This is a genomic window from Kosakonia sp. SOY2 (assembly GCF_027109175.1).
Lineage (GTDB): Bacteria > Pseudomonadota > Gammaproteobacteria > Enterobacterales > Enterobacteriaceae > Kosakonia.
The window spans coordinates 57,672-173,014 of the sequence record NZ_JAPVXH010000004.1; the positions used below are offsets into that span (position 1 = coordinate 57,672).

Consider the following 115,343-nt stretch of genomic DNA (forward strand, 5'->3'; position numbering starts at 1 on the left):
GCGCCGGCGGGCAATGCGATCGGCAAAGGCGCTTGCCAGCAACGGCGCAAGTACGGTGTTGTCCGGCTCGCCATCGCTGCTTTTCAGGCGGCGAGCCAGCTGGCGCGCGCGCTGCTGCCAGTTCGGCTGGTTGCGTGAAAACGCCGCGCTCAAGTCACTGTTTGCGCCGCGTGGTGGCACTTCCAGAATCGCCGCCAGCTTCGCCGCCGTGGCAATTTCATCGCGACCATTTGCCGCCGCCAGCATCGCAGCCAGGCGCGGATCGTTACCGGGCGCCGCCATGCGCTGCCCAAACGGCGTCAGTCGCCCGTCCTCAAGCGCCTGCAACTGGCTGAGCAGCTTGCGCGCCGCCGCGAGATTCACCGCTGGCGGCAGATCCAACCATTTGAGCTGGGCAGGATCCTGGCATCCCCACTGGATTAATTCCATTAACAGTCCGGATAAATCACTACTCACTATTTCAGGGCTGCTCTGCGCCGCCGCGCGTTCCGCCTGCTCTTTACTCAGTAAATGCACACAAATGCCAGGCTCAAGACGACCGGCACGTCCGGCACGCTGCGTCATCGAAGCAACACTAATGCGCTGCGTCACCAGCCGGGTTAAACCGCTGCGGGCATCAAACCGCGCGACGCGCTCCTGGGCGCTATCCACCACCAGGCGAATGCCTTCAATGGTCAAACTGGTTTCGGCGATATTAGTCGCTAGCACTACTTTTCGCTGCCCGACGGGCGCGGGCAAAATGGCTTTGCGCTGCTCATTGAGCGGCAGCGCACCATAAAGTGGGCAGAGGAGAACATCGCTGCCGACACGGGAAGCCAGTTGCTCCTGCACACGCTGGATTTCCCCGACGCCCGGTAAAAACAGCAGCAGCGAACCGGGTTCATTACGCAGTAATTCAGCGGTCGCCTGGGCGACGGCTTCATCAAAACGAAGATGAGAAGGCAACGGTTGATAACGCTGCTCAACGGGGTACGCCCGCCCTTCAGACACAATGGTCGGGGCCTCAGGCAACAACGCCTGCAAACGGGCATTATCGAGCGTTGCCGACATCACCAGCAGTTTGAGGTCATCGCGCAGCCCTTGCTGCACGTCTAACAGCAATGCCAGAGCGAGATCCGCTTGCAGGCTGCGCTCATGAAATTCATCGAGGATCACCAGTCCCACACCGCTGAGTTCCGGATCTTGCTGAACCAGCCGCGTTAATATGCCTTCCGTCACGACTTCGAGCCGGGTATTTGGCCCCACGCAGGTTTCCGCACGCATCCGGTACCCCACGGTTTCGCCTGGCTTTTCATCCAGCAGCTCCGCCAGCCGCTGTGCCACATTGCGCGCCGCCAGCCGACGCGGCTCAAGCAGCAAAATACGGCCAGTAATGTCGCCTTGTTGCAGCAGCTGCAACGGCAACCAGGTCGATTTCCCTGCGCCGGTGGGTGCGCTTAACAGCACCTGTGGCGCGGTGCGCAGGGCAGAAAGAATGTCGGGCAGAACGGCGGCGACTGGCAGTGAGGACACAAAAGCTCCGGAGGGTTAACATAAGCCGGCCAGCAGTATAACATCGCCGTAAACCTTTGACCTCGAGCCCGCCATGTCTGAACCAAAAAGGCTGTTTTTCGCCCTTGAACTCCCTGCGGATATTCAGACGCAGGTGGTGCAATGGCGTGCGCAACAGTTCCCGCCGGATGCGGGGCGGCCGATTGCAGCGGCGAATCTGCATCTGACGCTGGCGTTTCTCGGCGAAATCAGCGCGGAAAAACAGCGCGCACTGGAAGCGCTGGCCGGCCGGATACGCCAGCCCGTTTTCACGCTCACGCTGGATGATGCCGGGCAATGGCTGCGTTCGCGCGTCGTCTGGCTCGGTTCACGCCAGCCGCCGCGTGGGCTGCTGCAACTGGCGGATATGCTCCGCGCCCAGGCGTCCCGCAGCGGATGTTACCAAAACCCGCAGCCGTTTCACCCGCACATTACGCTACTGCGCGATGCCAGCCACGCTGTCACGATCCCACCGCCGGGTTTTCACTGGTCGTTTCCGGTGACGGCGTTCGCATTGTATGAATCACAATTTATCCAGGGTCGAACCCGCTACACGCAGTTGCATCGCTGGACGCTTAAAAAATAAGGATTTTCCATGGATTTTTCCCCGCCGCTTAAATCCGCCACGCTGATTCAGCGTTATAAACGTTTTCTTGCGGATGTGATCACGCCTGAAGGGGAAACCCTCACGCTGCATTGCCCGAATACCGGTGCGATGACCGGTTGCGCGACGCCAGGCGACACGGTCTGGTATTCCACGTCGAATAATCCTAAGCGCAAATATGCCCATACGTGGGAATTATCCCAAACCCAACAGGGGGCATTTATTTGCGTCAATACTCAGCGGGCAAATATGCTGACAAAAGAAGCAATACTTGCTGACCAGGTGCCTGAACTCAGCGGATATAGCGCGCTGAAAAGCGAAGTAAAATATGGTGCGGAAGGTAGCAGAATTGATTTTCTGTTACAGGCGGATGACCGGCGCAACTGCTATATTGAAGTGAAATCGGTCACGCTCGCCGAGCAGCAGTCAGGCTACTTCCCGGATGCCGTCACCCTGCGTGGGCAGAAGCATTTACGGGAATTAATGAGCGTCGCGGCCAACGGCGATCGCGCGGTAATTCTGTTTGCCGTTCTGCACTCCGCCGTTGAACATTTTTCTCCGGCACGCCATATTGACGAGGAATACGCACGATTATTGAATGAGGCACAACACCGGGGGGTAGAAGTTATCGCTTATAAAGCGGAACTTTCTGCCGATAATATCACTCTTAAGTTGCCACTACCTTTTACGGTATAAAGGCAAGCTTTTGACGAGTAAGTGATTTGGTCGCGTGCGCAAATACGCTTTTCTTCACAGGGTTGTCAAGTGTTACGTTTAGATATTTGCCATCCGTAAAAGCATCTGCTATTTATAGCGGCCTGATTTTTCCCCCACACGGGGATCGATAGTGCGTGTTAAGGAGAAGCAACATGCAAGAAGGGCAAAACCGTAAAACATCGTCCCTGAGTATTCTCGCCATCGCTGGGGTGGAGCCGTATCAAGAGAAACCGGGCGAAGAGTATATGAACGAAGCCCAGCTGGCGCACTTCAAGCGTATTCTTGAAGCATGGCGTAATCAACTTAGGGATGAAGTCGATCGCACCGTCACGCACATGCAGGACGAAGCAGCTAACTTCCCCGATCCGGTCGACCGTGCCGCGCAGGAAGAAGAGTTCAGCCTCGAACTGCGTAACCGTGATCGCGAGCGCAAGTTGATTAAAAAGATCGAGAAGACGCTGAAAAAAGTGGAAGACGAAGATTTCGGCTTCTGCGAATCCTGTGGCGTTGAAATTGGTATCCGTCGTCTGGAAGCACGTCCGACTGCCGACCTGTGCATCGACTGCAAAACCCTGGCGGAAATCCGCGAAAAACAGATGGCGGGTTAATCCCCTGACGTCTTCAACGGCGCACCGCTAAGGCGTGGTGCGCCCTATACGGCGGGATCGATTCCCGCCTATATTTTTGCCAGCGACATGCCTGAATCACACTATATTGGGCGCTTTGCGCCATCCCCATCCGGTGAACTGCATTTTGGTTCGTTAATTGCTGCTCTCGGCAGCTATCTGCAAGCCCGCGCCAGCCAAGGCACCTGGCTTGTTCGCATCGAAGATATCGATCCCCCCAGAGAAGTTCCCGGCGCGGCAAACACCATTCTTCGCCAGCTTGAGCATTATGGTCTGCACTGGGACGGCGATGTGCTATGGCAATCCCGTCGCCATGACGCCTACCGCGAGGCGCTCGCCACCTTACAACGCAAAGGCCTGAGCTATTTTTGTACCTGCACGCGCGCCCGTATCCAAAGCCTCGGTGGCACCTACGACGGGCATTGCCGGACATTACAAAATGGCCCGCAAAACGCCGCCGTACGGCTGGTACAGCAGCATCCGGTGCTGCACTTCGACGATAAATTACGCGGGCGCATCACCGCCGACGAAAAACTGGCGCGGGAAGATTTTATTATTCACCGCCGCGACGGGCTGTTTGCCTACAATCTCGCGGTGGTGGTCGATGACCATTTTCAGGGCGTCACAGAAATTGTGCGCGGCGCGGATCTGATAGAACCCACGGTGCGGCAAATCTCCCTTTATAACCAGTTTGGCTGGCCAGTGCCGACATACGTTCATTTGCCGCTGGCGCTCAACGAGCAGGGAAATAAGCTTTCCAAGCAAAACCACGCCCCCGCGTTGCCTGAAGGCGATCCGCGCCCGGTAATAATCAGGGCTTTACAATTTTTGAACCAGGATGTAACAAATGAGTGGCAGGATCTGCGCATCGACGCGCTGCTGCAAAAAGCGGTGGAAAACTGGACGCTTTGCCGTGTGCCAGATGCCGCGGATGCGAATACAGCATTCTCAAACGGCTCGCGCTGAGCTATGATTAGCCGCTATTTTTTTGTCCTGACGTTTGACACTACCGAGGTGTACTATTTTTACCCGAGTCGCTAATTTTTGCCGCAAGGTGCTAAGCCGCGAAGAGAGCATGGTCGTTGAGGCTATGGCCCAACCGCAGATGACGGTTATTCCGCGTGAGCAGCACGCTATTTCCCGCAAAGATATCAGTGAAAATGCGCTCAAGGTGCTCTATCGTCTGAATAAAGCGGGCTACGACGCTTACCTGGTAGGCGGCGGCGTGCGCGATTTATTGCTGGGCAAAAAACCAAAAGATTTTGACGTGACCACCAGCGCAACGCCGGATCAGGTGCGTAAACTGTTCCGCAACTGCCGCCTGGTCGGCCGCCGTTTCCGCCTTGCACATGTGATGTTCGGGCCGGAAATTATCGAAGTCGCCACCTTCCGTGGTCATCACGACGAACAACAAACCGATCGCACCATCTCCCAGCGCGGGCAGAATGGCATGCTGCTGCGTGACAACATTTTCGGTTCCATCGAAGAAGATGCCCAGCGCCGCGACTTCACCATCAACAGCCTTTATTACAGCGTTGCTGATTTCACCGTGCGTGATTACGTCGGCGGTATGCGTGACCTGGAAGAGGGTGTGATTCGCCTGATTGGTAACCCGGAAACCCGCTATCGCGAAGATCCGGTGCGCATGCTGCGCGCGGTGCGCTTTGCCGCCAAGCTCAATATGCGTATCAGCGAAGAGACCGCCGAGCCAATCCCGCGCCTGGCAACGCTGATTAACGATGTTCCTCCGGCGCGCCTGTTTGAGGAATCGCTGAAACTGCTGCAGGCCGGTTACGGTTACGAAACCTACCGTTTACTGCGTGAATATGGTCTGTTCCAGCCGCTGTTCCCCAGCATCACCCGCTACTTCACCGAAAAAGGCGACAGCCCGATGGAGCGGATTATTGACCAGGTGCTGAAGAATACCGACAACCGCATTCGCAACGACATGCGCGTCAATCCGGCGTTTTTGTTTGCTGCGATGTTCTGGTATCCGCTGCTGGAAAACGCCCAGCGCATTACCCAGGAAGGCGGTCTGGCCTATTACGACGCTTTCGCGCTGGCGATGAACGATGTGCTGGATGAAGCGTGCCGTTCACTGGCGATCCCAAAACGCATCACCACGCTGATCCGTGATATCTGGCAGTTGCAATTGCGGATGTCCCGTCGCCAGGGCAAGCGCTCGTGGAAACTGATGGAACACCCGAAATTCCGCGCGGCCTATGATTTACTGGCGCTGCGCGCCGAAGCCGAAAATAACGGCGAGCTGCAACGTCTGGCGAAATGGTGGGGTGAATTCCAGGTTTCCGCACCGCCAGCCCAGAAAGATATGCTCAATGATTTAGGTGATGAACCGGCAGAACGCCGTCGCCACCGCCGCCCGCGCAAACGCGCGCCGCGCCGCGAAGGTAGCGCATGACCCTCGCGTATATCGCGCTCGGTAGCAACCTGGCGTCACCGCTCGACCAGGTTAACGCCGCGATGACCGCCCTCGGAGAGATCCCACAAAGCCGCATCGTGGCGGTCTCTTCGTTATATCGCACTCCCCCGCTTGGCCCGCCGGATCAACCGGACTATCTCAACGCCGCCGTGGCACTGGAAACCGACCTTACGCCAGAAACGCTGCTCGATCACACGCAACGCATTGAACTCCAGCAAGGCCGCGTACGTAAAGCAGAACGCTGGGGACCGCGCACGCTCGATCTCGATATCATGCTGTTCGGCAATCTTACCCTGAATACCGAACGCCTGACGGTGCCGCACTACGACATGAAAAACCGTGGCTTTATGTTGTGGCCACTGTTTGAAATTGCGCCCGATCTGCACTTCCCGGACGGCACATCGTTGCAGGAAATTCTTGCGAACCTGAACGCGCCGAAACCCGACGCCTGGTAATTTCCCGCTTTCGTCACGCCCCGCGCTCACCGCTTGCCTAAAATCATTGCCCACCTGATGGTTGCTGCTAGAATGCGCCAGAATCGCTTTCGACTATCAGGAAACGCTATGAAACCCACCACCATCTCCTGGCTGCACAAGTGCAAGCAGGAAAAGAGACGCTTCGCCACTATCACCGCATACGACTACAGCTTCGCGAAACTGTTTGCCGAAGAAGGGATTAACGTGATGCTGGTTGGTGATTCGTTAGGGATGACGGTACAAGGTCACGACTCCACTCTGCCGGTAACGGTTGCCGATATCGCTTATCACACCCAGGCTGTTCGCCGTGGCGCACCGACCTGCCTGCTGCTCGCCGATCTGCCGTTTATGGCCTACGCCACGCCGGAGCAGGCGTTTGAAAACTCCGCAGTGGTCATGCGTGCAGGTGCCAATATGGTGAAAATCGAAGGTGGCCGCTGGCTGGCGCCGACGGTGAAAATGCTGACCGAGCGCGCCGTGCCGGTGTGCGGCCACCTGGGTTTGACGCCGCAGTCTGTTAATATTTTCGGCGGTTATAAAGTTCAGGGGCGCGGCGACGCGGCACAAGGGCTGCTTGACGATGCGCTGGCGCTGGAAGCCGCTGGCGCGCAACTGCTGGTGCTGGAGTGTATTCCGGTCGAGCTGGCGCAGCGCATCACGTCGGCGTTAACCATTCCGGTAATTGGTATTGGCGCAGGCAATGTCACCGACGGCCAGATTCTGGTGATGCATGACGCGTTCGGCATTACCGGCGGGCATATCCCGAAATTCGCGAAAAATTTCCTCAATGAAGCAGGCGACATGCGCGCAGCGGTCAGGCAGTATGTTGCCGACGTCGAATCCGGAGCCTATCCGGGTGAAGAACATAGTTTCCATTAAGGAGCCTTACTGTGTTGATTATTGAAACCCTCCCGCTGCTGCGCCAGCACATCCGCAGACTGCGTCAGGAAGGTAAGCGTATTGCGCTGGTGCCAACGATGGGCAACCTGCACGATGGCCATATGAAGCTGGTCGACGAAGCGAAAGCCCGCGCCGATGTGGTGGTTGTGAGTATTTTCGTTAACCCAATGCAGTTCGACCGCCCGGATGATTTAGTGCGCTACCCACGCACCCTGCAGGAAGATTGCGAGAAGCTGAACAAGCGCAAAGTCGATCTTGTTTTCGCCCCCGCACCAGCAGATATCTACCCGCAGGGCACCGACACCCAAACGTATGTTGATGTGCCGGGTATCTCCACCATGCTGGAAGGCGCAAGCCGTCCTGGCCATTTCCGTGGCGTGTCGACTATCGTCAGTAAGCTGTTCAACCTGGTACAACCGGATATCGCCTGTTTTGGCGAGAAGGATTACCAACAGTTGCAGTTGATCCGCAAAATGGTGGACGACATGGGCTACGACATTGAGATTGTCGGCGTGCCGACCGTGCGCGCAAAAGATGGCCTCGCGCTGAGTTCGCGTAATGGCTATCTCACTGCCGAACAGCGCAAAATTGCCCCGGCGCTCAGCAAAGTGATGAATTCGATTGCCGATAAACTGCTGGCGGGCGAGCGCAATGAAGAAGAACTGATTGCCATTGCCGGGCAGGAGATCAACGACGCGGGTCTGCGCGCCGATGATATTCAGATCCGCGATGCAGATACGCTGCTGGCGCTGTCTGAGGACAGTAAACGCGCGGTGATTTTGATGGCGGCATGGCTTGGTCAGGCGCGGCTTATCGACAACAAAGTCGTTGAGTTAGCCCGCTAGACAGGGCGAAAAAATCGGGCAATACTCCACTCCTGGCTTGCCCTTACGCCCGCCAGGACGTGGCGCGAGCACACGAGGGATTCGCAGGGAGCCGCCCTCCATTTTCAGGTTAATTATCAGTAATGAAGGTTTAACTTATGATTCGCACGATGCTGCAAGGCAAGCTCCACCGCGTCAAAGTGACGCAGGCCGACCTGCACTACGAAGGTTCCTGCGCGATTGACCAGGATTTCCTTGAGGCGGCCGGTATTCTGGAATACGAAGCCATCGATATTTATAACGTGACCAACGGCAAACGCTTTTCTACCTACGCGATTGCCGGCGAGCGCGGCTCACGCATTATCTCGGTTAACGGCGCGGCAGCGCACTGTGCGGACGTCGGCGATATCCTGATTATCGCCAGCTACGTCACCGTGCCGGATGAAGTTGCCCGTAGCTGGCAGCCGAAAGTGGCCTATTTTGATGGCGACAATGAGATGAAACGCACCGCGAAAGCCGTGCCGGTTCAGGTTGCCTGATGCCCTACCCCTGCGGCTGATTACTGATCAGCCGCGACATTGTCTCCAGCGAATCCGTTCTCAGCACGTACAGCCTTTTCAGTAAAAACGGGTTATCTCCCGGTTTCACCTTGCCACGCACCGTGGTCACCGCCAGATGAAAACCGGCGTCATTCGCCGCTTTCACCGCTTTGTCGTCATACGCGCCAAAGGGATAGGCAAGGTAAAGCACATGCGGGTTGAACTGCGCCAGTGCGCGGCGCGAGCGTTTAAAATCGAACAGAATATTGTGATAGTTGCGGCTGAGCAAAATCGGGTGCATGGCATCATCAACCCGGTGCAGGAAATGGGTATGTGACTGCACATCGAACACATCCTGAATCTGATTAAGCTCCGACACGCTCATAAACTGCAGGAATTTCGGATCCCACGGCTGCGGCTTGAGCTTAATGCGTGACGAAATGATAAACGCTGTCGCTTTAAAACCGTACTCGCGCAGGATTGGCCAGGCGTAACGGCTGACCGACTTCAGCCCATCATCAAAGGTGATCACCACCGAACGCGCGGGCAAATTCATACGGTTACGCACATAACCTTCCAACTGGTACATCGACAACGTGGTGTAACCCTGATCGCGCAGCCAGGTCATCTGGTTGGTAAAAGCACGCACCGAGGTGGTGGTCGAGGTGTGGCGAAAGCGGGTATTTTCTTCATCGCGCAAGATGTGATGATAAGTCAGCACCGGAATGCCGCTATCTTCTTGCGCATCCAGGCTGCTGATCCACGCCAGCCGGTTGCCGATGCGGATCTGAAACCAGGTCTGGTTCAGGCGGTCTTTTAGCTTATCGATTATCGGGTAACGCAGGTTTTCCGCCAGCGTGCCAACCTGTTTACTGGTGATATCCGGCGACGTGTAGAGCGGCGTATCCTGCCAGGTGATCAGATTTTGATTACTGAGCGGCTTATTCAGATCGCCCAGCGTATCTTCTACCCGCTCATTACCTGACACCGTGCCAAGATGGCCTCTGTCGATAAACCCGCTGCCGAAACCAAAGCGAAACGCGTAATAATCTTCCGCCCCCGGCACCACCGCCAGGATCTGACCGGCGCGAATATTGCCGACGGTAACGACTCTGTCCCCCACCTGCGCCCAGATATTGGCATCTTCGGTGGTTTGCATATAGCGCGCGGGAATGCGTTGTTCACTGACAATACTGGCAGATGCGTTCAAGGCAACCAGCAACAGTAAAAGGGTAATCAAACGAGACATGAGACGGACCGAATAGAAAAACTGCACCTATTGTAGCAACAGAACGGGAGAAACCAACGGCAATGAGCAGGCTAAAAAACAGCCTAATCCTGAGGATTGGCTCTCTTCCAGAGAAGAGAGCCGTTGCGAACGGGATCAGCTACGCAGCCCGCGTCCGCGGTTAATCAGATACCAGCACAGCAGGTAAAAGACGATGATAAACACCACTAAAACCCCCACGGTGGTAAACAGCGGCACATCGGAAATGCCGAGGAAACCAAAGCGGAAGCCGCTAATCATGTACACGATCGGGTTGAGGTGCGACAGCGCCTGCCAGAATGGCGGTAGCAGCGTCAGGGAGTAAAACACCCCGCCCAGATAAGTCAGCGGCGTCAACACAAAGGTCGGGATCAGGCTGATGTCATCAAAGGTTTTGGCAAATACCGCATTCAACAGCCCGGCCAGTGAAAACAGCACCGCCGTCAGCAGCAGCGTCAGGCCAACAAACAGCCATGAATGTACCTGAAACGGCACGAAAAATAGCGAAACCGCCGTGACCAGGATGCCCACACACAGCCCGCGCGCCACGCCGCCGCCAACATACCCGGCGATAATGACATGCGTCGGCACCGGTGCCACCAGCAGCTCCTCGATATTGCGCTGGAACTTGGCGCTAAAGAATGACGACGCCACGTTGGCATACGCGTTGGTGATCACCGCCATCATGATTAAGCCCGGAACGATAAACTGCATGTAGGTAAAGCCGTGCATTTCACCGATACGCGAACCGATCAGGTTGCCGAAAATAATAAAGTAGAGCGTCATGGTGATCACCGGCGGCACCAGTGTTTGCACCCAAATGCGCATAAAACGCTGGATCTCTTTGTACCAGATACTCTTCAGCGCCACCCAGAACAGCTGCATCATGCGCTTTCTCCTTTTCTGTCATGAACCAGCGTGACAAACAGCTCTTCGAGACGGTTGGCTTTGTTACGCATACTCAATACCTGTACACCCTGCGCGCTAAGCTGGCTGAACACGCTGTTCACCCCCTGCTCACGCAGCACTTCCACCTCAAGCGTGGACGTATCCACCAGCCGGTATTGATACCCTTCCAGCTTTGGCAGCGGGCTTTTCGGCGCTAAATCGAGAATAAAAGTTTCCGATTTCAGCTTCGACAGCAGCGCTTTCATCGAGGTGTTTTCAATCAGATCGCCACGCTGAATGATGCCGATGTTGCGACACAGCATCTCGGCTTCTTCCAGGTAGTGCGTCGTCAGAATGATGGTGGTGCCTTTGTCATTGAGATCTTTCAAAAAGCCCCACATTGAGCGGCGCAGTTCGATATCGACACCCGCGGTTGGCTCGTCGAGGATCAGCAGTTTTGGCTCGTGCATCAGCGCGCGGGCAATCATCAGACGGCGCTTCATACCGCCGGAAAGCATCCGCGCACGTTCGTTGCGTTTTTCCCACAGATCAAGCTGAGTCAGGTACTTTTCGCTACGTACGAGGGCTTCTTTACGATCAACGCCGTAGTAACCCGCCTGGTTAACCACTATCTGTTGCACGGTTTCAAACGGGTTAAAGTTGAACTCCTGCGGCACCAGCCCCAGTTGGCGCTTCGCGTTCACCACGTCTTTTTCGAGGTCGTAACCAAAGACGCTAACGCGCCCGGAAGATTTATTTACCAGCGAACTGATAATGCCAATGGTGGTGGATTTGCCGGCACCATTTGGTCCGAGAAGCGCATAGAAATCGCCCGCTTCTACTTGTAAATCAATGCCGCGCAGCGCCTGAACGCCGCCCGGATAGGTTTTTTTAAGCTGCTCAAGCTCCAGTGCAATGGTCATGAATTATCACTTACCTGTTTTCTCACACTCGATGTGTGGTTTAAAAAGACGGAGAGTTCACCTATATTAGCGCAACGCACTTATCTGGTTACAGGTCGTTAACCTCCATGAAAGACATAGATACACTCATCAGCAACAATGCACTATGGTCAAAAATGCTGGTGGAAGAAGATCCTGGATTTTTCGAAACACTGGCGCAAGCACAGAAGCCGCGCTTTCTCTGGATTGGATGCTCCGACTCACGCGTACCCGCAGAACGTCTTACCGGGCTCGAACCGGGTGAACTGTTTGTACACCGTAATGTTGCAAACCTGGTTATCCATACCGATCTGAACTGCCTCTCCGTGGTGCAGTACGCGGTGGATGTGCTGGAAGTTGAGCACATTATCATCTGCGGTCACTACGGTTGCGGCGGCGTGCAAGCGGCGGTTGAGAACCCGGAACTGGGCCTAATCAACAACTGGCTGCTGCACATTCGCGATATCTGGTTTAAACATAGCTCGCTGCTGGGCGAAATGCCGCCGGAGCGTCGTCTCGACACGCTGTGCGAGCTGAACGTGATGGAACAGGTCTACAACCTGGGCCATTCAACCATCATGCAATCCGCATGGAAACGTGGCCAGAAAGTGACCATTCACGGCTGGGCCTACGGCATTCACGATGGTCTGCTGCGCGATCTGGACGTCACCGCCACTAACCGCGAGTCGCTGGAACAGCGCTATCGCCAGGGCGTGTCAAACCTGAGTCAGAAGCACAGCAACCACAAATAACAATCGGGGCCGTTATTGGCCCCGTTTTTTTTACTCGTCCAGCATCACCACTTTGCCGACATACGGCAAATGGCGATAACGCTGCGCGTAATCAATACCGTAACCCACCACAAACTCGTCCGGGATAGCAAAACCGACGAATTCGACCGGCACATCCACTTCACGACGCGACGGTTTATCCAGCAGGGTACAAATCGCCAGCGATTTTGGCTCGCGCAGGCGCAGGATCTCGCGCACTTTCGACAGCGTGTTACCCGAATCGATAATGTCTTCCACGATCAGCACATCTTTGCCACGAATATCTTCGTCGAGATCTTTGAGGATTTTCACATCGCGGGTGGTGGACATGCCACTGCCGTAGCTGGAGGCGGTCATAAAGTCGACTTCGTGCGACACCTGCACTTCACGGCACAGATCAGCCATGAACATAAACGAGCCGCGCAGCAACCCAACCAGCACCATTTCGCTGCCGCTATCTTTATAACGCTCAGTGATTTGACGACCCAGCTCCGCGATACGCGCTTTGATCTCCGCTTCCGGGATCATCACTTCAACAGTGTGTTTCATTTTACTAACCATATGATTTAAAGAGTAAATCACTCAATACCGGTGCTTAAACCAGTGATTGAAACGCAAGGTGCGCAGTATACCAGCAAAAAGATTGTTGCGGGTTATTCCGCTACAAAGCTCATTTTGTGATGACGGTCACACTTGTTAACTCCTATAATTACTTGCTATCAAAATATTAACAAATCAACGGATGTGTTTTATGGCGGAAACAAAAACTCAACGGTCGCGGCTGCTTGTCACGCTGACGACGCTCTTTGCAGCCTTCTGCGGGCTGTATCTTTTAATCGGTGGGGTCTGGCTCGTCAGCATTGGCGGTTCCTGGTACTACCCCATCGCCGGTCTGGTCATGCTCGGCGTGACATGGCTGTTGTGGAAAGGGAAGCGCGCCGCGCTGTGGCTGTATGCCGCCCTGCTGCTGGCAACCATGATTTGGGGCGTGTGGGAAGTCGGTTTCGACTTCTGGGCGCTGACGCCGCGTAGCGATATCCTCGTCTTCTTCGGCATCTGGCTGATTCTGCCGTTCGTCTGGCGGCGGTTGATTGTGCCTTCCAGCGGTGCGGTAGCCGCGCTGGTGGTGGCACTGTTAATTAGCGGTGGCATTCTCACCTGGGCGGGTTTTAACGATCCGCAAGAAGTTCACGGCACCCTGAGCGCCGATGCCACACCGGCAGCGCCGATTTCACAGGTGGCCGATGGCGACTGGCCAGCCTATGGGCGTAACCAGGAAGGCCAGCGCTACTCTCCGCTGAAACAGATCAATGCCGATAACGTGAAAAACCTGAAGGAAGCCTGGGTGTTCCGCACCGGCGACCTGAAAATGCCAAACGATCCCGGTGAAATAACCAACGAAGTGACGCCAATTAAAGTGGGCGACACGCTGTTTCTGTGTACCGCGCACCAGCGTTTGTTTGCGATTGATGCCGCCACCGGCAAAGAGAAGTGGCACTTCGATCCGCAGCTGAACACCAATCCTTCGTTCCAGCATGTGACCTGCCGCGGTGTTTCTTACCATGAAGCGCGCGCCGATAACGCCAGCCCGGATGTCGTTGCTGACTGCCCGCGCCGCATTATTCTGCCGGTGAACGATGGTCGTCTGTTTGCGCTGAATGCGGATAACGGCAAGCTGTGCGAAACTTTTGCGAACAAAGGGATCCTGAATCTGCAGACCAATATGCCGGATACCACGCCGGGTCTGTATGAGCCGACGTCTCCGCCGATCATCACCGATAAAACCATCGTGATTGCCGGTTCGGTAACGGATAACTTCTCCACCCGTGAAACCTCCGGTGTTATCCGTGGTTTCGACGTGAATACCGGTAAACTGCTGTGGGCCTTCGATCCGGGCGCGAAAGATCCGAACGCGATCCCGTCGGATGAACACACCTTCACCTTTAACTCGCCGAACTCGTGGGCGCCTGCGGCTTATGACGCGAAACTGGATTTAGTTTATCTGCCGATGGGCGTCACCACCCCGGATATCTGGGGCGGCAACCGCACACCGGAGCAGGAGCGCTACGCCAGCTCGATCGTCGCGCTGAACGCCACCACCGGTAAGCTCGCCTGGAGCTATCAGACCGTACACCACGATCTGTGGGATATGGATATGCCGTCCCAGCCGACGCTGGCGGACATTACCGTGAACGGCAAAACCGTACCGGTTATTTATGCGCCGGCGAAAACCGGTAACATTTTCGTCCTCGATCGTACCAACGGTAAGCTGGTGGTTCCGGCACCGGAAAAACCGGTTCCGCAAGGCGCGGCAAAAGGCGACTACGTAGCCAAAACCCAGCCCTTCTCCGAGCTGAGTTTCCGCCCGACGAAAAACCTGAGCGGCGCGGATATGTGGGGCGCCACCATGTTCGACCAACTGGTGTGCCGCGTGATGTTCCACCAGATGCGCTATGAAGGTATCTTCACGCCGCCATCTGAGCAGGGCACGCTGGTATTCCCGGGTAACCTGGGGATGTTCGAATGGGGCGGTATCTCCGTTGATCCAAACCGTCAGGTGGCGATTGCCAACCCAATGGCGCTGCCGTTTGTGTCAAAACTGATCCCGCGCGGTCCAGGCAACCCGATGGAGCCGCCGAAAGATGCGAAAGGTACCGGTTCGGAATCCGGTATTCAGCCGCAGTATGGCGTGCCGTTTGGCGTGACGCTGAACCCGTTCCTCTCGCCGTTCGGCCTGCCTTGTAAACAACCGGCCTGGGGCTACATTTCCGCACTGGATCTGAAAACCAACCAGGTGGTATGGAAAAAACGTATTGGTACACCGCAAGACAGCATGCCGTTCCCGATGCCGGTTCCGGTGCCGTTCAATATGGGGATGCCGATGCTCGGCGGCCCAATTTCCACCGCCGGTAATGTGCTGTTTATCGCCGCGACCGCAGATAACTACCTGCGCGCTTATAACATGAGCAACGGTGAGAAACTGTGGCAGGGTCGTTTGCCGGCTGGTGGCCAGGCAACACCGATGACTTATGAAGTGAATGGCAAGCAGTACGTGGTCATTTCCGCAGGCGGTCACGGTTCGTTCGGTACCAAAATGGGCGATTACATTGTCGCTTATGCGCTGCCGGATGACGCGAAGTAATCTCTCTTCTCCCTGACCGGAAGTCGTTATAAAAAATCCCCTCTGCCATCTGGCATGAGGGGATTTTCTTTTCTGCGACCGCCTGCCGCCGGAGTAAAGCGGAAAGTGAAGCGCTAAACCGTAAAGCCTAACATCATCCCGGTATCTTCATGCTCCAGCAGATGGCAGTGCGCCATATAGGCAAATTCTTTCGGCGCGTCATGCTGGAAACGGACTAACACTTCGCTGCGCGCGCCATACACTTCAACCGTATCTTTCCAGCCTGCGCGATGCGCCGCTGGCGGTTTGCCATTTTCCGACAGAATGCGGAACTGCGTACCGTGAATATGGAACGGGTGCAACATCATGTCGCCCTCGCCGGAAATCACCCAGCGCTCATATTGCCCTTTCTGCGCGGCAAATTGCGGTGTCGCCATATCAAAGGCTTTGCCGTTGATGCGGTTGGCATTATGGAAATCAAAACCGTTGCCGCCGTGGTTCATCTGGCCGCTACCCATTTGCATGTTACCCATTTGACTATGGTCCATCTGACCATTATCCATTTGCATCTTGCCCATCTGGCTATGGTCCATCTGACCATTATCCATTTGCATCTTGCCCATCTGGCTATGGTTCATCTGGCCATGACCCATTTGCATATTCCCCATCTGCCCGTGGCCCATCATCCCGGCCATCGCGCTATCGCCATACTTCTGCTGTAGCGCCTGCATACCCATCATGTCGAGCATCGGATCCATCGACAGTTGCAAGGTGCGCTGCGTTAATCCTTCAAGCGCGGGTAAACCCGGCAGCGTCGCCAGCGTATCCGGTAACGTGCCGGAAGCGGTCACCTGTAATGGCTGGATGCGCAGCACCGGTTGCGGCTGGTCAAACGGCGCAACGGTCATTCCCATCTGCTGAACCGGTAAGGTCAGCAGATCAAATGGCTTACCATTGCTGGTATCGACCAATACTTCAAAGCGCTCGCCCATCAGCACCGGTAACTCGCTCACTTTCACCGGCTCCCCAAGCAAACCACCGTCGCTTGCTACCACATACAACGGGCGTTGATCGCTGGTGGCAAACTTCAGTGAACGCGCATTGCAGCCGTTCAACAATCGCAAGCGCAGCCAGCCGCGCGGGGCGGAATGTTGCGGGTAAATGGCACCGTTGGTGAGCAGCGTATCGCCAAACCAGCCAACGGCTGCGCTCATCACATCCAGTTGGTAATCAATCTGGCCGTTGGCGGCGAATTTTTTGTCCTGCACAATGACCGGTACATCATCAATGCCCCACTGTTGCGGCAGGCGCAACTTACGGCTGTTTTCATCCTCAATCAGCACCAGCCCTGCTAACCCCATCGCCACTTGTCGACCGGTTTTGCCGTGTTGATGCGGGTGGAACCAACATGTCGCCGCCTGCTGTGTCGGGGTAAAGGTCACGGTTCGGCTACCACCGGGTTTAATAATGCCTTGCGGCCCGCCATCGACTTCGCCCGGCACCTCAACGCCGTGCCAGTGCACGGTGGTCTCTTCGGCCAGCGTATTGCGGATCTCAACGGTGACCTCACGCCCCTGACGGAGCTGAAGCGCCGGGCCTAACAGCGCACCGTTGTATCCCCAGGTAGCGGCGCGTTTATTGCCAAACAGGGTTTCGCCTGCCTGCACCGTTAACGCGATACGGTTTTGCGCGTCGGCGGCGAGTAACGGTGGTACAGGCAATGCGGGGCGCTCAGCGGCGAACAGCGAACGGCTCCATAACGGCAGCGCGCTCATCACCCCCAGCGCAGCGGAATATTTCAAGAAATCTCGGCGTTGCATGGGCATTTCCTTATCGATTGCAGGTCATCTTTTGAGCTTAAACCCTCCCCCTGCCGGAAGGTCAAGAAAAGAGACAATAATAAATATCGTCGCCATATCCGGACTGTGCTAACGTTTAAATTCCGTTACGCCGTGGTAGAAATAATGAAGACGTTTTTCAGAACAATTGTCCTGGGCAGCTTGCTGGCTGTCTCCGCCAACAGTTATGCACTGAGTGAATCCGAAGCTGAAGACATGGCCGATCTCACGGCAGTGTTTGTATTTTTGAAAAACGACTGCGGTTATAACAACTTACCGAATGGGCAGATCCGCCGCGCCCTGGTTTTTTTCGCCCAGCAAAACCAGTGGGATCTCAGCAACTATGACACGTGGGACATGAAATCGCTTGGTGAAGAGAGTTACCGCGATCTGAGCGGTATTGGCATTCCGACCGCGAAAAAATGTAAAGCCCTCGCCCGCGACTCCCTGAGCCTGCTTGCCTACGTAAAATAACGGTGAACTTTTGACCGTGCATCGCTAATCAGAGTTAGCTATGATGTTGCGCCCGTTTTTAGCGGGTGTTAACAGAGGAGCTACCGATGGCCGATAACAACGTATGGCAAGAGACGCTGCACGACCATTTTGGTCAATACTTTGCCGTTGATAAGGTGCTGTATCACGAAAAGACCGATCATCAGGATCTGATTATTTTCGAGAACGCCGCTTTTGGCCGCGTTATGGCGCTGGATGGCGTGGTGCAAACCACCGAACGTGACGAATTTATCTATCACGAAATGATGACCCATGTTCCGCTGCTGGCACACGGCCACGCGAAACACGTGCTGATCATTGGCGGCGGCGACGGCGCGATGCTGCGCGAAGTCAGCCGCCATAAAAATATTGAAACCATCACCATGGTAGAAATCGACGCTGGCGTCGTCTCTTTCTGCCGCCAGTATCTGCCAAAGCACAATGCAGGCGCCTATGACGATCCGCGTTTTACGCTGGTGATCGACGACGGCGTGAATTTTGTTACTCACACTGACCAGACGTTTGACGTGATTATCTCGGACTGTACCGATCCTATCGGGCCAGGCGAGAGCTTGTTTACCTCTGCGTTTTATGAAGGCTGCAAACGCTGCCTGACTCCTGGCGGGATCTTCGTCGCGCAGAACGGCGTCAGCTTCTTACAGCAAGATGAAGCGGTCGACAGCTACCGCAAGCTCGGCCACTATTTCAGCGATGTCGGCTTCTATCAGGCGGCGGTGCCAACCTATTACGGCGGCATTATGACGTTCGCCTGGGCCACGGATAACGAGGCACTGCGCCATCTCTCCACCGAGATTATTGCCGCTCGTTTCCGCAACGCCAATCTCACCTGCCGCTACTACAACCCGGCGATTCATACGGCAGCCTTTGCCCTGCCGCAATATTTACATGATGCACTGGCTGCACAGTAACACTAAGGGGGTGATAAAAATTGAAAAAGCTTAAACTACATGGCTTTAACAACCTGACCAAAAGCCTGAGTTTTTGTATCTACGACATTTGCTACGCCAAAACCGCAGAAGAGCGTGATGGCTATATTGCCTATATCGATGAACTCTACAACGCCAACCGTTTGACGGAGATCCTCACGGAAACCTGTAACATCATTGGCGCGAATATTTTGAACATTGCCCGCCAGGATTACGAGCCGCAGGGCGCGAGCGTCACCATTCTGGTCAGTGAAGAGCCTGTCGACCCGCAGCTTATCGACAAAACCGAGCACCCGGGCCCGCTGCCGGAAGCCGTCGTCGCGCATCTGGATAAAAGCCATATCTGCGTACACACCTATCCGGAAAGCCATCCGGAAGGCGGTTTGTGCACCTTCCGCGCGGATATTGAAGTCTCAACCTGCGGCGTGATTTCACCGCTGAAAGCGCTGAATTACCTGATCCACCAGCTCGAATCCGATATCGTCACCGTCGACTACCGCGTGCGCGGCTTTACCCGCGATATCAACGGCATGAAACACTTTATCGATCATGAGATTAATTCGATTCAGAACTTTATGTCGGATGATATGAAATCGCTGTATGACATGGTGGACGTCAACGTGTATCAGGAAAATATCTTCCATACCAAGATGTTGCTTAAAGAGTTCGACCTTAAGCACTACATGTTTCATACCAGACCGGAAGATTTGACGCCGCTAGAACGTAAAGAGATCACCGAAGCGCTGTGGAAAGAGATGCGCGAGATCTACTACGGCCGCAATATTCCGGCCGTGTAACGCACCAGGGGCGCAAGGACGCGCCCTGATTAACGCTGCTGGAGGAACTGCCGGTAAGCCGCCACCACCTGAAGAAAATCCTCAACGCCACACAGCGACAGGCTCTCTTCGTCGTAGTAACTCATTCCCTCTTCCATTTCATCGCCGGAAAATTCCAGCTGGTTCGCGCGGATCATCACCTCTTCGCCATCCAGCCACAGCGTGTATTCATGGCCCGCGCGTTGCCAGGTACGCTCGCTGCCTTTCACCGTTTTCGCCGCCTGCTCCACTTCATCGAGCAGCGCCAGGTTCTCTTTCACTTCTTCATTGAACCAGTGCCCCACCACTTCGTGGCCCATCGACATGCGCACCTTTACCACTCCGGTGATATCACGCAAAAATTCGTAATCCATAATCGCTTCCTCATGCAGGCCAGATAGCCGCCTATGCAGTAATTATCGCAGCACAATACAAGAAAAAAAGCGCAGCGGCCGGAAGCGAGGAAAAATAACCGCTCAGGCGTGGAGAAAATAAGCGCGGCAGGCGTTTTAGCGACGGGAATAACAACAGGCGGGCAAAAAAAAGCCACCCCGCAGGGTGGCCTTCGTTATCAGACGGCAGTCTGGAAAATCACGCCGTCCGCTTTTTCGGTGTACTGGTTCAACTGGTCAAAGTTGAGGTAACGGTAAGTATCGACAGCGGTTTTATCCACCTGCGCCATAAAGTTGAGATACTCTTCCGGCGTTGGCAGTTTACCGATTAGCGCCGAAACCGCCGCCAGCTCCGCAGAAGCCAGGTAGACGTTCGCACCGGTACCTAAACGGTTCGGGAAGTTACGGGTTGAGGTGGACACCACCGTCGCGCCGTCTGCAACACGCGCCTGGTTACCCATGCACAGGGAGCAACCCGGGATCTCAATACGCGCTCCGCTCTTACCAAACACGCTGTAGTAACCCTCTTCGGTTAACTGCGCGGCGTCCATACGGGTCGGCGGCGCTACCCACAAGCGGGTCGGCAACTGGCCTTTATGGCTGTCCAGTAGTTTACCGGCAGCGCGGAAGTGACCGATGTTGGTCATGCAGGAACCGATGAACACTTCGTCGATGCTTGCGCCCTGAACGTCAGAGAGCAGACGCGCATCGTCCGGATCGTTCGGTGCACAGAGAATCGGCTCTTTGATTTCCGCCAGATCGATCTCGATCACCGCCGCGTATTCCGCGTCGGCATCCGCTTCCAGCAGTTGCGGATCGGCCAGCCATTTCTCCATGCCCTGGATGCGGCGCTCCAGCGTACGGCGGTCGCCGTAGCCTTCGGCAATCATCCACTTCAGCAGCACGATGTTGGAGTTCAGATACTCAATAATCGGCTCTTTGTTCAGCTTAATGGTACAACCAGCAGCGGAACGCTCAGCAGAAGCATCGGTCAGCTCAAACGCCTGCTCGACTTTCAGATCCGGCAGACCTTCGATCTCCAGAATGCGGCCGGAGAAGATGTTTTTCTTACCTTTCTTCTCAACGGTCAGCAGACCCTGTTTGATCGCGTACAGCGGGATCGCATGCACCAGATCGCGCAGTGTAATACCCGGCTGCATTTTGCCTTTAAAGCGCACCAGCACCGATTCCGGCATATCCAGCGGCATCACGCCGGTCGCAGCGGCAAACGCCACCAGACCTGAACCCGCCGGGAAGGAGATACCAATCGGGAAACGGGTATGCGAATCGCCACCGGTACCAACCGTATCCGGCAGCAGCATACGGTTCAGCCACGAGTGGATAACACCGTCGCCCGGACGCAGCGAAACACCGCCACGGTTCATAATGAAGTCCGGCAGCGTGTGGTGCGTGGTCACGTCAACCGGCTTCGGATACGCCGCCGTGTGACAGAAGGATTGCATCACCAAATCGGACGAGAAGCCCAGGCACGCCAGGTCTTTCAGCTCATCACGCGTCATCGGCCCGGTGGTGTCCTGAGAACCCACAGAGGTCATTTTCGGTTCGCAGTAAGCACCAGGGCGGACACCGGCCACACCGCAGGCACGGCCAACCATTTTTTGCGCCAGCGAATAACCACGGTTGCTTTCCGCCACGTCTTTCGCCTGACGGAAAACGTCGCTGTGCGGCAGGCCCAGCGCTTCACGCGCTTTGGTGGTCAAGCCACGACCGATAATCAGCGGAATACGGCCACCGGCGCGCACTTCGTCAATCAGCACCTCGGTTTTCAGCTCAAAGCTCGCCAGCAGTTCGCCGGTTTCGTGATTACGGACTTCGCCTTTGAACGGGTAAACGTCAATCACGTCGCCCATGTTCAGGCTGTTAACATCCACTTCGATCGGCAGCGCGCCGGCATCTTCCATGGTGTTAAAGAAAATTGGCGCGATTTTGCCGCCGAGCACCAGGCCGCCGCCGCGTTTGTTCGGCACAAACGGAATGTCGTCGCCCATAAACCACAGCACCGAGTTGGTGGCGGATTTACGCGAAGAACCGGTGCCCACAACGTCGCCCACATAGGCCAGTGGGAAGCCCTTTTTCGCCAATGCTTCAATTTGCTTGATCGGGCCAACGCTACCCGGCTGATCCGGCTCAATGCCTTCACGGGCGTTTTTCAGCATCGCCAGCGCGTGCAGCGGGATATCCGGGCGCGACCAGGCATCCGGTGCCGGGGAGAGATCATCGGTGTTGGTTTCGCCCGTGACTTTGAACACGGTAACGGTGATTTTCTCGGCCAGCGCCGGGCGGCTCAGGAACCATTCGGCATCGGCCCAGGACTGCATCACCTGTTTGGCGTACACGTTGCCCGCTTTCGCTTTCTCTTCCACATCGTAGAAGTTATCGAACATCAGCAGCGTGTGGGACAGGGCTTTGGCGGCGATCGGCGCGAGCTTTTCGTTGTCCAGCGCGTCAATCAGCGGGTGAATGTTATAGCCGCCCTGCATGGTGCCCAGCAGTTCGATCGCTTTTTCAGGGGTAACCAGTGGGGAGGTGGCATCGCCTTTGGCGATAGCGGCAAGGAAACCCGCTTTTACATAGGCAGCTTCATCAACGCCTGGTGGGACACGGTTAGCCAGCAGGTCAATCAGAAATTCTTCTTCGCCAGCAGGCGGGTTCTTCAGCAGCTCGACAAGCCCTGCCATTTGGGTTGCATCTAATGGTTTTGGCGCAATCCCCTCAGCGGCACGTTCAGCTACGTGCTTACGGTATTCTTCTAGCACGACGGTTCTCCTCGCTCTCATTGTCATAATGCGGCAGGCGTTTCTCTTCACGCTCCTGTGAGACAGCAGTTTGTAGGGTAAATCCGCGAACCGCGTCGGGCAGCATAGCAGGATTTTCAGGGGGTGTTAATCTGTTTACAAAAAAGCAACATTAAATACTTGCTGAATCGTTAAGGACGGAATAAAGCAGGCGGGAGAAGGTTTTAACGACAGAGAATCCTCGCCCACCGGAATGAAAAACGGCCCCGCAGGGCCGTTTGGTTACATAGCTGTTACGCCGAACCTAACAACGAACGCACATTACTGTTGGCATACTTTTCCGGGGTGACGGTTTGATCCACCAGCTTACCCAGTACGTATTTTTGCACCGTTGAGCGGTTGTTCACCTGCTCGTTATGACCGACGCTTGCCAGTTGCCCGCGACCGTTATAGTTGAGCGTGGTGGTGTTCTCTTCATCGTTTTCAACCAGATGGTAGAAGTAGTTTTGCGACGACTTCATTTTGTTCAGCGCCAGCGGAATCGACGGGTCGATAGCCTCATGCCAGGCGGCGCTCAGATGGCTGCGTGCCGTCTGCTTCACGGTTTTTGAGCCGTCATCACGTGTCTGCTCTTCAGAAGATTGCGAGGCGGTATAAGCGAAGCGATCTTTCTCTTCGTCATGCAACGGGTTAGGTGATTTCTCGGTTTGCACGAGCGACAGCGAAAAATCATTCAGCCCGCTTAATTGCGAAACGCCACTCGTATCAAGAGTGAGATTTTGCCCTGGGGTGACTTTGGCGCTTTCCGCATCGCGAGTGGTGTTCAGCGCGCGGAATACAGATTTCATCGCTTCCATCTGGCCACGATCGCCATTTCCGGCAATACGCGCTTTATCGAATTTATCGTCATACGCCTTCAGCGCCAGCTGCTGTTGGCCGTAGCTGCCGGCGAGCGCAGGTTTGGACATATCGCTGCTCATCTTCAGCGAATAGTCGCCATCCTGGTAGGCAACGGAGCGCGCTTTGTCATCGGCATGGAAATTAAGCGACTGCAGCGAATCATCGCCATTGCGTATATCGGTTTTCAGATCGACGGATTTCAAGCGGTTGCTATCAAAGTTGGTTAAACCGGAGATATCCAGTTTCGGCGGTTGCTGCCCCAGTCCGCTGAGCGCTTTGCTTAACGCACTGCCGAGGTTCGCCACTGCCGCCGCATCATCATCATTTAGCGCCTCGCCCTCCGTTTTCACCTCAACCGCGATGCCGTTGTCCTGCTGGGTCATCGTCAGGTGAACAGTCGAGCCGGATTTGGTGGCGATACTGAGCGTCACCGCTGATTTGTTCGCACCGGCGCTGGCGCTGGCCCCCATATCTGTGCTCACCCCGGTCAGTGCCTGGGTGAAATCGCCACGGTTCTCCTTCAGATTGCCAAGCAGCGCGCTGCCAAGGCCAGCCATCGAGGAAACCGAAGCACTGCCCAGTGCCGATTGCATCAGCCCCTCAATAATGGGGTTGGACTGCTGTGCAACACCGGTGCTCATTTTTTTCGGTGACAGGCTATAAACCGCCGAAATCTCTGAGGTCTGGCTACCGAACATCACTTTCGCCGAGGTGTTATTGTTAGCGACGGCGTTATTACTGCTGGCGGCTCGTACAGCAGCGCCAACCTGTGTTGTCGCGTTCACGCGCGTAACAGAAGGCAGCTGTAAGGCAAAACTAAGTCCGCGGATCATGACGATGAAACTCCCTCTCTCACCGATAGTGGTAGTCATCTACCATCGGCAGTTTTTGCACAATCTTTATACTTTGCGGATGAAAACCCTGAATTCATCACGAAACACAATAAAAAAAGCGAGCCAGTTCCCTGACTCGCCTATTTCAGGCTACCCATGCATTCATCATGTGGAATGCAAAGGCGGCTTACATAATGTTAGCGACAGATTTCGCCAGCTGCGCTTCGAGAACCGGTTTGGCTTCTTCGAATTTCAGGTTCACTTTGTTCGCGTTAGACACAACACGCGTCTGGTATTTCGCGCGGTTACCTTCTTCGGTGCTGGTCTGCAGCTTGATACCGGAAGTACCCTGACGCAGCGCTGCACCTTCGTAACCACTTTTCCGGTATACCAGGGTTTCACGCAGATCCATTTTGTCGACTTTCAGCACGCTGGCCAGGCTCCAGTCAACGGGAAAAAGGCAAAAAAAAGCAGCCCGCAGGCTGCCTTATCTTAAACTGGCGAAACTTACTTTTTCTTCGCTTTCGGGTTCGGCAGGTCGGTAATGCTACCTTCGAACACTTCAGCCGCCAGACCGACGGATTCATGCAGCGTCGGGTGCGCGTGAATGGTCAGCGCAATGTCTTCCGCATCACAGCCCATTTCGATAGCCAGACCGATTTCACCCAGCAGCTCGCCGCCGTTGGTGCCGACAATCGCGCCACCGATAACACGGTGCGTCTCTTTGTCGAAAATCAGTTTGGTCATACCGTCAGCGCAGTCAGAAGCGATAGCACGGCCGGAAGCAGCCCACGGGAAGGTGGCGGTTTCGTAGCTGATGCCTTTCTCTTTCGCTTCTTTCTCGGTCAGACCCACCCATGCAACTTCCGGCTCGGTGTAGGCGATAGACGGGATAACTTTCGGATCGAAGTAGTGTTTCTTACCGGCGATAACTTCAGCGGCCACGTGGCCTTCATGCACGCCTTTGTGCGCCAGCATCGGCTGACCGACGATATCGCCGATAGCGAAGATGTGCGGCACGTTGGTGCGCAGCTGTTTATCAACACGGATAAAGCCGCGGTCGTCCACTTCCACGCCTGCTTTGCCAGCGTCGAGGTTTTTACCGTTCGGCACACGGCCGATAGCCACCAGCACGGCGTCGTAACGCTGCGCTTCAGCAGGGGCTTTTTTGCCTTCCATGGAAACGTAAATGCCGTCTTCTTTCGCTTCAACGGCGGTCACTTTGGTTTCCAGCATCAGGTTGAATTTCTTACCGATGCGTTTGGTGAAGACTTTAACGATGTCTTTGTCTGCGGCCGGGATAACCTGGTCGAACATTTCAACCACGTCAATCTCTGAACCCAGCGCATGGTACACAGTACCCATTTCCAGACCGATGATACCGCCGCCCATAACCAGCAGGCGTTTCGGTACGGATTTCAGTTCCAGGGCGTCGGTAGAATCCCATACGCGCGGATCTTCATGCGGAATGAACGGCAACTGGATCGGACGGGAACCCGCCGCGATGATAGCGTTGTCGAAGTTGATCACGGTTTTGCCGTTTTCGCCTTCCACTTCCAGGGTGTTCGCCCCGGTGAATTTACCCAGACCGTTAACCACTTTCACTTTACGGCCTTTGGCCATACCCGCCAGACCGCCGGTCAGCTGAGTGATAACTTTCTCTTTCCAGGTACGAATCTTGTCGATATCGGTTTTCGGCTCGCCGAAGACGATACCGTGTTCAGCCAGCGCTTTGGCTTCTTCGATAACTTTTGCAACGTGCAGCAGCGCTTTAGAAGGGATACAACCCACGTTCAGACAAACACCGCCGAGAGTGTTGTAACGTTCAACGATGACGGTTTCCAGACCTAAATCAGCGCAACGGAAGGCAGCAGAGTAACCTGCCGGGCCTGCCCCAAGTACCACGACCTGAGTTTTGATTTCAGTACTCATCATGACCTCTTATTGATTTCCGGCGGTCAGGGGTACTTCATGTCGCCCTTCATCCACCGGGACGTTCTATCCGCCCGCAGTTTACAAAATTGTTAACAATTTTGAAACAACAAACGGCAAACGATTTGTCCTTTTGCCCCTGATAACCCCAACAGCCCTATGAGATTACCAGAAAAAAGCCGGCCGTCAGGCCGGCTTCTTCGATTACATCACCAGACGGCGAATGTCAGACAGCATGTTATTGATGATGGTGATAAAACGCGCCCCATCAGCACCGTCAATCACACGGTGGTCGAAGGAGAGCGAAATCGGCATCATCAAACGCGGTACGAACTCTTTACCGTTCCAGACCGGCTCCATTGCAGATTTGGAGACGCCCAGGATAGCGACTTCCGGCGCGTTCACAATCGGCGCGAAGTGGGTAGTTCCCAGGCCGCCGATGCTGGAGATGGTGAAGCAACCGCCCTGCATTTCGCCTGCGGTCAGCTTACCGTCACGCGCTTTCTTGGAAATCACCGTCAGTTCGCGGGACAGCTCGGTAACGCTCTTCTTGTTCACGTCTTTAAAGACCGGAACAACCAGACCGTTCGGGGTATCCACCGCAACACCGATGTTGATGTATTTCTTCAGTGTCAGGCGCTGACCGTCTTCAGACAGCGAGCTGTTGAAGCGTGGCATTTGTTCAAGCGCGGCAGCGACGGCTTTCATGATGAAGACAACCGGGGTGAATTTCACATCCAGTTTGCGCTTCTCAGCTTCGGCGTTCTGCTGTTTACGGAACGCTTCCAGATCGGTGATATCGGTTTTGTCGAAGTGCGTAACGTGCGGGATCATCACCCAGTTACGGCTCAGGTTCGCACCAGAGATTTTCTGGATACGGCCCAGTTCCACTTCTTCGATTTCGCCGAACTTGCTGAAGTCCACTTTCGGCCACGGCAGCAGACCCGGCAGAGAACCGCCAGTCGCGCCAGCGGCAGGTGCGGATTCAGCGCGTTTCACTGCGTCTTTCACGTAAGCCTGAACGTCTTCGCGCAGGATACGGCCTTTACGACCGGTGCCTTTCACTTTTGCCAGGTTAACGCCGAATTCGCGCGCCAGGCGGCGGATCAGCGGAGTAGCGTGGACGTAAGCGTCGTTTTCCGCGAAGTCAGATTTACCTTCTGCTTTCGCAGCCGGTGCCGCAGCAGGTTTAGCAGCCTGAGCCTGAGCCGGGGCAGCAGCAGATGCCGGAGCGGCAGCCGGAGCCGCGGCAGGCGCAGCGCCTTCCACTTCGAATACCATGATCAGCGAGCCTGTGGAGACTTTGTCGCCCACGTTCACTTTCAGCTCTTTAACAACACCGGCGAACGGTGCCGGGACTTCCATAGAGGCTTTGTCGCCTTCTACGGTGATCAGAGACTGTTCAGCGGAGACTTTGTCACCCACTTTCACCAGCACTTCGGTCACTTCTACTTCGTCACCGCCGATGTCAGGTACGTTGACTTCTTTCGCGCCAGCCGCAGCTGCCGGTGCGCTCCCCGCAGCCGGAGCGGCTGCCTGAGCCGGAGCGGCTGCCTGAGCCGGAGCGGCTGCCTGAGCCGGAGCCGCAGCAGGTGCAGCACCCGCCACTTCGAAGATCATGATCAGCGAGCCGGTAGAGACTTTGTCGCCGGTGTTGATTTTGATCTCTTTCACGGTGCCTGCGAACGGCGCCGGAACTTCCATAGAGGCTTTGTCGCCCTCTACGGTGATCAGAGACTGTTCTGCCGCAACGGTGTCGCCCACTTTCACCAGAATTTCGGTGACTTCAACTTCGTCACCGCCGATGTCAGGGACGTTCACTTCTTTCGCTGCCGCGGTTGCTGGCGCAGCAGCGGCCGGAGCGGCTTCTTTCTTCTCTTCTGCCGGAGCAGGTGCAGCGGCTGCTGCACCATCGGCGGAATCGAAAATCATGATCAGTTTGCCCGTCTCGGTTTTGTCGCCAACAGAGACTTTGATCTCTTTAACAACGCCAGCCTGCGGAGACGGAACTTCCATAGAGGCTTTGTCGCCTTCTACGGTGATCAGCGACTGTTCAGCGGAAACGGTGTCGCCCACTTTGACCAGAATCTCGGTGATTTCAACTTCATCAGACCCGATGTCCGGTACTTTGATTTCGATAGCCATTATCTCTTTACCTCTTACGCCAGACGCGGGTTAACTTTTTCTGCATCGATGTTGAATTTGGTGATTGCTTCCGCCACCACTTTCTTGTCGATTTCGCCACGTTTAGCCAGTTCGCCCAGTGCTGCAACCACCACGTAAGAAGCATCAACTTCGAAGTGGTGACGCAGATTTTCACGGCTGTCGGAGCGACCGAAGCCATCAGTACCCAGTACGCGGTAGTCATCAGCCGGTACGTAAGTACGAACCTGCTCGGCGAACAGTTTCATATAGTCAGTTGATGCCACAGCCGGTGCGCCGTTCATCACCTGAGCGATGTACGGAACGCGCGGCGTTTCCAGCGGGTGCAGCATGTTCCAGCGCTCACAATCCTGGCCATCACGCGCCAGTTCAGTGAAGGAGGTGACGCTGTACACGTCAGAGCCCACGCCGTAGTCGTTCGCCAGGATCTGCGCTGCTTCACGCACGTGACGCAGGATAGAACCGGAGCCCAGCAGCTGAACTTTACCTTTGCTACCGGCAACGGTTTCGAGTTTGTAGATACCTTTGCGGATACCTTCCTCGGCACCTTCCGGCATCGCCGGCATGTGGTAGTTTTCGTTCAGCGTGGTGATGTAGTAGTAAATGTTCTCTTGCGCTTCACCGTACATACGTTGCAGACCGTCATGCATGATGACTGCCACTTCGTACGCGTAAGACGGGTCGTAAGAGATACAGTTCGGGATAGTCAGCGACTGAATATGGCTGTGACCATCTTCGTGCTGCAGACCTTCGCCGTTCAGGGTCGTACGACCAGAAGTACCACCGATCAGGAAGCCACGAGCCTGCTGGTCGCCAGCCTGCCAGCACAGGTCACCGATACGCTGGAACCCGAACATGGAGTAGTAGATGTAGAACGGGATCATCGGCAGGTTGTTGGTGCTGTAAGAAGTCGCAGCCGCCAGCCAGGATGCGCCAGCACCCAGTTCGTTGATGCCTTCCTGCAGGATCTGACCTTTCTCGTCTTCTTTGTAGTAAGCAACCTGCTCACGGTCCTGCGGGGTGTACTGCTGGCCGTTCGGGCTGTAAATACCAATCTGACGGAACAGACCTTCCATACCGAAGGTACGCGCTTCGTCGGCGATGATCGGCACCAGGCGATCTTTGATCGACTTGTTCTTCAGCATCACGTTCAGGGCACGCACGAAAGCGATAGTGGTGGAGATCTCTTTATTCTGCTCTTCCAGCAGTTGGGAGAAGTCTTCCAGCGCAGGCAGATCCAGTTTTTCGGTGAAGTTCGGCTGACGAGACGGCAGGTAGCCTTTCAGCGCCTGACGACGTTCGTGCAGGTATTTGTGCTCTTCAGAACCTTCCGGGAAGGTGATGTAAGAGAGGTTTTCAACCTGCTCATCGGTAACCGGAACATTGAAACGATCGCGGATATAACGCACGCCGTCCATGTTCATTTTCTTAACCTGGTGAGCGATGTTTTTACCTTCTGCGGTATCGCCCATGCCGTAACCTTTGATGGTGTGGGCCAGGATAACAGTCGCTTTACCTTTGGTTTCACGCGCTTTTTTCAGTGCCGCGTAAACTTTCTTCGGATCGTGGCCGCCACGGTTCAGGGCCCAGATCTGCTCATCAGTCCAGTCTGCAACCAGCGCTGCGGTTTCCGGGTATTTACCGAAGAAGTGCTCACGCACATACGCGCCATCTTTGGATTTGAAGGTCTGGTAATCGCCGTCGACGGTTTCGTTCATCAGCTGGATCAGTTTACCGCTGGTATCTTTACGCAGCAGCTCATCCCAACGACCGCCCCACATCACCTTGATAACGTTCCAGCCAGCACCTGCGAAGATGCCTTCCAGTTCGTTGATGATTTTGCCGTTACCGGTTACCGGGCCATCCAGACGCTGCAGGTTACAGTTGATGATGAAGCACAGGTTGTCCAGTTTTTCACGGGTGGCGATGGTGATAGCGCCTTTGGATTCCGGCTCATCCATCTCACCGTCGCCGAGGAAGGCGTAAACGGTTTGCTCAGAGGTATCTTTCAGACCACGGTGTTCCAGATATTTCAGGAACTTCGCCTGATAGATCGCACCAATCGGGCCCAGGCCCATGGATACGGTCGGGAACTGCCAGAATTCCGGCATCAGTTTCGGGTGCGGGTAAGAGGAGAGGCCTTTACCGTGAACTTCCTGACGGAAGTTGTTCATCTGCTCTTCAGTCAGACGACCTTCCAGGAATGCACGTGCGTAGATGCCCGGAGAGATGTGGCCCTGGAAGTACACCAGGTCGCCGCCGTCTTTCTCGTTACGCGCGCGGAAGAAGTGGTTGAAGCAAACTTCATAAACGGTCGCGGAAGACTGGAAGGACGCCATGTGGCCGCCCAGCTCAAGGTCTTTTTTGGACGCGCGCAGAACCGTCATGATGGCGTTCCAGCGGATAGCTGAACGAATGCGGCGTTCCAGTTCCAGATTGCCCGGGTATTCCGGTTCATCTTCAACGGCAATAGTGTTTACATAGTTGCTCGCCCCTGTGCCAGCTGCCACTTTCACACCGCCTTTGCGGGCTTCAGAAAGGAGCTGGTCAATCAGATACTGAGCACGCTCAACACCTTCTTCACGGATGACCGATTCGATCGCCTGTTGCCAGTCGCGAGTTTCGATCGGATCCACGTCATTTTGGAAACGTTCTGACATGGGGGGTATTCCTTATCTATCTAATACGTTGATTTGTCTGGAACCTGTCCCATTGCATTCTCATGCCTTTTCGTTCAAACCACAAAAGTGCAATAAGACAGGTTCTGCGTTTAGTTGCCGCGCTCTAAAGTTTGGCGCTGGTGTTACAACTCTTCCGGTACAACCTGCACCAGAAAATCTTAATTCTTTCTCTGCTCTAACCGGCGAAGCGAGCGTTCACGACGGCTCTGCTCACGGCTACGATCCAGCAAAATCTCTTCAATAAACGCCAGGTGACGGTGCGACGCTTCACGCGCCTCTTCCGGCTTCCCGGCCATGATCGCCGCGAAAATACTCGAGCGATGGTTGCTGACAAGCGGCAGCATTTCGCGGCGCGCGTACAGCAATTCAAAGTTCTGACGAACGTTTTGCGCCAACATGGGCTCCATGCAGCGTAGCAGATGAAGCAGCACAACATTATGTGCCGCCTCGGTTACGGCTATTTGATACTGCACGACGGCACTGGATTCCGCGTCCAAATCCCCGGACTGCTGCGCCCGCTCAATGGCCTGGTGCAGCTCGCTGATCCGCGCTTTGTCTTCATCGGTGCTGCGCAGCGCCGCGTAATATGCAGCAATGCCTTCCAGCGCGTGGCGGGTTTCAAGCAGGTCAAACTGGGATTCGGGATGATCGGCCAGAAGCTCAACCAGCGGATCGCTGAAGCTTTGCCACAGACTGCTTTGGACAAAAGTACCGCCACCCTGGCGACGAAGGAGCAGGCCTTTCGCTTCGAGGCGCTGAATGGCCTCGCGCAGTGAAGGACGAGAAACATCGAACTGTTTGGCCAGTTCGCGCTCTGGAGGCAGTTTCTCGCCGGGACGCAACGTACCTTCGAGAATCAAAAACTCCAGTTGCTGCTCAATCACATCGGAAAGTTTTGGTTGGCGGATTTTGCTGTAGGCCATTGTTCCCTGTCTCTACCACTCGCCCGGAGTAAATTGGTCTTACCAATTTCATGTTCTTGACGCTAAAGTAACAAAGTATTCACCTTCTGTCCATACAGGTTTTGATTGAAATCAGGAAACCACGCACATTTTAACAATGTTACAGAAATAGCGTTTCAAAGATGTAACCTTGCACAAATGCCTCGTTTACCACGAAAGAGGCAGTTTTAACTTTCCTGAAACGCCAATTAAGGCATATGAACCGATTCAGTTCGCCAATATATGAATAAATATTCTTTTAATGCGCATAAAACAAAGAAATAAGGCCATTGAGGGAGTAGATGGGGTACGCAGAAACGGTTTCTTTTTTATCCGCTCGTCATCAGAGTTTCATAAAGCAGATGCATTCCCGCGCACTTATCACTATTCTGAGCCCTATGAAAGGGATTGACGAAAAAACACGTCGACATTTCGTAAACAAAAAAATACAAAAAACGGAATTTATTTATTACACGCAAACCGCAGCGTACAAATAACAACCACACACGAGGTTTCATAATGGAAGGTCAACAGCACGGCGATCAGCTAAAGCGCGGCCTTAAGAACCGCCACATTCAGCTTATCGCGCTGGGTGGCGCTATTGGGACTGGCCTGTTTCTGGGCAGCGCATCCGTCATTCAATCTGCCGGTCCGGGGATAATTCTGGGTTATGCCATTGCCGGTTTTATCGCGTTTCTCATCATGCGCCAGCTTGGCGAAATGGTGGTTGAAGAGCCGGTAGCAGGCTCATTCAGCCACTTCGCTTACAAATATTGGGGCAACTTTGCAGGCTTTGCTTCCGGCTGGAACTACTGGGTGCTGTACGTGCTGGTGGCGATGGCGGAGCTTACCGCCGTCGGAAAATATGTGCAGTTCTGGTGGCCAGAAATTCCAACATGGGTTTCCGCCGCCGTATTCTTTGTCATTATCAACGCCATCAACCTGACCAACGTGAAAGTGTTTGGTGAGATGGAGTTCTGGTTCGCCATTATTAAGGTTTTCGCGGTTGTCGCGATGATCGTATTTGGCGGCTGGTTGCTGTTTAGCGGCAGCGCTGGCCCCCAAGCCACCGTGCGTAACCTGTGGGAACAGGGCGGTTTCCTGCCGCACGGCATCGGTGGGCTGGTGATGATGATGGCGATCATCATGTTCTCCTTCGGTGGTCTGGAACTGGTGGGGATCACCGCCGCAGAAGCCGATAACCCGGAACAAAGCATTCCGAAAGCCACCAACCAGGTTATCTACCGCATTCTGATTTTCTATGTGGGTTCGCTGGCTGTGCTGCTCTCCCTGCTGCCGTGGACGCGTGTTACGGCTGACACCAGCCCGTTTGTGCTGATCTTCCATGAACTGGGTGACTCGTTTGTGGCCAACGCGTTGAACATTGTGGTGCTGACTGCCGCGCTCTCTGTTTATAACAGCTGCGTGTACTGCAACAGCCGTATGCTGTTCGGTCTGGCGAAACAGGGCAACGCGCCGAAAATACTGCAACACGTGGATAAACGCGGCGTGCCGGTGAACACCATCATCACCTCTGCGCTGTTTACCGCGCTGTGTGTGCTGATCAACTACTTCGCCCCGGAATCCGCGTTTGGTCTGCTGATGGCGCTGGTGGTTTCCGCGCTGGTGATCAACTGGGCAATGATTAGCCTGGCGCACATGCGTTTTCGCCGCGCCAAGCAGCAGCAAGGGGTTACGCCGCGTTTCCCGGCGCTGTTCTACCCGCTGGGGAACTGGATCTGCCTGATCTTTATGGCAGCGGTACTGGTGATCATGCTGATGACAGACGGCATGGCGATCTCCGTCTATCTGATCCCGGTGTGGATTGCCATCCTCGGCGTCGGCTACCTGCTGAAACAGAAAAACGCCAATGCCGTGAAAGCGCATTAATCCTTACCCACTCCCCCTCTCCCGCCCGAGAGAGGGGGGTTATCACTGTGTTACCTTCCTCACACTTTCCTTCCCATAGCCATTTTGTCCATCTCTGCGGCCTGATCCTGCTACGCAAACAAAAATTTACAGACAAATACTTCATGCCATATCTCAAAGGGAGAACCGGCAATGGACAACAACAAACTGTCTGTTAAAGAAAAGATTGGCTATGGCATGGGCGACGCCGGATGCAACATTATCTTTGGCGCTATCATGCTGTTTGTTAACTATTTCTATACTGATATCTTCGGCCTCGCACCTGCGCTGGTTGGGGTATTACTGCTGTCGATTCGCGTGATTGATGCGGTGACTGACCCGCTAATGGGGGCGCTCGCTGACCGGACACAAAGTAAATATGGCCGTTTTCGCCCGTGGCTGTTGTGGATAGCCGTACCTTACGCCGTCTTCAGCGTGCTGATGTTCACCACGCCGGAATGGACTTATAACAGCAAAGTTATCTATGCCTTTGTCACCTATTTCCTGTTGTCGCTGACCTATACCGCGATCAATATCCCCTACTGCTCGCTGGGCGGTGTTATCACTAACGACCCGAAAGAGCGCGTTGCCTGCCAGTCGTATCGCTTTGTGATGGTCGGTATTGCCACCCTGCTGTTGTCGCTCACGCTGCTGCCGATGGCCGAGTGGTTCGGCGGTGCGGATAAAGCCAAAGGCTACCAGATGGCGATGACGGTGCTGGCGTTTATCGGCATGTGTATGTTCCTGTTCTGCTTTGCCACCGTGCGCGAACGTATCCGCCCGGCAGTACCAACCAATGATGATCTGAAAAAAGATTTCAAAGACGTGTGGAAAAACGATCAGTGGGTGCGCATCCTCCTGCTGACGCTCTGCAATGTTTGCCCTGGTTTTATCCGCATGGCGGCCACCATGTATTACGTCACCTGGGTGATGGGGGAAAGCACCCATTTCGCGACGATGTTTATTAGCCTTGGCGTGGTCGGCATGATGCTCGGCAGTATGCTGGCAAAAGTGCTGACCGACCGCTGGTGTAAACTGAAAGTCTTCTTCTGGACCAATATCGTGCTGGCGGTCTTCTCCTGCGCCTTTTACTTCTTTGACCCGCACGCCACGGTGCTGATTGTGGTGCTCTACTTCCTGCTGAACATTCTGCATCAGATCCCTTCCCCGCTACACTGGTCGCTGATGGCGGATGTCGATGATTACGGCGAGTGGAAAACCGGCAAACGCATTACCGGTATGAGCTTCTCCGGCAACCTGTTCTTCCTGAAAGTGGGGCTGGCAGTTGCCGGGGCGATGGTCGGTTTCCTGCTCTCCTGGTATGGCTATGACGCCGGAGCCAAACAGCAAAGCGCCAGCGCCATTAACGGCATCATGCTGCTGTTTACCATTATTCCGGGCGTCGGCTACCTGATCACCGCAGGCGTGGTGCGCTTACTGAAAGTCGACCGTGAATTGATGAAACAGATTCAGGCGGATCTGGAAAAACGCCGCGTCAACTACCATGAACTGACCGAAAATCAGCATTTACCGGCGGGCGATAACGTAAGGAATGCATAATGAATAACTGGCCGAACCCGTTTATTGAACAGCGCGCCGACCCGTTTATCCTGCGCCATCAAGGCGAGTATTACTTCGTTGCCTCGGTGCCGGAATATGACCGGCTGGAGATCCGCCGCGCCAGTAAGCTGGAAGGCCTGCGGGATGCCGAGGGCGTGGTAGTCTGGCGCAAACCGCAAAGCGGCCCAATGAGCGAGCTTATCTGGGCACCGGAGCTGCATCACATTGATAGCAAATGGTATCTCTACTTTGCCGCGACCTCGACCAAAGCGCTGGATGCGCTGAATATGTTCCAGCACCGCATGTTCGTTCTGGAGTGCGCGGATGCCGATCCGCTCAGCGGTCGCTGGGTCGAAAAAGGCCAGGTAAAAACGCCTTTCGATACCTTTGCGCTCGATGCCACCACCTTTGAGCATCAGGGGAAACGCTGGTATTTATGGGCGCAAAAAGCGCCGCATATTGCCGGGAACTCCAACCTCTACCTGGCGGAAATGGAAAACCCGTGGACGCTGAAAGGCGAACCGGTAATGTTAAGCAAACCGGAATTTGACTGGGAGTGTCGTGGTTTTCTGGTCAATGAAGGCCCGGCGGTATTGTTCCACGGCGATAAACTCTTTGTGAGTTATTCCGCCAGCGCCACCGACGAAAATTACTGTATGGGCTTGTTGTGGATCGATATCACCGCCAACCCGCAGGATCCCAAAAACTGGCATAAATCGCCGCAGCCGGTGTTTAAAACCAGTTATGAAAACCGCCAGTACGGCCCGGGGCACAACAGTTTTACGCAAACGCCGGAAGGGGAAGATGTGCTGGTCTATCACGCACGGAATTACACCGAAATTGAAGGCGATCCGCTTTACGATCCCAATCGCCATACCCGCCTGAAAACAATTCGCTGGCAAGAAAACGGGATGCCCGATTTCGGCATCCCGGCAGCGGATAATCAGTGATACTGCGGCACGCGGTTAAATCAGCGTGCCGTAAATCGTTAACAGCGCCACCACGACCACCAGCACCAGCGACGTTTTTTTCGCCATTGAGACAGCGGCTTTCGGCGTTTCGACTTTATCGGTGTGCGGCTCGCGCGCCAGCGAGAACTGCGCAAGACGCGTCAGCACCTGGTATTGTGAAGTATGGCGATCGCCCAACGAGGCAAACCAGGCCGGGAGCGCTTTTTCACCGTGTCCGACCAGCGCGTAGACCACACCCGCGAGGCGCACCGGTATCCAATCCAGCAGATGCAAAATGGCGTCAATGCCAGACTGCTGACGCTCGTTTGGCGTTTTGTAACGCGCCAGCCAGTATTGCCACGCACGCAATGAGGCGTAACCGACCAGCAACACGGGTCCCCACGACGCACCGACGATAAACCAGAACATTGGCGCGAGATAAAAACGGAAGTTGATCCACACCAGCGCGTTTTGCAGCTCGCGCAGAAACTCGCGCTCGTCGCAGCCTGGCGGCACGCCGTGGATCAGCGTCAGCTCATTCGCCATTGCCGTGTGAGCATGTGCGTCATTGCGCGCTGCCGCTTTCAGATAGGCGTGATAGTGCAGCCGCACTTTACCCGCGCCGATACACAACACGCCGAGCAAAATCCACACCACCAGCAGCGGAACATTGAAAAACAGCCCATACAATGCGCGCAAAATCAGGAAGGTGACCAGCATCGCCAGCGCGGTCATCAGCAACGTTCTGAACATCGAGTAGTGTTTTACCCGCCGGAACAGCACTTCCATCCGATGATCCAGTTGCCAGTGCTCGCCCAGTTTAAACAGCCGTTCTGCTGCTAATACCAGCAACAGGGTGAATAACGTCATGGCATCTCCTTTTCTGACATACCGGCAACCAGCGCACGAAATCTCGCCCAATCAAAAGCCGGCCCGGGATCGGTCTTGCGTTCGGGGGCGATATCGCTATGCCCGGTCATATTGTCGGCAATCGACGGGTAAAGCTCAATCACCGTTCGTGTCACCGCCGCCAGTTGGCGGTATTGCGCATCGGTATAAGGCAGATGATCGGTGCCCTCAAGCTCGATACCAATGGAAAAGTCGTTACAGCGTTCCCGCCCATGATACGAAGAGACGCCCGCATGCCAGGCGCGTTTATCAAAAGGCACATACTGCACAATCTCGCCATCACGGCGAATCAGGCAGTGTGCGGAAACGCGCAGATGAACAATCTCTTCGAAGAACGGATCGGCGCTGGCATCCAGCGTGCCGGTGAACAGCGCGTCTATCCACGGGCCGCCAAATTTACCGGGGGGCAAGCTAATATTATGTACCACCAGTAATGAAGGCTGTTCATCGTCCGGGCGGCAATCAAAATGGGGAGACGGCACATGCCGCGCCTCAACCAGCCAGCCCTTGCGTAACTGCATAAGGAACTCCTTATAGAGGATGGTGCTGAAACACGCTTCAGAGTAGCATGTTTGCACTGTGTCCCGTAATGGCGTTGCCAGCAGGACATCACCTAACTTTGTGATTCGTTACCCTTTTTGGAGTTTATCATGCCGCCTCGCCGCTATAACCCCGATCACCGACGTGACGCGCTGCTCGAACGCATCGAGCTGGATATCCCCGCCGCCGTGGCTCAGGCCCTGCGTGAAGACTTGGGTGGAGAAGTCGATGCAAATAACGACATTACCGCGCAATTGTTACCGCCAGAGAACCGCTCTCATGCGGTGATCATCACCCGTGAAGACGGCGTATTCTGCGGCAAACGCTGGGTTGAAGAGGTCTTTATTCAACTGGCGGGCGATGATGTCGCCATCACCTGGCATGTCGCGGATGGCGACGTGATTCACGCTAACCAGCCGCTATTTGAGCTTGAAGGCCCTTCGCGCGTGTTGTTGACCGGCGAGCGTACCGCGCTCAATTTTGTCCAGACACTTTCCGGTGTCGCCAGCGAAGTACGCCGCTATGTGGATCTACTCAGCGGTACTAAAACACAGCTGCTGGATACCCGCAAAACGCTGCCGGGGCTGCGCACCGCCCTGAAATACGCGGTGCTATGCGGTGGCGGTGCGAACCATCGGCTGGGTCTATCCGATGCATTCCTCATCAAAGAGAACCACATTATCGCTGCGGGTTCTGTACGTAAGGCTGTTGAGCAAGCCTTCTGGATGCATCCGGATGTGCCGGTTGAAGTCGAGGTGGAATCGCTGGAAGAGCTGGATGACGCCCTGAAAGCCGGCGCGGACATCATCATGCTGGATAACTTCGCCACTGAACAAATGCGCGAAGCCGTGAAGCGTACCCATGGTCAGGCACGGCTGGAAGTTTCCGGCAACGTGACGCAGGAAACCCTGCGCGAATACGCCGAAACCGGTGTTGATTACATCTCGGTCGGGGCACTCACCAAACATGTTCGCGCGCTCGACCTGTCAATGCGCTTTCGTTAGTCCTCACTTTTGAACGGGCCACAGGCCCGTTTTTTTTGCGTGCTAACTCGCACCTTTTTTGTTGTGAACTGCAATTTCATCAACAACGCTGGAAGCCTCTTTCCCACTCTTCTTTTTGCGTCTCGCCAGCCAGTCCAGGGGCTGACAGAGTAGCGGCTCAAAACAAGGAGCCGTTTATGAACAGACAGCAAGGATTCACCTTAATTGAGCTGATGGTGGTTATTGGCATCATTGCCATTTTGAGCGCTATCGGTATTCCTGCCTACCAAAACTACCTGCGTAAAGCCGCGCTAACCGACATGCTGCAAGCCTATGTCCCCTATCGCACCGCAATCGAGTTATGCGCGCTGGAGCGCGGTGGCCTAGATACCTGCGATGCCAGCAGTAATGGCATCCCCGCGCCAACAACCACGCGATATGTTTCTGCCATGAGCGTTGCAAAAGGCATCGTCACGCTGACCGGGCAAGAGAGCCTGAACGGGCTGAGTGTGGTCATGACGCCACAGTGGAACAGTGCCGAGGGTATGCAGGGTTGGACGCGCACATGCAATACGCAGGCGGATAGCGCACTGCAACAGGCTTGCGAAGATGTTTTCCGTACCGGACGCTAAGGAGCAGCAATGAAAGAGGAAAAACTTATCGCGCTCTGCCAGCGCCACAATGCGGTTGTGCTCAATAACGAAATCGATGTGCTCACTATTGCCGTTGTGGATAGCCCCAGCACAGAGCTGATGGAATCGCTGCAATTCGCGGTGCAAAAACGCATCGATATCCGCTGCTGGACACCGGAACAGATGGATAAGCACCAGCAGGTAACCGCGCAGCCCCCAGTACCGGTAATACAAGAGCCCAAAGAAGAGAGCGGCTCTGCGGTAGAAATTTTAAACCACACACTGCAACAGGCACTGATGCTACGCGCTTCCGACATCCATTTTGAGCCCGGCGAAACCCAGTATGTCATTCGCCTGCGTGTTGACGGGGTACTGCATGCTTTAACGCCGCTCCCCGGCACACTTGCCAGCACCCTGACAGCAAGGCTAAAAGTGCTCGGTAATCTTGATATCGCCGAACGACGTCTCCCACAGGATGGACAGTTCAATGTCGAGTTGTCAGGGCAGTCTGTTTCGTTTCGTATCGCAACCCTGCCCTGCCGCCACGGCGAAAAAGTCGTCTTACGGCTTTTGCACCAAGTTAACCAGGCGCTGGAGATCGCCGCCCTTGGTATGACGGAAACGCAAATGGGGCTCTTTAATAACGCGCTGGCGCAACCACAGGGGCTGTTGCTGGTCACCGGGCCTACCGGCAGTGGTAAAACAGTAACGCTATACAGCGCACTTCAGGCGCGTAACAAGCAGGAGGTCAACATCTGCAGCGTTGAAGATCCGGTCGAGATCCCGCTGAACGGTTTGAATCAGACGCAGATTAACCCGCGTGCCGGGTTGACCTTTCAAAGTGTGCTGCGCGCCTTACTGCGCCAGGATCCCGATATCATTATGGTCGGCGAAATCCGCGATGGCGAAACGGCGGAAATCGCCATCAAAGCCGCACAAACCGGCCACCTGGTGCTGTCGACATTACACACCAACTCGACCAGCGAAACGCTGGTGCGCATTCAGCAAATGGGGGTTGCGCGCTGGATGATCTCTTCCGCGCTTTCGTTGGTTGTCGCGCAGCGGCTGGTGAGAAAACTGTGCCCGCATTGCCGCAAGCTGGGAGTGGAAAATAACCATTTGCCCGACAATCTGTGGCCGCGCCCGCTGCCTCGCTGGCGCGCCGAAGGTTGTGAGCAGTGCTATCACGGTTTCTATGGACGCGTCGCGTTATTCGAAGTACTCGCCATCACCCCGGACGTTCGCCAGGCCATCGCCAGCGATCTCAGCGCGGATGAGATCGAACAGCGGGCACGCGCAGGGGGGATGACTACGCTTTTTCAGCATGGCTGCCTCGCCGTTGAACAAGGGCTGACCACGTTCGAGGAGCTGGTGCGCATATTGGGTTTCCCTGATGGCAAGTAAACAACTCTGGCAATGGTCCGGGCTCGAAAAAAGCGGTGAACTGCAAAGTGGGTTGTTCTGGAGCGAAAACCGCACCAGCACACTGTTGCTGTTGAACCAACAGCAAATTCATCCGCTTGCGATAAAGCGCTGCGTCATACGGCGCGCACTTTGGAAGCCGGAACACAGCAGCCAGTTACTTCATCAACTGGCAACCTTACTGCGGGCAGGACTCACGCTGCCGGAAGGGTTACAACTTCTGGCTGAACAGCACCCTGCAAAGCAGTGGCGCGCATTGTTACATCATCTGGCACAAGCGCTGGAGCAGGGTGAAACCTTCTCCGCTGCACTGCGCCAATGGCCAGAAGTGTTTCCACCGCTCTGGCTGGCAATGATTCGCACCGGTGAATTAACCGGCAAGCTGGATGAGTGCTGCTTTAAACTCGCCAGCCAGCAAAAAGCGCAGCGAGAGTTAACACTGAAAGTGAAAAAAGCGCTGCGCTATCCGTTAATCATCCTCGCACTGACTGCCGTCGTGGTGCTGGCCATGATCTATCTGGTACTACCGGAATTCACCGCCATTTACCGGACATTCAATACCCCGCTGCCGATGCTGACGCGAGGTGTCATTGCGGGTGCTGCGATCATGCAGCAAGCGGCACTGCCCTTAATGGTGTGCGCATTATTAACAGGTGGTGCTTTACGGATGCTGCGCAACCATACAGGCTGGCAATGCCATCGGCAGCGGTTACTACTGGCAAGCCCGATCATTGGCCCGCTGCTTCGTGGCCAGCGCCTGAGCCAGATATTTACCGTCCTGGCACTGACGCAGCGTGCGGGGATCGCGTTTTTGCAAGGGCTGGAGAGCGTACGGGAAACTCTCTCCTGCCCTTACTGGCAGGCGGTGCTGCAACGCGCGCATCAGGAAATTACTCAGGGTGCGGCTATTTCGGCAGCGTTACAACAGAGTGGTGAATTCCCACCATTGTGCATTCAGTTGGTTCGCACAGGGGAAGTTTCTGGCGCGCTGGACAGCATGCTGGAGAATTTGGCCCGGCATCATAGCGAACAAACCCAGCGTCAGGCTGATGGTCTGGCCGCAGTGCTGGAACCGCTATTACTGGTGGTTACTGGGCTTATTATCGGGGTATTAGTTGTGGCAATGTATTTGCCCATCTTTCATCTGGGAGATGCGATGAGTGGTGGCAGATAATGCAGGCGCAACGCTGTGCGCCTGCAAACTCGTCAGAGGCTATTGAAAACGCGGTTTTCCTGCTCCTGAACGCGGATAAAGGTGGTGCGTTTGGTCAGCTCTTTCAGGCGGGAAGCGCCAACATAAGTACAGGCTGAACGCAAACCACCGAGGATATCGCGCGCGGTATTTTCCACCGGGCCACGCAACGTCAGCTTCACGGTTTTGCCTTCCGCCGCGCGGTAACCTGCAACACCACCAACGTGGCGATTCATGGCGGATTCAGAGCTCATGCCATAGAAAAGCATAAATTTCTCACCGTTTTCTTCAACGATGGTACCACCACTCTCTTCATGGCCCGCCAGCATACCGCCCAGCATAACGAAATCCGCGCCGCCGCCGAAAGCTTTCGCCACATCGCCAGGTACGGTACAGCCACCGTCACTGACAATCTGCCCCCCGAGGCCGTGAGCCGCATCGGCACACTCGATCACCGCAGACAACTGAGGGTAACCGACGCCGGTTTTTACGCGAGTGGTGCACACAGAACCCGGGCCGATACCCACTTTCACGATGTCGGCGCCGGAAAGAATCAGCTCCTCACACATTTCACCCGTGACGACGTTACCGGCACAGATAGTTTTATTCGGCCAGGCTTCACGTGCTTTAGCAACGAACTGCACGAAATGTTCTGAGTAACCGTTCGCCACATCGATGCAGACAAAATTCAGATCTGCATGTAACGCGAGGATCTGTTTGGTTTTTTCGAAATCGGCATCGGATGTGCCAGTAGAAACCATCACATGACGCAGCACATCAGCAGACTCACGCTGAATAAAGGCTTTCCAGTCTTCAACAGAGTAGTGTTTGTGTACAGCGGTAAGAATATCGAAGGACGCCAACGCTTTCGCCATCGCAAACGTGCCAACGGTATCCATATTGGCAGCGATAACGGGTACGCCGGACCAGTTCATCCCGGAATGTTTAAATGTGAATTTGCGCTCCAGTTCAACATCGGAACGGCTTTTGAGGGTAGAACGTTTAGGGCGGATAAGAACGTCTTTGAAACCTAATTTCAGATCTTCTTCAATACGCATGTGTGCAGATTCCTGGGGTTAATGGCGACATGACAAACTCACAACTCCAGTGACGCTATCATACGCGCTAATAAGGACCGTGCAAGACTGCGAAATTCTCTTTTTTTACGCTACAATCCTATAAATTTACCTGGTGAACAGGCAAGTTTGGGTTAATTGATTTCATTGTCGCTTGCTTTAATCACAACCAACTGAATAATTTAATAATTATATTAGCACTTTTGCGTTTTTCTCTTATCAGAGACGGCAAAATACCGTTACGAAAGCAGGAAAAAAGACGCAGAGTGGTGAATGGCAGGCTATTTTAGGACTAAGCGTTATGGGGTATACGGTCGCGTTAACTGGCGGCATCGGCAGCGGTAAAAGCACCGTGGCAAATGCCTTTGCTGAATTGGGTGTTAATGTTATCGACGCGGATATTATCGCACGTCAGGTTGTGGAACCCGGAACCGAAGCATTACGCGCCATTGTCGGACATTTCGGCGCTGAAATGCTGCTTAAGGACGGATCACTGAATCGTCGTTTGTTGCGCGAACATATTTTTGCATCCCCAGCCGATAAAGCATGGCTAAACGGTTTACTCCACCCGCTTATTCAAAAACTGACCCGGCACCAGATTGCGCAAGCGACGTCACCTTATGTACTGTGGGTTGTTCCGTTGCTGGTGGAAAACCAGCTTTATGATAAAGCCGATCGCGTTTTAGTCGTCGACGTCCCGGTTGAGACACAAATTTTACGCACCATGCAGCGCGATGGCGTGAGCCGAGAACATGCAGAAAAAATTCTCACGGCTCAGGCCACGCGTGAAGCGCGACTTGCCATCGCGGATGATGTTATTGACAATAATGGCGCACCAGATGCGATAGCATCGGATGTTGCCCGCCTGCATGCAGCCTATCTACGTTATGCTTCGCAGGCCGTATCACAGGAAAAACCGTAATGCACACCCACATCCTTTTTGAACATCCGCTTAATGAAAAGATGCGTACCTGGCTGCGCGTTGAGTTTTTACTGCAACAACTTTCGGTTCATTTACCGGTGAGCGATCACGCAGGCGCGCTGCACTTTTTCCGCAACGTAGGTGAATTGCTGGATGTGTTTGAGCGGGGCGATACCCGCACTGAATTACTGAAAGAGCTGGAACGTCAGCAACGTAAACTGCGCGCCTGGAGCGAAGTGCCCGGCGTTGATCTCAATCGTATTGAGGCTATCCGCCAGCAGTTGAAAGAGAGCGGCGCTGTGTTGATGACCGCACCACGCATCGGTCAGTTATTACGTGAAGATCGCCTGATTGGGCTGGTGCGACAGCGCCTGAGTATCCCCGGCGGATGTTGTAGTTTCGATTTGCCCACGTTGCATATGTGGCTGCACTTACCGCAAGAACAGCGCGATGCGCAAATCGAAATATGGCTTGCAAGCCTTGAACCGCTGCGCGCAACGCTATCGCTGATCCTTGATCTTATTCGCAACGCTGCACCATTTCGTCGCCAGACCAGCCTGAATGGTTTTTACCAGGATAATGGCGAAGATGCCGACCTGCTGCGCCTGCAATTGCCTTTGAAAGAGCGTTTATATCCACAAATTTCCGGCCATAAGAGCCGCTTTGCTATACGTTTTATGCCCCTCGACAGCGAAAACGGCCTGGTACCGGAGCGGCTGGATTTTGAACTGGCCTGCTGTTAAGGAGTTCCGTAATGACTGAAGCTACGATGGTTAACTGCCCAACCTGCGGCAAATCTGTGGTCTGGGGTGAAGAAAGCCCGTTTCGCCCCTTCTGCTCCAAACGCTGCCAGCTTATTGACTTAGGTGAATGGGCTGCAGAAGAGAAGCGCATTCCAAGTTCAGGCGATCTCTCCGACAGCGATGACTGGAGTGAAGAGCAGCCGTAATCGCCAACAAACCAGCTGGCGTGTTGCTTAGCGCTGCGCCAGCCTGGTGATAACGGGTTCATTCGCCGGCGGGAAATCTTCCGCATTCAGCTTATCCTGCGCTATCCACTCGCCTGGTTGTCCCTCTTTACCCCAGGGCTGCCCTTCCCAGCGCTCTACCAGCCAGAACCACAACGTGATATGGCGATCCGGGAACTGATATTCCAGCTTATCAAACAGTACCGCTTCAACAGGTGTTATACCCACTTCTTCCTGTAATTCGCGGATCATAGCCTGCTCAGGGGTTTCACCGGCTTCAATCTTGCCGCCGGGGAATTCCAGTTTATTTGCCATATGCGCATCGGCGGCTCGCCGGGTAATAAAGATTTCTCCTTGCGGATTACGGATGATCCCTACGGCGATGTTGAGTATTTTCATTCTGCAGATCCCATAAAAAAGGCGCAGATATCTGCGCCTTCGTAATTATTATTAACGCGTTATGCCAGACGCCCGTGGCACTGTTTGTATTTTTTACCGGAACCACACGGGCACGGATCGTTGCGCCCTACTTTGCGTTCGCCAGTTTGTGCGGCAAGTTCAGCCGCAGCGGCGGATTCGTCATCCTGGTGGCTCAGTTGCTGCATCTGCGCCAGACGTTCAGCTTCCTGACGGCGCTGCTGCTCCATCTCTTCCACTTCTTCCGGCATACGCACCTGTACCTTACTCAGCGTGCTGATGACTTCGTATTTCAGCGACTCCAGCATCGCAGCAAACATGGCGAAAGATTCACGCTTATATTCCTGCTTCGGATCTTTTTGCGCATAGCCACGCAGGTGGATACCCTGACGCAGATAATCCATCGCCGCCAGGTGCTCTTTCCACAAGGAATCAAGCGTTTGCAGCATTACGCCTTTTTCGAAGTGACGCATCATCTCTGCGCCAACAACTTCCTCTTTGCGCTGATAGGTTTCAACCGCGCTTTGCAGAATACGTTCACGCAGCGTTTCTTCATGCAGATCCGGCTCTTTATCCAGCCATTCTGCGATCGGCAGGTCGAGGTCGAAGTCGCTTTTCAGACGTTCCTGCAGACCAGGAACATCCCACATCTCTTCCAGAGACTGCGGCGGAATATGACCATCAATAGTCGCTTTAAAGACATCTTCACGAATGCTGGTAATCGTTTCGCTAACATCAGATACGTCCAGCAATTCGTTACGCTGGGTGTAAATCGCGCGGCGCTGATCGTTGGCCACATCATCGTATTCCAGCAGTTGCTTACGAATGTCAAAGTTGCGGCTTTCCACTTTACGCTGGGCGTTGGCAATGGCTTTGGTGACCCACGGGTGTTCAATCGCTTCACCCGGCTTCATCCCCAGCTTACGCATCATGCCGGAAACACGGTCGGAGGCGAAAATACGCATCAGCGCATCTTCCATGGAGAGGTAGAAACGGGAGGAACCCGCATCACCCTGACGACCAGAACGACCACGCAACTGGTTATCGATACGGCGTGATTCGTGACGCTCAGTACCGATAATGTGCAGGCCGCCCGCCGCCAGCACTGCATCGTGACGCACCTGCCAGTCGGCTTTCACTTTGGCGATTTGCTCAGGCGTTGGATCTTCGATCTCAGCCAGCTCAGCCTGCCAGCTCCCGCCCAGCACGATATCCGTACCACGACCGGCCATGTTCGTCGCAATGGTCACCGCACCGGTGTATCCCGCTTGCGCCACGATATCTGCTTCTTTGGCGTGGAATTTGGCGTTCAGAACGTTGTGCTTGATGCCCGCTTTTGTCAGCTCATTGGACACAACTTCTGATTTTTCGATGGAGATAGTCCCCACCAGCACTGGCTGACCTTTAGCCGTACGCTCTTTAATGTCTTCGATAATCGCCTGAATTTTTTCCGCTTCAGTCATATAGACCAGATCCGGCATATCTTTACGGATCATTGGGCGGTTAGTCGGAACGACAACGGTATCCAGTTTATAGATTGAACTGAATTCGAACGCTTCGGTATCCGCAGTACCGGTCATCCCGGCGAGTTTTTCATACAGGCGGAAATAGTTCTGGAAGGTGATCGAAGCCAGAGTCTGGTTTTCATTCTGGATTTCCACGCCTTCTTTGGCTTCAACGGCCTGGTGCAGACCATCGGACCAGCGACGACCCTGCATGGTACGTCCGGTGTGTTCATCAACGATAATGACTTCGCCATCTTTCACGATGTAGTCAACATCGCGGGTAAACAGCGCGTGGGCACGCAGAGCAGCAGTGACGTGGTGCATCAGCATGATATTCGCAGGAGAGTAGAGCGACTCGCCCTCTTCCATGATGCCTTCTTTTACCAGCAGCTCTTCAATCAGCACCAGACCACGTTCGGTCAGGGTAACCTGACGCGCTTTCTCGTCTACGGAGAAGTGGCCTTCACCCTGGAAAGTGTCAGAATCTTCTTTCTCCTGACGAATCAGATGCGGGATGATTTTGTTCACTTTTTTATACAGATCGGAGCTGTCTTCCGCCGGACCAGAGATGATCAGCGGAGTACGCGCTTCATCGATCAGGATGGAGTCGACCTCATCCACCAGTGCGTAGTGCAGTTTACGTTGCACGCGTTCTTCAGGGCTGAACGCCATGTTATCGCGCAGGTAATCGAAGCCGTATTCGTTGTTCGTACCGTAAGTAATGTCAGCGGCGTAGGCTTCGCGCTTAGCGACAGACGGCATGCCCGGCAGGTTGATGCCAACGCTCAGGCCGAGGAATTCAAACAGTGGACGGTTATTTTCGGCGTCACGTTGCGCCAGATAGTCGTTCACCGTTACGACGTGCACGCCTTTACCGCTCAGGGCGTTCAGGTAGGCCGGCAATGTTGCGGTTAACGTTTTCCCTTCACCGGTACGCATCTCTGCGATACAGCGATCGTTAAGCACCATACCGCCCAGCAGTTGCACGTCGAAATGGCGCATGCCGAACACGCGTTTACTCGCTTCTCGCACGACGGCGAACGCTTCTGGTAGCAGGCTATCTACGCTTTCGCCTTTTTCCAGACGTGCGCGAAACTCAGCAGTTTTACCTTTCAGCTCGTCATCGCTGAGCTGCTCCATGGCCGGTTCCATGGCGTTAATCTGGGCAACAGTTTTACGCATGCGACGCAGCGTACGATCGTTACGACTACCGAATACTTTAGTTAACAAATTGGTAAGCATAATAAAAATCTCAAGCGCCCCGTTTTACGGAGCTAAAAAATGGATAAAAAGACTCGTTTTTTAGCTGAGACGCTGAGGCCCGGCGCGGATACCTTGTACCTGGCTTATCCAGGTGGAAACGCGAAACGCGGTATGCGGTACGAAAGTGGTTTGGACAGCAAGACGAACAATTGCTGGTGGCTTACTTTCCAGCGTCAGCAGCGCGCTGAGCGTGTCCAGCAAAGCAAGATGATGTGCCTGAATCGGCAACGGCTCTTCCGTTGCCACCGGCAGCGCTTGCGGTGCCATGGCGAACGAAAGGTGGCGAATAACGGTGCGAATGGCATGTTGATGCCAGTAGTCGACGGTGAAATTCGGACGACGTTTGGCTTCCAGCAAGGCAAAGCTGCTGAAATTGACCGCGCTGGCGTTATCGTGATTGCGGGTCGTTTCGCGCGCTGGCTGAGCCGTTTCTGTATTGCAGGCAAGTGCAGGCAAACCAAAACTCGCCGCGACCATCCCTAATAAGAGATGCGGCCAGAAATAGCGTCTGCCAAATTGTCGCCAGCGCGTCAGTATTCCGCTCACTTGCTCCACCCTAAAATCACACCTGTCTCAAAATGCGTCAGTGTATGTCGTTTTGCGCCCCAAATCTTACCACTAAAGCCATCACGCCACAGCAGTATTCGGGCATAGCAAGGCAGAAAACTGGACAGGAAAGCAGCAGTCGCGCTAAAAAAAGCGGGAGAAAGGTTTTGAATTTAATTCGCGCACCGGCGTTTTTGATGAAATGCACAAATAAAAACGACTGGTTTCCCTGACCGGAGAGAGTGCCAGGTTAACCAGTCGATTTTGAGGTTATGGCGTTACGCCAGAACCATTGACGGGGCTTTGAATGCCAGCGGCAGTTCTGCTTCGTCTTCGAAAGTCACATATTCCCAGGCTTCCTGTTTCGCCAGAACAGCCTGCAACAGTTTATTATTCAGCGCATGACCAGATTTATAAGCGGTAAATGCACCAATAATATTGTGACCACACATGAACAGATCGCCAATTGCATCCAGCATTTTGTGGCGAACAAATTCATCTTCGAAACGCAGGCCGTCTTCGTTCAGTACGCGATAATCATCAACTACGATGGCACAATCGAAGCTACCGCCCAGGCACAGTCCACGAGACTGGAGGTATTCGATATCACGCATGAAACCGAAAGTACGCGCGCGACTAATCTGGCGCATAAACGCGTCGGCAGAGAAGTTCATTGCGTAACGTTGCGTACTGGCATCAATTGCCGGGTGGTTAAAGTCGATGGTGAAGTCGAGTGTGAAACCGTTATGCGGTTTGAACTCAGCCCACTTGTCACCGTCTTCAACGCGCACCGTTTCTTTGATGCGAACAAATTTTTTGGCGCTGTTCAGCTCTTCGAGCCCTGCATCCAGCAGCAGGTAAACGAATGGTGCTGCACTGCCATCCATAATCGGAATTTCCGGCGCGTCAACTTCGACAATAATGTTGTCGATGCCTAAACCCGCCAGAGCAGCATTCAAGTGCTCAACGGTTGAAATCCGCACGTCATGCTCGTTGACCAGACAAGTACAGAGCATTGTATCACGCACAGATTTAGCATCAGCCGGGAAGTCTACCGGTGGATTTAAGTCAGTGCGACGATAGATGACCCCGGTATTTGCCGGCGCAGGGCGCAACGTCAGTGTGACTTTTTTGCCGGTATGTAAACCGACACCAGTCGCCTGAACGATACGTTTAAGTGTCCTTTGTTTGATCATCGTATAATCTCGCCTAATTACCAATCCATCCAAATTGTATAACACAATCGGACGGCCAGTTTAGCACAAAGAGCGACGAAGCCCAACTTCCAGCAAATTCTTAATCGGCTTGTTTACGCAAAAACGCTGGAATATCCAGATAATCAGGCTCTTTGGTGGTCTGCGGCGTATTGTCGTTAACCACTTTCGCTGGTTTCTGCTCCTGCTGCATCGGCTGCATGCCGTGCTGCTGATAGCGATCCATTACCGGCTGCTGCGCTTGTTTATTGGTGACCAGGGTAATTTCCGGACGCTTGTCCATACCGATACCGGTCGCAACAACAGTGACACGCAGTTCATCGTTCATATCCGGGTCAAGGGAAGTACCGATAACCACGGTTGCGTTATCCGATGCAAACGCACGGATAGTGTTACCCACAGTCTCGAACTCATCCAGACGCAGGTCAAAGCCCGCCGTAATGTTAACCAGCACGCCTCGCGCACCAGACAGATCGATATCTTCCAGCAGCGGGCTGGAAATCGCCATTTCGGCCGCTTCTTCCGCGCGATCTTCGCCGCTGGCAACGCCAGAACCCATCATCGCGTAGCCCATTTCGGACATCACAGTACGCACGTCAGCAAAGTCGACGTTCATCAGACCCGGGCGCGTAATCAGCTCGGCAATACCCTGCACTGCGCCTTTCAGAACATCGTTCGCCGCACCAAATGCGTCCAGCAAAGAAATACCACGACCCAGCACTTTCAGCAGTTTGTCGTTAGGGATGGTAATCAGCGAGTCCACATGCTTGGACAGCTCAGTAATCCCCTGCTCCGCAAATGCCATACGCTTCTTGCCTTCAAAATTGAAAGGCTTGGTCACGACAGCAACGGTCAGGATACCCAGATCTTTTGCAACTTCAGCCACTACAGGTGCCGCACCGGTACCGGTACCGCCGCCCATTCCCGCTGCGATAAAGACCATGTCAGCACCTTCCAGCGCAGCGCGTAGCGCTTCACGATCCTCTTCCGCCGCGTTACGGCCAACTTCAGGGTTTGCCCCAGCGCCCAGACCTTTGGTGATACCACCACCGATCTGAATGGTTTGCCCCACCGCTGTTTTACGCAACGCCTGCGCGTCGGTATTCACCGCGAAGAACTCAACCCCTTCGATGCGCTCGCGCACCATATGCTCTACGGCGTTACCGCCGCCGCCACCGACGCCGATGACTTTAATCACCGCGTCGTTGGTTAATTCCATCGGTTCAAACATAATCTCTCTCCGTTGTGCCTGTCGCCTGAAACCGCTAATTCTCTACGGTCTCTGAAAAAAATTAAAACTCTTTTCGCAGCCAGCTGTTGATTCTTTTGAACCACGAACCCACTGACACGCGTTTTTCAACTTCTGCTTCACCACTTAAATGGGTCTCTTTCCCGTAGTGCAGCAGCCCCACCGCCGTTGAATAATACGGCTCCTGGGCGTAATCCGTTAAGCCAGTAATATTGAGCGGCGCACCAATACGCACCTGAGTATGGAACACGCGCTGCGCGCAGGCCGCCAGGCCTTCCATTTGCGCAGCACCGCCAGTCAACACAATCCCCGCCGCCAGATGATGTTTCACACCTTGTTGGCGAAGCTGTTCTTGTAACTGCAAAATTTCGTCGTTCACCAGGTTGAGCAGCTCGGTGTAGCGCGGCTCGATAACGTCTGCCAGCGTCTGACGCTGCAGGCTACGCGGCGGACGGCCGCCGACACTCGGCACCTCAACGCTCTCGTCTTTGCCAACCAGCGAACCCAATGCACAACCATGGCGAACTTTAATCGCCTCAGCATCGCTCGGCGGTGTACCAAAGGCATAAGCAATGTCGCTGGTTACCACGTTCCCGGCATAAGGGATAACTTTGGTATGACGCAGCGCACCGCCGGTATAAACCGCCATATCCATTGTACCACCGCCGATGTCGACAACGCAGACACCCAGCTCACGTTCATCTTCAGTCAGCACGGAGTAGCTGGAAGCCAGTCCGGCAAAAATAAGTTGGTCAACTTTCAAACCACATCGTTCAACGGCTTTAACGATGTTTTTCGCCATGTCGTTATGGCAAGTAATCAAATGCACTTTCGCCTGCATGCGTACGCCAGACAGACCTACCGGGTTTTTGATCCCTTCCTGGTAGTCGATAGCGTACTCCTGCGGAATCACATGTAAAACACGGTGTTCATCGCGCACGCGGACCGATTTAGCCGTATGCACCACGTTTTCCACATCTTCCTGCGTAACTTCTTCTTCCGAAATCGGCACCATACCAATTTCGTTCTGGCAGCTAATATGTTTCCCCGAGAGCGCAAGGTAGACCGATGAAATCTGGCAATCGGCCATCAATTCAGCCTGATCGATAGCGCGCTGAACGCATTTCACCACCGATTCCAGATCGTTCACTCCGCCTTTATCCATCCCACGAGACGGACAACTGCCTACGCCAATGATATTCACAATACCGTCGGGCAGAACTTCCCCTACTAAAGCGGCGACCTTCGCGGTGCCAATCTCCAGTCCTACTACCAGTTTTCTGTCCGTCGCCTTGATCATTGTTGCTCTGCCTGTGCCTGATTCTGTTGTGCCTGATTTTGCTGCTGATTCGGTTCCTGAACAGGGGCCGCTTTCCAGCCTACGGCCGCACCTGAGTCATAGCGTAAATCCACGTAGCTAATCTCTTTGCCATCCGTTTGCGCCTGTTGCTGGAGCACCGGGTAGAGTTCCACAAAGCGCGCCAGACGTTTCATCGTATCGCCACGGCCCAGATTAAGCTTGATGTCATTGCTGAGCGTTACTTGCCATGAACGCCGCGCGGTCATCGCCGCCTCTTTTAACGTGAATTTATCCTTTGCCAGCACTTGCCCCATGTCACGGTAGCCCTGTAATACTTCGCTTTCGCTCCCTTCAGGGCCGTACAACATCGGTAAAACCTGTTTACTGGTACGTTCGGCCGGCACGCTAAATGCGTTGCCGTCCACATCGACCATATGTTGATCATTCCACCGTGCAATGGGCACATATTCAACCAGATGAATCTTCAATTCGTCTGGCCACTGTTTTCTGACGCTCGCCTGCTTGATCCAGGGCAGACGTTCTATCTGGCTTTGAATGATATTAACGTCCTGCGTCATAAACGTGCCGGGCGCGCCCAACGCCAAAATAGACTGGCGAATATCATCGTTGCGGGTGTAATGGCGATCGCCTGTCAACACCAGCTTTGATAACGGCAAACGCTGCGCGTCGTCCATCCAGCCCAGTACCACCCAGCCACTCACCAACACAGTGCACAGCACCGTCAGCAGGAATACGATACCTGCAAGACGCGTTCCATTGTTGCGGCGGGAGATTTTAACAGCCTCCGCTTCGCGGTTTCGCGTGTTCAGCGCAGCCTGTGACATATCACTCCGCCAATTCCAGAATGCGAACAACTAACTGGGAGAAACTCAGCCCCGCCTGACGTGCCGCCATCGGCACCAGACTATGGCTGGTCATTCCTGGCGACGTGTTCGCTTCCAGCAAATAAAACTGTCCATCGCTGTCCAGCATGACATCAATACGGCCCCAGCCACGACAGCCTAAAATTTGCCAGGCTTCACGCGCCAGGGCTTGTAATGCTGCTTCATTGTCCGCTTCCAGACCTGATGGGCAAAAATACTTCGTCTCATCAGAGAGATATTTCGCCTCATAATCATAGAATATTCCCGCCGGTTGAATACGAATCGACGGTAAAATTTCATTTCCAAGCAATGCGACGGTAAATTCCGGCCCACAGAGCCATTTTTCGATCAGAACTTCATCATCATGTTGAAATGCAAGCGTTAATGCTGCATGCAGTTCTTCTTTTTTATCGACCTTTGACATCCCGACGCTTGAGCCTTCGCGGCTGGGCTTGACAATAACAGGTAACCCCAGCACCTCAATCCGTTGAATATCAATAATTTTCAGGCCTGATTCAAATTCGCCGCGCGTCAGTGCTACCCACGGCGCGACGGGCAACCCTGCCCCTTGCCACAACAGCTTGCTGCGCCATTTATCCATCGAAATCGCCGAGGCCATCACACCGCTTCCGGTGTAGGGAATATCAATTAATTCCAGCAGCCCCTGCAGAGTACCATCTTCGCCGCCGCGGCCATGCAGGGCGATAAACGCTTTACTGAACCCCATCTCTTTCAGGCGGGTGACATCCACATCGCGCGGATCCACACCATGCGCATCAACACCGCCTTCACGCAAACCTGCCAGCACCGCTGCACCGGAATTAAGCGAAACGTCACGCTCGGCGGAGGTTCCGCCCAGCAGAACCGCTACTTTCTCAGCCACGGCGCTCCTCCTCCACAGTCTGCGGTTTCAGTTTGCTCTCGGCCAGGCTGCGCGCAATCTTCCCGACGTTACCGGCACCCTGGATCAGGATCAGATCGTTACCGGTCAGCACCGGTGCCAGCATCGCGGCAACCTGCGCCGGATCGGAGACCAGAATCGGATCGATCTTGCCTCGCCCGCGAATAGTGCGGCACAGAGAACGGCTATCTGCGCCAGGGATCGCTGCTTCGCCCGCCGGATAAACTTCCAGCATCAACAGCGAATCCACCTGGGTCAGCACATTGGCAAAATCGTCATACAGATCGCGAGTACGCGTGTAACGGTGCGGCTGAAACAGCATCACCAGGTTTTTATCCGGCCAGCCTGCACGCGCTGCTTTGATAGTGGCGTCCACTTCTGTCGGATGGTGACCATAATCGTCAACCAGCATCGCGGTACCGGCTTTACCGTTTACATCTTGCAGCGGGTATTCACCGAGGAAGTCGAAACGGCGGCCTGTGCCCTGGAAGCTTTCCAGCGCGCGCAGGATCGCGTCATCTTCGATCCCCTCTTCCGTCGCTACCGCAACAGCCGCCGCCGCGTTTAACGCGTTATGGCGACCCGGCGCATTCAGCGTCACGCGCAGTTCCGGTTTATCCTGGCGCACCAGCGTAAAGTGCCCTTGCGGACCAACCTGGCGGTAGTTTTCCACGCGAACATCCGCATCATCGCTAAAGCCGTAGGTCGTAATCTGGCGACCTACACGCGGCAACAGCTCCCGAATCACCGGATCGTCGACGCACATCACCGCACGGCCATAGAACGGCAGGTTGTGCAGGAAGTTGATAAAGGTCGTTTTTAAATTCTCGAAGTCGCCCTGGTAGGTATCCATGTGGTCAGCTTCGATATTGGTGACAATCGCCACCATCGGTTGCAGATGCAAGAACGAGGCATCGCTCTCGTCCGCTTCAGCAATCAGGTAACGGCTGTGCCCCAGGCGCGCATGCACGCCAGCGGCTTTAACCAGGCCACCATTAACAAAAGTCGGGTCCAGCCCGGCTTCTGCATAAATACTTGCCACCATCGCGGTGGTGGTCGTTTTGCCGTGCGTACCGGCAATGGCGATGCCGTGGCGAAAACGCATTAATTCCGCCAGCATCTCTGCACGGCGAATCACCGGAATGCGCGCTTCATGTGCCGCGACGATTTCCGGGTTATCGGCAGAGATCGCGCTGGAAACCACCACTACGCTCGCATCGCTTACGTTTTCCGGGCGATGGTTGAAATAAATCGTGGCGCCAAGCGACGTCAATTGCTGCGTAACCGGATTGGGCGCCAAATCGGAGCCGCTAATCTGGTAGCCTTCGTTGGCCAGCACTTCGGCAATACCGCCCATGCCAGCACCGCCAATGCCGACAAAGTGAATGTGCCGGACGCGACGCATCTCGGGCACGATTGAACGCAGTTTCGCCAGTTCTTGTGTATTCATTCTCTAAACGCCATCGACTACTTAAATTTGCGCGACGCAAAAGGCGTCGCCAGTATTTATGCCTGAGCTGCCAGGCTCACTTCGTTTGCCACCCGTTCGGTAGCATCCGGGATCGCCGCCGCGCGCGCGCGTTCGGCCATCTCCAGTAATGCTTCGCGGTTCCAGCCCGCGAGCGTTGCAGCCACCGCATCTACGGTAAATTGCGGTTGCTCCAGAATCTTCGCTGCGCCCGCTTTTTCCAGCGGCAAGGCATTCCAGTACTGCTGCCGGTCTTTGTGCTGGAACGGTACAAACAGCGCCGGTAAACCTGCTGCGGCGATCTCGCTAACCGTCAACGCCCCAGAGCGGCACACCACCACATCCGCCCACGCATAGGCTTGTGCCATATCGTCAATAAACTCAGTAACTTTATGCTGAGGTTCGCCAGCGCTTGCATAAGCTCGCTCAACCTCCTGCTGGGCACCCTTCCCGCTTTGATGCCAGATAGTGACCGCGGCCCCTAACTTTGCCGCAACCTGCGGCATCGTCTGGTTAAGTACGCGCGCGCCTTGCGAACCACCAACAACCAACACTCGCACCGGGCCTTCACGACCGGGCAAACGTTGCTGCGGCAGCGGGAGCGCCAACACATCGACACGCACCGGGTTCCCCACCACTTCCGCTGTCGGGAAAGCGCCCGGAAATGCCTGCATCACTTTAGTGGCGATTTTCGCCAGCCATTTGTTGGTCAAACCGGCAATGCCGTTTTGCTCATGCAGCACCACCGGAATACCAAGCGACCAGGCCGCGAGCCCGCCGGGACCGGAAACATAGCCGCCCATCCCCAGCACCACATCAGGCTTAAAGCGTTGCATAATGGCGCGCGCCTGACGCCAGGCATTGAAGATACGCACCGGCGCCAGCAACTGCGCCTTAATACCTTTGCCGCGCAGACCAGAGATGCGGATGAAATCGATCTCAATGCCGTGCTTCGGCACCAGATCAGCCTCCATGCGATCGGCGGTTCCGAGCCAGCGCACTTGCCAGCCCTGATCCATTAAATGGTGCGCGACCGCAAGACCGGGGAACACATGCCCGCCGGTACCGCCCGCCATCACCATTAACCGCTTTGGTTGACCACTCATCACACACCTCGAGTAAACGCCTGGGCTTTCTCCAGACGCGTTTCATAATCTATGCGTAGCAGCAGCGTAATCGCCACTGACATAATTAATAAACTGGAACCACCGTAACTGATAAGCGGCAGCGTTAACCCTTTGGTCGGCAACATACCCGCCGCCGCACCAACGTTAACCAGCGCCTGGAAGCTAAACCAGATACCTATTGAGCAGGCCAGAAAACCAGAAAAACGATGATCGATTTCCAGCGCTTTACGCCCGATAGACATAGCGCGGAAAGCGACGAAGAATACCATTAAAAGTGCCACTACCACACCGATATAACCGAGTTCTTCGCCGATAATGGAGAAGATAAAGTCGGTGTGCGCTTCCGGCAGATACTCAAGTTTCTGAATCGAATTACCTAAGCCCTGGCCCCACAATTCACCGCGGCCAAACGCCATTAACGACTGGGTAAGCTGATAACCGCTACCAAAGGGATCTTCCCACGGGTTCCAGAACGACGTTACGCGGCGAATACGATAAGGTTCGGCAAGGATCAGCAGTACCACTGCGGAAATACCCATCCCGATAATGGCGATGAACTGCCACAACTTCGCCCCCGCCAGGAACAGCATCGCCAGCGTGGTGATAAACAGTACAACCACCGTACCAAGGTCCGGCTGCGCCAGCAGCAACACCGCCAGCACCAGGATCACGCCCATCGGTTTTAAGAAGCCGCGCAGGTTGTTTCGCACTTCGTCTACTTTGCGCACCAGGTAGTTCGCCAGATAGCAGAACAGCGACAGCTTGGTGAACTCCGCAGGCTGGAAACGCATCAGCCCGAGATCAATCCAGCGCGATGCCCCGTTGATCGAACTCCCCACAACCAGCACCACCAGCAGCATGATGATCGCGGCGATCAGCATTGCTGAGCTGTATTTTTGCCAGAAATCCATTGGCAGCCGTAATGTCACCATCGACATACAAAACGCCAGGAACAGGTACAGCGCGTGACGCTTGGCAAAGAAGAAGGGATCGTCCGTCAGACGCTGTCCAACTGGCATCGACGCCGACGTCACCATGATAAAGCCGATTGCCGCAAGGCCCAGCGTCAGCCACAGCAGCGTGCGGTCATACATGACCAGGCTATCAGTGTCCTTCTGTCGCGAGCCCATGACCCAGCCTTTTAACGCCGTAAACAACCAGGCCAGGATACTCAATCCTGGCAGGCGCGGCATTCTTGGGCGGGGGAGCGTTAAACGCATCAGCCTAACTCCTGCGCCAGACGGGTAAAGACATCACCCCGTTGTTCAAAATTTTTAAACTGATCGAGGCTGGCGCAAGCGGGTGACAACAGCACCATATCGCCCGGCTGTACACGTGTCGCGATGAGCCGCATGGCCTGATCCATTGTCTCGGTTTGATCCGCGATTTCCGGGCGCAGCGCCGCCAGCTCCGCGCCGTCACGGCCGAAGCAGTAAAGACGAATACGATCGCCGCTCAGGTAACGCTTCAACGGGGAGAAATCTGCCGATTTCCCGTCACCGCCGAGCAGCAAATGCAGCGTACCGTCGACATGCAGGCCATTCAGCGCCGCTTCGGTGCTACCGACGTTCGTTGCTTTCGAGTCGTTGATCCAGCGCACGCCGTTATGCTCCAGCGCCAGCTGGAAGCGGTGCGCCAGTCCGGTAAATGTCGTCAGCGCTTTCAAACTGCTGGCGCGCGGTAAACCGACGGCATCCGCCAACGCCAGCGCTGCCAGCGCGTTGGTGTAGTTGTGCTGGCCGCTCAGTTTCATCTCAGCCACATTCAGCACTTTCTCACCTTTCACGCGCAGCCAGGTTTCACCCTGTTGGCGGTTTAAGTGGTAATCGCCGACATCAACGCCAAAACTGACACAACGTTCATCCGCGCCGCGTACCGGCATCGTCAATGCGTCATCAGCATTCACGACACACACTTTCGCGTTTTCATAGACGCGCAGCTTGGCAGCACGATATTGCTGCAACCCAAACGGATAGCGATCCATATGATCTTCCGTGACGTTCAGGATGGTGGCCGCCGCCGCGTGCAGGCTGGAGGTAGTTTCCAGCTGGAAGCTGGAAAGCTCCAGCACATAAAGTTCGCGCGCATCGTCGAGGAGCATCAACGCTGGCAGACCGATATTACCGCCGACCCCGACGTTCACCCCGGCAGCTTCGGCCATCTCCCCGACCAGCTTGGTCACGGTACTTTTGCCGTTGGAACCGGTAATCGCGATAACCGGTGCCTGCGCTTCACGGCAAAACAGCTCGATATCGCCAACAATCTCAACGCCAGCATCTGCCGCCGCGCTCAAAGAAGGATGCGCCAGCGCGATGCCTGGGCTCGCAACAACCAGATCGGCGGCCAGCAACCAGTCATCGTTAAGACTACCAAGATGGCGCTCCACCGCCTCCGGCAGCTTGTCCAGCCCCGGCGGAGAAATGCGCGTATCCATCACACGCGGTGTGACACCGCGTGCGAGGAAAAAGTCCACGCAGGAAAGGCCTGTGAGACCCAAACCGATGATGACGACTTTTTTACCCTGGTAATCAGCCATGATTAACGTACCTTCAGCGTTGCCAGGCCAATCAGCACCAGCATCAGCGAAATAATCCAGAAGCGCACGATCACGCGCGGTTCCGGCCAGCCTTTCAGTTCATAGTGGTGATGAATCGGCGCCATACGGAAAATACGTTGGCCGCGCAGTTTGAATGAACCAACCTGCAAAATGACCGACAGTGTTTCCACCACAAACACCCCGCCCATGATCACCAGCAGGAACTCCTGGCGCAGCAGCACGGCGATAATGCCCAGCGCGCCGCCCAGCGCCAGTGAACCGACATCGCCCATAAAAACCTGTGCCGGATAGGTGTTAAACCACAAGAACCCTAACCCAGCGCCGACAATCGCCGTACAGACAATCACCAGTTCCCCTGCATGACGCAGATAAGGAATGTGCAGATAGTTAGCAAAATTCATGTTGCCGGTCGCCCATGCCACCAGCGCAAAACCGCCGGCAACGAAAACCGTCGGCATAATCGCCAGGCCATCCAGGCCATCCGTCAGGTTGACCGCGTTACCGGTGCCAACAATCACGAAATAAGCCAGCAGAATGTAAAACATGCCCAGTTGCGGCATCACATCTTTAAAGAACGGCACCACCAGCTCGGTCGCGGGGGTATCTTTGCCCGCCAGATAGAGCGCAAACGCTACGCCCAGCGCGATAACCGACATCCAGAAATACTTCCAGCGTGCAATCAAGCCCTTGGTGTCTTTGCGCACCACTTTGCGGTAGTCATCGACAAAGCCAATCGCACCGTAACCCACCAGCACGACAAGAACACACCAGACGTAGGGGTTGGATGGGTACGCCCACAGCACAACAGAAACCACAATCGCGGTCAGGATCATGATCCCGCCCATCGTCGGCGTACCGCGTTTGCTGAAGTGCGATTCAGGGCCGTCGTTACGTACAACCTGACCAAAAGAGAGTTTTTGCAAGCGGGCAATCATGCGCGGCCCCATCCACAAGGAGATGAAGAGCGCGGTCAACAGGCTGACAATGGCGCGAAACGTCAAATAGGAAAAGACGTTAAAGCCGGAATAATATTTGACCAAATGTTCGGCCAGCCACACTAACATGTCCCGTTCTCCTGTAATTCGCGTACCACCTCTTCCATGGCGGAGCTACGTGAACCTTTCACCAAAATAGTAATAATTTTCTGCTCAGCGATGAGCGCCTTTAAGCGCGCTGTTACTGCCGCTTTATCGTTAAAATGCTCGCCTACGCCGCTGGCTTTGCTCAACGCTTTGCTCAACGTGCCGACGCTCAGAACTTTATCAATGCCGACGGCTTTCGCCGCTTCACCGACCTGGATATGACACGCTTCGCTCTCATCACCCAGTTCGGCCATATCGCCAACCACCATCACCCGATAACCCGGCATTTCGGACAACACATGGGCAGCCGCGGTCATAGAACCAACGTTGGCGTTATAGGTGTCATCCAGCAGCAGTTGGTTTTCACCCAACTGCACCGGGAATAAGCGCCCCGGTACGGCTTTCAGGTTTGCCAGCCCGCGTTTTACCGCGTCCAGGCTTGCGCCAACCGCCATTGCCAGCGCCGTTGCTGCCAGCGAATTAGCGATGTTGTGGCGACCCGGCAGTGGCAGAGTGACATCCACATTGCCGGTTGGGGTTTGCAGCGTGAACTCAGTGCCATGTGAAGTCACATGCACATTCGTCGCGGTAAAATCGCTGTTCGCTGCGTTGGGTGAGAAGCGCCAGACTTTGCGATCGCCAATGATGCTCTGCCAGTTCAGCCAGTCATTATTGTCGGCATTCATAATGGCGATACCGTTAGCGGGCAGACCGGTGTAGATTTCGCCTTTCGCTTTCGCCACACCGGCAAGCGAGCCAAAGCCTTCCAGATGCGCTGCCGCCAGGTTATTGACCAGCGCCGCTTCCGGGCGTGTCAAGCTAACAGTCCAGGCGATTTCGCCCTGGTGGTTCGCCCCCAGTTCAATCACCGCAAACTGGTGCTCTTTGGTCAGGCGCAACAAGGTCATTGGCACGCCAATATCATTGTTAAGATTGCCGGCGGTGTAGAGCGTATTGCCGCATTCACTCAGAATAGCAGCGGTCATCTCTTTCACTGACGTCTTGCCGGAAGAACCGGTCAGCGCCACCACGCGCGTTGGCACTTGCTGGCGAACCCAGGCAGCCAGTTCGCCAAAGGCCTGGCGGGTGTCCTGCACCACTAACTGTGGCAGGTCGATATCCAGTTTTCGGCTCACCAGCAGCGCACCCGCGCCCCCTTCTTTCGCTTTGTCAGCGAAGTCGTGAGCATCAAAACGCTCGCCTTTCAGCGCAACAAACAGGCAGCCCGGCGTCAGTTTACGTGTGTCGCTGGTTACCGCCTCAATCACAACATCCTGGCCGTGCAGTTCCGCGTGCAGCGTGCTGGCAAGTTGACTCAGCGTTACGCTAATCATGCTACTACCCCCAGCAAACGCGCCGCGGTGACGCGGTCGGAGTAATCCAGACGGCGTGTACCCACAATCTGATAATCTTCATGGCCTTTACCGGCCAGCAGCACGACATCGTTCTCTTTGGCTTGCATGATGGCATTGGTCACCGCTTCTGCCCGGCCTTCCACCACGCGAGCCTGACCCGCATCCAGCATGCCCGCGAGGATGTCATTAATAATGGCGCGCGGCTCCTCGGTACGCGGATTGTCGTCCGTCACCACCGGTACATCAGAGAACTGCTCAGCAATCGCGCCCATTAATGGACGTTTGCCTTTATCACGATCGCCGCCGCAGCCAAACACGCACCACAGTTTGCCAGTGCAGTGCAGACGCGCCGCCTGCAGCGCTTTTTCCAGCGCATCCGGCGTATGGGCATAATCCACCACCACGGTGGGTTTACCCGGCGCGCTGAACACTTCCATACGACCGCAAACTGGTTGCAGACGTGATGCGGTTTTTAGCAGTTCACTCAGCGGGTAACCCAGCGCCAGCAACGTCGCCAGCGCCAGCAGCAGATTACTGACGTTAAACGCCCCCATCAGGCGGCTTTCAATTTCACCTTCGCCCCATGAGGAGTCGAAATGGATCGTCGCACCGCTGTCGTGATAATCAACGCTCACGGCTTTCAACCAGCGACCATGACAGTCCGGATTGATATTGTCTTCCATCGATACCGCAACGGCGTCCGGTAATTTGGCCAGCCAGCGACGGCCAACTTCGTCGTCGGCATTAATGATCGCCTGACCATAATGATGTGAAGAGAACAACAGCCATTTCGCGGCTTCGTAGTTCGCCATATCACCGTGATAATCCAGGTGATCGCGGCTTAAATTGGTGAACACGCTGGCGGCAAATTTCAGTGCCGCCACGCGATGCTGTACCAGGCCATGGGAAGAGACTTCCATCGCCGCAAAGGTCGCGTTTTGCGCCGCCAGCCCGGCAATGACGTGCTGAACGTCGACAGCAGATCCGGTGGTATTTTCCGTCGGTACGACGTTACCCAACAGACCGTTGCCCACTGTGCCCATCACCGCGCTGGTTTCGCCAAGCAGTTGGCTCCACTGCGCCAGTAACTGTGTGGTGGTGGTCTTACCGTTAGTACCGGTTACGCCGATAAGACGTAATTGCCCGGAAGGCTCACCATAAAAACGACCTGCCAGCGCGGAAAGGCGCTCATTTAACTGGCTGAGGTAAATGACCGGAACGCCGTGCATTTCACGAACTTCACCGTCGTTCGCTTCATCTTTCGCTTCAGCAATAATGGCAGCAACACCTTGCGCAATCGCCTGCGGGATATATCGACGCCCGTCCGCCTGATGACCGACCACTGCCACAAAAAGATCGCCCGAGGCAGCCACACGGCTGTCGAGTGTCATCTCTCGTAGCGCTCGCGCAGGTAGCATTGGCACCCACGGAGCGAGAAGGTCGCGCAAATTACGATCTGCCACCTGATCCCTCGCCTTGATTAATTACAAATTCACTTTTTTCGCCCGTGGTCAGCGCATCCGGTTCAATGTTCATGGTGCGCAGAACGCCACCCATGATGGCACCAAAGACCGGCGCGGACACGGCGCCACCGTAGTATTTACCCGCTTGCGGATCGTTGATAACCACCACCAGCGCAAAGCGCGGGCGGCTGGCAGGCGCGACGCCAGCGGTGTAAGCAATGTATTTATTGATATAGCGGCCATCGGGGCCGACTTTTTTCGCCGTACCGGTTTTAATCGCGATGCGATAACCCTTGATGGCGGCTTTCACACCGCCACCGCCTGGCAGCGCCACGCTCTCCATCATGTGCACCACGGTACGGACAATGGATTCGTTGAAGATGCGTTCGCCCGGAACTGGCGGATCAACTTTGGTGATCGACAGCGGACGGTAGATGCCGTAGCTGCCAATGGTTGCGTAGACTCGCGCTAACTGTAACGGCGTTACCATTAGCCCGTAGCCGAAAGAGAAGGTGGCCCTCTCTATGTCAGACCACCGTTGTTTTTGAGGAAATAAGCCACTGCGTTCCCCGACCATCCCCAAATTGGTCGTTTTTCCCAGGCCAAAACGTGAGTAAGTATCTACTAACGCTGAGGAGGGCATCGCTAACGCCAGCTTAGAAACACCGACGTTACTCGACTTCTGTAAGACCCCGGTGAGGGTTAATTCGCTGTATCGCGCCACGTCTTTGATTTCATGGCCGTTAATACGATAAGGCACCGTGTTCAGCACCGTATTTGGCGTCACCACGCCGCGCTGTAGCGCGGTCATAACCACCATCGGTTTCACGGTGGAACCCGGCTCAAATACGTCGGTAATAGCGCGGTTACGCATCGCGTCTTTCGATGTGCCGGTGAAGTTGTTTGGGTTATAGGAAGGGCTGTTGGCCATTGCCAGCACTTCGCCGGTGTTCACATCCACCAGCACGGCGCTGCCCGACTCTGCTTTGTTAAACGCTACGGCGTTATTCAGCTCGCGATAGACCAGCGCCTGCAAACGTTCATCAATACTTAATGCGAGATTGTGCGCCGCCTGGCTATCGGTAGACGAAATATCTTCTATCACGCGCCCGTAGCGGTCTTTACGCACAATGCGTTCGCCCGGCTGACCGGTGAGCCATTTATCAAAGCTCTTCTCAACGCCTTCAATGCCCTGGCTGTCGACGTTGGTAAAACCGATGAGGTGAGCAGTCACTTCTCCGGATGGATAGTAACGGCGAGACTCTTCACGCAGATGAATCCCGGGTAATTTCAGCTTTTTAATGTAATCACCGAGATCCGGGTTAACCTGACGCGCAAGATAAATAAAGCGCATCTTCGGGTTGGCATTGATGCGTGAAGCAAGCTGGTCGAGCGGCATATTCAGCGCGTCAGAGAGCGCCTTCCAGCGATTATCGAGCGTCACACCACCCGCATCGTGCAACTCTTTCGGATCCGCCCAGATGGCTTTCACCGGGACACTCACCGCCAGCGGGCGGCCAGAACGGTCGGTTATCATCCCGCGCGACGTCGCTACTTCTTGTACACGCAGGGAACGCATATCCCCTTCACGCACCAGCATGTCCGGATTGACGACTTGCAGGTAGGCAACGCGTCCGAGCAGAAACATCAGTGCCAGCAGAATACAACCGCAAAGCAACGCAAAACGCCAACTGACAAAGTTGGCCTGTTCTTCCTGGCGTTTCGGTTTAAGCGTTTTCGCCGCTGCTTTCATGCGTTGCGTGATTCCTTATTCATCTCTATTTCTGCACCACAATATTTTCCTGTGAGGGATCGACATGCTGCATTTGCAGCTTTTCTGTGGCGATCCGTTCAACCCGGCTGTGATCGCCGAGCGCGTTCTCTTCAAGGATCAGGTTGCGCCATTCGATATCCAGCGCGTCGCGCTCAATAACCAGTTGTTCACGCTGTGCGGTTAATAAACGCGTGTGATGGGCGGTAGTGACCACCGTCACTGCCGTCATAATGATGCAAATGAACAAGCAGAGTGGCAGTTTCCCAAATCGCAAAAGATCGTCGCCGATCACGCCAGGCAAAGCATGGCGCTCGTTGCTTCCTAACGATCCCTTCACTTTGCTCAGGGTCTCTGTCACTCTGCCGATCATGCGTTCGTCCTCTCTGCAATACGCAGAACTGAACTACGGGCACGTGGGTTTTCAGCCACTTCTTCTTCGCCCGGCATCAACTTTCCTAAGGCTCGCAGCTGACGGCCACCCAGTTTCCTGAGTTGCTCTTCGGTCATCGGCAACCCGGCAGGAACCTGCGGGCCACGGCTTTGCTCACGCATAAAGCGTTTCACAATGCGGTCTTCCAGTGAATGGAAGCTGATAATCGAAAGCCGCCCTCCCGGGGCAAGCACGCCGAGCGAGTTTTTTAGCGCCAGCTCTATCTCCTCCAGTTCACTGTTCACCCAAATGCGCACCGCCTGGAAGGTACGGGTCGCGGGATGTTTGAATTTGTCTTTCACTGGCGTTGCTGCCGCCACCACTTCCGCCAGCTCTTTGGTGCGGGTCATGGGATCGAGACGGTTGCGCTCGACGATGGCGCGGGCAATACGTTTGGCAAAGCGTTCCTCACCAAATGTTTTTAAAACCCAGGCAATGTCGGCTTCATCAGCGGTTTGTAACCATTCGGCGGCAGACTGACCGCGAGTGGGATCCATACGCATGTCTAACGGGCCATCACGCATAAAGGAAAAGCCGCGTTCCGGATCGTCAAGCTGCGGTGAAGAGACGCCAAGATCGAGGAGAATACCGTCGATCTTGCCAATAAGGTCGCGCTCGCTGACATAATCAGCAAGCGCGGAAAAGGGACCATGAATGATGGAGAAGCGGGGATCATCAATGGTTTGTGCTACAGCAATCGCCTGCGGATCGCGATCGATCGCCAGCAAGCGTCCTTCCGCTCCCAGTTGGGAGAGGATCAAGCGCGAGTGACCACCGCGACCAAAAGTGCCATCGATGTAAATGCCATCCGGACGAATATTCAGGCCGTTAACGGCCTCATCCAGCAGCACCGTCATGTGTTTAAAATTTTCCATCATCATTACAGAGACAAATCCTGCAACCGATCCGAAAGCGCTTCGGAACCCGATTGCTCAGCGTCGATATCTTCCCTGACCTGTTGATACCAGGTCGTTTCGTCCCACAGCTCAAATTTATTGAACTGCCCGACCAGCATCACTTCTTTCGTTAATCCGGCGTGTTGCCGTAAAACAGGCGCAATCAAAATGCGCCCGGCGCTATCCATCTGGCACTCGCTGGCATGCCCCAGCAACAAACGTTGTACGCGCCGTTCGAGCGGGTTCATACTCGACAGACGCGACAGTTTTTGCTCGATAATTTCCCATTCGGGCAAAGGGTAAAGCAGCAGGCATGAGTGACGGATGTCAATGGTGCAAACCATTTGACCGGAGGCATTCTCCTGCAGCAAATCCCGATATCGGGTGGGAACGGACAACCGCCCTTTGCTGTCGAGATTGACTAACGTCGCTCCACGGAACATTTCCGATTCACCCCCAGGTGACCCTTTTACACCACTTTATCCCACAAATCCCCACTGAGGGAGTTTACGGAGCGGAGGAAAAGCTTGTCAAGCCAGCGCAATGGCTAACCAGAACAAAAGATCCCTTATTCACAGCGAATATCTGCGTCGGTGAAATAGTGCTCAGCTTACGAGGCAAATTAACGTCATGAATATTTGCAAGAAAAAAAACAGAATATGCGCACGCGCGTTTAAAACCATTCAATTTCTGCGCGCGAAATATAAAGTGTCAGTTTGCGACGCGGGCGGCATTTTAAGACATATTGAAGAGAGTTAACAGCACCAGTTACATCAACGCGCGCACAGCGCGGCGGCACTTCCACAGTGATAAAACCTTAACGCGATAAATGGACGTTAATTCAATGCGCGTGGCCTTTTTTAGATGTAACAATTCAATACAAAAACCGGGATAAGTTACTTCTCAATTACCCTTTAAAAATGTTTTTTAAGAAATGGGCAAAATAAATTAACAGCAGCCATTGGGAAATTAAGGATTTATCTTAGGAGAGTCTTAACAATAATTTGATTAAAGGTAAGAGATGAATAGTAAAAAGGCAGCTGTCGCTGCCTTTCACCCGAAACTATACCCGGCTAAGTATGCCGCGACGGTAAAGATTACGGCGAATACGGCTAAGCCCCGCTTTCGGTTTGCGTGGCTCATCAAGGCTTGCCAGCACGATCTCCAGCACGCGTTCGGCCACATCGCGATGACGCTGCGCCACCGCGAGCACCGGGCATTGCAGGAAATCCAGCAACTCATGATCGCCGAAGGTGGCAATCGCCAAATCAGATGGCAGCTTGCCGTCGCGACGCAACGTCACATCCAGCACCCCCTGCAATAAGGCAAACGAGGTGATAAACATCGCTTGCGGCATCGGGTTGGTTTCCAGCCATTTCTCAAACAGCTGCGCAGCGGCTTCCCGCTCATAACTGTTGGCGTAGAGATACTGAACCTCGCGCGGATCGTCTTTCCACGCGGTGCGAAAGCCCTGCTCACGCAGGAAGCTCACCGATAACTCCGGTAAAGCGCCAAGGTAAAGCACACGCTCCGCCGGGAATTTACGCAGCTCTTCCGCCAACATTTCCGAATCATCCTGATCGGCACCAACGACACTGGTGAAGTGTTCACGATCCAGCGCACGATCGAGTGCGACGATCGGGAAGGAGTCATTCGCCCACCGTTGATAGAACGGATGCTCCGGCGGCAGAGAAGTGGATACGATGATCGCGTCCACTTGCCGTTGCAGCAAATGTTCAATACAACGCATTTCGTTGTCAGGCTGATCTTCAGAGCAGGCAATCAAAAGCTGATAGCCGCGCTGACGCGCCTGGCGCTCCAGATAGTTGGCAATACGCGTGTAGCTCGTGTTTTCAAGATCGGGGATAACCAACCCAATCGAGCGAGTTCGTCCTGCTCGCAGCCCAGCCGCCACCGCGTTCGGGTGGTAGTTATGCTCACGAACAACCGCCATCACTTTCTCGACGGTTTTGTCGCTGACACGATACTGCTTCGCCTTACCATTAATGACGTAGCTGGCCGTGGTTCGTGAGACGCCGGCTAGCCGGGCGATTTCATCCAGTTTCACAATTGCCCCTTAAAATAGTGCACTCCATAACCTTTTTAGGGATATAGGCTAATTTCCATAACATCTAAGCGCAGAATACTCACTGCGGCAACCGCTTTCGTATCTGGTTCCGTATGATTTCGCAAAAAAAAGCCCGGCGTAAGAGGCCGGGCAGATAAATGGAGAGAACGATCACGATCAACGCATGATTTTGTCGCCGCGCGACAACCCCACCACGCCAGACCGCGCGACTTCAACGATTTTTGCGACATCGCGGATCGTCGCCAGAAACGCATCCAGTTTGTCGCTGGTTCCGGCAAGCTGAACCGTATAAATAGAAGGGGTAACGTCAATGATCTGCCCACGGAAAATTTCCGCGTTGCGTTTCACCTCTTCGCGCCCGTAGCCGCTGGCCTGAATTTTCACCAGCATGATCTCGCGCTCAACGTACGCGCCCTGCCCCAATTCGTTGACGCGCAGAACATCAACCAGTTTGTGCAGTTGCTTTTCGATCTGTTCGAGCACTTTCTGATCGCCAACGGTCTGGATCGTCATTCTTGATAACGTCGGATCATCGGTTGGCGCAACCGTCAGGCTTTCAATGTTGTAACCCCGCTGGGAGAACAAACCAATCACGCGCGATAACGCGCCCGATTCATTTTCCAGTAATACAGACAATATCCGGCGCATAATCAGGTTCTCTCCGTTTTGCTTAACCACATCTCATCCATACCGCCACCGCGGATCTGCATCGGATAAACGTGTTCACTACCGTCAACGGTAACATCAACAAACACCAGGCGATTATTCTTCACCTGTTCCAGTGCTTCAGCGAGTTTCGCTTCCAGCTCATCCGGGCGCGTAATGCGGATCCCAACATGGCCATAGGCTTCCGCCAGGCGGGCGAAATCAGGTAGTGATTCCATATACGATTGCGAATGGCGACCAGAATAAATCATGTCCTGCCACTGCTTCACCATGCCCAGGTAACGGTTGTTAAGATTGAGCACCAGCACCGGCAATTCATACTGTAAAGCGGTAGAAAGCTCCTGAATGTTCATCTGGATACTGCCATCGCCGGTCACGCAAATCACCGTCTCATCCGGCAACGCCATCTTCACGCCGAGCGCCGCAGGCAAACCGAATCCCATCGTCCCCAGCCCGCCTGAGTTGATCCAGCGGCGCGGCTTATCAAAGCGGTAGTAAAGCGCGGCGAACATCTGGTGTTGGCCGACATCTGATGTCACGTAAGCCTCGCCTTTCGTCAGGCGCCAGGCCGCTTCAATCACCGCCTGCGGTTTAATGCTCTCACTTTGGGTATCGTATTTCAGACACTGGCGGGCGCGCCATTGATCGATGCGCAGCCACCAGTCGCGAATCTCATCTAACGGCTGCGGATACGCTTCCTGATCCAGCAATTCCAGCATCTGTTCCAGCACCAGCCGCGCATCACCAACAATCGGAATATCTGCCTGCACGGTTTTGGAAATAGACGTCGGATCGATATCGATATGCAGCACCGTCGCATCCGGGCAATATTTCGCCAGATTGTTGGTGGTGCGATCGTCAAAACGCACGCCAACGGCAAAGATGACATCCGAATGGTGCATCGTCATATTGGCTTCGTAAGTCCCGTGCATGCCCAGCATGCCGAGCGCCTGTCGGTGGGAAGCAGGAAATGCCCCCAGCCCCATCAATGAAGAGACAACCGGTAAATTCAGTTTTTCAGCAAGCTGGCGTAGTTGTACTTCACAGGCTGAATTGATCGCGCCACCGCCAACATAGACCACCGGCTTTTTCGCCGCCGCCAGCGTTTGTAAGGCGCGCTTAATCTGGCCTTTATGTCCCTGCGTTGTCGGGTTATAGGAACGCATGCTGACGGATTCCGGCCAGACGTAAGGCAGCTTATTGGCCGGGTTCATAATGTCTTTCGGCAAATCGACCACTACCGGTCCAGGGCGACCGCTGGCGGCAAGCCAGAAAGCTTTCTTTAATACACCGGGAATATCTTCCGTTTGCTTGACTAAAAAACTGTGTTTTACCACCGGGCGGGAGATCCCCACCATGTCGCACTCCTGGAAAGCATCATAGCCAATCAGCGACGTTGCAACCTGACCGGAGAGCACCACCAGCGGAATAGAATCCATATATGCCGTAGCGATGCCAGTAATGGCGTTGGTCGCGCCGGGGCCGGAAGTTACCAGGACCACGCCCACTTCACCCGTCGCCCGCGCCAGACCATCGGCCATATGTACCGCCGCCTGTTCGTGGCGAACCAGCACGTGTTCAATACCGCCGACGGTATGCAGGGCATCGTAGATATCAAGAACCGCGCCTCCGGGATAGCCGAATACTTTCTTTACGCCTTGATCGATAAGCGATCGGACGACCATCTCGGCTCCAGACAACATCTCCATGCTTTGCCTCCAGGCTTACGTTTGTCGACTGACGGCGAAAATCATTTCCGCGCTGTCGCTCTGTTCAGAACAGGAAATCCCTGCACTCTGATTATGAATGGCAGTTACCATAACCGCTCAAAATCTGGCAGGCAATTAGCAAGCCCTTGCGGTGAAGCCTGTACAAAAGTGAAAAAACGACGTCAGAAACGCAGAATTGGTGGAAACATCTGTGATAAGCAAAGACGATGACCATTCATCATCCGAATACGAAGTTGTCCAGTAATTGATCCATTTTTGCAACATCGTCTGTCATTGCGACAGACGTAAATCAGGACAAAATACTGCCAGAAAAAAACAGAGCAGAATAACCAAACGCTTTCACCGCTGGATGATTCTGCCCACTGGCTAATGGCTACACACCGACACCAGAAGCTCTTCCATCCATTGATGGCCCTTATCTCTGCCTGCGGCTTCATGCCAGGAGAGGTAACACGTGCGGCTCTTCAGATCTAACGGGAGCGGCAGCATCGCTAAATCCAGCCCTTCAGCAAATGTATTCACTAACCAGCGCGGTGCAATCGCCACCAGATGAGTTTGCGAAACCACGCTTAATACGCTGGTCAGCGCCATCCCCTGATAAGCAATACAACTGCATTTATCTACGCTGTCATACCATGGCTGGCTAAATGACGCGTACCGGTCCAGCGAAACCACCGCATGCTGTTCTCTGAAGATGGCGTTTTCTGTGGTGAGCGCATTGAGGCGGGGATGCTGATGGCTGACGACCAGTACCATTTCATCATTAAATAATGGGATACATGAAAATTCAGGCCGGCGAAACTCTTCGTAGCCAATCACAAACTCAATTTCCTGATAACGCAGCTGGTGCTCGGTGCTGTGATTAAGATCGGATTTAAATACTAAATTAATACCGGGGGCAATTTTCTCTACGCGATTGTAAATCGCTGACGTTAAAAGATTATCCAGCGGGCTACAAACACACAGATTAAATACACGTTCACTACTAAGCGGATCGAATCCGGAACCGGGCAGTTCATTTTGCACCAATTGCAGCGCCTGGCGGATAGAACCAAAAAGTTGATACGAGCGCGCCGTTGGCTGGATCCCACGCCCATAGCGAACAAAAAGTTCGTCATTAAACATGACTTTAAGCCGCGCAACAGCATTACTTACTGCGGGTTGCGACATTCCCAGAACATGTGCCGCGCGGGTGATATTTTGTTCCTGCATTACTGCATCAAAAACAGTCAATAAATTGAGATCGACAGAACGTAACTGCGGTTTCCCCTCTTCATTAACTTGCTGATTATAAACATCTTCACCAGGTATTTTGCAATCCGTCGTCATCATGAGCTCCCTCGACCTGCGTAATAATAATATTCAGGAAGATGATTTATCACGCATATAACATTATTAGAAGTACGGTGTGACAAATTAGGAATATATAAAGCTCCTGTTTTATTTTCCAGGCGAATGAAAATTAACTTTTTCATCTTAAATTAAGGGAGTTCTTCATATATTTTTACCTTACCAAACATTCTGTAATCTCAATAAAAATATATCTCTATCGCTGTTTTCCTTTACACATCACTCGATTATTCACTTCGCTTTTACGGAAGATTTTAAATACTGCGTAACGCCAGACACAACCGGTAATGCGTAAGCATGAAAAACGTATTTCCATCTCATAGACAGAATTATTAACTAAAGCGCAACAAAGTAATCGACGCTCTTCAGCCACGCTTTTCAGACGAGGGGTTGACATTAACTTACGTATCCAGTACCACTAAAAGCATATCGCATTCACCTGGAGCATGATTCATGATTCGCAACGTCGGTTTCGCTGGTCTACTACTACTAAACGCATCTCTCGTGCGCGGTAGACCGGTGGGCGACATTCTGAGTTGAATCGTCCTTCCAGTTAAGACTAAGAACCCGCGCCTTGGCGCGGGTTTTTTTATGCTCGTAGCGAGGCGACCTAAGAGACAAGGACCTAAACCATGAGCCAGCAAGTCGTTATTTTCGATACCACATTACGTGATGGTGAACAGGCGTTACAGGCGAGCCTGAGCGTGAAAGAGAAGCTGCAAATCGCCCTGGCGCTGGAGCGTATGGGCGTTGATGTGATGGAAGTGGGTTTTCCGGTCTCTTCCCCGGGCGATTTTGAATCCGTACAAACCATTGCGCGCCAGGTGAAAAACAGCCGCGTTTGCGCCCTCGCCCGCTGCGTAGAAAAAGATATTGATGTTGCAGCAGAGTCGTTAAAAGTTGCCGAAGCGTTCCGTATCCACACATTCATTGCCACCTCACCAATGCATATCGCAACCAAGCTGCGCAGCACGCTGGATGAAGTGATTGAACGCGCCATTTACATGGTTAAACGCGCTCGCAACTATACCGACGACGTGGAATTCTCGTGTGAAGATGCAGGCCGCACCCCGATTGGCGATCTGGCGCGCGTCGTTGAAGTCGCCATCAATGCCGGTGCGAAAACCATCAACATTCCGGACACCGTGGGTTACACCATGCCGTTCGAGTTCGCCAATATCATCTCCGGTCTGTACGAACGCGTACCAAATATCGATAAAGCCATTATCTCTGTTCACACCCATGACGACTTAGGCTTGGCCGTGGGTAACGCTATCGCCGCAGTACACGCCGGCGCGCGCCAGGTAGAAGGCGCAATGAACGGTATCGGCGAACGCGCCGGTAACTGCTCGCTGGAAGAGGTGATCATGGCAATCAAAGTGCGCAAAGACATCATGAACGTGCACACCCAAATCAATCACCATGAAATCTGGCGCACCAGCCAGACCGTCAGCCAGATTTGCAATATGCCGATTCCGGCGAACAAAGCCATTGTTGGCACCGGCGCATTTGCCCACTCCTCCGGTATTCACCAGGACGGCGTGCTGAAAAACCGCGAAAACTACGAAATCATGACCCCGGAATCCATCGGTCTGAATCAGGTTCAGTTGAACCTGACCTCCCGTTCCGGGCGCGCTGCGGTGAAACACCGCATGGAAGAGATGGGCTACAAAGAAGCCGACTACAACCTGGATAATCTGTACGACGCTTTCCTGAAGCTGGCGGATAAAAAAGGCCAGGTCTTTGATTACGATCTGGAAGCGCTGGCATTCATTAATAAACAGCAGGAAGAGCCAGAACATTTCCGCCTGGATTACTTCAGCGTGCAGTCCGGCTCCAACGATATCGCCACCGCGTCTGTGAAGCTGGCGTGTGGCGAAGAGATCAAAGCCGAAGCCGCCAACGGCAACGGCCCGGTCGATGCGGTCTACCAGGCCATTAACCGCGTGACGGCCTATGACATCGAACTGGTGAAATACGATTTGAGCGCCAAAGGCCAGGGCAAAGACGCGCTGGGTCAGGTTGATATCGTGGTGAACTACAACGGTCGCCGCTTCCACGGCGTCGGTCTGGCGACCGATATTGTGGAATCCTCCGCCAAAGCCATGGTGCATGTACTGAACAACATCTGGCGCGCCGCCGAAGTCGAAAAAGAGTTGCAACGCCAGGCTCAGAACAAAGAAAACAACAAGGAAACCGTGTGATGTCGAAGAATTACCATATTGCTGTGTTGCCGGGTGACGGTATCGGTCCGGAAGTAATGGCACAAGCGCTGAAAGTTCTGGAAGCCGTACGTAACCGTTTTGGTATGCGTATTTCCACCAGCCATTATGATGTCGGCGGCATTGCCATCGATCGTCACGGTAACCCGCTGCCGCAGGCCACGGTTGAAGGCTGCGAACAAGCCGATGCGATTCTGTTCGGCTCTGTCGGCGGTCCGAAATGGGAAAATCTGCCGCCGGCGCAGCAGCCGGAACGCGGCGCGCTGCTGCCGCTGCGTAAACACTTCAAACTGTTCAGTAACTTGCGCCCGGCAAAACTGTATCAGGGTCTGGAAGCATTCTGTCCGCTGCGCGAAGACATCGCCGCCAACGGCTTCGACATTCTGTGCGTGCGCGAACTGACCGGCGGCATCTACTTCGGTCAACCGAAAGGCCGCGAAGGTAGCGGCCAGCATGAAAAAGCATTTGATACCGAGATCTATCACCGTTTTGAAATCGAACGCATTGCGCGTATCGCGTTTGAATCAGCGCGCAAACGCCGCAAAAAAGTCCACTCGATTGATAAAGCCAACGTGCTGCAAACCTCGCTGCTGTGGCGCGAAATCGTCAACGAAATCGCGGGCGAATACCCGGACGTTGAACTGGCGCATATGTATATCGACAACGCCACCATGCAGTTGATTAAAGATCCGTCCCAGTTTGACGTGCTGCTGTGTTCCAACCTGTTCGGCGACATTCTTTCCGACGAATGCGCCATGATCACCGGTTCGATGGGCATGCTGCCTTCCGCCAGCCTGAACGAACAAGGTTTTGGTCTGTATGAACCGGCAGGCGGCTCCGCGCCGGATATCGCCGGGAAAAATATCGCCAACCCAATTGCGCAGATCCTGTCGCTGGCGCTGCTGCTGCGTTACAGCCTGAATGCAGGCGACGCGGCTGACGCCATCGAAGGCGCTATCAATCGTGCATTAGAAGAAGGCGTACGCACCGGCGACTTAGCCCGTGGCGCCGCCGCTGTCAGTACCGATGAGATGGGCGACATCATCGCTCGTTATGTCGCTGAAGGGGTGTAATCATGGCTAAAAGTTTGTACGAAAAGTTATTTGACGCCCATGTGGTCTATGAAGCGCCAAACGAAACCCCACTGTTGTATATCGACCGCCATCTGGTGCATGAAGTGACATCACCGCAGGCGTTCGATGGGCTGCGCGCGCACCACCGTCCGGTGCGCCAGCCGGGTAAAACCTTCGCGACGATGGATCACAACGTCTCGACACAAACTAAAGACATCAACGCTTCCGGCGAGATGGCGCGCATTCAGATGCAGGAGTTGATCAAAAACTGCAACGAATTCGGCGTTGAACTGTATGACCTGAACCACCCGTATCAGGGCATCGTCCACGTAATGGGGCCGGAACAGGGCATCACCCTGCCGGGCATGACCATCGTTTGTGGCGATTCCCACACCGCCACCCACGGCGCATTTGGCGCGCTGGCTTTCGGTATCGGTACATCGGAAGTGGAACACGTTCTGGCGACGCAAACCCTGAAACAGGGTCGCGCCAAAACCATGAAAATTGAAGTCAAAGGTACGGCCGCACCGGGGATCACCGCGAAAGATATCGTGCTGGCGATCATTGGTAAAACCGGCAGCGCCGGCGGCACCGGGCACGTGGTTGAGTTCTGCGGTGACGCTATCCGTGCGCTGAGCATGGAAGGCCGTATGACGCTGTGCAATATGGCGATTGAGATGGGCGCAAAAGCCGGCCTGGTCGCCCCGGATGAAACCACCTTTAACTACGTGAAAGGTCGTTTGCATGCGCCGAAGGGCAAAGACTTCGATGATGCAGTGGCCTACTGGAAAACCCTGCATACCGACGAAGGTGCGGTTTTCGACACCGTAGTTACGTTGCAGGCCGAAGAGATCGCACCGCAGGTAACCTGGGGCACCAACCCGGGTCAGGTTATTTCAGTGACCGATATCATTCCCGATCCGGCCTCGTTCGCCGATCCGGTTGAGCGCGCTTCCGCAGAAAAAGCGCTGGCCTACATGGGGCTCAAACCTGGTGTACCGTTAACGGAAGTGGCTATCGATAAAGTCTTTATCGGCTCCTGCACCAACTCACGCATTGAAGATCTGCGCGCAGCGGCGGAAATCGCCAAAGGGCGCAAAGTCGCGCCGGGCGTACAGGCGCTGGTTGTGCCTGGCTCCGGTCCGGTGAAAGCACAGGCGGAAGCCGAAGGTCTGGACAAAATCTTTATTGAAGCCGGTTTTGAATGGCGCTTGCCGGGCTGCTCCATGTGCCTGGCCATGAATAACGATCGCCTGAATCCGGGTGAACGTTGCGCATCGACCAGTAACCGTAACTTTGAAGGCCGCCAGGGTCGCGGCGGGCGCACGCATCTGGTTAGCCCGGCGATGGCCGCCGCCGCCGCCGTGACCGGCCATTTCGCTGATATTCGCAGCTTGTAAGGAGAACAACCATGGCAGAGAAATTTACCCAACATACCGGCCTGGTCGTTCCGCTGGATGCCGCGAATGTGGATACCGACGCCATTATCCCGAAGCAGTTTTTGCAGAAGGTCACGCGCACCGGTTTTGGTGCCCATCTGTTTAACGACTGGCGTTTTCTGGATGACAAAGGCCAACAGCCGAACCCGGAGTTCGTGCTGAATTTCCCGCAATACAAAGGCGCATCGATTTTGCTGGCGCGGGAAAACTTTGGCTGCGGTTCATCACGTGAACACGCGCCATGGGCGTTGACCGATTACGGTTTCAAAGTGGTGATTGCGCCAAGTTTCGCCGACATCTTTTACGGCAACAGCTTTAACAACCAGCTGCTGCCGGTAACGTTGAGCGATCAACAAGTGGATGAGCTCTTTACGCTGGTGCAGAACAACCCGGGCATTAGCTTTGAGGTGGATCTGCAAGCGCAAGTGGTGAATGCGGGCGGGAAGTCGTACAGCTTCTCGATTGACGCCTTCCGCCGCCACTGCATGCTGAACGGTCTGGACAGCATCGGTCTGACGTTACAGCACGACGATGCCATCGCCGCTTACGAAAACAAACAGCCCGCTTTTATGCGCTAACCAACACCAGGCCCGGTTTCCGGGCCTTTTTACGTTTATACATCTTTAACGCGGCTGGTCAGCCACAGCGTCAGCACTGAAATCATCGCAATGCCGATATAAACCGCGCCGTGGCCAAAGCTTTGCGCCAGCGCGCCCTGGATCACCCCGGCCAGGATCACGCCGGTCGAAATACTGTTGGTAAACAGTGTGGTCGCCGAACCTGCCCGCCCGGGCATCAGATCCTGAAACCACAACATGCCAATCCCGGCGATAATCCCGATAAACACCGCATTAAACAGTTGCAGGGAAAGTAACGCCGTCTGGCTGTGGAAAAAAATCAGGCCAATGTAGAACAGCACACCCGCCGCAACCGCGGTGAGCATCATGCGCCGTTTACCGATGCGTTTGACAAAAAAGCCCGCCAGGATCATCGCCGGGATCTCCAGCCCTGCCGCCGTGCCCATTAAAATCCCGGCCAGTTTGTCAGGTAGCCCTAATTCCAGGCTAATCCACAGCGGCATATCAATGATGTACATGGTGTTGCAGGTCCACATCAGCGTGGAGGCAATAAACAGCATGCGTACATTTTTATCGCTCCAGCCGCTGACCTGCGTCACCGCCACGTCGGCGGGCTGTTCAACACGCGCCACCGAAGGCAGCCAGAACGCCACCAGCACCAGGCTGATAACGAAAATCCCGGCGGCGATGGAAAACATGGCGGTAAAGCCGTAATTAAGCGCCAGCATAAACGCCAGCGGCGGGCCAATCACCCACGCCAGCGAGAGTTGCGCGCGCATGACAGAACTGAACATCACCACTTCACGTGCGGAACTGTCCGCATACTCGCGCGCCAGCGCGAAAAGCTGCGGCATGGCGGTATTTGCCAGCGACGCCAGCAGCACACCGCAGGTGATAAGCGTCAGATAGTGGCGGTTAAAGGCGAATAACAGCGCATTGCCCACCGCCATCAGGCAACAAAAGAGGATCAGTTTGCGCCTGTCGCCCTGGTTGTCGGATCGTTTTGCCAGCCCAAGGCTGACCACAATCCCGGCAATGGCGTTGACGGTATAAAACAGTCCAACCCAGAACGGTTCAGCGCCCACTTCCCGGCTCAGAAACAAGCTGAGCGTCGGTGCCTGTAGCGCTCCGGCAACTCCCATCATAAAGGCGACGATCATAAAAGCGACGTAAACGCCATTAAGGCGGCGTCCCATCGTCATTAACCAGAGCATGAATATTTCCTTGTTAACACGGCAAAAAGGGAAAGCGTAAAAAGCGGCTGTCAGCATAAACGAAAAAAGCCAGCAAAAAACATTTTGCTGGCGGGTGCATTTGCACTTAATACTCAGTCACACATGATGTCAGCGATTCAGTCTTTCGAGACCGGCGTTGTCACTTCCCACTGCATCAGCTCTTCCAGCATTTTCAGGCGCTGCCGTGCGCTCAGGCGGGCGAGCCAGCCCGCATCCTGCGTGGCGTGAAAATAGTCCAGATAAAACCGTCGTATGGATGATCTCAGCATATGACCTCCTCGCTTTCATCGCAGAGAAGTATTGGCTTAATATAGGGATTAATAAATTGCTGAGTTTTTATCAGGAGTTCCCCTTTTATGTCGTCCGGCCGCCTGCAACAACAGTTTATCCGTCTGTGGCAATGCTGCGATGGGAAGTCACAAGAAACGACGCTCAACGAGCTGGCGGAGCTGCTTAGCTGTTCGCGCCGCCATATGCGCACCCTGCTCAATACCATGCAGGAGCGCGGCTGGCTGACCTGGGATGCTGAAGCTGGCCGTGGCAAACGTTCGCGGCTCACCTTTCTTTATACCGGCCTTGCGCTCCAGCAACAGCGCGCCGAAGACCTGCTGGAGCAGGATCGCATCGATCAACTGGTGCAACTGGTCGGCGATAAAAAGGCCGTGCGCCAGATGCTGGTTTCGCATCTCGGCCGGAGCTTTCGCCAGGGTCGACATATCCTGCGGGTCCTTTACTACCGGCCACTGCGTAACCTGCTGCCAGGTAGTGCATTACGTCGTTCCGAAACCCATATAGCACGGCAAATCTTCAGTGCGCTGACGCGCATAAATGAGGAAAACGGGGAACTGGAAGCGGATATCGCCCACCACTGGAAACTGATTTCCCCGTTGCACTGGCGATTTTATTTACGCCCCGGCATTCATTTTCATCACGGCCGCGAACTGGAAATGAGTGATGTGATTGCATCGCTGGAGCGCGCCACGGCCCTGCCGCTCTACTCACATATCCGCGAAGTGATCTCGCCGACGCCCTGGACACTGGATATCCATCTCAGCCAGCCGGATAACTGGCTGCCGTGGTTGATGGGGCATGTGCCGGCAATGATTTTGCCGCGTGAATGGAACACGATAAGCAACTTCGCCAGCCAGCCGATTGGTACTGGCCCTTACGCCGTAACGCGCAATACCACTAATCAGTTAAAAATCCACGCCTTTGATGACTACTTCGGCTTTCGCGCCCTGATCGATGAAGTCAACGTCTGGGTGTTGCCGGATCTGAGCGATGAACCGACCAGCGGCCTGACGCTTGAGGGGCCAACCGACGGCGAAAAAGCGGTGGAAAGCCGCCTCGAAGAGGGCTGTTATTACCTGCTGTTTGATGCGCGTTCCAGTCGTGGAGCGAACCCGGCGGTCAGGGAGTGGGTCAGCCATGTGCTCTCCCCCACTAATCTGCTGTGGCACGCCAATGAGCAGTACCAACGCTACTGGTTCCCGGCTTACGGTCTGCTGCCGCGCTGGCACCATGCCCGCCCCGGTAGTGGTGAAAAACCGGCGGGTCTGGAAACCCTGACGCTCACGTTCTATCGCGAACATAACGAGCACGAAGCGCTGTCACGTACCATGAGCACGCTGCTGGCCGAACACGGCGTGAAGCTGATTGTGCAGGAAGTGGATTACGAGGAGTGGCATCGGGGCGAAGCCGGGAGCGATATCTGGCTTAACAGCGCCAATTTCACGCTGCCGCTGGATTTCTCAGTGTTCGCCAACCTCTACGAAGTACCGCTGCTACAGCACTGTATTCCGCTCGACTGGCAGGCAGATGCGGCAAAATGGCGCAACGGGGAGATGAATCTTGCCGTCTGGTCGCAACAGTTGCTCGCCAGTAAAGCCATCGTACCGCTGATCCACCACTGGCTGAGGATTCAGGGACAGCGCACCATGCGCGGGCTGCGCATGAACACGCTGGGCTGGTTCGACTTTAAATCCGCCTGGTTTGCGCCACCGGATCCATAAGGCTTTCGCATTTTTTACCAAATCATTACAATAGCGGCGTTCTCAACGGGGTGCTACGCCATGCGCGTGTGCTGAGAAAATACCCGTCGAACCTGATCCGGATAACGCCGGCGAAGGGATTTGAGGCTGCCTCTCAAAATCCTTTGCCACCCATTTTGAGGTGCAAAGTGTTAAAAAAATCACTGCCGTTCCTGCTGCTGATTGCAGCGCCTGCTTTTGCAAAACCTGTTCTGACCGTTTACACCTACGACTCCTTTTCTGCCGACTGGGGGCCAGGGCCTGGGGTAAAAAAAGCCTTTGAAAGCGACTGCAACTGCGAGCTGAAATTCGTGGCACTCGAAGATGGCGTTTCGCTGCTTAACCGCCTGCGCATGGAAGGCAAAAACAGCAAAGCCGACGTGGTGCTGGGGCTGGATAACAACCTGCTGGAAGCCGCGACACAAACCAAACTGTTCGCCAAAAGCGGCGTCGCCACCGATGCGGTTAACGTGCCTGGCGGCTGGAAGAACGACACGTTTGTACCGTTCGACTACGGCTGGTTCGCGTTTGTCTACGATAAAAACAAACTGAAAAACCCGCCCAAAAGCCTGAAAGAGCTGGTCGAAAGCGATCAGAAATGGCGCGTTATCTACGAAGATCCGCGCACCAGCACGCCAGGCCTCGGCCTGCTACTGTGGATGCAGAAAGTCTATGGCGACAACGCCCCGCAAGCGTGGCAGAAACTGGCGGCCAAAACGGTCACCGTCACCAAAGGCTGGAGCGAAGCCTACGGCCTGTTCCTGAAAGGGGAAAGCGACCTGGTGCTGAGCTATACCACTTCTCCGGCTTACCACATTATTGCCGAGAAGAAAGATAACTACGCGGCGGCGAATTTCAGCGAAGGCCACTATTTGCAGGTAGAAGTTGCCGCCCGCACCGCTGCCAGTAAACAGCCGGAACTGGCGGAAAAATTCCTCAAATTTATGGTTTCGCCCGCGTTCCAGAACACTATCCCGGCCGGTAACTGGATGTACCCGGTCACCAATGTGACGCTGCCTGCGGGCTTCGACCAACTGGTGAAACCGCAAACCTCGCTGGAATACTCTTCGCAGGAGGTCGCGTCCCAGCGTGCAACCTGGATTAATGCATGGCAACGCGCCGTCAGCCGCTGATTGCTGGCTGGCTGCTGCCCGGCCTCACCGCCGCCACATTGATGGTGGCGGTGGCGCTGGCAGCCTTTCTTGCCCTGTGGCAAAACGCCCCGTCCAGCGGGCTGGCTGATTTTTTCCAGGACAGCTACCTGTGGCATGTGGTGCGCTTCTCCTTCTGGCAGGCGTTTCTCTCCGCGCTGCTCTCGGTCGTACCGGCGATATTTCTTGCCCGCGCGCTCTACCGGCGGCGTTTTCCTGGCCGTCTCGCCTTACTGCGCCTGTGCGCCATGACCCTGATCCTGCCGGTGCTGGTCGCCGTGTTCGGCATTCTCAGCGTGTATGGCCGCCAGGGCTGGCTGGCAACGCTCTGGCACGCGCTTGGTCTGGAGTGGACATTCTCGCCATATGGCTTACAGGGCATTTTGCTGGCACACGTCTTTTTTAATTTGCCGATGGCCTCGCGCCTGCTGCTGCAAACGCTGGAGCAGATCCCCGGCGAGCAGCGCCAGCTTGCCGCACAACTGGGTATGCGCGGCTGGGCATTCTTCCGTTTTGTCGAGTGGCCGTGGTTACGCCGCCAGATCCCGCCGGTCGCCGCGCTGATTTTTATGCTCTGCTTCGCCAGTTTCGCCACCGTGCTGTCGCTGGGCGGCGGGCCGCAGGCCACCACCATTGAACTGGCCATCTACCAGGCGCTCAGCTTCGATTTTGATCCCGCCCGCGCAGCCATGCTGGCGCTGATCCAGATGATCTGCTGCCTCGGGCTGGTGCTGCTCAGCCAGCGGATGAGCAAAGCGATCGCCGTGGGCAGCCATCAGATTACTGGCTGGCGTAACCCGGAGGATCGGCTGTTCAGCAAGGTCGCGGATATCACATTGATTGTGCTGGCTCTGTTATTACTGCTGCCGCCGTTGCTGGCAGTGATTGTCGATGGCCTCAATCTGAGCCTGATGAAAGTGCTGGCGGAGCCAGTCCTGTGGCAAGCGGTGTGGACGTCGCTGCGCATCGCGCTGGGCGCGGGGCTGTTGTGCGTCGTGTTGACCATGATGTTGTTGTGGAGCAGCCGGGAGTTACGCGCGCGCCAGCAAATTATGGCCGGGCAAGCGCTGGAAATCAGCGGTATGTTGATCCTCGCGATGCCTGGGATCGTGCTGGCGACGGGCTTCTTTCTGCTGCTCAATAACAGCGTTGGCCTGCCCGCTTCCGCCGATGGCATCGTCATTTTTACCAATGCGCTGATGGCCATTCCTTATGCGCTGAAAGTGCTGGAAAACCCGATGCGCGATCTGGCTTCCCGCTACAGCATGCTGTGCCAGTCGCTGGGAATGCAGGGTTTTCAGCGTCTGCGCGTGGTCGAATTACGCGCGCTGAAACGCCCGCTGGCCCAGGCGCTGGCATTTGCCTGCGTGCTGTCGATTGGCGATTTCGGCGTGGTGGCGTTATTTGGTAATGACGACTTTCGCACGCTGCCGTTTTATCTCTATCAGCAGATTGGGTCGTACCGCAGCCAGGACGGCGCAGTGACCGCACTCATCCTGTTGCTGCTGTGCTTTTTCTTATTCACCGTGATTGAAAAACTTCCGGGCCGCCATGTTAAGACTGACTGATGTCACCTGGCTTTATCACCATCTGCCAATGCGCTTTTCCCTCTCTGTTACCCGGGGCGAGCAGATTGCCGTTCTCGGCCCAAGCGGCGCGGGAAAAAGCACGCTGCTGAACCTGGTAGCCGGGTTTCTTACTCCCGCCAGCGGCACGATAACCATCGCAGGCGAAGATCACACGCATACCACGCCCTCGCAGCGCCCGGTATCGATGCTGTTTCAGGAAAATAACCTCTTTACTCATCTCACCGTGCGGCAAAACATCGGGCTGGGGTTAAACCCGGGTCTGAAGCTAAATAGCGACCAGCAGCATAAACTGGAGCAGATCGCCGAAACCATGGGGCTGGAATCACTGTTGGCACGCCTGCCGGAGCAGCTTTCCGGTGGTCAGCGTCAGCGCGTGGCGCTGGCGCGCTGCCTGGTGCGTGAGCAGCCGGTGTTATTGCTTGATGAACCCTTTTCCGCACTCGACCCGGCGCTGCGCCAGGAGATGCTCGCGCTGGTACAGTCAGTATGTCAGCGACAGCGGTTAACGCTGCTGATGGTGTCGCACAGTGTGGAGGATGCGGCGCGGATTGCCGAACGTTCGCTGGTGATTGCTGACGGGCGCATTGCGTGGGATGGCAATACGGACGAGTTGCTCAGCGGCAAATCGTCCGCGTCTGGTTTGCTGGGAATTCGCGGTCAGTGACCGCGAACAACGTTGCCTAAAATGTTGAGGTAAATCGGCATCAGCGGGTGCTGCGCCAGCGCGATCGCCGCAGCGACAGCAACCACCAGCGTGCCCGGTGCCAGCCACAACAGGCGGCGACGTGGCAGGTAGTTTGTCAAACGGTCAACACCGGATTTCCCCGCGCGCCATAACCGCCAGCACAACCAGCAGGCCAGCCACAGCAGCAGCGCGGTCAGCAACAACAGCCATTTGAAGTTGCCGCTTTGCATATCGGCGGGAATATCAATTGCCGCACCGGCCAGAATACCGGGCAGGAAGTAGAACGGCGGCCATAGCAGGCAGCCAACAATATTCGGCGGCAAAAACTTGCGGATGGGCAGATCCAGCATGCCGGCAACCATCGGGATCAGCGGGCGCGTCGGCCCGACAAAACGCCCAACCAGAATGGTAAATACGCTGTGCTGATGCAGCGCGTGTTCGGTTTTATCGAGCAGCGCTTTGTTCTTTTTCATAAACGACCAGCGGTGCAGCGGCCCCTTAAAACGCCAGCCCAACCAGAAGGAGATCCAGTCGCCGAGCAGGCAGCCAACAATCCCCGCCAGCCACGCATGCCAGAAGTTCACTTCGCCGCTGCCGATCAGCGCGCCGAGCGCCGCCATCATTACCGTGCCGGGTAAAATCAGCCCGACTAACGCCAGCGACTCAAAAAACGCCACCAGCATAATCGCCGCCAGCGAATACATGGCGGATTGGGTAACAAAGTGTTCCAGCAGCGCTTCCATAAGGTGTCCTGTTCAGAATGAACGCTGGATTCTCCGGAGGTCATCCGCGAGCGTCAAGCTTTCAATTATCTGAAAATTTTACCGGTTATGTCACATTGCAAAACCTTTCATTGCCATTCTTTACTTTTTATTCACATCCCGCGCGGAATTCACTGGGGCTGGCACCGGTGCATTTTTTAAAAACCCGCGAGAAATAGAGCTGATCGTCAAAGCCAACATTGCGCCCGACGCTGGCAATCGGCATTCGCGTGGTGCTAAGCAGTAATTTTGCCTGGCTGATACGCTGATCCTCGCGCCAGCTCAACACACTCACGCCCAGTTGCTGACGAAAAAGGTGTGACAGGCGTGAAGGCGACAAGCAAACATGCTGAGCAACGCTTGCGATATCAAAATGGTTATCCGCCAGGTGATCGCTAATGTACTGGCAGGCGTCGCGCACGCGGTTATCCAGCGGCGGGTGCAGCGATTCGTTAATCGCTTCCATACGCCGCAGTAGCAGTTGCTCCAGCAGATTTATCGCCAGATGTTCCGCATAGCGCCCGACACTTTGCCCGGCGTCGATAATTTGCGCAAAAAGTTCACGAAAACGCGCCATATGCGCGTCATCAGGACGGTAAAAACCGGTTTGTGCGAACAGTGTCGGCCAGTTCAGCCACTCGTGCCAGTAGGCGCGTGGACGGAAGTAAACCCACTGGTGATACCACTCGCTGGCGTCGGGGTGGCGGCCATAGTGGTGAATTTCTCCCGGCGGGAAAAGCAGGATATCGCCAGGGCGGCAAACAAACTGCTTACCGTGGTTCATCACCACACCCTCGCCGCGCACGGTGAGATTCAGGATATAGCCCTTCATGCCCAGCGGTCTGTCGATAAAAAAATCGAGATAACCGTCGGCTTCAATGGGGGTCAGCCCCGCCACCAGATGCGCATTAAACGAGTACCCTGGCAGCAGTGGATCGTTCTGTGATTCAGCCATAAACGCAATACTCCCGTGCCTGGTAAAGAAACCAATTGTCCATATTGAGAATCCCGTCATTCCTCAGCCGCCCGCAGGCAAAGGGCGTAAACACGCCACTTGTCTAATCCCGCCAGACAAAAGCGATTACGCCTTTTTAACGCCGCTGAACAGGGCAAAAAGGGATAACGGAAGTGTCTATAAAGGCGGCAGAAATGTCCACATCGAATTTTTGCACGGCGTCACACTTTGCGATCCCATAGCATTTTAATCCATAAGATTAGCGGATCCTGCCTGACGGTTTTTGCCGCCGCTCACTATCGTTTTTCTAACGGTTATTCTTCATGGAGCAAGGTACATGGCAATCACAATTGGCCTCGATTTCGGCAGCGATTCAGTACGTGCGCTGGCGGTAGACTGCACATCCGGGGCGGAGATCGCCACCAGTGTCGAGTGGTATCCACGCTGGCAGGAGGGGCGTTATTGCGATGCGCCGCATAACCAATTTCGCCACCACCCGCGCGATTACATCGAGTCGATGGAAGCGGCACTGAAAAGTGTGCTGGCAGAACTGAGCGACGCGCAACGCGCCGGGATCAAAGGCATTGGCGTCGACAGCACCGGTTCAACACCGGCGCCGATTGATGCCGAAGGCCGCGTGCTGGCGCTGCGCCCGGAGTTTGCCGACAACCCGAACGCGATGTTTGTGTTGTGGAAAGATCACACCGCCGTCGAAGAGGCGGAAGCCATTACCCGCTTGTGCCACACCCCCGGCAAAACTGACTACTCGCGCTACATCGGCGGCATTTACTCCAGCGAATGGTTCTGGGCAAAAATCCTGCACGTTACCCGCGCGGATAGCGCCGTCGCGCAGGCTGCCGCCTCCTGGATCGAACTGTGTGACTGGATCCCCGCCCTGCTCTCCGGCACCACGCGTCCGGAAGCGATTCGTCGCGGGCGTTGCAGTGCCGGGCATAAATCCCTGTGGCATGAAAGCTGGGGTGGCCTGCCACCTGCCGCGTTCTTCGATGAACTCGATCCCATCATTAATAAACACCTGAACTGGCCGCTGTTTACCGACACGTATACCGCCGATATTCCCGTCGGCACGTTGACAGCCGAGTGGGCGCAGCGCCTTGGTTTGCCTGAATCCGTAGTGATTTCCGGCGGTGCCTTCGACTGCCATATGGGCGCAGTTGGCGCAGGCGCACAACCGAATACGCTGGTGAAAGTCATCGGTACATCTACTTGCGACATTCTGATTGCCGACAAACAGAGCGTTGGCGACCGGGCGGTAAAAGGCATTTGCGGCCAGGTTGATGGCAGCGTAGTGCCGGACTTTATCGGCCTCGAAGCCGGGCAGTCCGCCTTTGGCGATATCTATGCCTGGTTTGGCCGCGTGCTTGGCTGGCCGCTGGAACAGCTCGCGCAGCAACATCCAGAGCTGAAAGCGCAGATCAAAGCCAGCCAGAAACAACTCTTACCTGCGCTGACCGATGCGTGGGTAAAAAATCCATCGCTCGATCACCTGCCGGTGGTGCTGGACTGGTTTAACGGTCGCCGTACGCCAAATGCCAACCAGCGTCTGAAAGGGGTGATCACCGATTTGAATCTCGGCACCGACGCCCCGGCGCTGTTTGGCGGGTTGATTGCCGCAACCGCGTTCGGCGCGCGCGCCATTATGGAGTGCTTCACCGAACAGGGTATTGCCGTCGACAACGTAATGGCGCTCGGCGGTATCGCACGTAAAAACCTCGGCGTGATGCAGGCCTGCTGCGATGTGCTGAACCGCCCATTACAGGTGGTCGAATCTGAACAGTGCTGCGCACTGGGTGCGGCGATTTTCGCCGCCGTCGCCGCGCAAGTGCATGCCGATATCCCGGCGGCGCAGCTGAAAATGGCCAGCGCCATCGAAAAAACCCTGCAACCGACCGCGCAGGCGCAACAGTTTGAACGCCTCTATCGCCGCTATCAGCAGTGGGCGAAGAGCGCCGAGCAACACTATCTCCCTTCAGCCGCGACAGTCTCGCAGGCCGCGTTAACTCATTAAGGACAAGATCATGACTATTTTCGACAATTATGAAGTGTGGTTCGTCATTGGCAGCCAGCACCTGTACGGGCCGGAAGCCCTGAAACAAGTGACGAAGCACGCCGAGCAGGTGGTCAACGCCCTCAATGCGGAAGCGAAACTGCCTTGCAAACTGGTGCTGAAACCACTGGGTACCACGCCGGATGAGATTACCCACATCTGCCGCGATGCCAACTATGATGACAAATGCGCCGGGATGGTGGTGTGGCTGCACACCTTCTCACCGGCGAAAATGTGGATTAACGGCCTCGCTATCCTCAATAAGCCGCTGCTGCAGTTCCACACCCAGTTCAATGCGTCCCTGCCGTGGGACAGCATCGATATGGACTTTATGAACCTCAACCAGACCGCGCACGGCGGCCGCGAGTTCGGCTTTATTGGCGCGCGTATGCGTCAGCAACATAGCGTGGTGACGGGCCACTGGCAGGATCAACACGCCCATCAACGCATCGGCGCGTGGATGCGCCAGGCAGTGTCTAAACAGGATACCCGCCAGCTGAAAGTGGTACGTTTCGGCGACAACATGCGCGAAGTGGCGGTGACGGACGGCGATAAAGTCGCAGCACAAATCAAGTTCGGTTTCTCGGTCAATACCTGGGGCGTGGGCGATCTGGTGCAAGTAGTGAACGCCGTGAGCGATGGCGATGTCAACGCGCTGGTTGATGAGTATGAAAGCAGCTATCGCCTGACAGCTGCCGCGCAGGTTCATGGTGACAAACGCCAGAACGTGCTTGACGCCGCCCGTATCGAACTGGGCCTGAAACGCTTCCTCGAAGAGGGCGGTTTCCATGCCTTCACCACCACCTTTGAAGATCTGCACGGCCTGAAACAGTTACCGGGCCTGGCAGTACAGCGTTTGATGCAGCAAGGCTACGGCTTCGCCGGCGAAGGCGACTGGAAGACCGCCGCGCTGCTGCGCATCATGAAAGTGATGTCCGGCGGGCTGAACGGCGGCACCTCCTTTATGGAGGATTACACCTATCACTTTGAGCACGGCAACGATCTGGTGCTCGGCTCGCACATGCTGGAAGTCTGTCCTTCTATCGCCATCGACGAAAAACCGACGCTGGATGTGCAGTACCTCGGTATTGGCGGCAAAGCCGATCCGGCACGTCTGATTTTCTCCACCAAAACCGGCCCGGCGATTAACGCCAGCCTGATCGACTTAGGCGATCGTTTCCGTCTGTTGGTGAACTGCGTTGAGGCGGTGAAAACCCCGCACGATCTGCCGAAACTGCCGGTCGCCAACGCCCTGTGGAAAGCGCAGCCGGATCTGCCAACCGCCTCTGAAGCGTGGATCCTCGCCGGTGGCGCGCACCACACCGTCTTCAGCCAGGCGCTGACGCTCGACGATATGCGCCAGTTCAGCGAGCTGCACGATCTTGAGCTGACGGTTATCGACAACGACACCCGCCTGCCTGCATTTAAAGACGCGCTGCGCTGGAACGAAGTGTATTACGGTTCAAAACGTTAACAGGGAACACCCGGCCTGCTGCGGCAGGCCATCTTTCCTGGAGGAACGCATGTTAGAAGCATTGAAACAGCAGGTGCTGGAAGCCAACCTGGCGCTGCCGAAACATAACCTGGTCACGCTGACATGGGGCAACGTCAGTGCCGTTGATCGTACAAGCGGCCTGATGGTGATTAAACCTTCTGGCGTCGATTACAGCGTCATGACCGCTAACGATATGGTGGTCGTCAACATCACCACCGGCGAAGTAGTTGAAGGCACGAAAAAACCCTCTTCCGATACGCCGACTCACCGACTGCTGTACCAGGCGTTTCCGACCATCGGCGGCATTGTGCATACCCACTCTCGCCATGCCACCATCTGGTCGCAGGCTGGTCAGCCGATCCCGGCAACGGGCACTACCCATGCCGACTATTTTTATGGCGAGATCCCCTGTACCCGTAAGATGACCGACGAGGAGATCAACGGCAAATACGAGTGGGAAACCGGCAATGTGATCGTCGAGACCTTTGAGAAAAAAGGCATCGATCCGGCGCAAATGCCCGGCGTGCTGGTGCATTCTCATGGCCCGTTCGCGTGGGGCAAAAGCGCAGATGACGCGGTACATAACGCCATCGTGCTCGAAGAAGTGGCCTATATGGGTATTTTCTGCCGTCAGCTCGCGCCTGAGTTACCCGCCATGCAACAAACGCTGCTGGATAAACACTATTTACGTAAGCACGGCGCGAAGGCTTACTACGGCCAATGACTGTATAAAACCACAGCACCCAACAACAAACCAGGCTATAATCTCGCCTGGTTTTGTTTTATGAGAGACGGCTGTGGCGCAGGCGCAAGAAGGTTTTATTTTAACCCGACACTGGCGGGATACCCCCGGCGGAACCGAGGTCGAGTTCTGGCTGGCGACGGATAATGGCCCGCTGCGCGTCGTGCTGCCACCGCAAGAGTCGGTCGCCTTTATTCCCGCCGCGCAGGTGGAAAAGGTTAAGTTGCTGCTGCGAACCGAAAAGCAGTGGCGCTTAACGCCGCTGAACCTGAGTGACTTTCACCGCCAGCCGGTATATGGCCTTTACTGCCGCGCCCATCGCCAACTGATGCGCATTGAAAAGATGCTGCGCGATGACGGTATCACCGTTTACGAAGCTGATATCCGCCCGCCGGAACGCTTTCTGATGGAGCGCTTTATTACCGCGCCGGTGTGGGTTGACGGTACGCCACAAGGTGCCGCGCTGGTTGACGCGCGGCTAAAACCCAGCCCGCACTATCGCCCACCGCTGAAATGGGTGTCGCTGGATATCGAAACCAGCCGCCATGGCGAGCTTTACTGTATCGGCCTTGAGGGCTGCGGGCAGCGCACGGTCTATATGCTCGGCCCGGAAAACGGCAGCGCGCAGGGGCTGGATTTTGAGCTGGAGTATGTTGCCAGCCGCCCACAACTGCTGGAAAAACTCAACGCCTGGTTTGCCGCGCACGATCCGGATGTGATCATTGGCTGGAACGTCGTGCAATTCGATTTGCGCGTGCTGCAAAAAAGCGCCGAGCGCTACCGCGTACCGCTGACGCTCGGGCGTAACGGCGGAGAGCTGGAGTGGCGCGAACACGGTTTTAAGAATGGCGTCTTCTTCGCACAGGCCACCGGCAGGCTGATTATTGACGGGATTGAAGCGCTGAAATCGGCGTTCTGGAACTTCTCCTCGTTCTCGCTGGAAGCCGTCTCCAGAGAGCTGCTTGGCGAAGGCAAAGCGATTGATAACCCGTGGGATCGCATGGATGAGATCGACCGGCGCTTCGCCGAAGATAAACCCGCGCTCGCCACCTATAACCTGAAAGATTGCGAACTGGTGACGCGCATCTTTCACAAGACGGAGATCATGCCGTTTTTGCTGGAGCGCGCCACGGTAAACGGTTTGCCCGTTGATCGCCACGGCGGCTCGGTGGCGGCCTTCAGCCACCTCTATTTTCCGCGTATGCACCGCGCAGGCTATGTCGCGCCAAATCTCGGTGGCGTGCCGCCGCAGGCCAGCCCTGGCGGTTATGTAATGAATTCGCGCCCCGGCCTGTATGACTCGGTGCTGGTACTGGATTACAAAAGCCTCTACCCCTCTATTATCCGCACTTTCCTGATCGATCCCGTCGGCCTGGTTGAAGGCATGGCGCAGCCGGATAACGCGCACAGTACCGAGGGGTTTCTTGGCGCATGGTTTTCGCGTGAAAAGCACTGCCTGCCGGGGATTGTCGGGCAGATCTGGCACGGGCGCGATGAGGCCAAACGTCACGGCAACAAGCCGCTGTCGCAAGCGCTGAAGATCATTATGAATGCGTTTTACGGCGTACTCGGCACCAGCGCCTGCCGCTTTTTCGATCCGCGGCTGGCATCGTCGATCACTATGCGTGGCCACGAGATCATGCGCCAGACCAAAGCGCTGATTGAAGCGCAGGGTTACGACGTTATCTATGGCGACACGGACTCCACCTTCGTCTGGCTAAAGAAAGCCCACAGCGAAGAGGATGCCGCGCGTATTGGCCGCGCGCTGGTTGAACACGTCAACGGCTGGTGGTCGGCGCATCTTAAAAGCCAGCAACTGGAAAGCGCGCTGGAACTGGAGTTTGAAACCCATTTCTGCCGGTTTCTGATGCCCACCATTCGCGGCACTGAACAGGGCAGCAAAAAGCGTTACGCCGGAATGATTCAGGAAGGCGAGAACCAGCGCATGGTGTTTAAGGGGCTGGAAACCGTGCGTACCGACTGGACACCGCTGGCGCAGCAGTTCCAGCAAACGCTCTACCTGCGCGTGTTTCGCAATGAGCCTTATCAGGACTATGTGCGCGAAACCATTGCCAGCCTGATGGCGGGCGAACTCGACGATCAGCTTATTTATCGCAAGCGCCTGCGCAGAGCGCTTTCCGAATATGAACGTAATGTGCCGCCGCACGTGCGCGCTGCACGGCTGGCGGATGAAGAGAACCGCAAACGGGGTCGCCCGGCGCAGTACCAGAATCGCGGCACCATCAAGTATGTCTGGACTACCAGCGGGCCAGAGCCGGTGGATTACCAACACTCGCCGCTCGATTACGATCACTACCTGAGTAAACAGTTACAGCCGGTTGCCGAGGGAATTCTGCCTTTCATTGACGACGACTTTGCTACACTACTTACAGGGCAGCTGGGACTCTTTTGAGATTTACTTATCGCGTTTCCCGGCTTGCAACACTAACGCTATACCCTGGCTATTTCAGGTTTGTGCCGCCATGCGGCGCGAAAGACGGCAGGTATAGGTAGTGACGAAAGGGATTGCTTCCTTTACCATAGCGCCCTTCCTTTTTCTGGCCCCAAATTTTATACGCCCGCCTGCCTTCAGGCGGTGACGAACTATTGCCTGCAATTTGAGATATAGAGTTCATTTATGCCCTTTACACTTGGTCAACGCTGGATTAGCGACACGGAAAGCGAACTCGGACTTGGCACAGTCGTCGCAATGGATGCGCGCACGGTCACCCTCCTTTTTCCGGCCACGGGTGAAAACCGTCTGTACGCTCGCAGCGACTCTCCGGTTACCCGCGTGATGTTCAACCCCGGTGATACGGTGACCAGCCATGATGGCTGGCAGCTCACAATTGAAGACGTAAAAGAGGAAAACGGGCTGCTCGCTTACACCGGCACACGCCTGGATACGCAGGAAAGCAATGTCACCCTGCGCGAAGTGTTACTCGACAGCAAACTGGTGTTCAGCAAACCGCAAGACCGCTTATTCGCCGGGCAGATCGACCGTATGGATCGCTTCGCGCTGCGTTTTCGCGCGCGTAAATACCAAAGTGAGCAGTACCGTATGCCGTGGAGCGGCTTGCGTGGCCAGCGCACCAACCTGATCCCGCACCAGCTGCACATCGCTCACGATGTGGGCCGTCGCCATGCGCCGCGCGTGCTGCTGGCAGATGAAGTGGGTCTTGGGAAAACCATTGAAGCCGGGATGATCCTGCATCAACAACTGCTTGCTGGCGCGGCTGAACGCGTGCTGATCGTGGTGCCGGAAACCCTGCAACATCAGTGGCTGGTTGAAATGCTGCGCCGCTTCAACCTGCGTTTTGCCCTGTTTGACGATGAGCGTTACGCCGAAGCGCAGCACGATGCCGACAACCCGTTCGATACCGAGCAACTGGTGATTTGCTCGCTCGATTTCGTGCGCCGCAACAAGCAACGCCTGGAGCACCTGTGCGACGCCGAATGGGATCTGCTGGTGGTCGACGAAGCGCATCACCTGGTGTGGAGCGAAAACGAAGCCAGCCGTGAATATCAGGCAATTGAGCAACTGGCCGAGCGCGTACCGGGCATTCTGCTGCTGACCGCCACCCCGGAACAACTGGGGATGGAGAGCCACTTTGCCCGCCTGCGCTTGCTGGATCCGAACCGTTTCCATGATTTCGCCCAGTTCGTTGAAGAGCAGCAAAACTACCGTCCGGTCGCCGACGCCGTGGCCCTGCTGCTGGCGGGTGAACGCCTGAGCAACGATGACCTCAATATGTTGAGCGATCTGGTGGGCGAGCAAGATATTGAACCGCTGCTGCAAACCGCCAACAGCGATCGCGAAGGCGCGGCTGCCGCGCGTCAGGAACTGATTTCCATGCTGATGGATCGACACGGCACCAGCCGTGTGCTGTTCCGCAACACCCGTAACGGTGTAAAGGGTTTCCCGAAACGCGAGCTGCACACCGTTAAGCTGCCGCTGCCGACGCAGTATCAGACGGCGATTAAAGTCTCCGGCATTATGGGCGCGCGTAAAAGCCAGGAAGAGCGTGCCCGCGATATGCTCTACCCGGAGCAGATTTATCAGGAATTTGAAGGCGATACCGGAACATGGTGGAACTTCGACCCGCGCGTTGAGTGGCTGATGGGCTATCTCACCAGCCATCGTTCGCAAAAAGTGCTGGTGATATGCGCCAAAGCCGCCACCGCGCTGCAACTGGAGCAGGTACTGCGCGAACGCGAAGGTATCCGTGCGGCGGTGTTCCATGAAGGTATGTCGATCATTGAACGCGATCGCGCAGCGGCGTGGTTCGGCGAAGAGGACAGCGGCGCGCAGGTTCTGTTGTGCTCGGAAATTGGCTCTGAAGGGCGTAACTTCCAGTTCGCCAGCCATTTAGTGATGTTCGATCTGCCGTTTAACCCGGATCTGCTGGAGCAGCGCATCGGTCGTCTGGATCGTATTGGTCAGGCGCACGATATTCAGATCCATGTGCCTTATCTGGAGAAAACCGCGCAGTCCGTGCTGGTGCGCTGGTATCACGAAGGGCTGGACGCCTTCGAGCACACCTGCCCGACCGGGCGCACTATTTACGATAGCGTTCACAATGAGCTGATTAACTACCTGGCGGCACCGGAAGATACTGATGGTTTTGATCAGTTGATCAAAACCTGCCGTGAGCAGCACGACGCGCTGAAAGCACAGCTGGAACAAGGCCGCGACCGCTTGCTGGAGATCCACTCTAACGGCGGCGAAAAAGCACAGGCGCTGGCGGAAAGTATTGCCGAGCAGGACGACGACACGGCACTTATCGCCTTCGCCATGAACCTGTTCGATATCATTGGCATTAACCAGGACGATCGCGGTGAAAACATGATCGTGCTGACGCCATCGGATCACATGCTGGTGCCGGACTTCCCGGGTCTGCCGGAAGATGGCTGTACCATCACTTTCGATCGCGACGTCGCACTTTCGCGCGAAGACGCGCAGTTTGTCACCTGGGAACATCCGATCATCCGTAACGGTCTGGATCTGATCCTTTCTGGCGATACCGGCAGCAGTACGATTTCGCTGCTGAAAAACAAAGCGCTGCCGGTCGGTACGCTGCTGCTGGAGCTGATCTACGTGGTGGAAGCGCAGGCGCCGAAACAGCTGCAACTTAATCGCTTCCTGCCATCGACGCCGATCCGCCTGCTGGTGGATAAAAACGGCACCAACCTCGCGGCTCAGGTGGAGTTCGAGAGCTTCAACCGCCAGCTCAGCGCGGTGAATCGCCATACCGGCAGCAAGCTGGTGAACGCGGTGCAGCAGGAAGTTCACGCCATTCTGCAAAAAGGTGAAACACAGGTGGAAGCCGCCGCACGCGAGCTGATTGACGCCGCGCGCAGCGAAGCGGATGAAAAGCTGTCGGCGGAACTGGCGCGCCTGGAAGCGTTAAAAGCGGTTAACCCCAATATCCGCGACGACGAACTCACCGCCATTGAGAGCAACCGCCAGCAAGTGCTGGAAAGCCTGGCGCAGGCGAGCTGGCGGCTTGATGCGCTGCGTTTGATTGTTGTGACGCACCAATAACGGAGCCCCTATGGTGATGGAACCCTACAATCCACCGCAGGATCCCTGGCTGGTTATTCTTTATCAGGATCAACACATTATGGTCGTCAACAAGCCCAGCGGCTTGTTGTCGGTGCCAGGGCGTCTGGATGAGCACAAAGACAGCGTGATGACACGGATTCAGCGCGATTTCCCGCAGGCGGAATCCGTACATCGCCTGGATATGGCAACCAGCGGTGTGATTGTGGTGGCGCTTACCAAAGATGCCGAGCGTGAGTTAAAACGCCAGTTCCGCGAACGTGAGCCGAAAAAGCAGTATCTGGCACGCGTTTGGGGTCACCCGGAAAAAGCCGAAGGGCTGGTGGATTTACCGCTGATTTGCGACTGGCCGAACCGGCCAAAGCAGAAAGTGTGTTTTGAAACCGGCAAAGCGGCGCAAACCGAGTATGAAGTGCTGGCGTTTGAGGAAGATGGTACCGCTCGCGTACGTCTGAAGCCGATTACCGGGCGCTCGCATCAACTGCGTGTACATATGTTAGCGTTAGGCCATCCGATTCTCGGTGACCGTTTTTACGCCACGCCAGAAGCGCTGGCAATGGCTCCGCGCTTGCAACTGCATGCTGAGACGCTAACCATCACCCATCCGGCGTTTGGCAACAGCATGACGTTTAAAGCGCCGGTGGATTTTTAAATCACTCTCCCGGTCTGACGACCGGGAGAGTTCTATGGCATTAGCGAAAACCTTTCTGCTCGCGAATCAACTCGTAAGCCTTCTGAATTTCCTGCGCTTTTTGTTTCGCCATCTCCATCATCTCCGGCGGCAGACCTTTCGCCACCAGTTTGTCCGGATGATGTTCGCCCATCAGCTTACGGTAGGCGCGCTTGATGGTGGTCGCATCGTCTGACGGTTTCACACCCAGAACATTACAGGCATCTTCCAGCGTCGGGCCGCGTTGCGCCTGCTGCCAGCCGCCCGCTTGCTGCTGGTGCTGATAACCACCGCCAAACTGCGCCCCGCCCTGCATCATGCGCAGAAACTGATCGAATTGCAGACGCGAAATCCCAAGCTCTTCAGCGATCACGTACAGCACTTCGCGTTCGCTGGGGTGCAAAGAGCCATCGGCGAAGGCTGCCTGGATTTGTATTTCCAGAAACATCCTAATCAAGTCGAAACGCCCGAAGCAGACGCTGCGAAACTGACGCATCTTGTCGCGTAACGGGTAATTATCCGTTTTGCCGACGCGAAACGCCTGCTGCGCTGCGCTGCGCGACTCGCCGTGCAGGTTCATGCGATCCATAAACAGGCTGGCGACCTGAATATCCGCTTCGGTCACCCGGCCTTTCGATTTGGTTAGATGCCCCATCACCTCGAAGGTGGTGGCAAAAAAGAGCGTCTGACGTTCGCGCTGGTTGGCAAACCACGCCATTTTCCGGCTGCGCGCCTTGTCAAAAAAGTGCCCGATTAACAACCCAAGAACCGCGCCCCAAAAGCCGCCGCCCATGAAAAGAGCGATGACAACCCCAACCACTTTCCCCCAATACTGCATATACTCCCCAAATCGTCATGCCGTCGGCTAAAATTTGCTTTATCATACCCGTCATTCTATGCCATGCACAGGCGCAGTCTTCTCCCCCTGGCTCGAACGCGGGCAGGATTAAAACTAGCGTTGCAAAGGCGAGTAAGTTAGTCTCAGACCGTTTGCCAGCGTAAAGCCACAGATGACGGAACAACAAATACAACGTATGAAAAAACGTATCCCCACCCTCCTGGCCACCATGATTGGCTCTGCCCTTTACAGCCAGCAGGGGATGGCAGCCGATCTTGCCTCGCAGTGTATGCTTGGCGTTCCCAGCTACAACCGCCCCCTGGTACAGGGCGACACCAATAATTTGCCGGTGACGATCAATGCCGATCACGCAAAAGGCAACTACCCTGACGATGCCGTTTTTACCGGCAATGTCGATATTAATCAGGGAAATAGCCGTTTACAGGCCGATGAGGTGCAGCTTCATCAGCAGCAGCCGGAAGGTCAGACGGACCCGGTTCGCACAGTGGATGCACTCGGTAATGTGCACTATGACGATAACCAGGTCATCCTGAAAGGTCCTAAAGGTTGGTCAAACCTGAACACCAAAGATACCAACGTCTGGCAAGGTGATTACCAGATGGTGGGTCGTCAGGGTCGCGGTACCGCCGATCTGATGAAACAGCGTGGACAAAACCGCTACACCATTCTGGACAATGGGATGTTTACCTCCTGCCTGCCTGGGTCGAACACCTGGAGCGTTGTCGGCAGCGAAGTTATTCAGGATCGCCAGGAGCAGGTTGCGGAAATCTGGAATGCGCGTTTTAAGCTCGGCCCGGTGCCTGTGTTCTATAGCCCGTATCTGCAGTTACCTATCGGCGACAAACGCCGTTCAGGTTTCCTGATCCCTAATGCAAAGTACAGCACGACAAACTATTTCGAGTTCTATCTGCCGTACTATTGGAACATTGCGCCAAATATGGATGCGACGATCACGCCGCACTACATCCATAAACGGGGCAATATACAGTGGGAAAACGAATTCCGTTATCTGACGCAAGCAGGTGCTGGTATTGTTGAACTCGATTACCTGCCTTCAGACAAAGTGTTCCAGGATGAGTACCCTAGCGAAGGGGAGCGTCATCGCTGGCTGTTTTACTGGCAACATGCCGGGGTAATGGATCAAGTTTGGCGCTTTAACACCAATTACACGAAGGTCAGTGACCCGCACTATTTTAACGATTTTTCGTCAAAATATGGTTCCAGTACGGACGGTTACGCTACGCAAATCTTCAGCGTTGGCTATGCATTAGAAAATTTTAACGCCACCGTTTCAACGAAACAGTTCCAGGTGTTTAACCGTCAGAACAGCAACTCTTATTCGGCCTTACCGCAGGTCGATGTTAACTGGTATCACAACGATCTGGGTCCCTTTGATTTCCGCATGTACGGCCAGGCAGTGAAATTTACCAATACCAACTCCAGCCGACCGGAAGCGACCCGTGTTCATCTGGAACCAACGCTCAGTCTGCCAGTATCAAATGAATGGAGCAGCCTGAACACCGAAGTGAAAATGCTGGCGACCCACTACCAGCAAGACAATATTGATAACACCAACTATAAAGAGTCCGTTAGCCGCGTTATGCCGCAATTTAAAACGGACGGCAAGCTGGTGTTTGAACGCGATATGAACTGGGCGGAGGGTTACACCCAGACGCTGGAACCGCGCGCTCAATACTTGTATGTGCCGTATCGCGATCAGAGCCACATCAACAACTACGACTCCTCGCTGCTGCAATCCGACTATAGCGGGCTGTTCCGCGACCGTACTTATGGCGGTCTGGACCGTATCGCGTCAGCGAACCAGGTTACTACCGGCGTCACAACCCGCATTTATGATGAAGCGGCGGTTGAACGTTTTAACGTTTCTGTTGGTCAAATCTACTATTTCACCGAGTCCCGTACCGGGGATGACAACATTAACTGGGAGAAAGACAACAAAACTGGTTCGCTGGTGTGGGCAGGCGATACGTACTGGCGTATCTCCGATCGTTGGGGTCTGCGCGGCGGGGTGCAGTATGACACCCGTCTGAATAATATCGCTAACAGCAGCTCGTCGCTGGAGTATCGCCGCGATGAAGACCGTATGTTGCAATTGAGTTACCGTTACGCCAGCCCGGAATACATTCAGGCGACGCTGCCAAACTATGCAACCGCAGCGCAGTATAAAGATGGTATTTCGCAGGTAGGTGCCGCCGGAAGCTGGCCGATTGCGGACCGCTGGTCCATCGTTGGTGCGTACTATTACGATACCAATACCAGTAAACCTGCCGATCAGATGGTGGGTTTGCAATATAGCTCCTGCTGTTATGCGATTCGCTTTGGCTATGAGCGCAAAATCAACGGCTGGGAAAATAATCAAAGCAAATATGACAAGGCCATCGGTTTCAACATTGAGCTGCGTGGCTTGAGCTCCAACTACGGCCTGGGGACGCAACAGATGCTGCGTTCGAACATTCTGCCGTACCGTAGCTCACTGTGATCTCTTTGATTTGCAACGTAATCCGCATTGCGGTTAATTGAAATGGAAAAGGTATGAAGAACTGGAAAACGCTGCTTCTCGGTATCGCTATGGTTGCGAATACCAGTTTTGCCGCGCCTCAGGTTGTTGATAAAGTCGCCGCCGTGGTCAATAACGGCGTGGTGCTGGAAAGTGATATTGATGGTTTGATGCAATCCGTGAAGGCCAACGCAGGCCAGGCGGGTCAGCAATTACCGGACGACGCCACGCTGCGCCACCAGATCCTTGAACGTCTGATCATGGATCAAATCATTTTGCAGATGGGCACGAAAATGGGCGTCAAAGTCACTGACGAACAGCTCGACGCCGCCATCGCCGATATTGCCAAGCAAAACAATATGACGATGGATCAAATGCGTAGCCGCCTGGCCTATGACGGGGTGAATTTCAGCACCTACCGTAACCAGATCCGCAAAGAGATGATCATCTCCGAAGTGCGTAACAGCGAAGTGCGCCGTCGCGTTACGGTGCTGCCACAGGAAGTCGAAGCCCTGGCGCAGCAGGTGGGCAACCAGAATGATGCCAGCACTGAACTGAATCTGAGCCACATTCTGATCCCATTGCCGGAAAATCCGACCTCCGATCAAGTGAACGAAGCGGAAAGTCAGGCGCGTTCAATTGTGGAACAAGCTCGTAACGGCGGTGATTTTGGCAAATTGGCCATCACTTACTCTGCCGATCAGCAAGCACTGAAAGGCGGTCAGATGGGCTGGGGCCGAATTCAGGAGCTGCCGAGCATCTTCGCTCAGGCGCTGAGCACGGCGAAAAAAGGCGATGTGATTGGCCCAATCCGTTCGGGTGTTGGCTTCCATATCCTGAAAGTAAACGATCTGCGCGGCCAGACGCAGAGCATCTCTGTCACAGAAGTTCATGCCCGTCATATCCTGCTGAAACCGTCGCCGATCATGAGCGACGATCAAGCACGTGTGAAACTGGAACAGATCGCAGCCGATATTAAGAGTGGCAAAACTACTTTTGCTAACGCTGCGAAAGAGTTCTCTCAGGATCCGGGTTCTGCAAACCAGGGCGGCGATCTCGGCTGGGCGTCAGCAGATATTTATGATCCGGCCTTCCGCGATGCGCTGATGAAGCTGAAACGCGGCCAGATGAGCGGTCCGGTTCACTCCTCCTTTGGCTGGCACCTGATCGAAATGCTGGACAGCCGTAATGTCGACAAAACCGACGCGGCGCAAAAAGACAGAGCCTATCGCATGCTGATGAACCGTAAGTTCTCTGAAGAAGCGGCAACCTGGATGCAGGAACAGCGCGCCAGCGCCTATGTCAAAATTCTGAGCAACTAATGAAAACACAGCGTGTCGTTATCACTCCCGGCGAACCCGCCGGGATTGGCCCGGATCTGGTAGTGCAACTCGCCCAGCGCGACTGGCCGGTTGAACTGGTTATCTGTGCAGACGCAACGCTGCTGACCGACCGGGCCTCGCTGCTCGGTCTACCGCTTCAGCTGCGCGGTTACGATCCAACGGCCGCCGCAGTACCGCAACAAGCAGGCACATTAACGCTGTTGCCTGTTCCTCTGCACACGCCCGTCACCGCAGGCGTACTTAATACGCTTAACGGTTCTTACGTTGTAGAAACGCTTGCCCGCGCCTGCGACGGCTGCCTGAGTGGCGAATTTGCCGCGCTGATTACCGGCCCGGTGCATAAAGGCGTGATTAACGATTCAGGGACGCCGTTTACCGGACACACGGAGTTTTTCGAGGAACGCTCTCACGTCGCCAAAGTGGTGATGATGCTGGCAACCGAAGAGCTACGCGTGGCGCTGGCGACCACACACTTGCCTATCAAAGCCGTGGCCGACGCCATTACGCCTGATTTGCTGCGGGAAGTGATCGGCATTCTGCACACGGATCTGCAACAGAAGTTCGGTATCACCCAACCGCATATTCTGGTCTGCGGCCTGAACCCGCATGCCGGTGAAGGCGGTCATATGGGAACGGAAGAGATTGATACCATCATTCCGGTGCTCAATGAAATGCGCGCGCAGGGTATGAATTTAAGCGGTCCGCTGCCGGCCGACACGCTTTTTCAGCCCAAATACCTTGATAATGCCGACGCCGTACTGGCGATGTACCACGATCAGGGTCTGCCCGTGCTAAAATACCAGGGCTTTGGCCGCGGCGTGAACATTACCCTCGGTTTACCCTTTATTCGTACATCCGTCGACCACGGCACCGCGCTTGAACTCGCGGGCAAAGGCACAGCGGATGTCGGCAGTTTTATTACGGCGCTTAATCTCGCCATCAAAATGATTGTTAATACTCAATGAATACTCGCGTCCATCAGGGCCACTTAGCCCGCAAACGCTTCGGGCAAAACTTTCTCCACGACCAGTTCGTGATCGACAGCATTGTCTCGGCCATCAACCCGCAAAAGGGTCAGGCTATGGTCGAAATCGGCCCAGGCCTTGGCGCGCTCACCGAACCGGTGGGCGAACGTCTGGATAAATTAACGGTCATCGAGCTTGACCGCGATCTGGCTGCCCGCCTGCAAACACATCCGTTCCTTGCACCTAAACTGACTATTTATCAGCAAGATGCAATGACCATGGATTTTGGCGAGCTCTCAAAAACGATCGGTCAGCCGCTGCGTGTTTTCGGTAACCTGCCGTATAACATCTCCACGCCGTTGATGTTCCATCTGTTTAGCTATACTGATGCCATTGCCGATATGCACTTTATGCTGCAAAAAGAGGTGGTGAATCGCCTGGTTGCGGGGCCAAACAGTAAGGCGTATGGTCGATTAAGCGTGATGGCGCAGTACTACTGCCAGGTTATTCCGGTGCTGGAAGTACCGCCCACTGCGTTTGCGCCGCCGCCAAAAGTGGATTCTGCTGTGGTTCGTCTGGTGCCGCACGCTCAATTACCGCATCCGGTGAAAGAGATCCGCACGCTGAGCCGCATTACCACCGAAGCGTTTAATCAGCGTCGTAAAACCATTCGCAACAGCCTCGGCAACGTCTTTACCGTTGAAGTGCTGGCGTCGTTAGGTATCGATCCGGCGATGCGCGCGGAAAATATTTCTGTAGCGCAATATTGCCAGTTAGCGAATTACCTGACAGAGAATGCGCCGCCGAAGGAGAGTTAACGTATGATCAATTCGCCCCGAGTTTGTGTTCAGGTACAAAGCATCTACATCGAGTCTCAGTCCGCTCCCGACGATGAACGCTATGTTTTCGCTTACACCATTACCATCCGGAACCTGGGGCGAACCCCTGTCCAGTTGCTCAAGCGCTACTGGCTTATCACCAACGGAAATGGCCGCGCAACGGAAGTTCAGGGCGAAGGTGTGGTTGGCGTACAGCCGCACATTGAGCCTGGCGGCGAATATCAATATACCAGCGGTGCGGTAATTGAAACGCCGCTGGGCACTATGCAAGGCCATTACGAAATGATCGATGCGCAGGGAGAAACCTTCCGCATCGCTATCCCGGTCTTCCGACTCGCCGTCCCAACATTGATCCATTAATACAATGTCTACATACCTTATTGGTGACGTTCATGGTTGCTACGATGAACTCGTCGCGCTGTTAAAACAGGTTGAGTTTTCACCTGGGCAGGACACTTTATGGCTGACGGGCGATCTGGTCGCGCGCGGCCCTGGCTCGCTTGAGGTATTGCGCTTCGTCAAATCACTCGGTGACAGCGTTCGTCTGGTACTGGGTAACCACGATTTGCACCTGCTCGCCGTTTACGCGGGCATCAGCCGCAACAAGCCCAAAGACCGGCTTAATCCGCTACTCGAAGCGCACGACGCTGATGAGCTGATTAACTGGCTGCGCCGCCAGCCGCTGCTGCAAATCGACGAAGAGAAAAAACTGGTGATGGCGCACGCCGGGATCACCCCGCAGTGGGATATGGAAACCACCCGCCACTGTGCGCGCGATATTGAAGCGGTGCTGGCGAGCGACTCTTATCCGCTTTTTCTCGACGCTATGTACGGCGATCTGCCGAACCACTGGACGCCTGAGCTCAGCGGTCTTGCCCGCCTGCGCTTTATCACCAATGCGTTTACCCGCATGCGCTATTGCTTCCCGAACGGGCAGCTCGATATGTACTGCAAAGACATTCCCGAGCACGCCCCCGCGCCGCTAAAACCGTGGTTTTCGATTCCGGGACCGGTGGCGCAAGAATACAGCATTGCCTTTGGTCACTGGGCTTCACTGGAAGGCGCAGGGACGCCTGAAGGCATCTACGCACTGGATACGGGCTGCTGCTGGGGCGGCGTGCTGACCTGCCTGCGCTGGGAAGATAAACAGTACTTCACCCAGGCGTCGAATCGTCAGATGGATTTGGGCGATGGCGAGGCGATTGCCTCCTGAAAATAATTTCCCCGGCCTGGGCCGGGGAAAGAGAAGAAACCTAACGTTGCCGTGCAACCACGGCCGTAGCGCAGTGAATTAACGGCGCTCGAGGATCTCGAAACAGTAACTGTGGGAATTCTGCGCGTCCGCGTCGTGGAACTCACTGAACACGGAATCCCAGTCGTCCGGATCGTAATCCGGGAAATGGGTATCACCTTCCACTTCCGCATCAATGTGTGTCAGGTACAAACGCTGCGCTTTCGGCAGAAACTGCTCGTAAACACGACCACCGCCAATCACCATGATCTCTTCAGCACCATCGCATTGTGCAATCGCTTCATCAACGGATTTCACCCACTGCACGCGATCGTCAGTGCCCGGCTGGCTACTGATCACGATATTCTTACGACCCGGCAGCGGACGACCGATGGATTCCCACGTCAGGCGACCCATCACTACCGGTTTGTTTAACGTATTGCGTTTAAACCAGGCGAGATCGGCAGGTAAGTTCCACGGCATCGCATTCTCCATGCCGATGACGCGATCCACTGCCAACGCCGCAATCAGACTGATCATTTATTCATTCCTGGAAGCCAAAAAATTGTCGCCACTATACGGAAAGCGCAATCTTTCGTCGACGGGGCGCGAGGTAAAGAATAAGAAAATTTTCTATTCTGCTGGCGGCACCGCACCCCGAATCTGCACCGCCAGCTTGCCAGCCGTGTTGAATCAGCAAGTTATCCGTAAGCGGTAATTTACGCTTGCGGTTTAACCGCTGGTTCGTCTGCGGGATCGCCAGTATGACGCCCCTCTTCCGTACCCTGCCAGCCGTGGCGCTGGGTTAATGACAGATGCGCTCTGTCTTCCGAAATGATTTCCGTCAGCATCGCACTGGTGCGTTTAAACACCGCCGCACGCGCCTGCGTATCGTTTTCCACCTGCGCCATCTCTTCCACCATTGAGGTGTTGAAGCGGCGGAAATGATCGGCGCGTTCACGCGCTTCATATGAACCCAGTCCCAACCCTTCCAGCGCCAGCCTTCCCGTTTTCAGCGCCGCTTCGAAGGTTTCACGCTCCGGTTTCTCGACGCCGGCCTGGCGCAAGCGAATGTAGTGATCGACGTCGCGGGCGCGGGCAATAATGCGCAGATCCGGGAAATGCTCTTTTGCCAGCTCCGTTAATTGTAGGCTGGCCTGCGGATCGTCGATGGCATTAATTAATACTTCTGCCCGTCCGGCACCGGCAGATTCCAGCAAATCAACGCGTGTCGCATCGCCATAAAACACCTTCATGCCGAATTTACGCAGCGTTTCAATATGATCGGGATCGTGATCCAGAACCACCATCTTCACGCCGCTGGAGAGCAACAAACGCCCGGCGATCTGCCCGAAACGTCCGAACCCGGCAATAATGACCCGCGCGTCTTCCTCGTCGATTTCATCCGCTTCGCGCTCCTGCTGACTACCGGATGCTTCAAGCCGGGCCAACAGCACCAGTAACAGCGGCGTTGCGGCCATCGACAGCGCGACCGTCAGGGTTAGCGCTTTCGCCCATTCGCTATCCAGCACCTGTGCCGTTTGCGCGGTGCCAAACACCACAAAGGCGAACTCACTCCCTTGCCCCAGCAGGGCGGCAAACCACAACCGCTGCTTGCCAGGCACGCGTAACGGACGAGCAATCAGCCACAGCACCGCGCTTTTGATCACCAAAAAACCGACCAGCAGCAGTAAGATGCGCAGCGGATGCGTCACCAGCGTGCCGAAGTCGATCGACATTCCCACACCGATAAAAAACAGCCCGAGCAGCAGGCCTTTAAAGGGCTCAATATCGCTTTCCAGCGCATGACGATACTCGGAGCTGGCAAGCAACACACCGGCAAGAAACGCGCCCATCGCCATCGACAATCCCGCCTCTTCCAGCAATAAGCCGAAACCGAAGACCAGGAACAGCGCCACGGCGCAGAACACTTCCCGCAAACCGGATCGCGCCACGAAGCGCAGCGCCGGGCGAGCAACATAGCGCCCGATCAGCACCACCAGTGTCAGCGCGGCAACAACTTTCAGCGCCGAAAGCGCGAAGGCGCTGAGCGTCATCGCCCCACCGCTGGCAGCCAGCAAAGGGATCATCGCCACCAACGGGATGGCGGCAATATCCTGGAACAACAACACGGAAAAGGCGCTGCGCCCCATTTGCGATACCGTCAGGTTGCGCTCATTCATCGCCTGCATGGCAATCGCCGTTGATGACAACGCCAGCGTCAGACCGATTAACACCGCGACCGGCCACGGGAGCCCGAGCAGCGCGCAAAACCCGCCGAGTAACAATCCACAACTGGCCATTTGCAGCGCACCACCGCCAAACACCGACGCACGCAGTTTCCATAAACGCTGCGGATCGAGTTCAAGGCCAATCACAAATAGCATCAGTACGACGCCGATTTCTGCAAAATGGAGGATAGATTCCGCATCGGTTACCAGCCGCAATCCCCACGGGCCAATAATGCCCCCGGCAATCAGATAGCCAAGCACCGATCCCAACCCCAGGCGCATGGCGATCGGCACGATCAGCGCCGCCGACCCGAGATAGATCAGCGCCTGAATTAACGAATGGCTATCCATACTGCACCTCCTGCCACTCCAGTAAACGTTGTTTGTAATGGCGCGCCTGCGCCTGCAGCGTTTCATCGTCGCAAATAAACGTACAGTGCACAGCAAAAGGTGGCAGCCAGTTCATCCCGCAATAAAGCGCTGTCGCCTGCAGCGGCTGGGAAAGTACATCAAAACCGGGATGCGAGCCGATATCAAAATGGTTGTCGCTACCCCCCGTCGTCACCGCCCACAACACGCTTTTGCCGTGAAGCGCCGTGCCACCGTGGCCATACGCCCAGCCGTGCGCCAGCACTTTATCCAGCCAGAGTTTGAATAATGGCGGCACACTGTACCACTGCATCGGATGTTGCCAGATAACCAAATCGGCACGGGAAATCGCCTCCTGCTCGGCGGCGACGTCAATATTGAAGTCAGGATAGAGTTCGTACAGAGAACGTATTTCAACGTCTTCCAGCGTCCCTGCCTGCTCAATCATGCGCTTATTCGCATGCGAATGCTGCGGATAAGGATGGGCATAAATTATGAGGATCATTGATTAACCTGTTTTCACTACACGCTTTTTCTTGAAAGTGTAGTCAGTTAATCGTCTGGCTAAAAGCGGCAATCTGTGCGGGAATGAGGGAAAGGCATGCGGTAGCCGGAGCCACCGCAAATGAGGAAGGGATTAGTTATCCAGTTCGCTCATGTTTTTCACCTGATCGCGGTTAATCTGCTCGGTTTTTCCGGTTTCTGCATTTTTATAAGAAACCAGCCCGGTGTCTTTATCCACCTGCGGTTTGCCGTCGGTCACAATGGTGCGGCCATCAGTGGTGCGTACCGCCTGGTTGGAGGAACACCCGGCAACGGTAAACAGTGCTGCTGCAGTAAAAATCGAGGTCATCAGAAGTTTAGTTCGCATGGTTATCTCCCTGCTTTCCAGTGAATTTCATTCGTCTGTTTAGCCATTTTAGGCTAACTCACTGAACGGTGGGGAAAATGCAGAACACTCTGAAGGGGGGAGTAGAGAACCCTCTCTCCACAAGGGAGAGAGGGGGAGCGGATTATTTGCTAATCTGCGCGTGCATTTCCTGCACGGAAATCACTTTTTCTGTGGCATCGGCATTCAGCGCCATCGCGGTAGCAAAGCCGCCGTTCAGCGTGGTGTCGTAGTGCACTTTATACTGTAGTGCGCTACGGCGAATCAGCTTGGAATCCTCAATCGCCTGACGCCCCGCCGTGGTGTTGATGATGTAGGTGTATTCGCCATTCTTGATACGATCCTGAATGTGCGGACGACCTTCATGCACCTTATTCACCAGACGTGGGTTAATGCCCGCTTCACCCAGCACAATCGCCGTGCCGTGGGTCGCATCCAGTTCAAAGCCCTGTTTCAGCAGCTTCGCGGCGAGATCCACCACGCGCTCTTTATCCCCTTCGCGTACTGACAGCAGCGCGCGACCCTGTTTTTTCATGGTCGAGTTACTGCCCAGTTGCGCTTTGGCGAAGGCTTCGGCAAAGGTACGTCCCACACCCATCACCTCACCGGTAGAGCGCATTTCCGGCCCTAACAGTGGGTCAACGCCCGGGAACTTGTTAAACGGCAGCACCACTTCTTTTACCGAGTAGTACGGCGGGATAATCTCTTTGGTGTGACCTTGCTGAGCCAGCGTTTTGCCGGTCATCACGCGCGCCGCCACTTTTGCCAGCGGCAAGCCGGTGGCTTTGGAGACGAACGGCACGGTACGCGCGGCACGCGGGTTGACCTCAATCAGATAAACTTCGTTATCTTTCACCGCAAACTGCACGTTCATCAGACCGCGAACCTGCAATTCAAACGCCAGTTTCTGCACTTGCTGGCGCATCACATCCTGGATTTCCTGGCTCAGGGTGTAAGCAGGCAGTGAACATGCGGAGTCACCGGAGTGCACGCCCGCCTGTTCGATATGCTCCATGATGCCGCCAATCAGCACGCTTTCGCCGTCGCAAATCGCATCGACATCCACTTCCACCGCGTCGTCGAGGAACTTGTCCAGCAGCACCGGCGCGTCGTTGGAAACGCTGACTGCGGTCATAAAGTAGCGGCGCAGGTCGATTTCGTCGTAGACGATTTCCATGGCGCGACCGCCGAGGACGTAAGAAGGACGCACCACCAGCGGGTAAGTAATCTCTTTCGCTTTTTCAACCGCCTGCTCCAGCGCGGTAACCGTGGCGTTAGCTGGCTGTTTCAGTTTCAGGCGTTCAACGGCGTGCTGGAAGCGCTCGCGGTCTTCCGCACGGTCGATAGCGTCCGGGCTGGTGCCAATCACCGGCACACCGGCGGCTTCCAGCGCGCGCGCCAGTTTCAGCGGCGTCTGGCCGCCGTACTGCACGATAACGCCTTTCGGTTTTTCGATACGCACAATTTCAAGCACGTCTTCGAAAGTAACCGGTTCGAAGTAGAGACGGTCAGACGTGTCGTAATCGGTCGACACGGTTTCCGGGTTACAGTTGACCATGATGGTCTCGTAACCATCTTCGCGCAGCGCCAGCGACGCATGTACGCAGCAGTAGTCGAACTCAATGCCCTGGCCGATACGGTTTGGCCCACCGCCGAGCACCATGATTTTTTCGCGATCATGGTTCGGATTGGCTTCGCACTCTTCTTCGTACGTGGAGTACATGTAAGCGGTATCGGTCGCAAATTCCGCCGCACAGGTATCCACACGTTTATAGACCGGGTGCAGATTGTACTGATCGCGCAGCTTACGGATTTCCGCTTCGCGCACGCCGACCAGTTTTGCCAGACGCGCATCGGCAAAACCTTTACGCTTCAGGGTACGCAGGAAGTCAGCGTCGAGACCGTTGATCCCCACGCTTGCCACCTGCTCTTCCAGGCGCACCAGCTCTTCGATTTGCACCAGGAACCAGCGGTCGATGTTGGTCAGGTTGAACACGCCATCAACAGACAAGCCCGCACGGAACGCATCGGCGATATACCAGATACGCTCAGCGCCCGCGTCTTTCAGCTCGCGGCGGATTTTCGTCAGGGCTTCCGGGTCCTCAAGGCTCACTTTCGGGTCGAAGCCGGTCGCGCCCACTTCCAGGCCGCGCAGCGCTTTCTGCATCGATTCCTGCTGGGTACGACCAATCGCCATCACTTCACCAACAGATTTCATCTGTGTGGTCAGACGGTCATTCGCGCCCACAAATTTCTCGAAGTTGAAGCGCGGAATTTTGGTCACAACATAGTCGATAGACGGTTCGAACGAGGCCGGGGTACGCCCGCCGGTGATATCGTTCATCAGTTCATCCAGCGTGTAGCCCACCGCCAGTTTCGCCGCGACTTTCGCAATCGGGAAACCGGTCGCTTTCGACGCCAGCGCCGAGGAACGCGATACACGCGGGTTCATTTCGATAACAATCAGACGACCATTTTTCGGGTTTACCGCGAACTGTACGTTCGAACCGCCGGTTTCAACGCCGATTTCACGCAGCACCGCCATCGAGGCGTTACGCATGATTTGGTACTCTTTGTCGGTCAGCGTTTGCGCAGGAGCTACGGTGATGGAGTCACCGGTATGAATGCCCATGGCGTCGAAGTTTTCAATCGAGCAGACAATGATGCAGTTGTCGTTTTTATCGCGCACCACTTCCATCTCGTACTCTTTCCAGCCAATCAGCGACTCATCAATCAGCAGCTCATTGGTCGGCGAGAGATCCAGCCCGCGGGCGCAAATCTCTTCAAACTCTTCGCGGTTATACGCGATACCGCCACCGGTGCCGCCCATGGTAAAGGAGGGGCGAATAATGCACGGATAGCCGACATCAGCCGCCACCGCCAGCGCTTCATCCATGGTATGCGCGATACCGGAACGCGCCGTGTCGAGGCCGATTTTTTTCATCGCAATGTCGAAGCGACGGCGGTCTTCCGCTTTATCAATCGCATCGGCAGTCGCGCCAATCATGGTGACGCCGAACTCTTCCAGCACGCCCTGGCGTTCCAGTTCCAGCGCGCAGTTCAGCGCGGTCTGGCCGCCCATGGTCGGCAGAACGGCATCCGGACGCTCTTTTTCGATAATTTTGCGTACCACTTCCCAGTGGATCGGCTCGATATAGGTCGCATCGGCCATCTCCGGGTCGGTCATAATGGTCGCCGGGTTGGAGTTCACCAGAATGACGCGGTAACCCTCTTCACGCAGCGCTTTACACGCTTGTGCGCCAGAGTAGTCAAATTCACATGCCTGGCCGATAACAATCGGGCCAGCGCCAAGGATCAGGATGCTTTTTAGGTCTGTACGTTTTGGCATTGCTCTTTTCTCCTGATTATTTGGCGGTATTACGATACTGCTCGATTAACTCAATAAAGTGGTCAAACAGCGGCGCGGCGTCGTGCGGGCCAGGACTTGCTTCCGGGTGTCCCTGGAAACTAAACGCCGGTTTATCGGTGCGATGAATGCCTTGTAGCGTGCCATCGAACAGGGATTTGTGCGTTACGCGCAGATTTGCAGGCATTGACGCTTCATCAACCGCGAAACCGTGGTTCTGCGCAGTGATCATCACGGTATTGTTATCAATATCTTTTACCGGATGGTTACCGCCGTGGTGGCCAAACTTCATTTTCACCGTCTTCGCACCGCTCGCCAGCGCCAGCAGCTGATGGCCCAGGCAGATACCGAACACCGGAATATCCGTTTCAAGGAAAGTTTTAATCGCCTCGATAGCATAATCGCACGGTGCCGGGTCGCCAGGGCCGTTAGACAGGAAAATGCCGTCCGGATTGAGTTTCAGAACATCCGCCGCCGGGGTTTTCGCCGGAACAACCGTCAGTCTGCAACCTCTGTCTACCAGCATGCGCAGAATGTTGCGTTTTGCGCCGTAATCGTATGCCACAACGTGGTACGGCAACTCACTCTCGCTCTTCGCCGGCGGCAGGTCACCCGCCAGTGTCCAGCTGCCTTGCGTCCAACTGTAGGTTTCCGCCGTTGTGACTTCTTTCGCCAGGTCCATACCGTTCAGGCCCGGGAAGGCTTTCGCTTTTTCCAGCGCCAGCGCGGCATCAACATTATCACCAGCGATGATGCAGCCGTTCTGCGCGCCCTTTTCACGCAGCAGACGAGTCAACTTACGGGTATCAATATCAGCAATCGCCACAATGTTATGGCGCTTCAGATAAGAAGAGAGGTCTTCGGTACTGCGGAAGTTGCTGGCGATCAGCGGCAGGTCGCGAATGACCAGGCCTTGCGCATGTACCTGAGAGGACTCTTCGTCAGCGGAGTTGGTGCCGACATTGCCGATATGAGGATAAGTAAGAGTAACGATTTGGCGGGAATAGGAAGGATCAGTGAGGATTTCTTGATAACCGGTCATTGAAGTATTGAAAACGACTTCCCCAACCGCCGTGCCCGTTGCCCCTATGGCCCGACCGTGAAACTGGGTTCCGTCTTCCAGAACCAATAGCGCTGACTTAATCAAAACACCCTCCAGAGAATATTCACTCACTTTATTTGCATATTAATTCATATTGAGAACCTGAATCAATGCAAATTTGCTTGCCGTGGATTTTTGGCAAACGGCGGCATTCTGGAGAGATGTCGGTTAAAAGTCAACTTTTCTCCGGTATTTTTCTTATTGTTTTACGCCATTGCCTCTTATTACTGGATTTAATCGATAAAAAGATCAGACAAACTCACAGGGAAAACGCTTGCGTGCCGAGAAAATTGCATTTTATGGCGATGAATATCAAAAAAGTAGACCAGATGGTCAAAATTTACAATTGAGAAACATAAAAAAGAGAGATAAACAGAGATTATGGCAGGTTTGGATAAAATGAAGGATGAAAAAGGAAAAATAAAAGGGCAATAAAATATTGCCCTTCGCAATCAATTGATTATGACTGCAACAACCACATCACGATGGGTAATAAATCTTATAAATTGTTGAGATCAAGCACGTCTCGCATATCAAAAAGGCCATTACTCTTTCCTTTCAGCCACAAAGCAGAACGAACCGCGCCATTGGCAAAAGTCATGCGACTGGAGGCTTTATGTGTGATTTCAACACGTTCGCCAATATCGGCGAACATCGCTGTATGTTCGCCGACGATGTCGCCTGCTCGCACCGTGGCAAAGCCAATCGTGCCGGGAACACGCTCGCCGGTATGCCCTTCACGCGCATAAACGGCACACGTTTTTAAATCTTTATTCAGTGCACCGGCAATCGCCTCGCCCATCGCCAGCGCCGTTCCCGACGGAGCATCGACTTTGTAGCGATGGTGCGCTTCGATAATTTCGATATCGGTATACTCACCCATAACTTTCGCCGCTTTCTCCAGCAGCTTCAGCATGACATTGACGCCAACGCTAAAGTTGGCAGCAAAAACAATGGCGATATCTTGTGCCGCCTCGGTAATGGCCTGCTTGCCTGCGTCATCAAAACCGGTAGTGCCAATTACCATTCCTTTACGGTGTTGCCGACAGAAAGCCAGGTGCGTCAGCGTGCCTTCCGGGCGGGTGAAATCGATAAAGACATCGAAATCCTCTTTCACTGCCTCAAGGCTGCTCTGCACGGTCACACCGGTTTTCGCCGCGCCCGCCAGTTCACCTGCGTCGCTTCCCAGTAGAGAAGAACCTTCGCGCTCCAGCGCCGCGCCAAGTTCGACGCCATCCATTGCCAGTGCCGCCTGAATCAGCTGGCGGCCCATACGCCCGCCAGCGCCCGCGATGGCTACGCGGATTGGTGCATCATGCATAGTTGTGCTCTTTTGTTAAAAAAATGCGTAAGAATCGTTTCCAGATTAACCAGCCCGTGTCGGGGCCACCAGCCGAAAACGCCGATAATAAGAAATTAATGATATACAGCCGGAAATATCAGTAAAAGGCATGACGTTAAGGTGCCAGCGCCAGCAATTCGGCCACCCAATGACGAAAACCCTCTACGTCGATTTCCAGCGCCACCTGTGCATTGGGTGGTCGCCCCAGTTTGCCTTCAATATCCACCACCGTTGTTCCTGTGGTGTATTGCCCCTGAGTCTCCACGGCAACAAAACAGGGTTTCAGCGTAAACAGTTCCGGACGAGCCAGCCAGGCGATAGCGCAGAGATCGTGCATCCGCAGCCCGGTCGCCATGCTGCCGCTGCGATAGTGGCTAAACAGCGCATGCAACATTTTGCCGGTGTTGTTCAGCGCTGGCAGCGTCGCCAGATATTCCGGTGTCAACGTTGCGCGGTTGGTCACATCCAGCCCGCACATCACGATCTCCAGCCCGCTATTGAACACGCGCGCAGCGGCCTCGGGATCGATAGCGATATTAAATTCGGCATTGGGCGTAAAATTGCCGCGCCCGGCAGAGCCCCCCATCATCACCAGACGGCGAATGTTGAACTGGCACTCCGGGTAGTGCGTTAACAGTAGCGCGATGTTGGTTAACGGGCCGATAGTGACCAGCGTTACCGGTTCCGGCGAAGCCAGCAGTACGTCGCGGATTGCCTGAAAAGCAGGGACAGCCAATGGCTGGCGCTGATGCTCAATAAAATCGTAGCCATCCATGCCGGATTCGCCGTGTACGTCGGCGGCGCTGTACAACGGCCGCAGCAGAGGTGTTGCCGCGCCCTGCGCCAGCGGGATATCCGCATGCCAGAAATTCAGCAGTTGCAGCGCGTTACGGGTGGTTTTTTCCAGCGAAACATTACCGGCAACGGTGGTGATAAGTTTGAGATCGCACTGCGGCGCGAACAGCGCGGCGGCAAGGGCAACGGCATCATCGATACCGGGATCGGTGTCGAGAATCATGGGAAAACGCATCACGCCTCCAGAATTATCCATAAAAAATGCCAGACTCAGTCTGGCATCTTCGCATAAACCTTCGCGTAAAACGTTATTCGACTTCGCGAACATCCACCCGCAGCTCTTTCGGCACTTCGAAAACAATATTCTCTTCGCGCCCTTCCAGCGGGATCGCTTCGCCGCCGCCCAGTTCCTGCAAGCGGACAATAACATTTTGCACCAGGATATCCGGCGCGGAAGCCCCGGCGGTGACGCCCACGCAGTTAATGCCTTTTACCCATGCCTCCTGAATATCAGAGGCGTCGTCGATGAGATACGCCGCTTTCCCCATCCGCTGTGCCAGTTCGGCCAGACGGTTAG

98 protein-coding genes, 1 pseudogene and 1 riboswitch (2 of these 100 cut by a window edge) are annotated in these 115,343 nt (G+C 55.0%); of the genes and pseudogenes, 45 read left to right on the plus strand and 54 right to left on the minus strand.

Translation table 11 applies throughout. The features are described from left to right. Window positions 1–1,512, minus strand: partial view of an ATP-dependent helicase HrpB gene (hrpB, locus tag O3S68_RS18980; protein WP_269232218.1) — the 5' portion only. It extends 918 nt beyond the left edge of the window; 1,512 of the gene's 2,430 nt are visible here — the first part of the coding sequence; it begins with the start codon at window positions 1,510–1,512; its stop codon lies off the left edge, out of view. Window positions 1,513–1,585: 73 nt separating this feature from the next. Here hrpB and thpR point away from each other — a divergent pair, with 73 nt between their 5' ends. From thpR to panD, 9 genes are all read left to right on the plus strand, one after another. Next, window positions 1,586–2,116 carry an RNA 2',3'-cyclic phosphodiesterase gene (thpR, locus tag O3S68_RS18985; protein ID WP_269232219.1) on the plus strand — a complete coding sequence of 177 codons (531 nt, stop codon included), beginning with the start codon at window positions 1,586–1,588 and terminating at the stop codon, window positions 2,114–2,116. Window positions 2,117–2,125: 9 nt separating this feature from the next. Further along, window positions 2,126–2,830: a DNA/RNA nuclease SfsA gene (gene sfsA, locus O3S68_RS18990; protein ID WP_020456588.1), complete on the plus strand. Its 705-nt coding sequence runs from the start codon at window positions 2,126–2,128 to the stop codon at window positions 2,828–2,830. Window positions 2,831–3,003: 173 nt separating this feature from the next. Beyond that, complete coding sequence (gene dksA / locus O3S68_RS18995; RefSeq protein ID WP_007373199.1) at window positions 3,004–3,459, plus strand: RNA polymerase-binding protein DksA; 456 nt, start codon at window positions 3,004–3,006, stop codon at window positions 3,457–3,459. An 87-nt stretch (window positions 3,460–3,546) separates the two neighbouring features. Then, window positions 3,547–4,443, plus strand: a complete 897-nt coding sequence (gene gluQRS, locus O3S68_RS19000) for a tRNA glutamyl-Q(34) synthetase GluQRS (RefSeq protein WP_269232220.1) — start codon at window positions 3,547–3,549, stop codon at window positions 4,441–4,443. A gap of 55 nt (window positions 4,444–4,498) precedes the next feature. Beyond that, on the plus strand, window positions 4,499–5,896 hold the full coding sequence (gene pcnB, locus O3S68_RS19005; protein WP_206052453.1) for a polynucleotide adenylyltransferase PcnB: 1,398 nt from the start codon (window positions 4,499–4,501) through the stop codon (window positions 5,894–5,896). After that, window positions 5,893–6,372, plus strand: coding sequence for a 2-amino-4-hydroxy-6-hydroxymethyldihydropteridine diphosphokinase (gene folK, locus O3S68_RS19010; RefSeq protein WP_097406992.1), 480 nt, complete (start codon window positions 5,893–5,895; stop codon window positions 6,370–6,372). Before pcnB ends, folK begins: the two co-directional genes overlap by 4 nt. Window positions 6,373–6,480: 108 nt before the next feature. After that, window positions 6,481–7,272, plus strand: a complete 792-nt coding sequence (gene panB, locus O3S68_RS19015) for a 3-methyl-2-oxobutanoate hydroxymethyltransferase (RefSeq protein ID WP_269232221.1) — start codon at window positions 6,481–6,483, stop codon at window positions 7,270–7,272. Window positions 7,273–7,283: 11 nt separating this feature from the next. Continuing rightward, complete coding sequence (panC, locus tag O3S68_RS19020) at window positions 7,284–8,138, plus strand: pantoate--beta-alanine ligase (RefSeq protein ID WP_269232222.1); 855 nt, start codon at window positions 7,284–7,286, stop codon at window positions 8,136–8,138. Between the two features lie 137 nt (window positions 8,139–8,275). Continuing rightward, entirely contained in the window at window positions 8,276–8,656 is a 381-nt protein-coding gene (gene panD, locus O3S68_RS19025; RefSeq protein WP_020456583.1) for an aspartate 1-decarboxylase, read from the plus strand. A gap of 4 nt (window positions 8,657–8,660) precedes the next feature. Here panD and O3S68_RS19030 read toward each other — a convergent pair whose 3' ends face one another. The 3 genes from O3S68_RS19030 to O3S68_RS19040 all read right to left on the minus strand — a co-directional run bounded on the left by O3S68_RS19030 (window position 8,661) and on the right by O3S68_RS19040 (window position 11,734). Next, complete coding sequence (locus O3S68_RS19030; RefSeq protein WP_045511965.1) at window positions 8,661–9,905, minus strand: polysaccharide deacetylase family protein; 1,245 nt, start codon at window positions 9,903–9,905, stop codon at window positions 8,661–8,663. A 135-nt stretch (window positions 9,906–10,040) separates the two neighbouring features. After that, window positions 10,041–10,811: an ABC transporter permease gene (locus O3S68_RS19035; RefSeq protein WP_017457966.1), complete on the minus strand. Its 771-nt coding sequence runs from the start codon at window positions 10,809–10,811 to the stop codon at window positions 10,041–10,043. Continuing rightward, complete coding sequence (locus O3S68_RS19040) at window positions 10,808–11,734, minus strand: ABC transporter ATP-binding protein (RefSeq protein WP_020456581.1); 927 nt, start codon at window positions 11,732–11,734, stop codon at window positions 10,808–10,810. The genes O3S68_RS19035 and O3S68_RS19040 overlap by 4 nt, the downstream gene beginning before the upstream one ends. A gap of 107 nt (window positions 11,735–11,841) precedes the next feature. Here O3S68_RS19040 and can point away from each other — a divergent pair, with 107 nt between their 5' ends. Next, window positions 11,842–12,504, plus strand: coding sequence for a carbonate dehydratase (can, locus tag O3S68_RS19045; RefSeq protein WP_044489565.1), 663 nt, complete (start codon window positions 11,842–11,844; stop codon window positions 12,502–12,504). A gap of 30 nt (window positions 12,505–12,534) precedes the next feature. Here the strand turns inward: can and hpt are convergent, their stop codons facing one another. Next, entirely contained in the window at window positions 12,535–13,071 is a 537-nt protein-coding gene (gene hpt / locus O3S68_RS19050; RefSeq protein WP_017457963.1) for a hypoxanthine phosphoribosyltransferase, read from the minus strand. 202 nt (window positions 13,072–13,273) lie between these two features. Between hpt and O3S68_RS19055 the strand changes: the two genes are divergently transcribed. Then, window positions 13,274–15,664, plus strand: coding sequence for a glucose/quinate/shikimate family membrane-bound PQQ-dependent dehydrogenase (locus tag O3S68_RS19055; RefSeq protein WP_269232223.1), 2,391 nt, complete (start codon window positions 13,274–13,276; stop codon window positions 15,662–15,664). 113 nt (window positions 15,665–15,777) lie between these two features. Here O3S68_RS19055 and cueO read toward each other — a convergent pair whose 3' ends face one another. Then, window positions 15,778–17,463 carry a multicopper oxidase CueO gene (cueO, locus tag O3S68_RS19060; RefSeq protein ID WP_269232224.1) on the minus strand — a complete coding sequence of 562 codons (1,686 nt, stop codon included), beginning with the start codon at window positions 17,461–17,463 and terminating at the stop codon, window positions 15,778–15,780. A gap of 144 nt (window positions 17,464–17,607) precedes the next feature. Here cueO and O3S68_RS19065 point away from each other — a divergent pair, with 144 nt between their 5' ends. The 3 genes from O3S68_RS19065 to speD all read left to right on the plus strand — a co-directional run bounded on the left by O3S68_RS19065 (window position 17,608) and on the right by speD (window position 19,717). Continuing rightward, the gene (locus tag O3S68_RS19065; RefSeq protein ID WP_020456577.1) at window positions 17,608–17,955 is read left to right on the plus strand and encodes a YacC family pilotin-like protein; all 348 of its coding nucleotides are present in this window, start codon (window positions 17,608–17,610) and stop codon (window positions 17,953–17,955) included. 86 nt (window positions 17,956–18,041) lie between these two features. Beyond that, entirely contained in the window at window positions 18,042–18,902 is an 861-nt protein-coding gene (speE, locus tag O3S68_RS19070; protein WP_020456576.1) for a polyamine aminopropyltransferase, read from the plus strand. Between the two features lie 20 nt (window positions 18,903–18,922). Further along, a complete protein-coding gene (gene speD / locus O3S68_RS19075; protein ID WP_045511959.1) occupies window positions 18,923–19,717 on the plus strand; it encodes an adenosylmethionine decarboxylase in 795 nt (264 codons plus the stop codon). A gap of 29 nt (window positions 19,718–19,746) precedes the next feature. On the opposite strand, the gene yacL is transcribed toward speD, so the two are convergent. From yacL to pdhR, 8 genes and pseudogenes are all read right to left on the minus strand, one after another. Beyond that, window positions 19,747–20,109, minus strand: coding sequence for a protein YacL (gene yacL, locus O3S68_RS19080; RefSeq protein WP_020456574.1), 363 nt, complete (start codon window positions 20,107–20,109; stop codon window positions 19,747–19,749). A gap of 197 nt (window positions 20,110–20,306) precedes the next feature. After that, window positions 20,307–22,904, minus strand: a complete 2,598-nt coding sequence (acnB, locus tag O3S68_RS19085) for a bifunctional aconitate hydratase 2/2-methylisocitrate dehydratase (protein WP_020456573.1) — start codon at window positions 22,902–22,904, stop codon at window positions 20,307–20,309. Window positions 22,905–23,176: 272 nt separating this feature from the next. Further along, the gene (locus O3S68_RS19090) at window positions 23,177–24,616 is read right to left on the minus strand and encodes a hypothetical protein (RefSeq protein WP_269232225.1); all 1,440 of its coding nucleotides are present in this window, start codon (window positions 24,614–24,616) and stop codon (window positions 23,177–23,179) included. Window positions 24,617–24,803: 187 nt separating this feature from the next. Continuing rightward, window positions 24,804–25,061 (minus strand): annotated as a pseudogene (traT, locus tag O3S68_RS19095) (complement resistance protein TraT); the annotation flags it as partial. 62 nt (window positions 25,062–25,123) lie between these two features. Continuing rightward, entirely contained in the window at window positions 25,124–26,548 is a 1,425-nt protein-coding gene (gene lpdA / locus O3S68_RS19100) for a dihydrolipoyl dehydrogenase (RefSeq protein ID WP_025263731.1), read from the minus strand. Between the two features lie 204 nt (window positions 26,549–26,752). After that, complete coding sequence (gene aceF, locus O3S68_RS19105) at window positions 26,753–28,693, minus strand: pyruvate dehydrogenase complex dihydrolipoyllysine-residue acetyltransferase (protein ID WP_269232226.1); 1,941 nt, start codon at window positions 28,691–28,693, stop codon at window positions 26,753–26,755. A 14-nt stretch (window positions 28,694–28,707) separates the two neighbouring features. Beyond that, window positions 28,708–31,371 (minus strand): pyruvate dehydrogenase (acetyl-transferring), homodimeric type, encoded by a 2,664-nt coding sequence (gene aceE / locus O3S68_RS19110; protein ID WP_269232227.1) that lies wholly within the window; start codon window positions 31,369–31,371, stop codon window positions 28,708–28,710. A 179-nt stretch (window positions 31,372–31,550) separates the two neighbouring features. Beyond that, entirely contained in the window at window positions 31,551–32,315 is a 765-nt protein-coding gene (gene pdhR / locus O3S68_RS19115; protein WP_017457950.1) for a pyruvate dehydrogenase complex transcriptional repressor PdhR, read from the minus strand. Window positions 32,316–32,849: 534 nt separating this feature from the next. Here pdhR and aroP point away from each other — a divergent pair. The 3 genes from aroP (at window position 32,850) to O3S68_RS19130 (ending at window position 36,751) form a co-directional block, all read left to right on the plus strand. After that, a complete protein-coding gene (gene aroP / locus O3S68_RS19120) occupies window positions 32,850–34,223 on the plus strand; it encodes an aromatic amino acid transporter AroP (RefSeq protein WP_114413861.1) in 1,374 nt (457 codons plus the stop codon). Window positions 34,224–34,394: 171 nt separating this feature from the next. Next, window positions 34,395–35,801 carry a glycoside-pentoside-hexuronide (GPH):cation symporter gene (locus O3S68_RS19125; RefSeq protein WP_269232228.1) on the plus strand — a complete coding sequence of 469 codons (1,407 nt, stop codon included), beginning with the start codon at window positions 34,395–34,397 and terminating at the stop codon, window positions 35,799–35,801. Beyond that, on the plus strand, window positions 35,801–36,751 hold the full coding sequence (locus O3S68_RS19130; RefSeq protein WP_269232229.1) for a glycoside hydrolase family 43 protein: 951 nt from the start codon (window positions 35,801–35,803) through the stop codon (window positions 36,749–36,751). The genes O3S68_RS19125 and O3S68_RS19130 overlap by 1 nt, the downstream gene beginning before the upstream one ends. A 15-nt stretch (window positions 36,752–36,766) precedes the next feature. On the opposite strand, the gene ampE is transcribed toward O3S68_RS19130, so the two are convergent. After that, window positions 36,767–37,621, minus strand: a complete 855-nt coding sequence (gene ampE, locus O3S68_RS19135; protein ID WP_020456563.1) for a beta-lactamase regulator AmpE — start codon at window positions 37,619–37,621, stop codon at window positions 36,767–36,769. Continuing rightward, window positions 37,618–38,181 (minus strand): 1,6-anhydro-N-acetylmuramyl-L-alanine amidase AmpD, encoded by a 564-nt coding sequence (gene ampD, locus O3S68_RS19140; protein WP_020456562.1) that lies wholly within the window; start codon window positions 38,179–38,181, stop codon window positions 37,618–37,620. Before ampD ends, ampE begins: the two co-directional genes overlap by 4 nt. Before the next feature lie 129 nt (window positions 38,182–38,310). Here ampD and nadC point away from each other — a divergent pair, with 129 nt between their 5' ends. From nadC to hofC, 4 genes are all read left to right on the plus strand, one after another. Further along, window positions 38,311–39,204 carry a carboxylating nicotinate-nucleotide diphosphorylase gene (gene nadC / locus O3S68_RS19145; RefSeq protein WP_044489563.1) on the plus strand — a complete coding sequence of 298 codons (894 nt, stop codon included), beginning with the start codon at window positions 38,311–38,313 and terminating at the stop codon, window positions 39,202–39,204. Window positions 39,205–39,380: 176 nt separating this feature from the next. After that, window positions 39,381–39,815 (plus strand): prepilin peptidase-dependent pilin, encoded by a 435-nt coding sequence (gene ppdD / locus O3S68_RS19150; RefSeq protein ID WP_020456560.1) that lies wholly within the window; start codon window positions 39,381–39,383, stop codon window positions 39,813–39,815. 9 nt (window positions 39,816–39,824) lie between these two features. After that, on the plus strand, window positions 39,825–41,219 hold the full coding sequence (gene gspE, locus O3S68_RS19155; RefSeq protein ID WP_269232230.1) for a type II secretion system protein GspE: 1,395 nt from the start codon (window positions 39,825–39,827) through the stop codon (window positions 41,217–41,219). Further along, a complete protein-coding gene (hofC, locus tag O3S68_RS19160; protein ID WP_269232231.1) occupies window positions 41,209–42,411 on the plus strand; it encodes a protein transport protein HofC in 1,203 nt (400 codons plus the stop codon). Before gspE ends, hofC begins: the two co-directional genes overlap by 11 nt. Window positions 42,412–42,443: 32 nt before the next feature. On the opposite strand, the gene O3S68_RS19165 is transcribed toward hofC, so the two are convergent. After that, window positions 42,444–43,487, minus strand: a complete 1,044-nt coding sequence (locus tag O3S68_RS19165) for a GMP reductase (protein ID WP_249880758.1) — start codon at window positions 43,485–43,487, stop codon at window positions 42,444–42,446. 319 nt (window positions 43,488–43,806) lie between these two features. On the opposite strand from O3S68_RS19165, the gene coaE reads away from it, so the two are divergent. From coaE to yacG, 3 genes are read left to right on the plus strand one after another with little or no spacing between them, the layout of a single operon-like run. Then, window positions 43,807–44,427, plus strand: coding sequence for a dephospho-CoA kinase (gene coaE / locus O3S68_RS19170; RefSeq protein ID WP_269232232.1), 621 nt, complete (start codon window positions 43,807–43,809; stop codon window positions 44,425–44,427). Then, the gene (gene zapD, locus O3S68_RS19175; RefSeq protein WP_097406981.1) at window positions 44,427–45,170 is read left to right on the plus strand and encodes a cell division protein ZapD; all 744 of its coding nucleotides are present in this window, start codon (window positions 44,427–44,429) and stop codon (window positions 45,168–45,170) included. Before coaE ends, zapD begins: the two co-directional genes overlap by 1 nt. An 11-nt stretch (window positions 45,171–45,181) precedes the next feature. After that, window positions 45,182–45,376 (plus strand): DNA gyrase inhibitor YacG, encoded by a 195-nt coding sequence (gene yacG / locus O3S68_RS19180; RefSeq protein WP_017457937.1) that lies wholly within the window; start codon window positions 45,182–45,184, stop codon window positions 45,374–45,376. Window positions 45,377–45,403: 27 nt separating this feature from the next. On the opposite strand, the gene mutT is transcribed toward yacG, so the two are convergent. The 23 genes from mutT to leuO form a co-directional block, all read right to left on the minus strand. Further along, window positions 45,404–45,793 (minus strand): 8-oxo-dGTP diphosphatase MutT, encoded by a 390-nt coding sequence (gene mutT, locus O3S68_RS19185; protein ID WP_020456554.1) that lies wholly within the window; start codon window positions 45,791–45,793, stop codon window positions 45,404–45,406. Window positions 45,794–45,852: 59 nt separating this feature from the next. Beyond that, window positions 45,853–48,558, minus strand: a complete 2,706-nt coding sequence (gene secA, locus O3S68_RS19190; RefSeq protein WP_269232233.1) for a preprotein translocase subunit SecA — start codon at window positions 48,556–48,558, stop codon at window positions 45,853–45,855. Window positions 48,559–48,618: 60 nt separating this feature from the next. Continuing rightward, the gene (gene secM, locus O3S68_RS19195; protein ID WP_269232234.1) at window positions 48,619–49,125 is read right to left on the minus strand and encodes a secA translation cis-regulator SecM; all 507 of its coding nucleotides are present in this window, start codon (window positions 49,123–49,125) and stop codon (window positions 48,619–48,621) included. Between the two features lie 278 nt (window positions 49,126–49,403). Then, entirely contained in the window at window positions 49,404–50,321 is a 918-nt protein-coding gene (lpxC, locus tag O3S68_RS19200) for a UDP-3-O-acyl-N-acetylglucosamine deacetylase (protein WP_020456551.1), read from the minus strand. Between the two features lie 100 nt (window positions 50,322–50,421). Continuing rightward, window positions 50,422–51,570 (minus strand): cell division protein FtsZ, encoded by a 1,149-nt coding sequence (gene ftsZ, locus O3S68_RS19205; protein ID WP_007373153.1) that lies wholly within the window; start codon window positions 51,568–51,570, stop codon window positions 50,422–50,424. Between the two features lie 61 nt (window positions 51,571–51,631). Beyond that, window positions 51,632–52,888, minus strand: coding sequence for a cell division protein FtsA (gene ftsA, locus O3S68_RS19210; RefSeq protein ID WP_017457932.1), 1,257 nt, complete (start codon window positions 52,886–52,888; stop codon window positions 51,632–51,634). Next, window positions 52,885–53,733, minus strand: a complete 849-nt coding sequence (gene ftsQ, locus O3S68_RS19215; RefSeq protein ID WP_045511930.1) for a cell division protein FtsQ — start codon at window positions 53,731–53,733, stop codon at window positions 52,885–52,887. Before ftsQ ends, ftsA begins: the two co-directional genes overlap by 4 nt. Window position 53,734: 1 nt before the next feature. After that, a complete protein-coding gene (locus tag O3S68_RS19220) occupies window positions 53,735–54,655 on the minus strand; it encodes a D-alanine--D-alanine ligase (protein ID WP_269232235.1) in 921 nt (306 codons plus the stop codon). Beyond that, window positions 54,648–56,123: a UDP-N-acetylmuramate--L-alanine ligase gene (gene murC, locus O3S68_RS19225; RefSeq protein WP_269232236.1), complete on the minus strand. Its 1,476-nt coding sequence runs from the start codon at window positions 56,121–56,123 to the stop codon at window positions 54,648–54,650. The genes O3S68_RS19220 and murC overlap by 8 nt, the downstream gene beginning before the upstream one ends. 56 nt (window positions 56,124–56,179) lie before the next feature. Then, window positions 56,180–57,247: an undecaprenyldiphospho-muramoylpentapeptide beta-N-acetylglucosaminyltransferase gene (gene murG / locus O3S68_RS19230; RefSeq protein ID WP_017457928.1), complete on the minus strand. Its 1,068-nt coding sequence runs from the start codon at window positions 57,245–57,247 to the stop codon at window positions 56,180–56,182. After that, on the minus strand, window positions 57,247–58,488 hold the full coding sequence (gene ftsW / locus O3S68_RS19235; protein WP_020456546.1) for a cell division protein FtsW: 1,242 nt from the start codon (window positions 58,486–58,488) through the stop codon (window positions 57,247–57,249). The genes murG and ftsW overlap by 1 nt, the downstream gene beginning before the upstream one ends. Further along, a complete protein-coding gene (gene murD, locus O3S68_RS19240; protein WP_269232237.1) occupies window positions 58,488–59,804 on the minus strand; it encodes a UDP-N-acetylmuramoyl-L-alanine--D-glutamate ligase in 1,317 nt (438 codons plus the stop codon). Before murD ends, ftsW begins: the two co-directional genes overlap by 1 nt. A gap of 2 nt (window positions 59,805–59,806) precedes the next feature. Beyond that, the gene (mraY, locus tag O3S68_RS19245) at window positions 59,807–60,889 is read right to left on the minus strand and encodes a phospho-N-acetylmuramoyl-pentapeptide-transferase (RefSeq protein WP_020456544.1); all 1,083 of its coding nucleotides are present in this window, start codon (window positions 60,887–60,889) and stop codon (window positions 59,807–59,809) included. Further along, window positions 60,883–62,241 carry a UDP-N-acetylmuramoyl-tripeptide--D-alanyl-D-alanine ligase gene (gene murF, locus O3S68_RS19250; protein WP_269232238.1) on the minus strand — a complete coding sequence of 453 codons (1,359 nt, stop codon included), beginning with the start codon at window positions 62,239–62,241 and terminating at the stop codon, window positions 60,883–60,885. Before murF ends, mraY begins: the two co-directional genes overlap by 7 nt. Then, on the minus strand, window positions 62,238–63,725 hold the full coding sequence (gene murE, locus O3S68_RS19255) for a UDP-N-acetylmuramoyl-L-alanyl-D-glutamate--2,6-diaminopimelate ligase (protein WP_045511913.1): 1,488 nt from the start codon (window positions 63,723–63,725) through the stop codon (window positions 62,238–62,240). The genes murF and murE overlap by 4 nt, the downstream gene beginning before the upstream one ends. Then, window positions 63,712–65,478 carry a peptidoglycan glycosyltransferase FtsI gene (locus O3S68_RS19260; protein WP_020456541.1) on the minus strand — a complete coding sequence of 589 codons (1,767 nt, stop codon included), beginning with the start codon at window positions 65,476–65,478 and terminating at the stop codon, window positions 63,712–63,714. Before O3S68_RS19260 ends, murE begins: the two co-directional genes overlap by 14 nt. A gap of 25 nt (window positions 65,479–65,503) precedes the next feature. After that, window positions 65,504–65,869, minus strand: a complete 366-nt coding sequence (ftsL, locus tag O3S68_RS19265) for a cell division protein FtsL (RefSeq protein WP_017457921.1) — start codon at window positions 65,867–65,869, stop codon at window positions 65,504–65,506. Then, window positions 65,866–66,807: a 16S rRNA (cytosine(1402)-N(4))-methyltransferase RsmH gene (gene rsmH, locus O3S68_RS19270; protein ID WP_269232329.1), complete on the minus strand. Its 942-nt coding sequence runs from the start codon at window positions 66,805–66,807 to the stop codon at window positions 65,866–65,868. Before rsmH ends, ftsL begins: the two co-directional genes overlap by 4 nt. A 2-nt stretch (window positions 66,808–66,809) precedes the next feature. Continuing rightward, window positions 66,810–67,268: a division/cell wall cluster transcriptional repressor MraZ gene (mraZ, locus tag O3S68_RS19275; RefSeq protein ID WP_097406975.1), complete on the minus strand. Its 459-nt coding sequence runs from the start codon at window positions 67,266–67,268 to the stop codon at window positions 66,810–66,812. A 620-nt stretch (window positions 67,269–67,888) separates the two neighbouring features. Beyond that, entirely contained in the window at window positions 67,889–68,893 is a 1,005-nt protein-coding gene (cra, locus tag O3S68_RS19280; protein ID WP_017457918.1) for a catabolite repressor/activator, read from the minus strand. A 177-nt stretch (window positions 68,894–69,070) separates the two neighbouring features. Next, window positions 69,071–69,562: an acetolactate synthase small subunit gene (ilvN, locus tag O3S68_RS19285; RefSeq protein ID WP_007373137.1), complete on the minus strand. Its 492-nt coding sequence runs from the start codon at window positions 69,560–69,562 to the stop codon at window positions 69,071–69,073. 2 nt (window positions 69,563–69,564) lie between these two features. Beyond that, window positions 69,565–71,289, minus strand: coding sequence for an acetolactate synthase 3 large subunit (gene ilvI / locus O3S68_RS19290; protein WP_044489561.1), 1,725 nt, complete (start codon window positions 71,287–71,289; stop codon window positions 69,565–69,567). Between the two features lie 387 nt (window positions 71,290–71,676). Continuing rightward, a complete protein-coding gene (gene leuO, locus O3S68_RS19295; RefSeq protein WP_269232330.1) occupies window positions 71,677–72,639 on the minus strand; it encodes a transcriptional regulator LeuO in 963 nt (320 codons plus the stop codon). Window positions 72,640–73,113: 474 nt separating this feature from the next. On the opposite strand from leuO, the gene leuL reads away from it, so the two are divergent. The 5 genes from leuL (at window position 73,114) to leuD (ending at window position 77,972) form a co-directional block, all read left to right on the plus strand. Next, the gene (gene leuL / locus O3S68_RS24315; protein ID WP_110093646.1) at window positions 73,114–73,200 is read left to right on the plus strand and encodes a leu operon leader peptide; all 87 of its coding nucleotides are present in this window, start codon (window positions 73,114–73,116) and stop codon (window positions 73,198–73,200) included. A 92-nt stretch (window positions 73,201–73,292) separates the two neighbouring features. Next, window positions 73,293–74,864 (plus strand): 2-isopropylmalate synthase, encoded by a 1,572-nt coding sequence (gene leuA, locus O3S68_RS19300; RefSeq protein WP_269232239.1) that lies wholly within the window; start codon window positions 73,293–73,295, stop codon window positions 74,862–74,864. Beyond that, window positions 74,864–75,955: a 3-isopropylmalate dehydrogenase gene (gene leuB, locus O3S68_RS19305; protein WP_020456534.1), complete on the plus strand. Its 1,092-nt coding sequence runs from the start codon at window positions 74,864–74,866 to the stop codon at window positions 75,953–75,955. The genes leuA and leuB overlap by 1 nt, the downstream gene beginning before the upstream one ends. 2 nt (window positions 75,956–75,957) lie before the next feature. Next, window positions 75,958–77,355 carry a 3-isopropylmalate dehydratase large subunit gene (gene leuC / locus O3S68_RS19310; RefSeq protein ID WP_020456533.1) on the plus strand — a complete coding sequence of 466 codons (1,398 nt, stop codon included), beginning with the start codon at window positions 75,958–75,960 and terminating at the stop codon, window positions 77,353–77,355. An 11-nt stretch (window positions 77,356–77,366) separates the two neighbouring features. Then, complete coding sequence (leuD, locus tag O3S68_RS19315) at window positions 77,367–77,972, plus strand: 3-isopropylmalate dehydratase small subunit (RefSeq protein ID WP_269232240.1); 606 nt, start codon at window positions 77,367–77,369, stop codon at window positions 77,970–77,972. A 35-nt stretch (window positions 77,973–78,007) separates the two neighbouring features. Here leuD and O3S68_RS19320 read toward each other — a convergent pair whose 3' ends face one another. Both O3S68_RS19320 and sgrT read right to left on the minus strand, forming a co-directional pair. Continuing rightward, window positions 78,008–79,186 carry a sugar efflux transporter gene (locus O3S68_RS19320; protein ID WP_160271182.1) on the minus strand — a complete coding sequence of 393 codons (1,179 nt, stop codon included), beginning with the start codon at window positions 79,184–79,186 and terminating at the stop codon, window positions 78,008–78,010. 137 nt (window positions 79,187–79,323) lie between these two features. Continuing rightward, on the minus strand, window positions 79,324–79,476 hold the full coding sequence (sgrT, locus tag O3S68_RS19325) for a glucose uptake inhibitor SgrT (protein WP_020456530.1): 153 nt from the start codon (window positions 79,474–79,476) through the stop codon (window positions 79,324–79,326). A gap of 87 nt (window positions 79,477–79,563) precedes the next feature. On the opposite strand from sgrT, the gene sgrR reads away from it, so the two are divergent. From sgrR to thiQ, 4 genes are all read left to right on the plus strand, one after another. Next, complete coding sequence (gene sgrR, locus O3S68_RS19330) at window positions 79,564–81,219, plus strand: HTH-type transcriptional regulator SgrR (protein WP_020456529.1); 1,656 nt, start codon at window positions 79,564–79,566, stop codon at window positions 81,217–81,219. Between the two features lie 36 nt (window positions 81,220–81,255). Beyond that, a riboswitch (TPP riboswitch) is annotated at window positions 81,256–81,356 on the plus strand. Window positions 81,357–81,386: 30 nt separating this feature from the next. Next, a complete protein-coding gene (gene thiB, locus O3S68_RS19335) occupies window positions 81,387–82,370 on the plus strand; it encodes a thiamine ABC transporter substrate binding subunit (RefSeq protein WP_269232241.1) in 984 nt (327 codons plus the stop codon). After that, window positions 82,346–83,956, plus strand: coding sequence for a thiamine/thiamine pyrophosphate ABC transporter permease ThiP (thiP, locus tag O3S68_RS19340; RefSeq protein WP_269232242.1), 1,611 nt, complete (start codon window positions 82,346–82,348; stop codon window positions 83,954–83,956). The genes thiB and thiP overlap by 25 nt, the downstream gene beginning before the upstream one ends. Next, window positions 83,940–84,641, plus strand: a complete 702-nt coding sequence (gene thiQ, locus O3S68_RS19345; protein WP_045509951.1) for a thiamine ABC transporter ATP-binding protein ThiQ — start codon at window positions 83,940–83,942, stop codon at window positions 84,639–84,641. The genes thiP and thiQ overlap by 17 nt, the downstream gene beginning before the upstream one ends. On the opposite strand, the gene O3S68_RS19350 is transcribed toward thiQ, so the two are convergent. Together O3S68_RS19350 and araC are read right to left on the minus strand one after the other, a co-directional pair. Next, window positions 84,635–85,405: a DedA family protein gene (locus O3S68_RS19350; RefSeq protein ID WP_045509952.1), complete on the minus strand. Its 771-nt coding sequence runs from the start codon at window positions 85,403–85,405 to the stop codon at window positions 84,635–84,637. The genes thiQ and O3S68_RS19350 overlap by 7 nt on opposite strands. Window positions 85,406–85,532: 127 nt before the next feature. Beyond that, window positions 85,533–86,378 (minus strand): arabinose operon transcriptional regulator AraC, encoded by an 846-nt coding sequence (gene araC / locus O3S68_RS19355; RefSeq protein WP_045509955.1) that lies wholly within the window; start codon window positions 86,376–86,378, stop codon window positions 85,533–85,535. 337 nt (window positions 86,379–86,715) lie between these two features. Here araC and araB point away from each other — a divergent pair, with 337 nt between their 5' ends. The 6 genes from araB (at window position 86,716) to rluA (ending at window position 96,898) form a co-directional block, all read left to right on the plus strand. Next, entirely contained in the window at window positions 86,716–88,407 is a 1,692-nt protein-coding gene (araB, locus tag O3S68_RS19360) for a ribulokinase (protein WP_269232243.1), read from the plus strand. 10 nt (window positions 88,408–88,417) lie between these two features. Continuing rightward, complete coding sequence (araA, locus tag O3S68_RS19365) at window positions 88,418–89,920, plus strand: L-arabinose isomerase (protein ID WP_045509960.1); 1,503 nt, start codon at window positions 88,418–88,420, stop codon at window positions 89,918–89,920. A 49-nt stretch (window positions 89,921–89,969) separates the two neighbouring features. Then, entirely contained in the window at window positions 89,970–90,665 is a 696-nt protein-coding gene (gene araD, locus O3S68_RS19370; protein WP_269232244.1) for an L-ribulose-5-phosphate 4-epimerase, read from the plus strand. A 73-nt stretch (window positions 90,666–90,738) separates the two neighbouring features. After that, on the plus strand, window positions 90,739–93,096 hold the full coding sequence (gene polB, locus O3S68_RS19375; protein WP_269232245.1) for a DNA polymerase II: 2,358 nt from the start codon (window positions 90,739–90,741) through the stop codon (window positions 93,094–93,096). Window positions 93,097–93,321: 225 nt separating this feature from the next. Then, the gene (gene rapA / locus O3S68_RS19380; protein ID WP_045509968.1) at window positions 93,322–96,228 is read left to right on the plus strand and encodes an RNA polymerase-associated protein RapA; all 2,907 of its coding nucleotides are present in this window, start codon (window positions 93,322–93,324) and stop codon (window positions 96,226–96,228) included. Window positions 96,229–96,238: 10 nt separating this feature from the next. Then, the gene (rluA, locus tag O3S68_RS19385) at window positions 96,239–96,898 is read left to right on the plus strand and encodes a bifunctional tRNA pseudouridine(32) synthase/23S rRNA pseudouridine(746) synthase RluA (protein WP_020456518.1); all 660 of its coding nucleotides are present in this window, start codon (window positions 96,239–96,241) and stop codon (window positions 96,896–96,898) included. Window positions 96,899–96,938: 40 nt separating this feature from the next. Here the strand turns inward: rluA and djlA are convergent, their stop codons facing one another. Next, window positions 96,939–97,754 (minus strand): co-chaperone DjlA, encoded by an 816-nt coding sequence (gene djlA / locus O3S68_RS19390; RefSeq protein ID WP_269232246.1) that lies wholly within the window; start codon window positions 97,752–97,754, stop codon window positions 96,939–96,941. Between the two features lie 196 nt (window positions 97,755–97,950). On the opposite strand from djlA, the gene lptD reads away from it, so the two are divergent. The 6 genes from lptD to apaH are packed head-to-tail and all read left to right on the plus strand — an operon-like array spanning window position 97,951 to window position 104,653. Next, on the plus strand, window positions 97,951–100,275 hold the full coding sequence (lptD, locus tag O3S68_RS19395) for an LPS assembly protein LptD (protein WP_269232247.1): 2,325 nt from the start codon (window positions 97,951–97,953) through the stop codon (window positions 100,273–100,275). A gap of 53 nt (window positions 100,276–100,328) precedes the next feature. Beyond that, window positions 100,329–101,615: a peptidylprolyl isomerase SurA gene (gene surA, locus O3S68_RS19400; protein ID WP_269232248.1), complete on the plus strand. Its 1,287-nt coding sequence runs from the start codon at window positions 100,329–100,331 to the stop codon at window positions 101,613–101,615. Then, window positions 101,615–102,601, plus strand: coding sequence for a 4-hydroxythreonine-4-phosphate dehydrogenase PdxA (gene pdxA, locus O3S68_RS19405; protein WP_269232249.1), 987 nt, complete (start codon window positions 101,615–101,617; stop codon window positions 102,599–102,601). The genes surA and pdxA overlap by 1 nt, the downstream gene beginning before the upstream one ends. After that, window positions 102,598–103,419 (plus strand): 16S rRNA (adenine(1518)-N(6)/adenine(1519)-N(6))-dimethyltransferase RsmA, encoded by an 822-nt coding sequence (rsmA, locus tag O3S68_RS19410; RefSeq protein ID WP_020456512.1) that lies wholly within the window; start codon window positions 102,598–102,600, stop codon window positions 103,417–103,419. The genes pdxA and rsmA overlap by 4 nt, the downstream gene beginning before the upstream one ends. Before the next feature lie 3 nt (window positions 103,420–103,422). Beyond that, window positions 103,423–103,800 (plus strand): Co2+/Mg2+ efflux protein ApaG, encoded by a 378-nt coding sequence (gene apaG, locus O3S68_RS19415; protein ID WP_017457892.1) that lies wholly within the window; start codon window positions 103,423–103,425, stop codon window positions 103,798–103,800. A 4-nt stretch (window positions 103,801–103,804) separates the two neighbouring features. Further along, a complete protein-coding gene (apaH, locus tag O3S68_RS19420) occupies window positions 103,805–104,653 on the plus strand; it encodes a bis(5'-nucleosyl)-tetraphosphatase (symmetrical) ApaH (RefSeq protein ID WP_020456511.1) in 849 nt (282 codons plus the stop codon). Between the two features lie 78 nt (window positions 104,654–104,731). Here the strand turns inward: apaH and folA are convergent, their stop codons facing one another. The 9 genes from folA to ispH all read right to left on the minus strand — a co-directional run. Next, window positions 104,732–105,211: a type 3 dihydrofolate reductase gene (gene folA, locus O3S68_RS19425; RefSeq protein ID WP_020456510.1), complete on the minus strand. Its 480-nt coding sequence runs from the start codon at window positions 105,209–105,211 to the stop codon at window positions 104,732–104,734. 179 nt (window positions 105,212–105,390) lie between these two features. Next, window positions 105,391–107,253, minus strand: coding sequence for a glutathione-regulated potassium-efflux system protein KefC (gene kefC / locus O3S68_RS19430; RefSeq protein ID WP_045509984.1), 1,863 nt, complete (start codon window positions 107,251–107,253; stop codon window positions 105,391–105,393). Then, window positions 107,246–107,776, minus strand: a complete 531-nt coding sequence (gene kefF, locus O3S68_RS19435; protein WP_269232250.1) for a glutathione-regulated potassium-efflux system oxidoreductase KefF — start codon at window positions 107,774–107,776, stop codon at window positions 107,246–107,248. Before kefF ends, kefC begins: the two co-directional genes overlap by 8 nt. Before the next feature lie 132 nt (window positions 107,777–107,908). Further along, complete coding sequence (locus O3S68_RS19440; protein WP_020456507.1) at window positions 107,909–108,142, minus strand: YgdI/YgdR family lipoprotein; 234 nt, start codon at window positions 108,140–108,142, stop codon at window positions 107,909–107,911. A 142-nt stretch (window positions 108,143–108,284) separates the two neighbouring features. After that, window positions 108,285–111,509 carry a carbamoyl-phosphate synthase large subunit gene (gene carB / locus O3S68_RS19445; protein ID WP_020456506.1) on the minus strand — a complete coding sequence of 1,075 codons (3,225 nt, stop codon included), beginning with the start codon at window positions 111,507–111,509 and terminating at the stop codon, window positions 108,285–108,287. Between the two features lie 16 nt (window positions 111,510–111,525). After that, window positions 111,526–112,674, minus strand: coding sequence for a glutamine-hydrolyzing carbamoyl-phosphate synthase small subunit (gene carA, locus O3S68_RS19450; RefSeq protein ID WP_044489559.1), 1,149 nt, complete (start codon window positions 112,672–112,674; stop codon window positions 111,526–111,528). A 454-nt stretch (window positions 112,675–113,128) separates the two neighbouring features. Next, complete coding sequence (gene dapB / locus O3S68_RS19455) at window positions 113,129–113,950, minus strand: 4-hydroxy-tetrahydrodipicolinate reductase (protein ID WP_020456503.1); 822 nt, start codon at window positions 113,948–113,950, stop codon at window positions 113,129–113,131. 136 nt (window positions 113,951–114,086) lie between these two features. Beyond that, the gene (gene rihC / locus O3S68_RS19460) at window positions 114,087–115,001 is read right to left on the minus strand and encodes a ribonucleoside hydrolase RihC (RefSeq protein ID WP_269232331.1); all 915 of its coding nucleotides are present in this window, start codon (window positions 114,999–115,001) and stop codon (window positions 114,087–114,089) included. 73 nt (window positions 115,002–115,074) lie between these two features. Continuing rightward, window positions 115,075–115,343: the end of a 4-hydroxy-3-methylbut-2-enyl diphosphate reductase gene (gene ispH / locus O3S68_RS19465; RefSeq protein ID WP_045509993.1), read on the minus strand. 682 nt of this gene lie beyond the right edge of the window; only the last 269 of its 951 coding nucleotides appear in the window; the start codon falls outside the window, past its right edge; the stop codon is at window positions 115,075–115,077.

Excerpts from the sequence above, each read along its gene's own strand:
- leuC (WP_020456533.1), top strand. The coding sequence starts at position 75,958 with ATGGCTAAAAGTTTGTACGAAAAGTTATTTGACGCCCATGTGGTCTAT.
- secA (WP_269232233.1), bottom strand. The coding sequence starts at position 48,558 with ATGCTTACCAATTTGTTAACTAAAGTATTCGGTAGTCGTAACGATCGT.
- O3S68_RS19090 (WP_269232225.1), bottom strand. The coding sequence starts at position 24,616 with ATGATCCGCGGACTTAGTTTTGCCTTACAGCTGCCTTCTGTTACGCGC.
- leuO (WP_269232330.1), bottom strand. The coding sequence starts at position 72,639 with ATGACGACGGATTGCAAAATACCTGGTGAAGATGTTTATAATCAGCAA.
- rsmA (WP_020456512.1), top strand. The coding sequence starts at position 102,598 with ATGAATACTCGCGTCCATCAGGGCCACTTAGCCCGCAAACGCTTCGGG.
- thiP (WP_269232242.1), top strand. The coding sequence starts at position 82,346 with ATGGCAACGCGCCGTCAGCCGCTGATTGCTGGCTGGCTGCTGCCCGGC.
- panD (WP_020456583.1), top strand. The coding sequence starts at position 8,276 with ATGATTCGCACGATGCTGCAAGGCAAGCTCCACCGCGTCAAAGTGACG.
- ftsQ (WP_045511930.1), bottom strand. The coding sequence starts at position 53,733 with ATGTCACAGGCTGCGCTGAACACGCGAAACCGCGAAGCGGAGGCTGTT.
- ilvN (WP_007373137.1), bottom strand. The coding sequence starts at position 69,562 with ATGCGCCGGATATTGTCTGTATTACTGGAAAATGAATCGGGCGCGTTA.
- mutT (WP_020456554.1), bottom strand. The coding sequence starts at position 45,793 with ATGAAAATACTCAACATCGCCGTAGGGATCATCCGTAATCCGCAAGGA.
- ampD (WP_020456562.1), bottom strand. The coding sequence starts at position 38,181 with ATGCAGTTACGCAAGGGCTGGCTGGTTGAGGCGCGGCATGTGCCGTCT.
- mraY (WP_020456544.1), bottom strand. The coding sequence starts at position 60,889 with ATGTTAGTGTGGCTGGCCGAACATTTGGTCAAATATTATTCCGGCTTT.
- hofC (WP_269232231.1), top strand. The coding sequence starts at position 41,209 with ATGGCAAGTAAACAACTCTGGCAATGGTCCGGGCTCGAAAAAAGCGGT.
- lptD (WP_269232247.1), top strand. The coding sequence starts at position 97,951 with ATGAAAAAACGTATCCCCACCCTCCTGGCCACCATGATTGGCTCTGCC.
- leuA (WP_269232239.1), top strand. The coding sequence starts at position 73,293 with ATGAGCCAGCAAGTCGTTATTTTCGATACCACATTACGTGATGGTGAA.
- aceE (WP_269232227.1), bottom strand. The coding sequence starts at position 31,371 with ATGTCAGAACGTTTCCAAAATGACGTGGATCCGATCGAAACTCGCGAC.
- djlA (WP_269232246.1), bottom strand. The coding sequence starts at position 97,754 with ATGCAGTATTGGGGGAAAGTGGTTGGGGTTGTCATCGCTCTTTTCATG.
- O3S68_RS19130 (WP_269232229.1), top strand. The coding sequence starts at position 35,801 with ATGAATAACTGGCCGAACCCGTTTATTGAACAGCGCGCCGACCCGTTT.
- cueO (WP_269232224.1), bottom strand. The coding sequence starts at position 17,463 with ATGCAACGCCGAGATTTCTTGAAATATTCCGCTGCGCTGGGGGTGATG.
- folK (WP_097406992.1), top strand. The coding sequence starts at position 5,893 with ATGACCCTCGCGTATATCGCGCTCGGTAGCAACCTGGCGTCACCGCTC.
- zapD (WP_097406981.1), top strand. The coding sequence starts at position 44,427 with ATGCACACCCACATCCTTTTTGAACATCCGCTTAATGAAAAGATGCGT.
- murD (WP_269232237.1), bottom strand. The coding sequence starts at position 59,804 with ATGGCTGATTACCAGGGTAAAAAAGTCGTCATCATCGGTTTGGGTCTC.
- murC (WP_269232236.1), bottom strand. The coding sequence starts at position 56,123 with ATGAATACACAAGAACTGGCGAAACTGCGTTCAATCGTGCCCGAGATG.
- ilvI (WP_044489561.1), bottom strand. The coding sequence starts at position 71,289 with ATGGAGATGTTGTCTGGAGCCGAGATGGTCGTCCGATCGCTTATCGAT.
- thpR (WP_269232219.1), top strand. The coding sequence starts at position 1,586 with ATGTCTGAACCAAAAAGGCTGTTTTTCGCCCTTGAACTCCCTGCGGAT.
- araB (WP_269232243.1), top strand. The coding sequence starts at position 86,716 with ATGGCAATCACAATTGGCCTCGATTTCGGCAGCGATTCAGTACGTGCG.
- sfsA (WP_020456588.1), top strand. The coding sequence starts at position 2,126 with ATGGATTTTTCCCCGCCGCTTAAATCCGCCACGCTGATTCAGCGTTAT.
- O3S68_RS19440 (WP_020456507.1), bottom strand. The coding sequence starts at position 108,142 with ATGCGAACTAAACTTCTGATGACCTCGATTTTTACTGCAGCAGCACTG.
- araC (WP_045509955.1), bottom strand. The coding sequence starts at position 86,378 with ATGGCTGAATCACAGAACGATCCACTGCTGCCAGGGTACTCGTTTAAT.
- apaG (WP_017457892.1), top strand. The coding sequence starts at position 103,423 with ATGATCAATTCGCCCCGAGTTTGTGTTCAGGTACAAAGCATCTACATC.
- murG (WP_017457928.1), bottom strand. The coding sequence starts at position 57,247 with ATGAGTGGTCAACCAAAGCGGTTAATGGTGATGGCGGGCGGTACCGGC.
- speE (WP_020456576.1), top strand. The coding sequence starts at position 18,042 with ATGGCCGATAACAACGTATGGCAAGAGACGCTGCACGACCATTTTGGT.
- yacG (WP_017457937.1), top strand. The coding sequence starts at position 45,182 with ATGACTGAAGCTACGATGGTTAACTGCCCAACCTGCGGCAAATCTGTG.
- murF (WP_269232238.1), bottom strand. The coding sequence starts at position 62,241 with ATGATTAGCGTAACGCTGAGTCAACTTGCCAGCACGCTGCACGCGGAA.
- apaH (WP_020456511.1), top strand. The coding sequence starts at position 103,805 with ATGTCTACATACCTTATTGGTGACGTTCATGGTTGCTACGATGAACTC.
- dapB (WP_020456503.1), bottom strand. The coding sequence starts at position 113,950 with ATGCATGATGCACCAATCCGCGTAGCCATCGCGGGCGCTGGCGGGCGT.
- kefF (WP_269232250.1), bottom strand. The coding sequence starts at position 107,776 with ATGATCCTCATAATTTATGCCCATCCTTATCCGCAGCATTCGCATGCG.
- O3S68_RS19350 (WP_045509952.1), bottom strand. The coding sequence starts at position 85,405 with ATGGAAGCGCTGCTGGAACACTTTGTTACCCAATCCGCCATGTATTCG.
- sgrT (WP_020456530.1), bottom strand. The coding sequence starts at position 79,476 with ATGCTGAGATCATCCATACGACGGTTTTATCTGGACTATTTTCACGCC.
- ftsA (WP_017457932.1), bottom strand. The coding sequence starts at position 52,888 with ATGATCAAGGCGACGGACAGAAAACTGGTAGTAGGACTGGAGATTGGC.
- pdhR (WP_017457950.1), bottom strand. The coding sequence starts at position 32,315 with ATGGCCTACAGCAAAATCCGCCAACCAAAACTTTCCGATGTGATTGAG.
- mraZ (WP_097406975.1), bottom strand. The coding sequence starts at position 67,268 with ATGTTCCGTGGAGCGACGTTAGTCAATCTCGACAGCAAAGGGCGGTTG.
- O3S68_RS19320 (WP_160271182.1), bottom strand. The coding sequence starts at position 79,186 with ATGCTCTGGTTAATGACGATGGGACGCCGCCTTAATGGCGTTTACGTC.
- gluQRS (WP_269232220.1), top strand. The coding sequence starts at position 3,547 with ATGCCTGAATCACACTATATTGGGCGCTTTGCGCCATCCCCATCCGGT.
- leuB (WP_020456534.1), top strand. The coding sequence starts at position 74,864 with ATGTCGAAGAATTACCATATTGCTGTGTTGCCGGGTGACGGTATCGGT.
- lpxC (WP_020456551.1), bottom strand. The coding sequence starts at position 50,321 with ATGATCAAACAAAGGACACTTAAACGTATCGTTCAGGCGACTGGTGTC.
- dksA (WP_007373199.1), top strand. The coding sequence starts at position 3,004 with ATGCAAGAAGGGCAAAACCGTAAAACATCGTCCCTGAGTATTCTCGCC.
- O3S68_RS19035 (WP_017457966.1), bottom strand. The coding sequence starts at position 10,811 with ATGATGCAGCTGTTCTGGGTGGCGCTGAAGAGTATCTGGTACAAAGAG.
- carB (WP_020456506.1), bottom strand. The coding sequence starts at position 111,509 with ATGCCAAAACGTACAGACCTAAAAAGCATCCTGATCCTTGGCGCTGGC.
- coaE (WP_269232232.1), top strand. The coding sequence starts at position 43,807 with ATGGGGTATACGGTCGCGTTAACTGGCGGCATCGGCAGCGGTAAAAGC.
- araA (WP_045509960.1), top strand. The coding sequence starts at position 88,418 with ATGACTATTTTCGACAATTATGAAGTGTGGTTCGTCATTGGCAGCCAG.
- kefC (WP_045509984.1), bottom strand. The coding sequence starts at position 107,253 with ATGGATAGCCATTCGTTAATTCAGGCGCTGATCTATCTCGGGTCGGCG.
- leuL (WP_110093646.1), top strand. The coding sequence starts at position 73,114 with ATGATTCGCAACGTCGGTTTCGCTGGTCTACTACTACTAAACGCATCT.
- O3S68_RS19030 (WP_045511965.1), bottom strand. The coding sequence starts at position 9,905 with ATGTCTCGTTTGATTACCCTTTTACTGTTGCTGGTTGCCTTGAACGCA.
- pdxA (WP_269232249.1), top strand. The coding sequence starts at position 101,615 with ATGAAAACACAGCGTGTCGTTATCACTCCCGGCGAACCCGCCGGGATT.
- gspE (WP_269232230.1), top strand. The coding sequence starts at position 39,825 with ATGAAAGAGGAAAAACTTATCGCGCTCTGCCAGCGCCACAATGCGGTT.
- hpt (WP_017457963.1), bottom strand. The coding sequence starts at position 13,071 with ATGAAACACACTGTTGAAGTGATGATCCCGGAAGCGGAGATCAAAGCG.
- ampE (WP_020456563.1), bottom strand. The coding sequence starts at position 37,621 with ATGACGTTATTCACCCTGTTGCTGGTATTAGCAGCAGAACGGCTGTTT.
- aceF (WP_269232226.1), bottom strand. The coding sequence starts at position 28,693 with ATGGCTATCGAAATCAAAGTACCGGACATCGGGTCTGATGAAGTTGAA.
- rihC (WP_269232331.1), bottom strand. The coding sequence starts at position 115,001 with ATGCGTTTTCCCATGATTCTCGACACCGATCCCGGTATCGATGATGCC.
- ftsW (WP_020456546.1), bottom strand. The coding sequence starts at position 58,488 with ATGCGTTTAACGCTCCCCCGCCCAAGAATGCCGCGCCTGCCAGGATTG.
- rapA (WP_045509968.1), top strand. The coding sequence starts at position 93,322 with ATGCCCTTTACACTTGGTCAACGCTGGATTAGCGACACGGAAAGCGAA.
- araD (WP_269232244.1), top strand. The coding sequence starts at position 89,970 with ATGTTAGAAGCATTGAAACAGCAGGTGCTGGAAGCCAACCTGGCGCTG.
- nadC (WP_044489563.1), top strand. The coding sequence starts at position 38,311 with ATGCCGCCTCGCCGCTATAACCCCGATCACCGACGTGACGCGCTGCTC.
- thiQ (WP_045509951.1), top strand. The coding sequence starts at position 83,940 with ATGTTAAGACTGACTGATGTCACCTGGCTTTATCACCATCTGCCAATG.
- ftsL (WP_017457921.1), bottom strand. The coding sequence starts at position 65,869 with ATGATCGGCAGAGTGACAGAGACCCTGAGCAAAGTGAAGGGATCGTTA.
- lpdA (WP_025263731.1), bottom strand. The coding sequence starts at position 26,548 with ATGAGTACTGAAATCAAAACTCAGGTCGTGGTACTTGGGGCAGGCCCG.
- sgrR (WP_020456529.1), top strand. The coding sequence starts at position 79,564 with ATGTCGTCCGGCCGCCTGCAACAACAGTTTATCCGTCTGTGGCAATGC.
- leuD (WP_269232240.1), top strand. The coding sequence starts at position 77,367 with ATGGCAGAGAAATTTACCCAACATACCGGCCTGGTCGTTCCGCTGGAT.
- rsmH (WP_269232329.1), bottom strand. The coding sequence starts at position 66,807 with ATGATGGAAAATTTTAAACACATGACGGTGCTGCTGGATGAGGCCGTT.
- rluA (WP_020456518.1), top strand. The coding sequence starts at position 96,239 with ATGGTGATGGAACCCTACAATCCACCGCAGGATCCCTGGCTGGTTATT.
- panB (WP_269232221.1), top strand. The coding sequence starts at position 6,481 with ATGAAACCCACCACCATCTCCTGGCTGCACAAGTGCAAGCAGGAAAAG.
- O3S68_RS19260 (WP_020456541.1), bottom strand. The coding sequence starts at position 65,478 with ATGAAAGCAGCGGCGAAAACGCTTAAACCGAAACGCCAGGAAGAACAG.
- O3S68_RS19040 (WP_020456581.1), bottom strand. The coding sequence starts at position 11,734 with ATGACCATTGCACTGGAGCTTGAGCAGCTTAAAAAAACCTATCCGGGC.
- ftsZ (WP_007373153.1), bottom strand. The coding sequence starts at position 51,570 with ATGTTTGAACCGATGGAATTAACCAACGACGCGGTGATTAAAGTCATC.
- folA (WP_020456510.1), bottom strand. The coding sequence starts at position 105,211 with ATGATCAGTCTGATTGCGGCGTTGGCAGTGGATCGCGTCATCGGCATG.
- O3S68_RS19125 (WP_269232228.1), top strand. The coding sequence starts at position 34,395 with ATGGACAACAACAAACTGTCTGTTAAAGAAAAGATTGGCTATGGCATG.
- can (WP_044489565.1), top strand. The coding sequence starts at position 11,842 with ATGAAAGACATAGATACACTCATCAGCAACAATGCACTATGGTCAAAA.
- O3S68_RS19165 (WP_249880758.1), bottom strand. The coding sequence starts at position 43,487 with ATGCGTATTGAAGAAGATCTGAAATTAGGTTTCAAAGACGTTCTTATC.
- yacL (WP_020456574.1), bottom strand. The coding sequence starts at position 20,109 with ATGGATTACGAATTTTTGCGTGATATCACCGGAGTGGTAAAGGTGCGC.
- ppdD (WP_020456560.1), top strand. The coding sequence starts at position 39,381 with ATGAACAGACAGCAAGGATTCACCTTAATTGAGCTGATGGTGGTTATT.
- surA (WP_269232248.1), top strand. The coding sequence starts at position 100,329 with ATGAAGAACTGGAAAACGCTGCTTCTCGGTATCGCTATGGTTGCGAAT.
- O3S68_RS19055 (WP_269232223.1), top strand. The coding sequence starts at position 13,274 with ATGGCGGAAACAAAAACTCAACGGTCGCGGCTGCTTGTCACGCTGACG.
- O3S68_RS19065 (WP_020456577.1), top strand. The coding sequence starts at position 17,608 with ATGAAGACGTTTTTCAGAACAATTGTCCTGGGCAGCTTGCTGGCTGTC.